The organism is Variovorax sp. CCNWLW235 (genome assembly GCF_037204085.1).
In the GTDB taxonomy this organism is placed as follows: domain Bacteria; phylum Pseudomonadota; class Gammaproteobacteria; order Burkholderiales; family Burkholderiaceae_C; genus Variovorax.
Genome location: NZ_JBBCBW010000015.1, coordinates 1 through 111,490, shown reverse-complemented (window position 1 = coordinate 111,490; position 111,490 = coordinate 1). Strand labels below are relative to the sequence as shown.

The 111,490-nt window shown below is 66.1% G+C and carries 101 protein-coding genes and 1 pseudogene (1 of these 102 cut by a window edge); 55 read left to right on the top strand and 47 right to left on the bottom strand.

Features of this window, described 5'->3' with window-relative positions; all coding sequences use genetic code 11:
* The 6 genes from V9L21_RS17460 to V9L21_RS17435 all read left to right on the top strand — a co-directional run.
* Positions 1-608: the 3' portion of an alpha/beta hydrolase gene (locus V9L21_RS17460; protein WP_337313965.1), read on the top strand. The gene continues 58 nt to the left of window position 1, outside the view; 608 of the gene's 666 nt are visible here — the last part of the coding sequence; its start codon lies off the left edge, out of view; the stop codon is at positions 606-608.
* A 184-nt stretch (positions 609-792) separates the two neighbouring features.
* Complete coding sequence (gshA, locus tag V9L21_RS17455; protein ID WP_337313963.1) at positions 793-2,349, top strand: glutamate--cysteine ligase; 1,557 nt, start codon at positions 793-795, stop codon at positions 2,347-2,349.
* A gap of 196 nt (positions 2,350-2,545) precedes the next feature.
* Positions 2,546-2,926, top strand: a complete 381-nt coding sequence (locus V9L21_RS17450) for a response regulator transcription factor (RefSeq protein WP_337313961.1) — start codon at positions 2,546-2,548, stop codon at positions 2,924-2,926.
* Positions 2,927-3,038: 112 nt separating this feature from the next.
* Positions 3,039-3,962, top strand: a complete 924-nt coding sequence (locus V9L21_RS17445) for an SDR family NAD(P)-dependent oxidoreductase (protein WP_337313959.1) — start codon at positions 3,039-3,041, stop codon at positions 3,960-3,962.
* Positions 3,963-4,062: 100 nt separating this feature from the next.
* Positions 4,063-4,491 carry a nuclear transport factor 2 family protein gene (locus tag V9L21_RS17440; protein ID WP_337313957.1) on the top strand — a complete coding sequence of 143 codons (429 nt, stop codon included), beginning with the start codon at positions 4,063-4,065 and terminating at the stop codon, positions 4,489-4,491.
* Positions 4,481-4,936 carry a MerR family transcriptional regulator gene (locus V9L21_RS17435; protein ID WP_337313955.1) on the top strand — a complete coding sequence of 152 codons (456 nt, stop codon included), beginning with the start codon at positions 4,481-4,483 and terminating at the stop codon, positions 4,934-4,936. The genes V9L21_RS17440 and V9L21_RS17435 overlap by 11 nt, the downstream gene beginning before the upstream one ends.
* 19 nt (positions 4,937-4,955) lie before the next feature.
* On the opposite strand, the gene V9L21_RS17430 is transcribed toward V9L21_RS17435, so the two are convergent.
* The 3 genes from V9L21_RS17430 to bamE form a co-directional block, all read right to left on the bottom strand.
* Positions 4,956-5,315 carry an HPF/RaiA family ribosome-associated protein gene (locus V9L21_RS17430; protein ID WP_258501474.1) on the bottom strand — a complete coding sequence of 120 codons (360 nt, stop codon included), beginning with the start codon at positions 5,313-5,315 and terminating at the stop codon, positions 4,956-4,958.
* 97 nt (positions 5,316-5,412) lie between these two features.
* A complete protein-coding gene (locus V9L21_RS17425) occupies positions 5,413-5,841 on the bottom strand; it encodes a CBS domain-containing protein (protein ID WP_126746152.1) in 429 nt (142 codons plus the stop codon).
* Between the two features lie 143 nt (positions 5,842-5,984).
* Entirely contained in the window at positions 5,985-6,593 is a 609-nt protein-coding gene (gene bamE / locus V9L21_RS17420; protein ID WP_337313952.1) for an outer membrane protein assembly factor BamE domain-containing protein, read from the bottom strand.
* 208 nt (positions 6,594-6,801) lie between these two features.
* Between bamE and ylqF the strand changes: the two genes are divergently transcribed.
* Positions 6,802-7,773, top strand: a complete 972-nt coding sequence (ylqF, locus tag V9L21_RS17415) for a ribosome biogenesis GTPase YlqF (RefSeq protein WP_337313950.1) — start codon at positions 6,802-6,804, stop codon at positions 7,771-7,773.
* Between the two features lie 16 nt (positions 7,774-7,789).
* Here the strand turns inward: ylqF and V9L21_RS17410 are convergent, their stop codons facing one another.
* Entirely contained in the window at positions 7,790-9,442 is a 1,653-nt protein-coding gene (locus tag V9L21_RS17410) for a DUF4139 domain-containing protein (protein WP_337313948.1), read from the bottom strand.
* A gap of 213 nt (positions 9,443-9,655) precedes the next feature.
* On the opposite strand from V9L21_RS17410, the gene V9L21_RS17405 reads away from it, so the two are divergent.
* The gene (locus V9L21_RS17405) at positions 9,656-10,075 is read left to right on the top strand and encodes a PaaI family thioesterase (protein ID WP_337313946.1); all 420 of its coding nucleotides are present in this window, start codon (positions 9,656-9,658) and stop codon (positions 10,073-10,075) included.
* Here the strand turns inward: V9L21_RS17405 and V9L21_RS17400 are convergent.
* Complete coding sequence (locus V9L21_RS17400) at positions 10,011-11,267, bottom strand: acyltransferase family protein (protein WP_337313944.1); 1,257 nt, start codon at positions 11,265-11,267, stop codon at positions 10,011-10,013. The two genes, V9L21_RS17405 and V9L21_RS17400, sit on opposite strands and share 65 nt — an antisense overlap.
* A 164-nt stretch (positions 11,268-11,431) precedes the next feature.
* Here V9L21_RS17400 and V9L21_RS17395 point away from each other — a divergent pair, with 164 nt between their 5' ends.
* Both V9L21_RS17395 and V9L21_RS17390 read left to right on the top strand, forming a co-directional pair.
* Positions 11,432-12,331: a LytTR family DNA-binding domain-containing protein gene (locus V9L21_RS17395; protein WP_337313943.1), complete on the top strand. Its 900-nt coding sequence runs from the start codon at positions 11,432-11,434 to the stop codon at positions 12,329-12,331.
* Positions 12,332-12,519: 188 nt separating this feature from the next.
* Positions 12,520-13,722, top strand: coding sequence for an ammonium transporter (locus V9L21_RS17390; protein ID WP_337313942.1), 1,203 nt, complete (start codon positions 12,520-12,522; stop codon positions 13,720-13,722).
* A gap of 37 nt (positions 13,723-13,759) precedes the next feature.
* Here the strand turns inward: V9L21_RS17390 and V9L21_RS17385 are convergent, their stop codons facing one another.
* Entirely contained in the window at positions 13,760-14,941 is a 1,182-nt protein-coding gene (locus tag V9L21_RS17385; RefSeq protein WP_337313940.1) for a Fic family protein, read from the bottom strand.
* 144 nt (positions 14,942-15,085) lie between these two features.
* Between V9L21_RS17385 and V9L21_RS17380 the strand changes: the two genes are divergently transcribed.
* On the top strand, positions 15,086-16,021 hold the full coding sequence (locus tag V9L21_RS17380; RefSeq protein WP_337313938.1) for a succinylglutamate desuccinylase/aspartoacylase domain-containing protein: 936 nt from the start codon (positions 15,086-15,088) through the stop codon (positions 16,019-16,021).
* A gap of 6 nt (positions 16,022-16,027) precedes the next feature.
* On the opposite strand, the gene V9L21_RS17375 is transcribed toward V9L21_RS17380, so the two are convergent.
* From V9L21_RS17375 to V9L21_RS17360, 4 genes are all read right to left on the bottom strand, one after another.
* Positions 16,028-16,975, bottom strand: a complete 948-nt coding sequence (locus tag V9L21_RS17375; protein WP_337313936.1) for a restriction endonuclease — start codon at positions 16,973-16,975, stop codon at positions 16,028-16,030.
* A 68-nt stretch (positions 16,976-17,043) separates the two neighbouring features.
* Positions 17,044-17,958 carry a peptidoglycan DD-metalloendopeptidase family protein gene (locus V9L21_RS17370; RefSeq protein WP_337313934.1) on the bottom strand — a complete coding sequence of 305 codons (915 nt, stop codon included), beginning with the start codon at positions 17,956-17,958 and terminating at the stop codon, positions 17,044-17,046.
* A 42-nt stretch (positions 17,959-18,000) separates the two neighbouring features.
* On the bottom strand, positions 18,001-18,537 hold the full coding sequence (locus tag V9L21_RS17365; protein ID WP_337314021.1) for an rRNA large subunit pseudouridine synthase E: 537 nt from the start codon (positions 18,535-18,537) through the stop codon (positions 18,001-18,003).
* On the bottom strand, positions 18,537-20,351 hold the full coding sequence (locus tag V9L21_RS17360; protein WP_337313932.1) for a glutamine--tRNA ligase/YqeY domain fusion protein: 1,815 nt from the start codon (positions 20,349-20,351) through the stop codon (positions 18,537-18,539). Before V9L21_RS17360 ends, V9L21_RS17365 begins: the two co-directional genes overlap by 1 nt.
* 135 nt (positions 20,352-20,486) lie before the next feature.
* Between V9L21_RS17360 and V9L21_RS17355 the strand changes: the two genes are divergently transcribed.
* Positions 20,487-20,852 carry a hypothetical protein gene (locus V9L21_RS17355; RefSeq protein ID WP_337313930.1) on the top strand — a complete coding sequence of 122 codons (366 nt, stop codon included), beginning with the start codon at positions 20,487-20,489 and terminating at the stop codon, positions 20,850-20,852.
* 84 nt (positions 20,853-20,936) lie between these two features.
* Here the strand turns inward: V9L21_RS17355 and V9L21_RS17350 are convergent, their stop codons facing one another.
* From V9L21_RS17350 to V9L21_RS17335, 4 genes are all read right to left on the bottom strand, one after another.
* Complete coding sequence (locus tag V9L21_RS17350) at positions 20,937-21,776, bottom strand: LytR/AlgR family response regulator transcription factor (protein ID WP_337313929.1); 840 nt, start codon at positions 21,774-21,776, stop codon at positions 20,937-20,939.
* Entirely contained in the window at positions 21,773-22,852 is a 1,080-nt protein-coding gene (locus V9L21_RS17345) for a sensor histidine kinase (protein WP_337313926.1), read from the bottom strand. Before V9L21_RS17345 ends, V9L21_RS17350 begins: the two co-directional genes overlap by 4 nt.
* Positions 22,849-23,142, bottom strand: a complete 294-nt coding sequence (locus V9L21_RS17340; RefSeq protein WP_337313924.1) for a 2TM domain-containing protein — start codon at positions 23,140-23,142, stop codon at positions 22,849-22,851. Before V9L21_RS17340 ends, V9L21_RS17345 begins: the two co-directional genes overlap by 4 nt.
* A 64-nt stretch (positions 23,143-23,206) precedes the next feature.
* Positions 23,207-23,728 (bottom strand): DUF6622 family protein, encoded by a 522-nt coding sequence (locus V9L21_RS17335; protein WP_337313922.1) that lies wholly within the window; start codon positions 23,726-23,728, stop codon positions 23,207-23,209.
* Between the two features lie 229 nt (positions 23,729-23,957).
* Here V9L21_RS17335 and V9L21_RS17330 point away from each other — a divergent pair, with 229 nt between their 5' ends.
* Genes V9L21_RS17330 through V9L21_RS17315 form a run of 4 tightly spaced genes read left to right on the top strand, consistent with a single transcriptional unit; the run spans position 23,958 to position 33,133 of the window.
* Positions 23,958-25,292, top strand: a complete 1,335-nt coding sequence (locus V9L21_RS17330; protein WP_337313921.1) for an efflux RND transporter periplasmic adaptor subunit — start codon at positions 23,958-23,960, stop codon at positions 25,290-25,292.
* A gap of 43 nt (positions 25,293-25,335) precedes the next feature.
* Positions 25,336-28,443: an efflux RND transporter permease subunit gene (locus tag V9L21_RS17325; RefSeq protein WP_337313919.1), complete on the top strand. Its 3,108-nt coding sequence runs from the start codon at positions 25,336-25,338 to the stop codon at positions 28,441-28,443.
* A complete protein-coding gene (locus tag V9L21_RS17320) occupies positions 28,440-31,682 on the top strand; it encodes an efflux RND transporter permease subunit (protein WP_337313917.1) in 3,243 nt (1,080 codons plus the stop codon). The genes V9L21_RS17325 and V9L21_RS17320 overlap by 4 nt, the downstream gene beginning before the upstream one ends.
* 8 nt (positions 31,683-31,690) lie before the next feature.
* The gene (locus V9L21_RS17315; protein WP_337313915.1) at positions 31,691-33,133 is read left to right on the top strand and encodes an efflux transporter outer membrane subunit; all 1,443 of its coding nucleotides are present in this window, start codon (positions 31,691-31,693) and stop codon (positions 33,131-33,133) included.
* A gap of 11 nt (positions 33,134-33,144) precedes the next feature.
* On the opposite strand, the gene V9L21_RS17310 is transcribed toward V9L21_RS17315, so the two are convergent.
* A complete protein-coding gene (locus tag V9L21_RS17310) occupies positions 33,145-33,510 on the bottom strand; it encodes an SPW repeat protein (RefSeq protein WP_337313914.1) in 366 nt (121 codons plus the stop codon).
* Positions 33,511-33,624: 114 nt separating this feature from the next.
* Positions 33,625-34,491 (bottom strand): MurR/RpiR family transcriptional regulator, encoded by an 867-nt coding sequence (locus V9L21_RS17305; protein WP_337313912.1) that lies wholly within the window; start codon positions 34,489-34,491, stop codon positions 33,625-33,627.
* Positions 34,492-34,637: 146 nt separating this feature from the next.
* On the opposite strand from V9L21_RS17305, the gene V9L21_RS17300 reads away from it, so the two are divergent.
* From V9L21_RS17300 to V9L21_RS17285, 4 genes are all read left to right on the top strand, one after another.
* The gene (locus tag V9L21_RS17300) at positions 34,638-35,972 is read left to right on the top strand and encodes an aspartate aminotransferase family protein (RefSeq protein WP_337313910.1); all 1,335 of its coding nucleotides are present in this window, start codon (positions 34,638-34,640) and stop codon (positions 35,970-35,972) included.
* A gap of 57 nt (positions 35,973-36,029) precedes the next feature.
* Entirely contained in the window at positions 36,030-36,947 is a 918-nt protein-coding gene (locus tag V9L21_RS17295) for a transporter substrate-binding domain-containing protein (protein ID WP_337313908.1), read from the top strand.
* 14 nt (positions 36,948-36,961) lie between these two features.
* On the top strand, positions 36,962-37,633 hold the full coding sequence (locus tag V9L21_RS17290; RefSeq protein ID WP_337313906.1) for an aspartate/glutamate racemase family protein: 672 nt from the start codon (positions 36,962-36,964) through the stop codon (positions 37,631-37,633).
* An 81-nt stretch (positions 37,634-37,714) separates the two neighbouring features.
* Positions 37,715-38,539 (top strand): undecaprenyl-diphosphate phosphatase, encoded by an 825-nt coding sequence (locus V9L21_RS17285; RefSeq protein ID WP_337313904.1) that lies wholly within the window; start codon positions 37,715-37,717, stop codon positions 38,537-38,539.
* A gap of 3 nt (positions 38,540-38,542) precedes the next feature.
* On the opposite strand, the gene V9L21_RS17280 is transcribed toward V9L21_RS17285, so the two are convergent.
* On the bottom strand, positions 38,543-39,226 hold the full coding sequence (locus V9L21_RS17280; protein ID WP_337313902.1) for a response regulator transcription factor: 684 nt from the start codon (positions 39,224-39,226) through the stop codon (positions 38,543-38,545).
* A 47-nt stretch (positions 39,227-39,273) separates the two neighbouring features.
* A complete protein-coding gene (locus V9L21_RS17275; protein WP_443305099.1) occupies positions 39,274-41,121 on the bottom strand; it encodes an ATP-binding protein in 1,848 nt (615 codons plus the stop codon).
* Positions 41,122-41,318: 197 nt separating this feature from the next.
* Here V9L21_RS17275 and V9L21_RS17270 point away from each other — a divergent pair, with 197 nt between their 5' ends.
* Positions 41,319-43,133, top strand: a complete 1,815-nt coding sequence (locus V9L21_RS17270; RefSeq protein ID WP_337313898.1) for a YadA family autotransporter adhesin — start codon at positions 41,319-41,321, stop codon at positions 43,131-43,133.
* A 31-nt stretch (positions 43,134-43,164) separates the two neighbouring features.
* On the opposite strand, the gene V9L21_RS17265 is transcribed toward V9L21_RS17270, so the two are convergent.
* Together V9L21_RS17265 and V9L21_RS17260 are read right to left on the bottom strand one after the other, a co-directional pair.
* Positions 43,165-43,866 (bottom strand): response regulator transcription factor, encoded by a 702-nt coding sequence (locus tag V9L21_RS17265; RefSeq protein ID WP_337314019.1) that lies wholly within the window; start codon positions 43,864-43,866, stop codon positions 43,165-43,167.
* Between the two features lie 125 nt (positions 43,867-43,991).
* Entirely contained in the window at positions 43,992-45,404 is a 1,413-nt protein-coding gene (locus V9L21_RS17260) for an aminotransferase-like domain-containing protein (protein ID WP_337313896.1), read from the bottom strand.
* Positions 45,405-45,586: 182 nt separating this feature from the next.
* Between V9L21_RS17260 and V9L21_RS17255 the strand changes: the two genes are divergently transcribed.
* The 7 genes from V9L21_RS17255 to V9L21_RS17225 are packed head-to-tail and all read left to right on the top strand — an operon-like array spanning position 45,587 to position 53,308.
* Positions 45,587-47,218: an ABC transporter substrate-binding protein gene (locus tag V9L21_RS17255; RefSeq protein WP_337313894.1), complete on the top strand. Its 1,632-nt coding sequence runs from the start codon at positions 45,587-45,589 to the stop codon at positions 47,216-47,218.
* Positions 47,219-47,230: 12 nt separating this feature from the next.
* Positions 47,231-48,172, top strand: a complete 942-nt coding sequence (locus tag V9L21_RS17250) for an ABC transporter permease (protein ID WP_337313892.1) — start codon at positions 47,231-47,233, stop codon at positions 48,170-48,172.
* A 14-nt stretch (positions 48,173-48,186) separates the two neighbouring features.
* Positions 48,187-49,059, top strand: coding sequence for an ABC transporter permease (locus V9L21_RS17245; protein ID WP_337313890.1), 873 nt, complete (start codon positions 48,187-48,189; stop codon positions 49,057-49,059).
* A 12-nt stretch (positions 49,060-49,071) separates the two neighbouring features.
* Positions 49,072-50,709: an ABC transporter ATP-binding protein gene (locus tag V9L21_RS17240; RefSeq protein ID WP_337313888.1), complete on the top strand. Its 1,638-nt coding sequence runs from the start codon at positions 49,072-49,074 to the stop codon at positions 50,707-50,709.
* A 2-nt stretch (positions 50,710-50,711) separates the two neighbouring features.
* The gene (locus V9L21_RS17235) at positions 50,712-51,446 is read left to right on the top strand and encodes an AzlC family ABC transporter permease (protein WP_337314017.1); all 735 of its coding nucleotides are present in this window, start codon (positions 50,712-50,714) and stop codon (positions 51,444-51,446) included.
* Entirely contained in the window at positions 51,446-51,796 is a 351-nt protein-coding gene (locus tag V9L21_RS17230; protein ID WP_337313886.1) for an AzlD domain-containing protein, read from the top strand. The genes V9L21_RS17235 and V9L21_RS17230 overlap by 1 nt, the downstream gene beginning before the upstream one ends.
* A 39-nt stretch (positions 51,797-51,835) precedes the next feature.
* The gene (locus V9L21_RS17225; RefSeq protein ID WP_337313884.1) at positions 51,836-53,308 is read left to right on the top strand and encodes an amidase; all 1,473 of its coding nucleotides are present in this window, start codon (positions 51,836-51,838) and stop codon (positions 53,306-53,308) included.
* Positions 53,309-53,320: 12 nt separating this feature from the next.
* Here the strand turns inward: V9L21_RS17225 and V9L21_RS17220 are convergent, their stop codons facing one another.
* The 3 genes from V9L21_RS17220 to mutS are packed head-to-tail and all read right to left on the bottom strand — an operon-like array spanning position 53,321 to position 57,607.
* Positions 53,321-54,127 (bottom strand): alpha/beta hydrolase, encoded by an 807-nt coding sequence (locus V9L21_RS17220; protein ID WP_337313882.1) that lies wholly within the window; start codon positions 54,125-54,127, stop codon positions 53,321-53,323.
* Positions 54,128-54,141: 14 nt separating this feature from the next.
* Positions 54,142-54,981 carry a proteasome-type protease gene (locus tag V9L21_RS17215; protein WP_337313880.1) on the bottom strand — a complete coding sequence of 280 codons (840 nt, stop codon included), beginning with the start codon at positions 54,979-54,981 and terminating at the stop codon, positions 54,142-54,144.
* A gap of 28 nt (positions 54,982-55,009) precedes the next feature.
* Positions 55,010-57,607 (bottom strand): DNA mismatch repair protein MutS, encoded by a 2,598-nt coding sequence (mutS, locus tag V9L21_RS17210; RefSeq protein WP_337314015.1) that lies wholly within the window; start codon positions 57,605-57,607, stop codon positions 55,010-55,012.
* Between the two features lie 185 nt (positions 57,608-57,792).
* Between mutS and V9L21_RS17205 the strand changes: the two genes are divergently transcribed.
* Both V9L21_RS17205 and corA read left to right on the top strand, forming a co-directional pair.
* Positions 57,793-58,416 (top strand): hypothetical protein, encoded by a 624-nt coding sequence (locus tag V9L21_RS17205; protein ID WP_337313878.1) that lies wholly within the window; start codon positions 57,793-57,795, stop codon positions 58,414-58,416.
* A 35-nt stretch (positions 58,417-58,451) separates the two neighbouring features.
* Positions 58,452-59,429 carry a magnesium/cobalt transporter CorA gene (gene corA, locus V9L21_RS17200; protein WP_337313877.1) on the top strand — a complete coding sequence of 326 codons (978 nt, stop codon included), beginning with the start codon at positions 58,452-58,454 and terminating at the stop codon, positions 59,427-59,429.
* Positions 59,430-59,436: 7 nt separating this feature from the next.
* On the opposite strand, the gene V9L21_RS17195 is transcribed toward corA, so the two are convergent.
* From V9L21_RS17195 to V9L21_RS17185, 3 genes are all read right to left on the bottom strand, one after another.
* On the bottom strand, positions 59,437-60,285 hold the full coding sequence (locus V9L21_RS17195; protein WP_337313875.1) for a siderophore-interacting protein: 849 nt from the start codon (positions 60,283-60,285) through the stop codon (positions 59,437-59,439).
* Positions 60,286-60,300: 15 nt separating this feature from the next.
* Positions 60,301-60,870: a PadR family transcriptional regulator gene (locus V9L21_RS17190; RefSeq protein WP_337313872.1), complete on the bottom strand. Its 570-nt coding sequence runs from the start codon at positions 60,868-60,870 to the stop codon at positions 60,301-60,303.
* 191 nt (positions 60,871-61,061) lie between these two features.
* Positions 61,062-61,889, bottom strand: a complete 828-nt coding sequence (locus tag V9L21_RS17185; RefSeq protein WP_337313870.1) for an HDOD domain-containing protein — start codon at positions 61,887-61,889, stop codon at positions 61,062-61,064.
* Positions 61,890-62,120: 231 nt separating this feature from the next.
* Here V9L21_RS17185 and V9L21_RS17180 point away from each other — a divergent pair, with 231 nt between their 5' ends.
* The 5 genes from V9L21_RS17180 (at position 62,121) to V9L21_RS17160 (ending at position 69,000) form a co-directional block, all read left to right on the top strand.
* Positions 62,121-63,638 carry a ComEC/Rec2 family competence protein gene (locus V9L21_RS17180; RefSeq protein ID WP_337313868.1) on the top strand — a complete coding sequence of 506 codons (1,518 nt, stop codon included), beginning with the start codon at positions 62,121-62,123 and terminating at the stop codon, positions 63,636-63,638.
* A 102-nt stretch (positions 63,639-63,740) separates the two neighbouring features.
* A complete protein-coding gene (locus tag V9L21_RS17175) occupies positions 63,741-65,909 on the top strand; it encodes a phage infection protein (RefSeq protein ID WP_337313866.1) in 2,169 nt (722 codons plus the stop codon).
* A 491-nt stretch (positions 65,910-66,400) separates the two neighbouring features.
* Positions 66,401-67,177: an ABC-three component system protein gene (locus V9L21_RS17170; protein WP_337313865.1), complete on the top strand. Its 777-nt coding sequence runs from the start codon at positions 66,401-66,403 to the stop codon at positions 67,175-67,177.
* Positions 67,164-67,385: an ABC-three component system middle component 7 gene (locus tag V9L21_RS17165; protein WP_337313863.1), complete on the top strand. Its 222-nt coding sequence runs from the start codon at positions 67,164-67,166 to the stop codon at positions 67,383-67,385. The genes V9L21_RS17170 and V9L21_RS17165 overlap by 14 nt, the downstream gene beginning before the upstream one ends.
* Positions 67,378-69,000 carry a DUF2326 domain-containing protein gene (locus V9L21_RS17160; RefSeq protein ID WP_337313861.1) on the top strand — a complete coding sequence of 541 codons (1,623 nt, stop codon included), beginning with the start codon at positions 67,378-67,380 and terminating at the stop codon, positions 68,998-69,000. The genes V9L21_RS17165 and V9L21_RS17160 overlap by 8 nt, the downstream gene beginning before the upstream one ends.
* Positions 69,001-69,201: 201 nt before the next feature.
* Here V9L21_RS17160 and V9L21_RS17155 read toward each other — a convergent pair whose 3' ends face one another.
* Positions 69,202-69,474, bottom strand: a complete 273-nt coding sequence (locus V9L21_RS17155; protein WP_337313859.1) for a helix-turn-helix domain-containing protein — start codon at positions 69,472-69,474, stop codon at positions 69,202-69,204.
* Positions 69,475-69,678: 204 nt separating this feature from the next.
* On the opposite strand from V9L21_RS17155, the gene V9L21_RS17150 reads away from it, so the two are divergent.
* A complete protein-coding gene (locus tag V9L21_RS17150; RefSeq protein ID WP_337313857.1) occupies positions 69,679-70,374 on the top strand; it encodes a hypothetical protein in 696 nt (231 codons plus the stop codon).
* Positions 70,375-70,562: 188 nt separating this feature from the next.
* A pseudogene (locus tag V9L21_RS17145) lies at positions 70,563-70,691 on the top strand (integrase); the annotation flags it as partial.
* A 112-nt stretch (positions 70,692-70,803) separates the two neighbouring features.
* Here the strand turns inward: V9L21_RS17145 and V9L21_RS17140 are convergent.
* The 3 genes from V9L21_RS17140 to V9L21_RS17130 are packed head-to-tail and all read right to left on the bottom strand — an operon-like array spanning position 70,804 to position 74,245.
* Positions 70,804-72,138 (bottom strand): sulfatase family protein, encoded by a 1,335-nt coding sequence (locus V9L21_RS17140; protein ID WP_337313855.1) that lies wholly within the window; start codon positions 72,136-72,138, stop codon positions 70,804-70,806.
* Positions 72,139-72,192: 54 nt separating this feature from the next.
* A complete protein-coding gene (locus V9L21_RS17135) occupies positions 72,193-73,197 on the bottom strand; it encodes a Bug family tripartite tricarboxylate transporter substrate binding protein (RefSeq protein WP_443305067.1) in 1,005 nt (334 codons plus the stop codon).
* Between the two features lie 55 nt (positions 73,198-73,252).
* The gene (locus V9L21_RS17130; protein ID WP_337313853.1) at positions 73,253-74,245 is read right to left on the bottom strand and encodes a Bug family tripartite tricarboxylate transporter substrate binding protein; all 993 of its coding nucleotides are present in this window, start codon (positions 74,243-74,245) and stop codon (positions 73,253-73,255) included.
* Between the two features lie 118 nt (positions 74,246-74,363).
* Between V9L21_RS17130 and V9L21_RS17125 the strand changes: the two genes are divergently transcribed.
* Together V9L21_RS17125 and V9L21_RS17120 are read left to right on the top strand one after the other, a co-directional pair.
* Positions 74,364-74,894: a MarR family winged helix-turn-helix transcriptional regulator gene (locus V9L21_RS17125; protein WP_337313851.1), complete on the top strand. Its 531-nt coding sequence runs from the start codon at positions 74,364-74,366 to the stop codon at positions 74,892-74,894.
* The gene (locus tag V9L21_RS17120) at positions 74,891-76,120 is read left to right on the top strand and encodes a DUF418 domain-containing protein (protein WP_337313849.1); all 1,230 of its coding nucleotides are present in this window, start codon (positions 74,891-74,893) and stop codon (positions 76,118-76,120) included. Before V9L21_RS17125 ends, V9L21_RS17120 begins: the two co-directional genes overlap by 4 nt.
* Here V9L21_RS17120 and V9L21_RS17115 read toward each other — a convergent pair.
* The 3 genes from V9L21_RS17115 to V9L21_RS17105 are packed head-to-tail and all read right to left on the bottom strand — an operon-like array spanning position 76,096 to position 80,485.
* Complete coding sequence (locus V9L21_RS17115; protein ID WP_337313847.1) at positions 76,096-77,193, bottom strand: mechanosensitive ion channel family protein; 1,098 nt, start codon at positions 77,191-77,193, stop codon at positions 76,096-76,098. The genes V9L21_RS17120 and V9L21_RS17115 overlap by 25 nt on opposite strands.
* Positions 77,190-79,424 carry an FUSC family protein gene (locus tag V9L21_RS17110; RefSeq protein ID WP_337314011.1) on the bottom strand — a complete coding sequence of 745 codons (2,235 nt, stop codon included), beginning with the start codon at positions 79,422-79,424 and terminating at the stop codon, positions 77,190-77,192. The genes V9L21_RS17115 and V9L21_RS17110 overlap by 4 nt, the downstream gene beginning before the upstream one ends.
* Positions 79,424-80,485 carry an inositol monophosphatase family protein gene (locus V9L21_RS17105; protein ID WP_126746108.1) on the bottom strand — a complete coding sequence of 354 codons (1,062 nt, stop codon included), beginning with the start codon at positions 80,483-80,485 and terminating at the stop codon, positions 79,424-79,426. Before V9L21_RS17105 ends, V9L21_RS17110 begins: the two co-directional genes overlap by 1 nt.
* A 121-nt stretch (positions 80,486-80,606) precedes the next feature.
* Here V9L21_RS17105 and V9L21_RS17100 point away from each other — a divergent pair, with 121 nt between their 5' ends.
* The 3 genes from V9L21_RS17100 to V9L21_RS17090 are packed head-to-tail and all read left to right on the top strand — an operon-like array spanning position 80,607 to position 82,732.
* Positions 80,607-81,338: an RNA methyltransferase gene (locus tag V9L21_RS17100; RefSeq protein WP_126746107.1), complete on the top strand. Its 732-nt coding sequence runs from the start codon at positions 80,607-80,609 to the stop codon at positions 81,336-81,338.
* A gap of 58 nt (positions 81,339-81,396) precedes the next feature.
* Complete coding sequence (gene cysE / locus V9L21_RS17095; protein ID WP_260590452.1) at positions 81,397-82,188, top strand: serine O-acetyltransferase; 792 nt, start codon at positions 81,397-81,399, stop codon at positions 82,186-82,188.
* Positions 82,189-82,195: 7 nt separating this feature from the next.
* On the top strand, positions 82,196-82,732 hold the full coding sequence (locus V9L21_RS17090) for a DUF4256 domain-containing protein (RefSeq protein WP_337313843.1): 537 nt from the start codon (positions 82,196-82,198) through the stop codon (positions 82,730-82,732).
* Between the two features lie 44 nt (positions 82,733-82,776).
* Here the strand turns inward: V9L21_RS17090 and cadR are convergent, their stop codons facing one another.
* The gene (gene cadR / locus V9L21_RS17085; protein WP_337313842.1) at positions 82,777-83,250 is read right to left on the bottom strand and encodes a Cd(II)/Pb(II)-responsive transcriptional regulator; all 474 of its coding nucleotides are present in this window, start codon (positions 83,248-83,250) and stop codon (positions 82,777-82,779) included.
* A 72-nt stretch (positions 83,251-83,322) separates the two neighbouring features.
* Between cadR and V9L21_RS17080 the strand changes: the two genes are divergently transcribed.
* Both V9L21_RS17080 and V9L21_RS17075 read left to right on the top strand, forming a co-directional pair.
* Positions 83,323-85,620: a heavy metal translocating P-type ATPase gene (locus V9L21_RS17080; protein WP_337313840.1), complete on the top strand. Its 2,298-nt coding sequence runs from the start codon at positions 83,323-83,325 to the stop codon at positions 85,618-85,620.
* Between the two features lie 34 nt (positions 85,621-85,654).
* Complete coding sequence (locus tag V9L21_RS17075; RefSeq protein WP_337313838.1) at positions 85,655-86,917, top strand: cation:proton antiporter; 1,263 nt, start codon at positions 85,655-85,657, stop codon at positions 86,915-86,917.
* A 30-nt stretch (positions 86,918-86,947) separates the two neighbouring features.
* Here V9L21_RS17075 and V9L21_RS17070 read toward each other — a convergent pair whose 3' ends face one another.
* The gene (locus V9L21_RS17070) at positions 86,948-87,625 is read right to left on the bottom strand and encodes a winged helix-turn-helix domain-containing protein (RefSeq protein ID WP_337313836.1); all 678 of its coding nucleotides are present in this window, start codon (positions 87,623-87,625) and stop codon (positions 86,948-86,950) included.
* A gap of 162 nt (positions 87,626-87,787) precedes the next feature.
* Between V9L21_RS17070 and V9L21_RS17065 the strand changes: the two genes are divergently transcribed.
* The 4 genes from V9L21_RS17065 (at position 87,788) to V9L21_RS17050 (ending at position 94,167) form a co-directional block, all read left to right on the top strand.
* Positions 87,788-88,165: a hypothetical protein gene (locus tag V9L21_RS17065; RefSeq protein ID WP_337313834.1), complete on the top strand. Its 378-nt coding sequence runs from the start codon at positions 87,788-87,790 to the stop codon at positions 88,163-88,165.
* A gap of 95 nt (positions 88,166-88,260) precedes the next feature.
* Positions 88,261-89,592 carry a TolC family protein gene (locus tag V9L21_RS17060; protein ID WP_337313832.1) on the top strand — a complete coding sequence of 444 codons (1,332 nt, stop codon included), beginning with the start codon at positions 88,261-88,263 and terminating at the stop codon, positions 89,590-89,592.
* Positions 89,593-89,607: 15 nt separating this feature from the next.
* Entirely contained in the window at positions 89,608-90,978 is a 1,371-nt protein-coding gene (locus tag V9L21_RS17055) for an efflux RND transporter periplasmic adaptor subunit (RefSeq protein WP_337313830.1), read from the top strand.
* A 9-nt stretch (positions 90,979-90,987) separates the two neighbouring features.
* Positions 90,988-94,167: a CusA/CzcA family heavy metal efflux RND transporter gene (locus V9L21_RS17050; protein ID WP_337313828.1), complete on the top strand. Its 3,180-nt coding sequence runs from the start codon at positions 90,988-90,990 to the stop codon at positions 94,165-94,167.
* Here the strand turns inward: V9L21_RS17050 and mog are convergent.
* Together mog and yjgA are read right to left on the bottom strand one after the other, a co-directional pair.
* Entirely contained in the window at positions 94,157-94,741 is a 585-nt protein-coding gene (gene mog, locus V9L21_RS17045; RefSeq protein WP_337313826.1) for a molybdopterin adenylyltransferase, read from the bottom strand. The genes V9L21_RS17050 and mog overlap by 11 nt on opposite strands.
* 155 nt (positions 94,742-94,896) lie before the next feature.
* Positions 94,897-95,553: a ribosome biogenesis factor YjgA gene (yjgA, locus tag V9L21_RS17040; protein ID WP_337313824.1), complete on the bottom strand. Its 657-nt coding sequence runs from the start codon at positions 95,551-95,553 to the stop codon at positions 94,897-94,899.
* Between the two features lie 104 nt (positions 95,554-95,657).
* Between yjgA and pmbA the strand changes: the two genes are divergently transcribed.
* Positions 95,658-97,028, top strand: coding sequence for a metalloprotease PmbA (gene pmbA, locus V9L21_RS17035; protein WP_337313821.1), 1,371 nt, complete (start codon positions 95,658-95,660; stop codon positions 97,026-97,028).
* A 22-nt stretch (positions 97,029-97,050) separates the two neighbouring features.
* On the opposite strand, the gene V9L21_RS17030 is transcribed toward pmbA, so the two are convergent.
* The gene (locus V9L21_RS17030; RefSeq protein ID WP_337313819.1) at positions 97,051-97,842 is read right to left on the bottom strand and encodes a fumarylacetoacetate hydrolase family protein; all 792 of its coding nucleotides are present in this window, start codon (positions 97,840-97,842) and stop codon (positions 97,051-97,053) included.
* 204 nt (positions 97,843-98,046) lie between these two features.
* On the opposite strand from V9L21_RS17030, the gene V9L21_RS17025 reads away from it, so the two are divergent.
* Positions 98,047-98,964 (top strand): helix-turn-helix transcriptional regulator, encoded by a 918-nt coding sequence (locus V9L21_RS17025; RefSeq protein ID WP_337314007.1) that lies wholly within the window; start codon positions 98,047-98,049, stop codon positions 98,962-98,964.
* On the opposite strand, the gene V9L21_RS17020 is transcribed toward V9L21_RS17025, so the two are convergent.
* Positions 98,961-99,896, bottom strand: a complete 936-nt coding sequence (locus V9L21_RS17020; protein WP_337313817.1) for a LysR family transcriptional regulator — start codon at positions 99,894-99,896, stop codon at positions 98,961-98,963. The genes V9L21_RS17025 and V9L21_RS17020 overlap by 4 nt on opposite strands.
* 93 nt (positions 99,897-99,989) lie before the next feature.
* Between V9L21_RS17020 and V9L21_RS17015 the strand changes: the two genes are divergently transcribed.
* The 4 genes from V9L21_RS17015 to V9L21_RS17000 all read left to right on the top strand — a co-directional run bounded on the left by V9L21_RS17015 (position 99,990) and on the right by V9L21_RS17000 (position 104,041).
* On the top strand, positions 99,990-101,825 hold the full coding sequence (locus V9L21_RS17015; protein WP_337313815.1) for a gamma-glutamyltransferase family protein: 1,836 nt from the start codon (positions 99,990-99,992) through the stop codon (positions 101,823-101,825).
* Positions 101,826-101,875: 50 nt separating this feature from the next.
* Positions 101,876-102,841 (top strand): Bug family tripartite tricarboxylate transporter substrate binding protein, encoded by a 966-nt coding sequence (locus tag V9L21_RS17010; RefSeq protein WP_337313813.1) that lies wholly within the window; start codon positions 101,876-101,878, stop codon positions 102,839-102,841.
* A 1-nt stretch (position 102,842) separates the two neighbouring features.
* On the top strand, positions 102,843-103,394 hold the full coding sequence (locus tag V9L21_RS17005; RefSeq protein WP_337314005.1) for a GAF domain-containing protein: 552 nt from the start codon (positions 102,843-102,845) through the stop codon (positions 103,392-103,394).
* Positions 103,395-103,498: 104 nt separating this feature from the next.
* Positions 103,499-104,041, top strand: coding sequence for a nucleoside 2-deoxyribosyltransferase (locus V9L21_RS17000; protein WP_337313811.1), 543 nt, complete (start codon positions 103,499-103,501; stop codon positions 104,039-104,041).
* A 28-nt stretch (positions 104,042-104,069) separates the two neighbouring features.
* Here the strand turns inward: V9L21_RS17000 and V9L21_RS16995 are convergent, their stop codons facing one another.
* Positions 104,070-104,975: a LysR family transcriptional regulator gene (locus V9L21_RS16995; RefSeq protein ID WP_337313809.1), complete on the bottom strand. Its 906-nt coding sequence runs from the start codon at positions 104,973-104,975 to the stop codon at positions 104,070-104,072.
* 102 nt (positions 104,976-105,077) lie between these two features.
* Here V9L21_RS16995 and V9L21_RS16990 point away from each other — a divergent pair, with 102 nt between their 5' ends.
* Positions 105,078-105,833 carry a sulfite exporter TauE/SafE family protein gene (locus V9L21_RS16990; RefSeq protein ID WP_337313807.1) on the top strand — a complete coding sequence of 252 codons (756 nt, stop codon included), beginning with the start codon at positions 105,078-105,080 and terminating at the stop codon, positions 105,831-105,833.
* A 53-nt stretch (positions 105,834-105,886) separates the two neighbouring features.
* On the opposite strand, the gene V9L21_RS16985 is transcribed toward V9L21_RS16990, so the two are convergent.
* The 7 genes from V9L21_RS16985 to V9L21_RS16955 all read right to left on the bottom strand — a co-directional run bounded on the left by V9L21_RS16985 (position 105,887) and on the right by V9L21_RS16955 (position 111,401).
* Positions 105,887-106,354 (bottom strand): NUDIX domain-containing protein, encoded by a 468-nt coding sequence (locus tag V9L21_RS16985; RefSeq protein WP_337313805.1) that lies wholly within the window; start codon positions 106,352-106,354, stop codon positions 105,887-105,889.
* Entirely contained in the window at positions 106,354-106,803 is a 450-nt protein-coding gene (locus V9L21_RS16980; RefSeq protein ID WP_157614774.1) for a GatB/YqeY domain-containing protein, read from the bottom strand. Before V9L21_RS16980 ends, V9L21_RS16985 begins: the two co-directional genes overlap by 1 nt.
* Positions 106,804-106,926: 123 nt before the next feature.
* On the bottom strand, positions 106,927-107,139 hold the full coding sequence (gene rpsU, locus V9L21_RS16975) for a 30S ribosomal protein S21 (RefSeq protein WP_007833691.1): 213 nt from the start codon (positions 107,137-107,139) through the stop codon (positions 106,927-106,929).
* Between the two features lie 109 nt (positions 107,140-107,248).
* Positions 107,249-108,481, bottom strand: coding sequence for an NAD(P)/FAD-dependent oxidoreductase (locus V9L21_RS16970; RefSeq protein WP_337313803.1), 1,233 nt, complete (start codon positions 108,479-108,481; stop codon positions 107,249-107,251).
* 17 nt (positions 108,482-108,498) lie between these two features.
* Positions 108,499-109,278 (bottom strand): YaeF family permuted papain-like enzyme, encoded by a 780-nt coding sequence (locus V9L21_RS16965; protein ID WP_443305057.1) that lies wholly within the window; start codon positions 109,276-109,278, stop codon positions 108,499-108,501.
* A complete protein-coding gene (locus tag V9L21_RS16960) occupies positions 109,275-110,405 on the bottom strand; it encodes a sterol desaturase family protein (protein WP_337313799.1) in 1,131 nt (376 codons plus the stop codon). The genes V9L21_RS16965 and V9L21_RS16960 overlap by 4 nt, the downstream gene beginning before the upstream one ends.
* Positions 110,406-110,510: 105 nt before the next feature.
* Positions 110,511-111,401 carry an ABC transporter permease gene (locus V9L21_RS16955; RefSeq protein WP_337313797.1) on the bottom strand — a complete coding sequence of 297 codons (891 nt, stop codon included), beginning with the start codon at positions 111,399-111,401 and terminating at the stop codon, positions 110,511-110,513.
* Between the last annotated feature and the right edge of the window lie 89 nt (positions 111,402-111,490).

Here is a 111,490-nt window from a genome sequence, read left to right as displayed (position 1 = left end):
TGATGCACGGCCTTGGCGCCGACGGAAACGACTTCGTGCCGATTGCCAACGAACTCGACCTGTCGAGCGTGGGCCCCGTGCGCTTCGTGTTCCCGAATGCGCCGGTGATCCCGGTCACCATCAACGGCGGCTACCAGATGCCGGCGTGGTACGACATTGCGGTGGCCGACCTGGCCGCACGCGAGGACGAGGCGGGCCTGCGCCGCTCGCAGGCCGCCATCGAGGCGCTCATTGCCGACGAGAAAGCCCGCGGTATCAAGGCCGAGCGCATCGTGGTGGCCGGGTTCTCCCAAGGCTGCGCCATGGCGCTGATGACGGGCCTGCGCCATACCGAGCGGCTGGCCGGCATCGTCGGCCTCTCAGGCTATCTGCCCATTGCAGCCACCACCGCGGCGGAGCGCCACGCGGCCAATCACGAAACTCCGGTTTTCCTGGCCCATGGCCGGCAGGACCCGGTGGTGCCGTTCGATAGGGCGCTGCAGTCGCGCGACGCACTCACCGCCCTGGGCTACACCGTGGAGTGGCATGAATACACGATGGCGCATTCGGTCTGCATGGACGAAATTGCCGACCTGAACCGGTTCCTGCTGCGCGTGCTGGCGGCATAGCGCGGCGGCTCGCGCCTGGCTCCAGCCTTCCCATCCGGCCACCCTGAAAGCGCAAGCACCATGAACTTTGCTACCAAAACAATAGCGCCGGCCAGCATAGCGGAAGGTGGGATTCCCTGCACGAGCAGTGCCCGCGCGGGCGTGCTACCTTCCAGCCCCTCAGAAGATTGACGGGTATAACAATATGAGCAGCAGATTGCAGGAGAGGTTGGGTGCGCTCTCAACCGCGAGGTTGAAGGGGATGCGGCGCGGCATCGAAAAGGAAAGCCTGCGCGCCCTGCCGGACGGCAAACTCGCGCTCACCCCGCATCCCGTTGCGCTCGGTTCGGCGCTCACTCATCCGCACATCACCACCGACTTCAGCGAATCGCAGCTCGAGCTCATCACCGGCGTGCACGCCAATGTGCAGTCGGCGCTCGACGAGCTGACCCGCGTGCACCAGTTCACCTACCGCGTGCTCGACTCGCTCGGCGACGAGCGCCTGTGGGTGTCGAGCATGCCCTGCGGCCTGCCGACCGACGAAACCATTCCCATCGGGCGCTATGGCTCCTCGAACGTGGGGCGCGCCAAGAGCGTCTACCGCATGGGCCTGAGCCACCGCTACGGGCGGCGCATGCAGACCATTTCGGGCATTCACTACAACTGGTCGCTGCCCGATGTGTCCAGCGAACAGTATTTCGCGCTCATTCGCAATTTCCGGCGCCACGCCTTCCTGCTGCTGTACCTGTTCGGCGCTTCTCCGGCGCTGTGTTCTAGCTTTGTCGCGGGCCGGCCGCACGAGCTTCAGCCGCTGGGCGACGGCAGCATGTTCATGCCGCACGGCACCTCGCTGCGCATGGGCCGCCTCGGCTACCAGAGCGACGCGCAGGCCTCGCTGGCCGTGAGCTACAACAGCCTCGAAGGCTACGGTGCCTCGCTGCAGGACGCGCTCACGCGCCCCTGGCCGGCCTACGAAGCGATCGGCATCCGCAACCTGGGCGGCGACTACAACCAGCTTGCCACCAGCCTGCTGCAGATCGAGAACGAGTTCTACGGCACCATCCGCCCCAAGCGCGTGATCAACCCCGGCGAACGGCCGCTGCATGCGCTGCGCGAGCGCGGCGTCGAATACGTCGAGGTGCGGCTGATGGACCTCGACCCCTTCGAGCCGGTGGGCATCAATGCGCAGACGATGCGCTTCATCGACGTGTTCCTGCTGCAGTGCCTGCTGAGCGACAGCCCGGCCGACACCCCGCAGGAAATTGCCGAGCTGGCCCACAACCAGCACCTCACCGCCGCGCGTGGCCGCGAGCCCGGCCTGCAGCTGCTGCGGGGCGGGCGCGAGGTGGCGCTGGCCGACTGGGGCATCGAACTGGTGGAGCAGTGCCTGCCCATTGCCGCCGCGCTCGACGCCGCGAACGGCGGCACGCAGCATGCCGACGCGGTGCAAGCGGCGCTTGCCGCCCTGCAAAACCCGGACAGCCTTCCTTCGGCTCGCGTCCTGGCGGCGGTGGAGCAACGCCACGGCAACTCGTTCATCGGCTTTATTCGCGCGCAGTCCGAGCAGACCCGGGCCGCATTGCTGACCCTGCCGTTCCCGCCCGAGCAACAGGCCGAGTTCGAGCGCATGACCGAGGAATCGATCCAGGAGCAAAAGCGCATCGAGGCCGCCGACACCATGCCGTTCGAGATCTACCGCGAGCAATACGTGTCGCCGGCGCGCCTGGGGCTCGGCCGCGGACGGATGGCTGTCGCAGCCTGACCGGCTGACGGGCCGGCTGTCCTACGCGTCTCACCAAGGTGCAGCCCGCCTGACGACAGGCGCGGGCGCCTATGGCCTACAGGCATTGGCCTGCATGACTCACCGCGCGCGCCGACGCGCCGGAGACCATGGGCAGCATGCACCCCGCAAGCAACAGATTCGTATTCCGGCCCGTGGCTCGGCCGGAGATTCCGGCATGAGCTTCAAGGCCTATCTTGTCGAGGACAGCGCCCTCATCCGTGAAAACCTCGTCGGCTTCCTGCACGACGTGGCCGACGCGGACGTGGTCGCCTGCGCCAGCAGCGAGGAGGAGGCCGTGCGCTGGCTGCGGCAGCATCGCGACGAGTGGGACCTGACCATCGTCGACCTTTTTCTGGAGCGCGGCAACGGCCTGGGCGTGGTCAGGGCCTGCCGCGACCGCATGGCCAGCCAGAAAGTCGTGGTGCTGAGCAACTACGCCACCTCCGACATGCGCCAGCGCTCCGCCCAGCTGGGCGCCGATGCCTTCTTCGACAAATCGGCCGAGCTCGACCAGCTGGTGGCCTACTGCGAAACGCTGCGTCACGCGCGTGACTGAGCGCGCACGCGGCCGCTCGCGCCGGCGTGCTTTTCTGGGGTAAAACGCCACGCGGCTGCCCACGGCGGCCACACGCACACCCACCCCAAGCAAAGAAAGCAGAGAGCAAGAGATGACCCAAAGCACCATCGACTTCAAGGGCCGAGTGGCCATCGTGACCGGCGCGGGCGGCGGGCTGGGCCGGCAGCATGCGCTCGCCCTGGCTGCGCGCGGCGCCAAGGTGGTGGTCAACGACCTGGGCGGCGCGGCCGACGGCTCGGGCGGTTCGGTGAGCGCCGCGCAGGCCGTGGTCAACGAAATCAAGGCCGCCGGCGGCGAGGCCATGGCCAACGGCGCCTCGGTGACGGACTTCGACGCGGTGCAGGCCATGGTGCAGCAGGCCGTCGATGCCTGGGGCCGGGTCGACATCCTGGTCAACAACGCCGGCATCCTGCGCGACAAGAGCTTTGCCAAGATGGACCTTGCCGATTTCAAGCTGGTGGTCGACGTGCACCTGATGGGCGCGGTGAACTGCACCAAGGCCGTCTGGGCGCTCATGAACGAGCAGAAATACGGCCGCATCGTGATGACCACCTCGTCTTCCGGGCTCTACGGCAACTTCGGCCAGAGCAACTACGGTGCTGCCAAGCTCGCGCTGGTGGGGCTCATGCAAACGCTGAGCATCGAAGGCGCCAAGAACGACATCCGCGTCAATTGCCTGGCGCCCACCGCGGCCACGCGGATGACCGAGGGCCTGATGCCGAAGGAAGTGCTCGAAGCCCTCAAGCCCGAGGCGGTGGTGCCCGCGATGCTGGTGCTGGCCTCTGCCGACGCACCGAACCGCACCATTCTTTGCGCGGGCGCCGGCACCTTCGAGGCCGCGCACATCACCCTCACGCAGGGCGCCTGGCTGGGCATTGGCGCTGGCACGCCCGAGCAACTGGCTGCGCGGCTGGCCGAGGTGACCTCGCGCGAGGGCGAGATCGTGCCCCAGAGCGGTTCGGCCCAGGGCAGCAACGAAGTGGGCAAGGCCATGGCCAACGCGAACAAGGGCTGACGCAGAACCGGTTCACGGCGCTTGACCTAGAGTGCACTCGAGCATTTCCAATGAATTTACCGGGACTTCCGGTTCATTCATTCCACGAGGAAATGCAGCCATGAACACGACGACGACAGACAACAAGGCGCTGGTGCAGCGCATCCATGCCGCGCTGGACGAAGGCAACGGCCAACTCTTCATCGACAGCCTGGCCGACGACGCCGCCTGGACGCTGGAAGGCACCACGCCTTGGTCGCGCACCTATGCGGGCAAGGCGGCCATTCGCGAAGAGCTCATCAAGCCGCTGTTCGCGCAGTTCGCGGGCCCCTACCGGAGCAAGACCGAGCGCATCATTGCCGAAGACGACCGGGTGGTGGTGCTGTTCAGCGGCGACGTGCCCACCAAGGCCGGCAAGCGCTACAACAACCGCTATTGCTACGTCTATCGACTCGAAGGAGGCAAGGTGAAAGAGCTGACCGAGTACTTCGACACCGCACTCGTGCAGGAGGCGCTGCAGGCGCCCCCCGCCGCCGCCCATGCCGGCTGACAGCGGCAACCCGTTCCACATCGGCGAACTCGCCACGCGCACCGGCCGCACGGTGCACGCTATTCGCTGGTACGAGGCGCAAGGCCTGGTGCCGGGCGTTTCACGCGACGAGGGCGGCCGGCGCCTGTACGGCGAGCTGCACGTGGGCTGGCTCGACCTGATGGACCGGCTGCGCCGCACCGGCATGACCATTGCCGAGATGCGGGAGTACACCGCGCTCGCGCTGAAGGGCAAGACCACGCTCCCCCAGCGGCGCGACCTGCTCGCTGCGCACCGCGCGCGCGTGACCGAAACCATTGCCGAGTGGAAGCGCGCCTTGTCGCTGGTCGACCGCAAGATCGACTTCTACGACGAGTGGATGCAGACCGGCCACCGCCCGCCGTTGATTCCGATCGAGACGCCCGGCCCCAAGCAACCCGTGCGGAAACCCCGCACCCGGCGGTAAGCACGGGTGCTTGCCGAAGCTACTCCGCGATAAAGCCCGCGTCCTTGCGGATGGAGTCGCGGTCGCGGTGGTTGTTCAGCCGGCCCAGCGTGTTGTCGAGCAGGCGCTTGAGCTTTTCGGCCGCGCCCCTGAAGGCTTCGTCCAGGGTGGTGGCGTATTGCGTCACGGCCAGCGGCTGGTGGTGCGCAAGCCGTGCTTCCATCACGCAGCACTTGTTGCCCGCACCGGCCTTGTCGTGATTTTCGTCGCTCAGATGCACTTCGACGCGCGTCACGTCTTCGACAAAACGGTTCAGCTGTTGCTTGATTTCCGTATCGGCCCAGCGCTCCAGCGCGTCCTTGTTGTTGACACCGTTGCTCGTGTTGACCTGAATCTGCATGCCGTGTTCCTGCTGATGGATGAACGAGCCCCTACTGTGCGCCCTAAACAGGCCCGGTGCGCGTAGGCGTGTTCCCCACCTTGGGGCAGGCATGGGATCAACTCTGGATATAGGTCGTGAGCTGCGCGATGGTCACTTCGTGGTCGGCAATGATGTCGTCCATCAGGTCCTGGATGGAGATCATTCCGACCACCTTGTCGCCGTCGACCACCGGCAGGTGGCGGAACTTGCGCTGGCTCATGAGCGCCATGCAGGCGCGGGTGCGGGTTTGCGGGGTCACGGTCATCACGTCGGGCGTCATGATCTCCGAGACCTTCATTTCCTTGGAGTTCTTGCCCTGCAGCGCCACCTTGCGGGTGTAGTCGCGCTCGGAGAGAAAGCCCACCAGCTTTTCGCCGTCCATCACCATGAGCGCGCCCACTTCGAAATGCGCCAGGGTGGCCAGCGCATCGAACACGCTGGCGTCCGGCGAGGTGCGCCATGCCGCGGAGTCGTGGCGCTTGAGCAGTTCGGAGACGGGTTTCATCGCGGTAACTCCATCAAAAGTTTCAATTCGACCGACGCGCCGATGCGCCGCGTTCAGTCAAATGATAGGGGCGGAACAGCCCCCCGCAATGCAAAACATCTAGTGGATTGCACGTGTCTCGCCGAGACGCGCGCCAACGCGAACTAAGGTGTTGGTGCCAACACGCGGCTGAGCGCCACCGGGTCGCCGATCACCGACTTGACCAGGCCCTTCTCGTCGAAGTTGACCTGGTACTCGGACCAGCTGTCGCGCCAGTAGCGCCACGTGGGTGCGTCGAGGCTGGGGTTCTCGGCCGCAACGGGGTAGCCGATGGCCATCAGCACCTGCTCGCGCGTCATGCCGGGCATCACCTTCACGGCAAGAATGGCATTGCGGATCGCGGGCGGAAAAGCCGCCATCTTCTGCTTGGGGTCTTCGGTCACCACGTAACGCTTGGCAAAGTCGATCAGCGTGATGTTGCGGCTGTAGTCGTTCTTGATGCGCTGCGGCTTGCCGGCCAGGTCGGCGCTGAACCAGCGCATGTCGTAGGCCGTGATGCGGGCCGGCGTGCCCACGGCCACGATGCTGGTGCCTTGCTCGTCGTAGTTGATGTCGCTGATGGAGTTGCCGTAGGTGCGCATGTTGCAGCACAGGTAGCCGTCGATCATCGGGCCCTGCGGCGGCGTGGGGCGCTGGGCGTGGGCAACGGTTGCGACTGTCGCGGAACCAACGGTGGCTGCCAGCAGGGCGGCAGCGGCAAGGCGCTTGAACATGGATTTCCCTCGAATGATTATTGGAAAGCGGCTGCGGCTGCAGCGCGCGGATTCTAGGGGTGCGGCACGCCGCAGCACAGGCAAAATGGACGTCTGAAGCTATGGAAAACGTAGCGGTGTGATCTGCCGCACGTTCCCCGTCGACAATGCGCACCCGGCCTTCTTGCCGGCCCCCTTCCAGACAGAGCGAAAGAAAGAGCATCCATCGATGGCGATCCAGTGGTTCCCCGGGCACATGTACACGACCCAGAAGGCCATCACCGAGCGGGTGAAGGACATCGACGTGGTCATCGAGCTGCTCGACGCGCGGCTGCCCGGCTCCAGCGCCAACCCGATGCTGGCCGAGCTCACGGCCGGCCGTCCCTCGCTGAAGGTGCTCAACAAGCAGGATCTGGCCGACCCGGCGCGCACGGCGCTATGGCTCGCGCACTACAACGCGCTGCCGGCCACGCGCGCCATTCCGCTCGACGCGAGCCAGACCACGCCGGCACAGGCCATCGTGCGTGCCTGCCACGAGCTTTCGCCCAACCGCGGCGGCATGGCCAAGCCGATGCGCGTGCTGATCTGCGGCATTCCGAACGTGGGCAAGTCGACCCTCATCAACACGCTGACCGGCAGCCGCAAGGCCAAGACCGGCGACGAGGCCGGCATTACCAAGCTGGAGCAGCGCATCACGCTGGCCGACGACTTCTACCTGTGGGACACGCCCGGCATGCTGTGGCCGCGCATCGTGGTGCCCAAGAGCGGCTACAACCTGGCGGCCAGCGGGGCCGTGGGCCGCAATGCCTTCGACGAGGAAGAAGTGGCGCTGGAGCTGCTCAGCTACCTCAAGGCGAACTATGCGGAGGGAATCACCGCGCGCTTCAAGCTGGCGGAGCACGACGCCGCCGCCATTGCCGCCATGAAGGACGAAGAGCTGCTCGACGCCATCGGCCGCAAGCGCGGCGCGCTGCTGGGCAAGGGCCGCGTCAACCTGCAAAAGGCTGCGGAGATCGTCATGCACGAGTTTCGTGCCGGCAACCTGGGGCGCATCACGCTCGAGACGCCTGAAGAGTTCTTGCAGTGGCTGGCAGAGGGCCAGCGCATCGATGCGGAACGTGCGGCCAAGAAAGCCGCACGCGGCAAGAAGCGCAAGCCGGGCGCCGAGCCTTCGGAAGGCCAGGCGCCCGAGGCGGGCTGAACAGGGCCGCGCCCGCTCAGCGCATCTGCAGGCGCGCGTCCTTCGGGTAGCTGATCGTGTAGTCGGCCGCCACGCGCGCGGTCTTTCCGGCATCGAGGTCGAAGCTCCACATTGCGAGGCCCGGCTGCTTGTTCCAGGCCATCTCGCCCGGTTGCGGCGCGAACTGCGCGGCCACGCGCACCTGCTCGTCGACGGAAACCGGCGCGGCCTCGAGCACCTGCACCGCAATGGGCGTGCGGTGGCGGTTCTCGACCACGTAGGCGCGTTGTACCTTGCGCTCGGCGCGCGAACCGACAAAGCCGCCGGTGCCCTGGCTGTCTTGCTCGGGCTCGGCCTGCACGCGCACGAGTTCGTCGCGGCCGAAGGAGAGCGTGAGCTTTGCATCGCTGGGCGTATTCCATCGGCCGCTGCCGACGAAGTTGCCATCGCGGTACAGCTGCAGCGCCCCGGCTGGCCATACACCCGAGGGCTGCGCGAGTTCGGCGACCAGGAAGGCGCTGGCGTCCACGCGCGGACTGGTGCGCGCCGCGAGCTTCGCCGTGTCTTCATGCTGGCCCAGCGCCAATGTCACGCGCTGGCCGTTGGACGGCACGTCGATGCTCTGCGGCACCGCGAATTCGGTGGAAAAGCTGTTGTCGAATACGGCCACGTCGAAAAGCGGCTCCGCGGCTTCAGCCATGGCGCGCTTCCGGTCGAGCGATGCAGCGGGTGCCGGCGCAGCCATCATCGCGACAGCCGGGCTTGCGGGTGCGCGCTGCGGCTGCTCGATGCCGATGCGCCACGCTCCAGGCGTGCGGCCCGTGGTTTCGCGGCGCGGCTGGCCGGTGGAAAGCACCAGCTTCACGCCGCGCCAGTCTTCGCCCGTGGCCTGCGCCACCAGCGCCTGACGCTCGATGCGCACCTTGCGTGTGGTGGTGTCGAGCAGTGCGCGGTAAGTGGGCGTCCAGCCCGGGCCATTGACCTGGTAGCTGAGCTTCACGTCGGTGTCGGCGCTGGCGGCCAGCGTGACGGTCACGGCCACGACCTGCGTTCCGTTGCCCTGTGTGCGCGTGCGCTCTGCCAGGAGCGGGTTGAGCTGGCGGTCGATGTCGGTCTGCTTGCGCTGGATCTGGTGCTGCTTCAGCAGCGACTCCTGCCCGGTGCGGCGCATCGCATCGGTCATCGCGGCAAGGTTGCGTGCATCCACCGGCGCGCGGGCGCCCTGGGCCGGTTCACCGCTGCCCGAAAGGCCCTTGAGATAGCCGGTGACCAGGCCGAGCGCATCGCTCTCGGCCTGCAGCGCAGCCTTCTGGTCCTCCAGGTCGCGAATGCGGCCGTCGAGCGCGCTGGTCGCGCAACGTGCCGAGAGTTCGCGCGGCTCATTGAGCACCGAGGTTTCGCCCAGGCGCACCGAAGCGCCAGCCGACACCTGCAGGCTCTGCACGTCAAGCCCGGCGGGCAGGCAAGCAAAGGTGACCGATCGGCTGCCGGCCGCGACCCGCGCCACGCGCTCCACCGTCGCGCTGCCGGGGTACACCTTGACTTGCGTGATGCGCGACGCATCCGTGCCGGCCGCGGTTGCCACGGCCTGCGCATACGCGCCGGTGCCGAGCACCAGGCAGGCTGCGGCAATGACGGTGGCGCGCAGGTCGGCACGGAAGAAGAAGGAGGAAGAAGAGATTGCTTTCATCGGAGCCTCGGTAGTGGATCGTTCCTCCACTCATACGGCGGGGCTCGGCGACCGGGGTTAAGCCCGGTGAAAAAAAGTGCGATGTCGCCAAGGCAACTGTCCCGCCCATGCGGGTCGCCCGCGTGACGGCGCCCGGCGGAGCCGCTTCGTAGAGTGGCTCTCCGTATCTTTCATCGTCTTCGACGCTCCATCCTTTCTTTTTGAAAGACCGCCATGCTCGACACCATCCAGGCCATCAACAAGACCGCTGCCTTCAATCGCTGGGCAGGCTTCGAAGTGACCCGCGCCGCCGGGGGCGAAGCCGAACTGCGCATGGAGTGGCGCGAGGAGGACATGGGCCAGTACTCCGGGTTTCTGCATGCGGGGCTCATCGGCGCAATGCTCGACACGGCCTGCGGCTTTGCGGCGTCCACCGTGGCGGGCCGGGTGCTGGCCTCGCACTTTTCGGTGAACTGCCTCTCGCCCGCGCTGGGCCGCGCCTTCATTGCGCGGGGCAGGGTGGTGAAGGCAGGCCGCAAGCAGGTGTTCACCACCGCCGAACTCTATGGCCAGGGCGAGGGCGACAGCCTCAAGCTCGTGGCGACCGGGAGCGCCATCCTGGTTCCGGTGGAAGGGGCTCTGCCGGTGAAGTGATTTCCGTCTTGCCACCGATGCGCCGGGGCTTGAGCCCGAACAGCGGCCGCAGCCAGGTGAAGCGGCGAATCATCCCGTCGGTGAGCAGCCAGCAGCCGGCGATGGTGAGCACAACCAGCAACATCGGTTCCAGCACCGGCCCCAGCGCGAGCGGTGCCAGCAGCGCAATGCCCGCGATGATCAGCGTCTGGTGCAGCACGTACCACGGGTACACCGACTCGTTGGCCCAGCGCAGCCACCTCCAGGGCCTGTTCAGGTAGCGGTGGCCGTGGCCCAGGATGGTGGCGACCGCCAGCCACAGGTAGAGCATGCGCAGCGTGTCCATCAGCACGCCCGAAGGCGGGCCCTTCGCGCCGAGCCGCAGCACGATGAACGCCGCAATCGCCGCCGCGGCCAGCGCAAGCGACATGCGGCGCAAGCGCGCCAGCTCGCGCCACACGCCGGTGTCCGCGCCCATCCAGTAGCCGTACAAAAAGACGGTGAAGAAGATGCTGTGCAGGTAGAAGTCACGAACCAGGTTGTGCGTCGGCGGAAAGTGCCGGGCCAGCAGCATCGTCCAGACTAGTAGCGGAAGCGCCGGCAGCCACAGCAGCCTCCAGCCGCGCAGCGCGTTGAAGCTGCGCCGCATCCACTGGCCCGCGCGCGAGCGCCACACCGGCAGCGTCAGCGCGATGAGCGCCGTGTACGTGAACAGGTAGGGCAGGTACCAAAGATGGTTCCAGGTAATGCCGAACTCCGCGCCGGCGAACGCCTGCTTCGGCCATGGGTCGTTCATGGGCAGGTAGCGCAGCAAGAAGGCGCCAAAGCCCGGCGCCACCAGTCCGTTGGCCACGCCTTCGGCATAGGCCTGGTAGGGCACGATCACCGCCATCCCGAAGACCAGCGGCAGCAGTAACCGGGCGCCGCGGCTGCGCAGCAACTGCCAGGTGCCTTGATTGCGGCTCAAAAAACCCAGCGACACGCCCGAGATCAGGAACACCAGGTCCATGCGCCAGAGGTTGAGCACGCGCATCGGCCACTGCAGCCATTCGGCCGCATGCGGGCTCTTCAGGTGCCAGGGCCAGTCGGCCACGTAGTACATCGCCACGTGGTACAGGATGACGAGCAGAAAGGCCAGTGCGCGCAGCGCATCGATGTCGTGCCGGCGGTCGGGCGGGGCGGGGGATGCAGGAGATGCAGGAGATGCAGGCATCGGGGCTCCTCATTGAAAGCGCTTGCGAGAAGCCGCGATGGTCGTGCCCGGCCGCCGCCCGCGGCGCGCCCAAGGGACGGATCGCCCCCTGTTTGTGACGAGCGGTGCCCATCAGGGACGAAATTCGCCCGCCGGGCGCGCGGATCGTCGCGAGAATCCCGGGCATGGGAGATTCCCGAAAGAACCTGTACGAGCGCTACGAGCCCATCCGCCGCTGGGTGGAAGTGGGCTTCTGGGTCGTCTTCATGGCGCTGCAGGCGGTGTTCAACACCACCGTGGCGCTGATCGATGCGCGCGACCGAGCGGTGCCGCGCGCCGCCTGGGAAATCGTGACCTGGGAGGTGTCCAGCCACCTGGTGTTGCTGGCGATGGTGCCGGCGGTGGTCGCCGTCCAGCGCGGGCTGTCGCCGCTCGCGCGCACGCATCTGCTGCGTTACCTGGCCTGGCACCTGGCCGCCAGCGTTGTCTTCAGCCTGGTGCACGTGGCCGCGATGTTCGCGCTGCGAGCCATGGTCTATTCGGCCATGGGCGAGCGCTACGACTTCGCGAGCTGGACCGGGCGCTGGGGCTACGAATACCTGAAGGACGTGCGCGCCTATCTGTCGATGGTGTTCGGCATCTGGGTCTACGGCGTCTTCATGCTGCGGCTGCAGGGCGAGGCGCGCGTGCTCGACCCGCCCGAGGCGGCGCCCGCCGAGCCTGACGTGCATCAACCGGCGCCGCCTGCGCAGCCCTCGCGGCCCGAGCGCTTTCTGGTGCGCAAGCTGCGGCGCGAATTCCTGATTGCCGCCGGCGACATCGATTGGCTCCAGGCCGAAGGCAACTATGTCGGCCTGCACGTCAACGGCCACGACTACCTGCTGCGCGCCACGCTCACCGACTTTTTGACCCAGCTCGACCCCGCCCGGTTCGTGCGCGTGCACCGCAGCCACGCGGTCAACCTGGGGCGCATCAAGGAGATAGAGCCGCTCGACGGCGGCGACGCCCGGCTGCACATGCACGATGGTTCCACCGTGCCGTGCAGCCGGCGCTATCGCGATGCGCTGCGCGCGGGCCTGAGCTGACGAAGCTGACGAGGGGGCGCCTCTTCGCGCGTCCTGTTCCGGTGCGGCGCCTGCACTGAGAACGCTCATTTCCCGGCGATGCGCACCATGAAAGAGCCTTTAGGCACCATTTTTGCTTCCTTGCGGCGCTGCCCCGAGCGATTCGGGTGCGATGCACCAATTCAAACCAAAAACTGCAAGAAGCTCCCATGGACGCACTCAAACAGGGCGCAGATGCGCTGTTCATCCTTCTCGGCGCCATCATGGTCTTTGCCATGCATGCCGGCTTTGCCTTTCTGGAACTGGGCACCGTGCGCAAGAAGAACCAGGTCAATGCGCTGGTCAAGATCCTGGTCGACTTCTCGGTCTCGACCGTCGTGTACTTCCTGGTCGGCTATGGCGTGGCCTATGGCACTCACTTCTTCGTGGGCGCGACCGAGTTGGCGGCCAAGAGCGGCTACGAGCTGGTGAAGTTCTTCTTTATGCTGACCTTTGCCGCGGCCATTCCGGCCATTATTTCGGGCGGCATCGCCGAGCGCGCCAAGTTCTGGCCGCAACTCATCGCTACGGCGGTCATCGTCGGCTTGGTCTATCCGCTGTACGAGGGCATTGCGTGGAACAAGGCCTTCGGCATCCAGGAGTGGATTGCCTCGGCCACCGGCCACGAGTTTCATGACTTCGCGGGATCGGTGGTGGTGCACGCGGTCGGCGGCTGGCTCGCGTTGCCGGCCGTGCTGCTGCTGGGAGCGCGCCGCAACCGCTACCGCGGCGACGGCTCGCTGAGCGCGCATCCGCCCTCGAACATTCCTTTTCTGGCGCTCGGCGCGTGGATCCTGTGCGCGGGCTGGTTCGGCTTCAACGTGATGAGCGCGCAGACCATCGACAAGATCTCCGGCCTGGTCGCCGTCAATTCGCTCATGGCCATGGTGGGCGGCACGCTGGTGGCGCTGGCCATGGGCAAGAACGACCCCGGCTTTGTGTACAACGGCCCGCTCGCCGGGCTGGTGGCCGTGTGCGCCGGCTCCGACCTGATGCATCCGCTGGGTGCGCTGGTGGTGGGTGGCGTGGCCGGCGGCATCTTCGTCTTCATGTTCACCCTCACGCAGAACAAATGGAAGATCGACGACGTGCTCGGCGTATGGCCGCTGCACGGCCTGTGCGGCACCTGGGGCGGCATCGCGGCCGGCATCTTCGGCACGCAGGCGCTGGGCGGCATCGGCGGGGTGAACGTGTGGGCGCAGCTCATCGGCACCCTTATGGGCGTGGCGTGGGCTGCACTAGCGGGAGCGGCGGTGTACGGCGTGCTCAAGGCCGCCATGGGCCTGCGCCTCACGCAGGAAGAGGAATACGACGGGGCGGACCTGTCGATTCACCACATTTCGGCTACGCCGGAGCGTGAGGTGAATTGGTAAGCGGAGGGGGCGCAGCAACGATGCGGCGCGAGTGAGCTCAGGCGGCGGCCCCGCCTTGCAGGCCGGAGTCGTCCGCAACACCGTGCGTCCATCCGGGTACGGTCACGTAGTAGCGCAGGGCCTTTCCTTGGCCCACCGTATGAAGCATGCCGTTGCGCACCAGGTCCGAAAGATCGCGCGTAGCCGTTGCCTTCGAGACACGCACCATCTTCAGATATTTCTCGACATTGAGTCCGCCGAGAAAGCCGCCGTCGCCGGCTTCGAGCAACCGGCACAACAGCAGCCGCTGCCGCTCGTTGAGTGCATACCGCGCATGCCTGGACCAGAAGCGCGAGCGTTCCAGCGAAGACTGGATCACTTGGCTCGAAGCGATGCATGCCTGCCCAAAGGCCTGCGCAAACCATTGCACGAAGGCGGTCACGTCCATGCCGCCGGACTGGCCTTTGGACAGCGCGTCGTAGTAGCCCTTGCGGTCGACAAGCAGTTGCCTCGAGAGACTGAAAAGGCGCGTCGACGCACCCGTGTCTTGTGCCAGCGCCATGTCGGCCACTGCGCGGCCGACGCGGCCGTTGCCGTCTTCGAACGGGTGGATGGTTTCGAACCACAGATGAGCAATGGCAGCGCGCGCGATGCCGTCCATTCCGGCGCGCTGTGTCTGCGCGAACCACGCGAGAAAGGCGTCCATCTCCCGAGCGACGGAGGAGGAGGGTGGCGCCGTGTAGTGCACGACCTCTCTGCCCGGCAGGCCGCTCACGATCTGCATGGGATCCGCGTGGTCCCGATAGCGGCCGACGGCAATGCGCCGAATGCCCGTGGTGCCCCCGGGAAAGAGCGCCGATTGCCAGCGGCACAGCCGGTCTGCATCGAGCGGCTGGTCGAAATTAGTCGTTGCGTCGTAAATGACCTCGACCAAACCATCGACATGCCGGTCGGTCGGGCCCGTGTCGTCGCCGGTGCCCAGGCGCCGCATCACCGAGGAGCGCACTGCTGCAAGCTCGAGCCGCTCGCCTTCGATGGCTGCGGTGGCCACGGCCTCCTGCATCCATAACTCCTGCTCGGCTTCGACCAGGCCTTCCAGCCCGATGGCACGCGCCATGCCGCTCACTTCACCCTTGAGCTCGCGCGCGCGCAGAAGCGCGGGGCTCGCGGCGGCAGCGTCGTAACGCAGTTGCGGCCAATCGGGCTGCTGCCAGGTGTAGAGGGGGGCGGACGCGGCCATGTGCCGAATTTTAGATGATTCGGCTCAAAAAATGATTCGCAAATATGAATTTGCGGCGCACGATGACTGCTTGAGGCGCAGAACACACAGAACTGTCACCTGTAGCAAACTCGGCGGACCGTCCGCTCAATACAGCCACAGCCAATGACCCAAACGCCCCCCGCCTTCGAAGTCCTCCCCCGCGACATCTCCGCCTACCGCAAGGGCAACATCGGCATCGACTACGTGCACCGCTTCGAATCCGGAAAGCCCGGGCCGCACGTGCTGATCAACGCGCTCACGCACGGCAACGAAATCTGCGGCATGACCGCCGCCACGCACCTGCTCGACACCAACGTGCGCCCCAAGATCGGCACGCTCACCGTGAGCTTTGCCAACGTGGAGGCGTACGAGTCGTTCAACGAGGCGCTGCCTTCCGACAGCCGCCAGCTGGTGCATAACCTCAACCGCATCTGGTCGCCCGAATGGCTCGACGGGCCTGAAGACAGTCCCGAGCTGCGCCGCGCCCGCGTGCTGCGCCCGGTGGTGAGCGCGGCCGACCACATCCTGGACATTCACTCCACCAGCCAGCCTGTGGTTCCGTTCTGGGTGTACCCGGCTTATGAGCGCAACGCCCAAGCGGCGATGGCTCTCGGCCGCCCCCCGGTGCACCTTGTCATGCCCGATGGCCTGGGCTCCGGCACGCCGCTGATCCAGCATGGCCGCCACGGCCAGCCCGATGGCAAGGGCGTGGCGCTGGTCGCCGAATGCGGCCAGCACTTCCTGCGCTCCGCGTCAGAGCTGGCTACCGCCATCTCGCTCGACTTTCTGGCGCACTTCGGCCTCATCGACAAAGACCCGGCTGCGCCCGCGCCCGGCCCGCAGCGCCGCTTCGAGCTGCTGCAGACGCACATCATCAAGTCGGAAGAGTTTGCGTTTGTGCGCCCGCTGATCGGCTTCGAGACCTTTGCCAAGGGCGAGCTGATTGCGACCAATGGCCCGGACGAAATTCGCGCGCCATGCGATGAGTGCACGATCTTCATGCCCGCGCAGCACGTGATCGTGGGGCGCGAGGCGGTGTATCTGACGAAGCCGATTTGAGATCGGCTACGCGACGGACGTTTTCGACTTCGGAATCGTCCTGCCGCGGCACTTGGGGAAGTTGGCGCAGCCCCAGAAGCTGCCTTCGCTCTTGGTCGACGGCTTTTCGACCATCTTGGTGCCGCAGCTTGCGCAAGTAGGCCGCCAATATTCGCCTTCGTAGGCCACGGCAAGCAATGCGGCTTGCTGCTCGGGCGTGCGCTGGCCGATCAATTCGAGCAGGGCGGCGCCATCTTGTGCATGGATGCCGTTCGCCTTGGCAAACGCCTTGGCGTCGGCAGAGAAAGCTCCGCTAGTCACGTAAGTGCCGCTCTTCAGCTGATGTGAGGCCATCACGCCGAAGAACTCCCGCATCTCCTTCACCCCCACCACTTTGCCTTGCCAGTGCTTGCATTGAACGATGCGCGGCACGTCGCTGTGTTTGGACTGGAGCCAGATGTCGACGCCGCCGTCCGCACCGTGCGATTGGCTGCGCGTAGTGAATCCTGCTTGCGCATAGAGGGCTTCGCACAGGGCCTCGAAGCGGCGCCATTCGATGGCTGCGAGTACGGCTGGGCTCCATTGCTGCGCATGCTGTGGCGCGGGTTCTGAGGGAGAGTGGATCCGTTGCGAAGGGGGTGACGCAAAGGCAGGCTCGCGTCGCGCGGCGCTGGAAGGCGGTGGTGTGGGCTGCGCCACTTTGGCGGTCGGCGGCTGTTGTGCAGTGCGCTTCAGCTCCGGCAGTGCCGCTTTCCGGGCGATGAAGTAGTGCAGCGCCAGCAGCACCGCGCCAACAGCCAGTGCTGCCCAGCCCGCTGGTCGAAGCGCCGGGCCCAGCGTGCCGATGATGGAGCCCTTCATGAAGCTTGGTCCCACCAGCAGCAGGGCTCCGACGATGATCACCGTCCATCCCTTGCCCGCCAGTTCTTTTCGTGCGCGCTCCTGGCGTCGCTCGGCTGTTGTCTGCTTGGCCATTGCCCACCCCTGCTTTTGAGTGGCGCGAGTTTATGAGGAGAGCGGAATTCAGGCCTCAGGGTGAGTACTCAAGCCGCAACAAACAGCGCCGGATCCACCATCGCGCGGTTCAGCATCACCGACCAATGCAGATGCGGCCCCGTCACACGTCCGGTGGCGCCCACAGCCGCAAGCTGCTCGCCAGTCTTCAGCACATCGCCCACTTTCACGTCGACGCGGCTCAGGTGGCAATACATCGTCAGCAGACCGCCGCCGTGGTCGAGCCACACCGTGCCGCCGTTGAAGAAGTAGTCACCCGTATCGATCACCCGGCCCGGCAGCGGCGCCAGCACGGGCGTGCCGGTGCCGGCCGCGATGTCCATGCCGCTGTGCGGATTGCGCGACTGGCCGTTGAACACGCGGCGCAGGCCGAACGAACTGGAGCGGCGGCCCGGCACGGGGATGCGCATCTGCAGCGAGGCATCGGGCCGCAGATCGGTGAACGTGGCCATCACGGCGGCCAGGTGCGCGCGTTCGCGCTCGTAGCGTGCCTCGTCTTCAGGCGATAGGTCGACGGTGCGCGGTGGCACGGTCAGGCGTTGCTCGCGGTATTGCTTGGGCGCCACGGTGTAGGCGATCTGTTTTTCTGCACCGCTGTCGGGGCGTACAACGATGCTTGCGTCGCCCGGCGTGGCTGCGAGTGGAATGCCCACGAGCGCCGTCCACTCGATGGCGTCGCCCAGCACGAGCAATGGCACATCGCCTGAAAAGGCGGCCGGACGCTTGGCACTTGGGCCGAGCGAAAGGCGCGCCACGCCGCCGGGCACCTGAGACGCATGCGGCCAGATTTCGGAGCGCTGTTGCTTCGGCTTCGCAGGGGGCGCCGCATGGACGGGCGTTGCAACAGGCAGCGCCAGCAGGCCCAGCGTGCCGAGCAATGCACGGCGGCGATTCAGCAGAGCGGGCGAGAGGAGGTCGGAGAAATGGGAGCGGTTGCTGCGCATAAGAGATCGAATAAATGAAAGATGTGCCGTGCCGCTGCTGCGCTACTCCAGCCAGGTGCCGGGCGCCAATCCGTCCAGCGTGTGCGGCCCGATTGAAGCGCGAATCAGGCGCAGGGTGGGGAGCCCCACGGCAGCGGTCATGCGCCGCACCTGGCGGTTGCGTCCTTCGCTGATCGCCAGTTCCAGCCACGCCGTGGGAATGCTCTTGCGTTCCCTGATGGGCGGTTGCCGCTCCCACACAGCTGGCGGCTGGTCGAGCAGCCGCGCGCGGGCCGGCCGCGTGAGGCCGTCGTTGAGTTGCACGCCTTCGCGCAGCGCGGCTAGCGCCTCCTCGGTGGGCACGCCTTCTACCTGCACCCAATAGGTCTTCTCCATCTTGAAGCGCGGATCGGCAATGCGCGCCTGGAGTTGGCCGTCGTTGGTGAGAAGCAGCAGGCCCTCGCTGTCGGCATCGAGGCGCCCGGCGACGTAGACGCCGGGAATGTCGATGAAGTCTTTCAGCCCGCGCCAGCGACCCTCTGGCGTGAACTGGCTGAGCACGCCATAGGGCTTGTTGAAGCGGATGAGGCGAGACGGAATTACTTGCCCCAGCTGTCCCGCATGCCCGCGGCGCGATTGAACACCGGCTTGCCGTCGGCATTGGCGTTCGCATCGCGCACGAAGTAGCCATGCCGCTCGAACTGGATGCCGACGCCGGGCTCGGCCTTTGCGAGTGACGGTTCCACATAGGCCGTGCAAGCTTCAAGGCTGGCCTTGTTGAGCTCGTCCATCAGCTCGCCGCTGCCCGGGTTGGCCGCCGCAAACAGCCGCTCATACAAGCGCACTTCGGCCTGCACCGCATCGGCCGCGGCCACCCAGGTGATGTTGCCCTTCACCTTGATGGCGTCGGCGCCGGGTGTGCCGCTCTTGGTGTCGGGCACCAGCGTGGCCTGCACTTCGACGAGCTTGCCGCTCGCGTCCTTGGTGCCGCCGGTGCATTCGATGACGTGGCCGTATTTGAGCCGAACCCTGTTGCCGGGGAACAGGCGGAAGAAGCCCTTGGGCTGCACTTCCTCGTAGTCGGTGCGCTCGATCCACACCTCGCGGCCGAGCTTGAACTCGCGCTTGCCCATTTCGGGGTGGTGCGGGTGCACGGGAGCCGAGCAGTCGTCGAGTACCTCGTCGCCGCCCATCAGCTCGCCCCAGTTGGTAATGACCAGCTTCACGGGGTCGAGCACGGCCATGGCGCGAGGCGCGATGGGGTCCAGGGTGTCGCGCAGCGCGGCTTCCAGGCTGGCGTAGTCGATCCAGCCGCCGGACTTGGTGGTGCCGCTGCGCTCGCAGAACAGCCGCAGCGCCTCGGGCGTATAGCCGCGGCGGCGCAGGCCCGCCAGCGTGGGCATGCGGGGGTCGTCCCAGCCGTCGACGTGCTTTTCTTCGACCAGCTGGCGCAGCTTGCGCTTGCTGGTCATCACGTGCGTGACGTTCAGCCGCGCAAATTCATACTGGCGCGGATGCGGGCTGGCGATGAGGCCGCCTTCGGCCAGGCGGTCGAGCAGCCAGTCGTAGAACGGGCGCTGGTCTTCGAACTCGAGCGTGCAGATGGAGTGGGTGATCTGCTCCAGCGCGTCTTCGATCGGGTGCGCAAAGGTGTACATCGGGTAGATGCACCACTTATCGCCGGTGTTGTGGTGCGTTGCACGCCGTATGCGGTACAGCGCTGGGTCGCGCATGTTGATGTTGGGGCTCGCCATGTCGATCTTGGCGCGCAGGATGGCGGCACCGTCGGGCAATTGGCCGTCACGCATGGCGCGAAAGCGGGCGAGGTTTTCTTCCACGCTGCGGCTGCGGAAGGGGCTGTCGGTGCCAGGCGTGTTGAAGTCGCCGCGGTTGGCGCGGATTTCTTCGGCGCTTTGCTCGTCCACATAGGCCAAGCCGGCACCAATCAGGTATTCGGCGGCGCGGTACATGAAGTCGAAGTAGTCGCTCGCAAAATACTCGTGCGGCTGCAGGGTGCCCGGGGCGCTGGGGCGGTCGGCCAGGTAGGTCTCGTAGCCGAGCCACTTGACGGCGTCGCGGATGGAATCGACGTATTCCTGCTCTTCCTTCTCGGGGTTGGTGTCGTCGAAGCGCAGGTGGCACACGCCGCCGTATTCCTTGGCCAGCTCGAAGTTGAGCCAGATGCTCTTGGCATGGCCGATGTGCAGGTAGCCGTTGGGCTCGGGCGGAAAGCGCATGCGAACCTTGGCCGGATCGGGCATGCCCTGGGCGTGGTGGGCGGCATCGCCGGGCGAGCCACCCCACTTGCGGCCAGAATAGGCACCCTGCGCAAGGTCGTTTTCGATCACGTGGCGCAAGAAATTACTCGGTGCAGCGGCCGTTTTCGCGCTGTCTTTGTCGGTCGGGGAGGTCATTGCGGCATTCTAGAGGGCACCCCCTGGCGGTTACTTTTGGCAACGTTCTTCACATTACGGGGGGCAACCGCTTTGCATTTGGCGCGTTCAATACCTACATGGGCGGGAAACGCCCCAACCAGGAGTTCAAAGATCATGAGCCTCACACGTTCAACCTTCTTCAAATGGGCCGCCGCGGGTGTCGTGGCAGCCGGCGCATTGTTTGCGGCCACTTCGGCCAGTGCCCGCGGCGACGTGAGCTGGTCGGTGGGCGTGGGCCTTCCGGGCGTGTCCGTGGGTGTTGGCGCTCCGGCCTACTACCCGGCCCCGGTTTATGCAGCCCCCGCGCCTGTGTATTACGCGCCGCCGCCCCCGGTGTACTACCGTCCGCCGCCGCCGGTGTATTACCGCCCGGCCCCGGTGTACTACGCACCGCCGGCGTATTACGCACCGCGCTACTACGGTCCGCGCGGCTACTACCGCGGCCATGGCCACGGGCACGGTCATCGCCACTGGCGCTAAGCGGAGGGCCCTTGCGGGCTCCGCCAACTGAAAAACCGGTCCTTCGAGACCGGTTTTTTTATGCGCGCTGCGGGTCCATCGATTTCACATGGCGCGAAACAGATGGCCGTAGAGCCGGCTGACGGGAATTTTTTCGGACCGGCCCTTCAGGTCGAGGTGCAGCTTGCCGGCCTCGTCGCGGTGCACGGCCTCGATGGCCGCGCTGCGCACCACCACCGCGCGGTGCACCTGCCAGAAGACTTCGGGGTCAAGTTGTGTCAGCAACTGCTTCAGCGGCGTGCGGATCAGGTATTCATGCCTGGCGGTCAGCACGCGGATGTACTTGTCGGCCGCCTCGAAGTACAGCACCTCGTCGATGGGAACCATGCGCACCGTGTTTCCACCGGCTTCGCTGGCGGCAATCATGCGAAGCGGAGCGGCGGGAGCGGGCGGCGACGACGCGCCATTGCCCGCGGCGGCCAGCACCTGGCGCCACTGAGCAAGGGTTCTCTCCAGCGCTTCGTCGGCCGCCGCCGGAGCCGGGCTGGCCTGCTGCTGCGTGGCCAACGCCTGCCGGAGTCGCAGCACGGTCTTGCGCAGGCGTTCGGGCTGCACGGGCTTGAGCACGTAGTCGATGGCCTGGGTCTCGAAGGCGCGGGCGGCGTATTCGTCATAGGCGGTCACGAAGACGAGTTGCGGCATGGGCGCTTCATCTGTCGGCCAGCGGTCGGCCAGTTCGGCCGCGGCACCCAGGCCGTCAAGCCCCGGCATGCGAATGTCGAAGAACAGCACCTGCGGCAGCAGCCGCAAGGCGTCGCGCACGGCGCTTCGGCCATCGCCCGCGGTGGCAAGCACTTGCAGTTCGGGCCACGCCGCGGCCAGTTCGGCCTTGAGGGCTTGGGCGAGCAGGGGCTCGTCTTCGGCGATGAGGGCGGTGGGTTTCATGCGGGCGTCGGCAATGGAAAACTCAGTGTGGTGCGGGTTCCGCCCGCGGGCGCTGCGGCCAGGCTCATGCGGCCCTGGTCGCCGTAGGTGGTGGCAAGCCGTTCGCGCACCTGTTCGAGCCCGAAGCCGCCGCCTTCCGTCTCGCGCGGGTGGGCCGCGTCGAGGCCGACACCCGTGTCGCTCACTTCGATGACCAGGCGGCCCGCGTCCTGCCGCGCGCGCACCACGATCTTGCCGCCTTCCACCTTGGGCTCGAGCCCGTGGCGGATGCTGTTTTCAACCAGCGGCTGCAAGAGGAGCGGCGGCACCGGCGTGTCGCGCAAATCTTCGGGCAGATCGAGCGTGTAGCGCAGCCGGGCGCCCATCCGAACCGACATCAGCTCGAGGTAGTCGGCCAGCCGCTCGAATTCGGCCGACAGCGGATGCGCGAGCGCGCGCGAGCCGCTGAGCGTCATGCGCAGGTAGTTGTTAAGCCGGTCGAGCATGGCCACGGCGCGCGGCGGGTCGGCCGTGATCAGCACGCGCAGGTTGGCCAACGTGTTGAACAGCATATGCGGCTCGAGCTGCGTTTCAAGCAGCTTGAGCCGCGCCTCCGTGGCGTTGCGCTGCGCCACATTGAGCTGGCCTTGCATGTGCCTGCTCTTGCCAAGGCTGTAGAAAAAGTAAGAGATGCCCGCGGTGGCCGCCAGCGTGATGCCGATGGTCGAGACCATCTTTGCTTGGCCCAGCTTGTAGAACGCGAACAGCGGCCGGCCGCTCCAGGCATCGCCGATGGCCTGGCCCGCAAAAAAGCCGATCGTCACACTTACCGCCACCAATACGACCCCGCGAACACCGCGCGGCCAGCGGATGGGATCTTGCCCGCTCAGCAGCAGCCGGCCCACGTCGATAAGCAACCAGCTGATGAGCCCGATGGACAACGAATAGACGAGCTGTTCGCTCCAGGGGCCGCCGCCCGATGCGGCGATGGCCGCCGCGATCACACAGCAGCAGGCCGCGGTGATGAGGCCGTGCCGCAGCAGGTCGCGCAGGTTCTCGGCCAGCGAAACGACCCGGGGAGCGGCAGCAGGCGTCAAGAATTGCCTCCATGGAGCGCGCGGCGTTCGCGCTCCACCAGCCGGTCGTAAAAGCTGCCGCCGGGCGCAATGAACCAGATGACCGCGCCGTGAATCAGCAGGCCCAGGCCCCAGCCCATGAGCGGATAGATCGCCCAGGTGTGGCCGCGCGATGCGGAAAGCGCCACCAGCCCGAGGTTGACCAGCACGTAGACCAGGGCATGGATGTACCAGCCCATCTTGGCGCCGGCGCGGCGGCGGGCGAGTTTTTCGACGTCGCGGGTGGAAGGGTTGGCTTGTGTGGTGTTCATGACGGTTCTCCAATAAACGAATGGGTCGAATGGTCTGGGGCAGTCGATGAATCGGCTGGCGATCTTAGGCCGCACGGGCTTGCACGGCCATGGCGTCGGTGCGGATGGCCAGCTTCCAGAGCCGCACGGCGCGCCCCGCGAAAATGCCGCTGAAGGCGCCGTACAGCATCGGAATTGCGACGGCGAAGCTGGCCTGCTGGCGCAGTTCGGGGTGCATGGCGAGGGACACGCCCACCGCATACTTGGTGAAGAAAATGCCCATCATCAGCACCAGCGGCACGGCGCTGCCGGCCACATGAAACTCGCGTGCGGCACGGTCATAGCGCGTGGTGGCGCGCAGGGGCTGCTGAAGCACCAGCAGCACCAACGCGGCGGCGGCCACGGCCCAGCCGAGCAGGGCACCCGGCGAATCGCCGAAGGCCGAGATCACGCCCGCCAGCGAAAGGCCGGTCATGGCAATGGGCATCACGGTCACCTTGGCCAGGCTGACTCGGCCGGTCAGCAACTGCCTGCAGCCAATCCACAGGAGCAGCGCAAAAACGGCAAAGACCCACTTCGGGGTATGAAGAATGATCTGCAGCAGCATGGCGTTTCTCCTGGGTGAAAAGATGATTCGATGGGCCGGACTGTGCCGGCGCACCCGAGCCGGGGCCACGGGTCTGCGACGAAATGCGGGGCGGGCTCGCGGAATGCAGCCAACGGGCGCGAAACGCTCCGTTTTCCGAAGCTTTACCGATGCTTTACGGTTCATAAGACAGGAGCGCTACGATCCAGCGCTCCACTAGCGGCCGTACTTGCGCATTGCCACATCACACATGGAATCACCGAACTCCGAGCCTTCTTCCGGCGATTCGCCTGCTGTTCAACCGGTACACCCCGCCTCGTCTCCGCCGGCCCGACCGCCTTCGCGCCGCCGGCTCTGGCTTGGCAGCCTGATTGCGCTGCTCCTGTTGCTGCTGCTCGGAGGCGGCGCCTGGTACCTCATCAACCGCAAGGCCAGCACCGCCGGCGGGCCGGGCTTCGGCGGCGCGACCGTCACGGTCGGCAATGCGCTGGCGCGCGAGATCGAGCTGCCGGTGACCATCGATGCGCTCGGCACCGTCACGCCGCTCGCAACCATCACGCTCAGGGCGCAGGTGGGCGGGGTGCTCACCGAGGTGCTTTTCACCGAAGGGCAAACCGTTGCCAAGAACCAGCTGCTCGCGCGCATCGACCCAAGGCCCTACGAGCAGGCGCTGATGCAGGCGCGCGGCACGCGCCAGCGCGACGAGGCGCAGCTCGAGGCCGCGCGCGTCACCCTGGCGCGCTACCGCACGCTGCTGGCGCAAGACTCCATCGCCCGGCAAGACGTGGACACCCAGGCCGCGCTGGTCCGGCAGCTCGAAGGCACGGTCACCACCGACCTGGCCGCCGAAGCCGCCGCCAAGCTGAACCTCGACTACACCCGCATCACCGCGCCGGTGGCCGGCCGCATCGGCCTGCGCGCGGTGGACGCGGGCAACACCGTCACGGCCAACGCAACCACGGGCATCGCGGTCATCACGCAGATGAACCCCATCGACGTGCAGTTCTCGGTGCCGCAAGACCGCGTGCCCGACATCCAGGCGCAGCTTGCCAAGGGCGAGCCGCTGCCGGTTACCGCGTTCGACCGCACCCGCGCGGCAACGCTCGACGCGGGCTCCTTCTCCACGCTCGACAACGTGGTCGACACCACCACCGGCACGGTCAAGGCCAAGGCCCGCTTCGGCAATGCGCAGACCACGCTGTTCCCGAGCCAGTTCGTCAACGTGCAGATGCTGCTGCGCAAGGTGCGCGCGGTGGTGGTGCCGGTTACGGCGGTGCGCACCGGCCCCAATGGCGACTATGTGTATGTCATCAACCAGGACCGCACCGTCTCGATGCGCCAGGTGAAGCGCGGCGAGGCAAATGTCGATGTGGTGGCCATCACTTCAGGCCTGAAGGCCGGCGAAAACGTGGTGACCGAAGGCGGCGACCGCATCAAGGACGGCGCCGTTGTTCAGCTGCAGGGTGAAAGGCCGGCCATGGGCCCGCGCGGTGGCGCCTCGGGGCCCCGCGGTGCGGCATCGGGCCCGCGCGGAGAGCGCGGCGAAGGCGGTGGAGAGCGGCGGCGCCAGCGCCCGCCGCAATGAAGAGCATCGGCATCAACCCACGGAACAAGCGAGCGCGTTCGCGATGAGCCCCTCACGCCCTTTTATCGATCGGCCGGTGGCCACGGCGCTGCTGATGGTGGCCATTGTGCTGGCCGGCTTCGTGGGCCTGCGGCTGCTGCCGCTGGCCGCACTGCCGCAGGTCGACTACCCGACCATTCAGGTGCAGACCCTCTACCCCGGCGCCAGCCCCGAGGTGATGAGCCGCACCGTGACCGCACCGCTCGAGCGCCAGTTCGGCCAGATGGCCGGGCTCAACCGCATGAGCTCCGTGAGCTCGGCGGGCGTGTCGATCGTCACGCTGCAGTTCGCGCTCGACCAGACGCTGGACGTGGCCGAGCAGCAGGTGCAGGCCGCCATCAACGCCGGCGGCTCGCTGCTGCCGGCCGACCTGCCGGCGCCGCCCGTGTACGCCAAGGTGAACCCGGCCGACGCGCCCATCCTCACGCTGGCCGTGAGCTCCGAAACCATGCCGCTCACCGAGGTGCAGAACCTCGTGAATACGCGGCTCGCGCAGAAGATCAGCCAGGTGAGCGGCGTGGGGCTGGTGTCGCTTTCGGGCGGGCAGCGCCCGGCCGTGCGTATCCAGGCGGACACCAACGCGCTGGCTTCGGTGGGCATTGGCCTGGACACGCTGCGCAGCGCCATCACCGCGGCCAACGCCAACAGCGCCAAGGGCAGCTTCGACGGACCGCGGCGGGCCTACACCATCAACGCCAACGACCAGCTCGTGACGGCGGACGACTACAAGAACCTTATCGTCGCCTGGAAGAACGGCGCGCCGGTGCGAATGAACGACGTGGCGCGCGTGGTCGACGGCGCCGAGAACACGCAGCTGGGCGCTTGGGCCGCCCTGCGCGTGGGCGAGCGGGAACCCGTGCTGTACCCGGCCATCATCCTGAACGTGCAGCGCCAGCCCGGCGCCAACGTGATTGGCACGGTCGACGCCATCAAGAAGCAGTTGCCCGAGCTCGAGGCCTCGTTGCCGGGCTCGCTGAAGGTCGAGGTACTGAGCGACCGCACCACCGGCATCCGCGCATCGGTCTCGCACGTGCAGCTCGAGCTTGGGCTGGCCGTGGTGATGGTGGTGCTGGTGATCTTCTTCTTCTTGCACAGCGTGCGCGCGACCATCATTGCGAGCCTTGCGGTGCCGATCTCGCTCATCGGCACCTGCGGGCTGATGTACCTGCTGGGCTACAGCCTCAACAACCTGAGCCTGATGGCGCTGACCATTGCCACGGGCTTCGTGGTCGACGATGCGATCGTGATGATCGAAAACATCGCGCGCTACCTGGAAGAGGGCGATCCACCCTTCAAGGCCGCGCTCAAGGGCGCCACGCAAATCGGCTTCACCATCATCTCGCTCACGGTGTCGCTCATCGCGGTGCTGATTCCATTGTTGTTCATGGGCGACGTGGTGGGCCGGCTGTTCCGCGAGTTCGCCGTTACGCTGGCCATCACCATCCTGATTTCCGCCGTGGTGTCGCTCACGCTGGTGCCGATGATGTCGGCGCGCTGGCTCAAGCCGCAAGCCGAAGAGGGCGGGCGCTTCGGTGCAAGCGTGCAGCGCTTTTTCGACCGCGTGATTGCCCGCTACGACGTGTGGCTGCAATGGGTGCTGCGCCACCAGCCGCTGACGCTCGTGGTGGCGGTGGCCACGCTGGCGCTCACGGTGCTGCTCTACATGGTGATTCCGAAGGGGCTCTTTCCCACGCAGGACACCGGGCAGCTGCAGGCACGCATCGAAGCCGCGCAAGACGTGTCGTACACGCGCATGGCCGAGCTGCAGCAGCAGGCCGCCAACGCCATCCTGGCCGACCCCGAGGTGGCCAGCGTGAGTTCGGTGGTGGGCGTGGATGCCGCCAACAACACGGCGCTGAACACCGGCAGCATGCTCATCAACATGAAGGCCGACCGGGGCAACCAGGAAGCCACCATGCAGCGCCTGCGCGAGCGGGTGCGGGCCGTGGCCGGCGTCACGCTGTACCTGCAGCCTACGCAAGACCTGACCATCGACGCCGAGACGGGCCCGACCGAATTCCGCGTATCGCTCGAAGGGGTGGACACCAACACCGTCGACACCTGGGCCCAAAAGCTGGTGGAGCGCCTGCGCTCCGAGCCGCTGGTGCGCAATGCCACCACCAACGCGGGCGCCAAGGGCCTGGCCGCCTATGTCGACATCGACCGCAACACGGCGTCGCGCCTGTCGGTCACGGCCAGCTCGGTGGACGACACGCTCTACAGCGCATTCGGCCAGCGCATCGTCTCGACCATCTTCACGGAGACCAACCAGTACCGCGTGATTCTCGAAGCGCAGCGCGAAGCCCTGGCCTCGCCGCAGCTGCTGGGCAACCTGCAGCTGCGCACCGGCAGCGGCGCGCCGACCACGCTGTCGTCGATTGCCACGGTGCGCGAGCAGTCCGCGCCGCTGCAGGTCACGCACGTGGCGCAGTACCCTGCGGCCACGGTGGGCTTCGACACGGCCGAGAACGTGGCGCTCGGCAAATCGGTGGCGGCCATTCGCGCGGCGGCAAAAGAAATCGGCATGCCTGCGAGCATGACGATGAGCTTTCTCGGGGCGGCGGGGGCCTACGAAAAGTCGCTGTCCAACCAGCTGTGGCTCATTCTGGCGGCGGTGGTGTGCGTGTACATCGTGCTGGGCGTGCTGTATGAGAGCTACATCCATCCGCTGACGATTCTCTCGACGCTGCCCTCGGCCGGCGTGGGCGCGTTGCTCGCGCTCATGGTCACGGGCAACGACCTGGGCGTGATCGGCATCATCGGCATCATCTTGCTGATCGGCATCGTGAAGAAGAACGCGATCATGATGATCGACTTTGCCATTGACGCCGAGCGGCGCGAGGGCAAGCCGCCGCAGGAGGCCATTCACCAGGCGGCGCTGCTGCGCTTCCGGCCCATTCTGATGACCACGCTGGCGGCGCTTTTCGCGGCGCTGCCGCTGATGTTCGGCTGGGGCGAGGGCGCAGAGCTGCGCCGGCCGCTGGGCCTGGCCATCTTCGGCGGGCTGGTGGTGAGCCAGGTGCTCACGCTCTTCACCACGCCGGTGGTGTACCTGGCCTTCGACCGCATGGGCCGCCGGTTCGGACGCAAGCGGGAGGCTGTGGCCGAATGAACCTTTCCAGGCCTTTCGTCGAACGCCCGATCGCCACGGTCTTGCTGACCGTCGGCATCGCGCTGGCCGGGATTGCGGCGTTCTTCGTGCTGCCTGTGTCGCCGCTGCCGCAGGTCGACTTTCCGACCATCTCGGTAACCGCCAGCCTCGCGGGTGCGAGCCCGAGCACCATGGCTTCGAGCGTTGCCACGCCGCTGGAGCGGCGTCTGGGCGTGATTGCGGGCGTGAACGAACTCACCTCGACCAGCTCGAACGGCTCTACCCGCATCAGCCTGCAGTTCGACCTGAAGCGCAACATCGACAGCGCCGCGCGCGAGGTGCAGGCGGCCATCAACGCGGCGCGGGCCGACCTGCCGGCCACCTTGCGCAGCAACCCGACCTACCGCAAGCGCAACCCGACGGCTGCGCCCATTGCCATCCTGGCGCTCACCTCCAAGACGCGCACGCCGGGGCAGATCTACGAGGCCGTGTCCAACATCGTGAGCCAGAAGCTCTCGCAGGTGGAAGGCGTGGGCGAGGTCGAGATCGGCGGCGGCTCGCTGCCTGCCGTGCGGGTAGAGCTCGAACCTTTCTCGCTCAACCGCTTCGGCATCAGCAGCGAAGACGTGCGCGCTGCCATCCAGGCCAACAACGCCAATCGGCCCAAGGGCGCCATCGAGAACGACGACCGCCGGCTGCAGATCTACACGCCGTCGCCGGGCCGCCACGCCGTGGAGTACCGCGACATGGTCATTGCCTGGCGCAACGGCGCGGCCGTGCGGCTGGGCGACGTGGCGCGGGTGATCGACAGCGTGGAGAACACGCGCACGCTGGGTCTCTTCAACGGCCAGCCCGCGGTGATCGTGCTGGTGACGCAGGAGCCCGGCGCCAACATCATCGAAACCGTGGACGGCGTGCGCGAACTGCTGCCCGAGCTGCGCGCGCAGCTGCCGCAGGACATTGAGGTGCAAGTGGCTTCGGACCGCACCAACTCCATCCGCGCCTCGCTGCGCGAGATCGAGGCCACGCTCATGATTTCGATTGCGCTGGTGGTGCTGGTGGTCGGCCTCTTCTTGCGCAAGGCGCGGGCCACCATCATTCCGGCGGTGGCCACGGTGGTGTCGCTGCTCGGCACCTTCGGCGTGATGCACCTGCTGGGCTACAGCCTCAACAACCTGAGCCTGATGGCGCTCACGGTGGCCACCGGCTTTGTGGTCGACGACGCCATCGTGGTGCTCGAAAACACCAGCCGCCACATCGAGGCCGGCATGGGCCGCGTGGAAGCCGCGCTGCGCGGTGCGCGCGAGGTGGGCTTTACCGTGCTGTCGATCAGCCTCTCGCTGGTGGCGGTGTTCATTCCGCTGCTGTTCATGGACGGGCAAATCGGCCGGCTGTTCCGCGAATTCGCGGTCACGCTGTCGGTGTCGGTGCTGATCTCGCTGGTCATATCGCTCACCACCACGCCCATGCTCTGCGCCATGCTGCTCAAGCCCGAGGAGCCCGATGCCAAGCCGCCGGGGCGCCTGGCGCGCATGTCGGAGAGCGTGTACCAGTGGAGCCTGCGCACCTATGCGCACAGCCTCGACTGGGCGCTTGCGAGCAAGGCCGTGGTCATGGTGGTGCTGCTGGCCGTGGTCGGCCTGAACTTCTACCTGTTCGCCGCCATTCCCAAGGGCTACTTCCCCGAGCAGGACAACGGACAGCTGAATGCGGGCCTGCGCGCGGACCAGAGCATTTCGTCGGTGGCGCTGAGCGAAAAGCTGCGCCAGGCGGTCGACATCATTCACAAGGACCCGGCCGTCGATTCCGTGGTGGGCTTTGCGGGCGGCAGCCGCTCCGGCGGCGGCTTCATGTTCGTCAATCTCAAGCCACTCTCGCAGCGCACCGAAAAGACCGCAGCGGTCGTCAACCGGCTGCGGCCGCAGCTCAACCAGCTGACCGGGCTGCGCGTGTTCTTGAGCCCGGTGCAAGACCTGCGCATGGGCGGGCGTTCGAGTAATTCGACCTACCAGTACACGCTGAAGGGCGACAACCTTGCCGACCTGCGCACCTGGACCGCGAAGCTGGCCGACCGACTGCGCCAGGAAACCGCGCTCACCGATGTGGACAGCGATCAGGCCGACAACGGCGTGGAAACCTTCGTCGACGTCGACCGCGACAGCGCCGCGCGGCTTGGCGTGACTTCGAGCGCGGTCGACAACGCGCTCTACAACGCCTATGGCCAGCGCTCGGTCGCCACCATCTACGACGAGCTCAACCAGTATTCCGTCATCATGGAGTGGGCGCCGCGCTACCAGCGCGCGCCCGTGGTGCTGAAGGACCTGTACGTGCCTTCGACGCTCACCAGCAGCACCACCGCGAGCGGCACCACCACCGTGAGCTCGCTTGCCAACACCACCGACGCGAGCACCGGCACATCGACCACCACGTCGGCCAATCCGGGGCTGCGCACCGCTTCCACGGGCCAGGCGCTGGCGGCCAACACCACGCTCATGGTGCCGCTCTCGGCCATTGCCAAGGTGAGCGAGCGGGCGGTGCCAAGCTCCATCGACCACCAGGACACCGAGCTCGCGAGCACCGTCTCGTTCAACCTGGGCGAGGGCGTCACGCTGCAGGATGCGCGGCGCATCGTTGCGCAGGCCGAGGCGGACATTGCCATGCCCGTGAATGTGCGCGGCAGCTTCCAGGGCACGGCGCTGGCGGCGCAGCAATCGCAAGGGCAGCAGCTGGCGCTCATCGTGGCGGCCATCGTGGTTATCTACATCGTGCTGGGCGTGCTGTACGAGAGCCTGATCCACCCGATTACCGTGCTCACCACTCTGCCTTCGGCGGGCGTGGGTGCGGTGCTGGCGCTGCTGCTGTTCCGCATGGAGTTTTCGATCATTGCGCTGATCGGGCTCTTCCTCCTGATCGGCATCGTGAAGAAGAACGCCATTTTGATCATCGACTTTGCGCTCGAGGCCGAGCGCGCGCGCGGCATCTCGGCCGTGGAAGCGGTGCGCGAGGCATGCCTGCTGCGCTTCCGGCCGATTCTCATGACCACGCTGGCCGCCGCGCTCGGCGCGCTGCCGCTGGCCATCGGCTTCGGCCAGGGCTCCGAACTGCGTCAGCCGCTGGGCGTGGCAATCATCGGCGGCCTGGTGGCGAGCCAGCTGCTTACGTTGCTGACAACGCCTGTGGTCTATGTGCTGCTCGACAAGCTTCGCCGGCGCTCCGGCAACGAGCGCCACCTGAGCCGTGCCGCAAGCTCGCCGACATGAACAGAAGAATGAACGAACCTGCCATGAAACAACGACAACGCATTCGCTCGCATCTGCCCGGCAGGCTGTCCGCACTCGTGTTGGCCGCCATGGTGGCCGGTTGCGCCGTAGGCCCCACGTACCAGGTGCCAAGCTCGGCCGCTCCTGTCGAATGGAAAGAGCAGAAGGCTGCCGAAGGCTGGCTGCCCGCCGCGCCGGCCGATGCGCTCGACCGCGGCGAATGGTGGAAGCTGTTCGGTGACGCCACGCTCGACGAACTGGCTGCCCGCGTGCAGGTGTCGAACCAGAACATTGCCGCGGCCGTGGCCAACTACGCGCAGGCCCAGGCACTGGTGCGCGGAGAACGCGCCGCGCTGTTCCCGACGGTATCGCTCGACGGCAGCGGCAGGCGAAGCGGCAATGCCGGCAGCACCAGCAACGCAACCAGCACTTTTGCCGCAACGCTGGGTGTCGATTGGGCGCCCGATGTGTGGGGCCGTTTGCGGCAAGCCGTGAGCAGCGCGCAGGCCAATGCAGAGGCCAGCGAAGCCGACCTGGCTTCCGCGCGCCTTTCGGCCATTGGCGACCTGGCCACCAACTACTTCTCGCTGCGCGAAACCGATGCCGAGATCGTCCTGCTCGACCAGACCATCGAGGGCTACCAGCGCGCCTTCGAGATCACCAGCAACCGCTACAAGGCCGGCATTGCAGCGCAAACCGACGTGCTGCAGGCACAGACCCAACTCGTCAGCGCCCAGGCTGAGCGCGTGGGCCTGCAGCGCACCCGCGCCACGCTGGAGCACGCCATTGCCATGCTGGTGGGCGTGGCGCCAGCCGACTTCAGCTTGCCCGCTGCGCAGTGGACGCCCACGGTGCCTGGCATTCCGACCGGCGTGCCGTCGACGCTGCTGCAGCGGCGGCCCGACATCGCGGCGGCCGAGCGCGCGGTGGCGGCCGCCAACGCGCAGATCGGCATTGCGCGCTCAGCGTACTTTCCGAACTTCGGGCTCAGCGCTTCGGTGGGCGGCAACGCAAGCCGCGTGAAAGACCTGTTCAACGCATCCAACACGCTGTGGGCGCTCGGCCTTTCGGTGGCGCAGGTGGTGTTCGACGCGGGCGCCATCGGCGCGAGCGTCGATTCGGCCAAGGCGGGCCACGAAGCCAGCGTGGCGCGCTACCGGCAAACGGTGCTCACCGCTTTCCAGGCCGTGGAAGACCAGCTCACCGCCGGTGCCGCGCTGGCGCAGCAGGAAGGCCTGCGGCGCGAAGCCTCGGCCGCGGCCGACAAGACCGAGCAGCAGTTGCTCAATCGCTACCGCGCGGGCCAGGTCAGCTACACCGAAGTGGTCACTGCGCAGGCCGCCGCGTTGAACGCACGCCGCACGCTGGTGCAGCTGCTTGTAAATCGCCAGACCGCCGCAGTGGCGCTCATTCAAGCCCTCGGCGGCGGCTGGCAGGCAGGGGCAACGTAGTCAACGTGCCGTCAGTGCGCGTGACGGTCCATCGACCCGCCCAGGTAGTCCTTGTCAGTCACAAGCACCCAGAGCGCGAGCACCAGGATGGCCGCGGACACGAGCACTGCGTTGACCATCGCGTTCTCGACAGTGGCAAAGCCGAGCACCCAGGGGGATACGGCCAGCCAGATGGCGAGCGCACCTTCGGTCCACTCTTCCCAGGCACGCGGAACCAGGGTCGCCCCCAGCGCCACGGCGCCCAGTGCGATACCGGTCAATACCGTGCTCCACATCGCGAAGGTCACGTCCTGAAAACCCAGGACCCAGGGCGAGACGACCAGCCACACACCCAGAACGATGTTGACCGGGTCTTGCCAGTGTTTCACTTGCTTCATGGTCATTACCTCCTGTCGCAACACAAAGCTGCAACAGCTGTTTGACCGGGCGGTTTTGCACGGGTTCCGCAATGCGGCACCGCAGCATGCGATTGGTTGGCCGCACCTATTTTTCTAGCTGCCGCGCGCCACCGGCGGCACCAGGTACGCGCCCGATTCGAACAGCTGCGCCTCCGCCTGGTCGATGCGCCGGATCACCGGCTTGCCCGCGCGGCTCGCGAGCAGTTCGACCAGCGCCTCGGTCACTGCCACGCCGGCCGCCACCGAGGGAAAGAAAGAGGGGCTGTTGATCGTGAAGAGCAGCGTTTCGTCCGCCAGCAGCGACAGCGGCGAAGCCACGCTGTCGGTAATGGCAACGATGCGGCAGCCCGCCGCCTTGGCCGCTTCTGCCACCTGCAGCGCCTCGCGCGAGTAGGGCATGAAGCTGGCCACCACCAGCGCGTCGCCCTTGGCAAAGGCGCGCTGCTGCATTTCGAGCGAGCCGCCCTGGCCGTCGACCAGGTGCACGCTGGCGCGAAAGAGCCGGTACACATAGACGAACGAGAACGCGATAGGAAAGCAGGCCCTGAACCCCGCCGCGTGCACCGCGGGCGCCTTCTCGATCAGTGCGCAGGCCTTTTGCAGCGCCTGCTCGCTCTGCTGGTGCGTGGCCTCCAGGTTGCGGCGCTGCACCTCGAACATCTCCCCCGTGAGGCTCCTGTCCTGCGCGCGGCCGATGAGCTGCTTGGCGCGCCCGCCGTAGGTTTCGGTACCCAGGCCCATGTCGCTGGCAAAGGCTTCCTTCAGCTGCGGCCAGCCCGCATAGCCCAGGTGCTGCGCAAAGCGCACCAGCGTGGCGGGCGTGCTCTGCGCGCGCGTGCCTACGTTGCGCATCGATGCGGTCACTACTTCGTTCGGATGGTCCAGCACATAGCGCGCCACCTGCTGCAAGGCGGGGCTCAGTTCGTTGAAACGCTGGCGGATCTGGTCTCTGGCGCCCATGGCGGTGTCTCTTTGGCAGCTGCTGTTGGAACGAATGTACCGGACATGGAACGGCGGGATAGTTGACGGAACAAATGTTCCAAACAATAATCTGTCGAAACGTTAGTTCCAAATACGAATCCGCCATCTCGCTGCCACCCGCCACCATGACGCACGTCTTTCATCGTCACCTTCGCCAAAGCCCGCCCGTTGCCGCGGGCTCCAAGGGCATGTTCATCCGCGACGCCGAAGGGCGCGAATACCTCGACGCATCGGGCGGGGCGGCCGTGTCGTCCCTCGGCCACGCGCACCCCGAAGTGCTGGCCGCCATGCATGCGCAGCTCGACAGGCTGGCCTATGCCCACACCAGCTTCTTCACCAGTGAGGTGGCCGAGCAGTTGGCCGACGAGCTGATTTCATCGGCGCCCGAAGGCATCAGCCATGTGTACCTGGTGAGCGGCGGCTCCGAGGCGGTGGAAGCGGCGCTCAAGATGGCGCGGCAGTACTTCGTAGAGATTGGCCAGCCGCAGCGCACGCACTTCATCGCGCGCCGCCAGAGCTATCACGGCAACACGCTGGGCGCGCTTGCGGTGGGCGGCAACGCGTGGCGGCGCGAACCGTTCGCGCCCATCCTGGTGCCGGCCACGCATGTCGCGCCTTGCTACCCCTACCGCGAGCAACGCGCCGATGAAAGCGCCGAGCAATACGGCCTGCGCCTCGCGGGCGAGCTCGAGGCTGCCATCGTTGCGCAGGGCGCCGATCGCGTGATCGCCTTGGTGGCCGAAACAGTGGGCGGCGCCACGGCCGGCGTGCTCACACCGGTGCCGGGCTACTTCAAGGCCGTGCGCGCGGTGTGCGACAAATATGGCGTGCTGCTCATCCTCGACGAGGTGATGTGCGGCATGGGCCGCACCGGAACGTTGCACGCCTGTGAGCAGGAGGGCGTGGTGCCCGACCTCATGACCATTGCCAAGGGCCTTGGCGGCGGCTATCAGCCGATTGGCGCGGTGCTGGCGCAGCGCAAGATCGTCGATGCCATGTCCAAAGGCAGCGGCTTCTTCCAGCACGGCCACACCTACCTTGGGCATCCGATGGCCTGCGCGGCGGCGCTCGCGGTGCAGCAGGTGATCCGGCGCGACGGTCTCGTTGCCAAGGTTCGCGAAGACGGGGCGGCCTTCGGCGCCATGCTGGCCGATGTCCTCGGCGGGCACCCGCATGTCGGCGACATACGCGGCCGCGGCTTCTTCTGGGGCATCGAGCTCGTGGCCGACCGCGCAAACAAGGCGCCGTTCGATCCGGCGCTGAAGATCAATGCGGCCATCAAGAAAGACGCCATGGCGCGCGGCCTCTTGTGCTACCCCTTCGGCGGCACGGTCGATGGCCGGAAGGGCGACCACGTGCTGCTGGCGCCGCCCTTCATCGCCACGCGTGCGGACCTGCGGGAAATCGCAACGCGCCTTGCGGATTCCATCGACGCCGCGACGAGTGCTGCTAGGCGCTGACCGCTGATCTTTCTTCCTTCGCTTTTTTTCAACCCGCCCGTTCCAAGGAGCGCTTTCATGCCCAAACTTCGTCTGTCGGTTTTCTTTGGCGCTGCCGCTCTCGCGGCGGTTTTTGCCCTGCTGTTGCCGCATACGGCCGCGCAGGCCCAGGACAACAACGACACGCTCGCCAAGATTAAGGCGAGCGGCGCCATCACCTTCGGCTACCGCGAGTCGTCGTTCGGCTTTTCTTACCTCGACGGCAACCTGAAGCCGGTGGGCTACAGCATCGAGATCTGCAACCGCATCGTCGAAGCGGTAAAGACCGAGCTGAAGCTGCCGGCCATCGAAATCAAATACCAGGCCGTGACCTCGGCCAACCGCATTCCGCTGGTGCAGAACGGCACCGTCGACATCGAGTGCGGCTCCACCACCAACCTGGTCGAGCGCCAGAAGCAGGTGGCGTTTTCACCGGACATCTTCCGCTACAACGTGCGCATGCTGGTCAAGGCCGATTCAGGCATCAAGAGCATTGCCGACCTGCAGGGCAAGACGGTGGTCACCACCACCGGCACCACGTCGTTCCGCCTGCTGCGCGAGGCCGACAAGGGCCGCAACCTCGAGGTGAACAACCTGGGCGGCAAGGACCACAGCGACTCTTTCCTGCTGGTGGAAAGCGGCAGGGCGCAGGCCTTTGTGCTCGACGACATCCTGCTGGCCGGCCAGATCGCGAATGCGCGCAACCCGAAGGACTTTGTCATTACCGGCGAGAGCCTGCGCACCGAGAATCAGTCGCTCATGTTCCGCAAGGACGACCCGGCTTTCAAGGCGCTGGTGGACCGCGTGGTGTCGGGCATGATGAAGTCGGGCGGAATGGAAAAGCTCTACGGCAAGTGGTTCATGTCGCCCATTCCGCCCAAGGGCATCAACATCAACTACCCGCTCAACGCCGAGACGAAGGAGGCCTTTGCCAATCCGTCGTCCAAGGGCATCTGACAGCCGCTTCCCGCATGACCCGCATCGCCCTGATCCACGCGCTTTCGCATTCGGTTGCGCCCATCAATGCCGCCTTCGAGCGCGACTGGCCCGAGGCCGAGCGCATGAACCTGCTGGACGATAGCCTCTCGGCCGACCTGGCGCGCGGCGGCCAGGGGCTTGACGCCGCAATGCACGAGCGCTTTCAGCGGCTTGCGCAGTACGCCGTCGACACCGGCGCGCAGGGCATTCTCTTCACCTGTTCGGCCTTCGGCCCCTGCATCGAGGCGGTAGCAAAGCGGCACGCGGGCATTCCGGTGCTCAAGCCCAACGAGGCGATGGTGGCCGAGGCCGTGCAGGCGCAAGACCAAGACCAGGGGCAGGGCCGGCTCGGCCTCATTGCAACCTTTGCGGCCACGCTGGTGTCGATGCCCCCGGAGTTTCCGCCCGGCATCGATCTGGAGCCCGCCCTCGCCAAAGGCGCGCTCGACGCGCTGAATGCCGGCGATACCGCGCGGCACGACGCCCTGATTGCCGCGCAGGCAAAGGCCCTGCGCGAGCGCGGCTGCACGCGCATTGCGCTGGCGCAGTTCAGCATGGCGCGCGCCCGTGTCGCTTGCGAGCAGGCCAGCGGCCTGCCGGTGCTGACCACCGTAGACAGCGCCGTGCGGGCGCTGCGGGCGCGCTCCGGGCAGGGCCGCCGATAAAAGCCCGCAGCCGCACGGGGCCGCCTGAACCCGGCCTGACTCGATGCCTCGCCATAATTGGCGCTCTTTAAAGGAGTAAGCGTGGACATCGTTTTGCTGGTGAAGGCCGCTGTCATGGGCATCGTCGAAGGGCTGACAGAGTTTCTGCCGATCTCGTCGACCGGGCATCTGATTCTTGCGGGCTCGCTGCTCGGCTTCGACGACGCCAAGGCCAAGGTGTTCGACATTGCCATTCAGACGGGCGCGATCTTCGCGGTGATCCTGGTGTACTGGCAGAAGATCCATTCCACCGTGGTGGCGCTGCCCCGGCAGCCCAAGGCCAGGCGTCTGGCCATCAACGTGGTGCTCGGCTTTCTTCCCGCCGTGGTGCTGGGCCTGATCTTCGGCAAGATGATCAAGGCGCATCTTTTCACCCCCGTGGTGGTGGCCAGTACCTTCATCATCGGCGGCTTCATCATTCTCTGGGCCGAAAAACGGCCGCCGGGCTCGGTGCGCATCGAGCATGTCGACGACATGACGATGTGGGACGCGCTCAAGGTCGGCCTGGTGCAGTGCTTCGCGATGATTCCGGGCACCAGCCGCAGCGGCTCGACCATCATCGGCGGCATGCTGCTGGGCCTGTCGCGCCAGGCAGCCACCGATTTTTCGTTCTTCCTTGCCATTCCGACGCTCATCGGCGCCGGGGCCTACAGCCTCTACAAGGAGCGCGCGCTGCTGTCGGTGGCCGACATTCCGCTGTTCTCGGTGGGGCTGGTGTTCTCGTTCCTGAGCGCGTGGCTCTGCGTGCGCTGGCTGCTGCGGTACATCAGCACGCACAACTTCATTCCTTTTGCCTGGTACCGCATTGCCTTTGGCATCGTGGTGCTGGCCACCGCATGGACCGGCATGGTGGTCTGGGCGGAGTAAGCCTCAGCGCGAAAAGGAATCTTCGCCGCCCGCGTGCGCCGTTTCGGCCCGCGAGCCGAGTGCCAGTTTCCGGTAGATGCCCCGGGTGCGGCACTCCAGCGCCAGCCGGGGCGCCGAAAGCGTTTCGGCAATGTCGCTGTAGCTGCGCCCTTGCACCACCAACTCGAGCATCTTGCGTTCGCGCAGCGACAGCGTCGTGTCCGGATCGGCCGGTGAATCGGCCGCGTGACCCGCGTCCCACGCCAGGATGCGCCGCGCAATGGCCGTGTCGATAGGCGCGCCGCCTTGCTCGATGCTGCGCAGGCCGATGCTGAGCTCTAGATCGTCGCGTTCCTTCAGCAGGTAGGCCACCGCGCCGGTGCGCAGCGCTGAAAAAATGGTTTCGTCGGTGCGCTTTGCGGAAACCGCAACGGCGGGCACCTGCGGTTGGTGGGCCTGCAGCCAGTCGATGAGGTCGACCCCGCTGCCGTCGGGCAAGCCGATGTCCACAAGAACCACACCGAAGCGCTGGCTCTCGAGCAGTTGCATCGCCGTCTCACCGTTCTCGGTCCAGACGATCTGGGGCTCGTCGCATCCGAGCGTCGACAGGATGTAGCGAAAACGTTCCTGCATCGAAGGATCGTTCTCGACGACGAGCGTCGGGCTCAGAGAAACGGCTTCAACGGCTTCCGGGTAGGAAGTTGACATTTGCTCGACATTTTGAAGCGGCGACCGATGAACTGGGACGTTTTTACTTATTTTCGTCCATTGTTACCGATGATTGCAATTTGTATCGCCCCGTTTATTCCCGTCTTGACAGGCATGCGCAACGCGAGCTGAGTGGCACCTGGGCGAGACTCCAGCCGAAGCTCGGCGCCCAGCCTGCGGGCGCGTGCGTGCAGGCTGCGCAGACCCGAGCCGCCACCCTTGACAGCGTCTGCCACCACAAAGCCCTGGCCGTCGTCGCGCACGTCGAGTTGCAGGTCGGCGCCGGCGCAGGTTACGGCCACATCCACACGCCGGCCGCCGCTGTGCTTGAGGGTGTTCGTCAGCGCCTCCTGCAAGAAGCGCAGCAGGTCGAGGCTTTGCGAGGGCGGCAGCTCGAGCGTGTCGATGCCCGACACCTGCCACCGGCAGTCGATGCCGTTGGCGTCGAGCAGCTGCGAAGTGCGATGCCGCAAGGGCGCCAGCAGCTCGCCGAACGCGCGTGCGCCGTCGTGCCGGCCGGTGGCGTCGATGATGAGCCGTAAGTCGTCGCGCAGGCTCTTGAGCATGGCGAGCAGGGCGGGTGCTGAAAGCTCTTCGGGCCTGCGTTCGAGCGTTGCAATGCTGCCGACCAGCATGCCGCCCAAGCCGTCGTGCAGGTCGCTCGCAAGGTTGACCCGCTCGCCGATGCGCGCATGCGCGAGCTCCAGCGCGTGCTGCTGCGCAAGCGTGGCGGCCAGTTCCGACTTGGCGGCGTTCACTTCCTCGATCAGCTCGGTGTTGAAGTTCTCGATGCGCTTCAGGCTGCTCACGAAGCGCCCGGCCTGCGTCAGCGCCATGCCCAGCAGCAGGCCGTATGAGGACATCGTTGTGTAGTAGATGTTGCTGTCGATCACCTGGGTGAACACCAGCAGGTCGTGCGCGCCGGTTATCGCCGACAGTGCCATGAAGGGCGCAAGCGAGCGCATGGGGCTGCCCCGGTGCCGCGCGGCGTGAACCAGCGAGGCGCTGTTCACGGCAATGATCGTGAGGCCGCCCACCAGCGTCCACAGGGCGCGGTGAGTGACCAGGTTCGCGGAACCGGCAAGCCATAGGTCGAGCACGCCGGCCACCGCGATCAGCAGCGCAAAGCCTTCCAGGCGCGGCATGCGCCGCTCGCAGAAGCGCAGCGCAAAAACGGCGTATGACACGCTGAACAGAAGCAGCAGCGAGGTGTTCGACGCCTGCCAGCTGTGGTTGCCCGTAAAAGGCCAGGGGCTGGTCGCGATCTGGTTGTAGCCGAACAGGAGCCACAGCACCGACATGAGCGCGAACCAGCCATAGGCCGTTTCGCGCCTGCGCAATAGCCACAGCGCAGCGAAGAAGGCCGACACCGCTGCGCTCACCGCCAGCCCGAGCATCTGGAGATCGCGGCGCAAGAGACGCTCATGCCCGTATGACGCCTGCATGGCCGCCGGCGGACCGAGGCTGACCGGACCGAGCCCCGCCTGATACGCCGAAAGGCCCGAAACCCGTATCAGCAGCGTGTTGCGGCCTTCGCGCAGCAGCGGCGGCGCCAGCAGCCAGTAGCGCGGGCTGTTCCAGGCTCGCGTCAGCGGTTCGACCAGGCTTTCGTCGCGCCAGATGGGGGTGCCGTTGAGCGACACCGCACCGGCCATGTTGAGGTAGTGCAGCAGCAAGCCGGTTTCGGCAACGTGCGCGGGCTGGTCCCAGGTCAACCGGTACCAGGCCACGCCGTCGAAGCCGGGCCAGCGCGCGGCCCAGCTGTCGGGCAGGGTGACGGGTGTCCAGCCGTCGGCCGGAGGTGCGGCCTCGTTCCATCCGGTGCCGCGCACCGCTTCTACGTGGATATCAGGCGAGGGCTGCGCTACGGCGGAGCCGGCCGCCAAGAGAAGCACGCATGCACCGATCAACTTGCAAAACCATGCCTTCGGGCCCGACAAGTGGCGGCCGCGGCGTGCAAACGGAAGGCCAGCCTGCAGCGCAGCTTCTTCATCAGGCATTTCATTTACCAATTTTCGGGGATGGCCTAGTAGAGACCGAAAACACACACTTTGTCTCTATTGTTTTGTTTGCTTTCAAGAAAGAAGAAGCCATGGCATTCCCGAGCCGCGCTGCCGTTGCGCACGACGTACAGCGCAAAAAGCCGAACAGAAAAGGGCTGACGCGGGGAGCGCTTGGGCATCTGCCAGCCCTTGCGCTGCTGTTTGCGGGCAGCGCCTTCGCGGCAGGATTTGTCGATGGCTCCGCGGGCAATGTCGGGCCCGGAACCATCAACGGAACGGCGGGAACGGGAGGCGCTGCGGCCAGTGTTTCGGGAGACGGGGCCACCGCACTTGGTGCGGGCGGCGATGGCGGCGTAGGAACGGCCGGTGGCACCGGCGGCACGGGCGGGGCGGGGGCCAGCGCAACCGCGAACGGGGCAACGGCCATCGGAGGCGGAGGAACCGGCGCGCTCGGCGAGGCGGGGGGAACGGGGGGCACAGGGGGGCGCGGTGCCCAAGCCTCAGCGAGCGGTGCGATTGCGCTCGGCGCGGGAAGCGTGGGCCCCGAGGCCTGCTGCCTCGACACCGGCCCGACAGGTGGCAGCGGGGCCCAGGCCTCGGGCATTGCCGCGATCGCCATCGGGAGCGCTTCAGGGGCCAGCCAAGGCGCCGTGGCATCCGGCAGCGGCAGCACTGCGATCGGTGGCGCCAACGGCGGAGCTTCGGGCGCGGCCGCATTGGCCACGGGTAGCGTGGCGATGGGTTCCGGTAGCCGGGTCGCAAGCGGCGCGAACGGCAGCGTCGCCATCGGCGCGAATTCTGTTGCCACCGTGGCCAACACGGTGTCCTTCGGAGCCTCCGGTCAGACGCGCGGCCTGGTCAATGTGAGCGCCGGAGCGGTGACCGCCGCAAGTACCGATGCAGTCAATGGCAGCCAGCTGTACACCGTGCAGCAGACAGCCTCGGCCGCACAAGGCACGGCCGACTCCGCGCTCGGCCTGGCGCAGAACTCGGCGCAGTACGGCGCGGGCGGCACTTCGCTGCAACTCAATGCCAACGGCGGCGCCGGCACCACCATCAGCAACGTCGGTGCGGGCCAGGTGGCAACCGATGCCGCCAATGTCGGCCAGGTGCAGCAGGCCCAGCAGACGGCCATCACCACGGCAAACAACTTCACCGTCCAGCAGGTCACCGCATTGCAGAGCTTGATGAACCAGGCACTGTCCAGCGGCGTCTGCGCAGTGGGCGCGGGTGGAGCGGTGGCCTGCGGGCCAGGGGCGGGCGCGAGCGGTGCCGGCAGCACGTCGATGGGCACCAACGCACAGGCCAACGGGCAGGACACCGTTGCCGTCGGCAACGGCGCACAAGCCAGCCATGCGGGTTCGGTCGCCATTGGGGCTGGCGCAAAGGCGCTGGCAGACCCCACGACGGCCGTGGGCAACAACGCGGTGGCCACCGGCAACAACGCCGTGGCGCTGGGTGCCAACACGCTGGCATCGGGCAGCAACGCGGTCGCGCTCGGCCAGGGTTCGGTGGCCGACCGTGACAACACCGTGTCGGTGGGCAACGCCGCCACCGGTCAGTTGCGCGGCATTGCGAATGTCGCGCCCGGCCTGCTGGGCACCGATGCCGTCAACGTCAACCAGCTGCAGCAGGCGGTGAGCAACGCGACCAGCCAGGCCAACGCCTTTGCAGCACAGGGCGTTGCAGCCGCACTGGCCATGCCTTCGATGCCGACTTTGGCCGTGGGCAAGAAATGGATGGGCGCCGCCGTGGGCAACTACGCCGGTGCTGCGGCGGTCGGCTTCGCTTTCGGCTACCAGGTCAGCGACAACTTCAACCTGGGGCTGGGTGTTTCCACCGCGACCAGCAGCGGCAGCAGCAACCGCGTTGCCGCTCGCGTGCAGGCGGGTTACGCCTGGTGAGGCGCGAGCGCCACAAACAAGCAGGCCTGGGTTAGTGCAGCAAGCCGTGCCTGCGGGCCTGGTAGACGGCCTCGGTGCGTGAGTTGACGGCCAGCTTGCGGTAGATGTTCTTCGTGTGGCATTCCACCGTCAGCCTGGAGATCGACAGCGACTCGGCCATGTCCCGGTTGCTGAGCCCTTGCGAGACGAGCTCGAGAATCTTTCGCTCTCGCGGTGTCAGCGCCACGGGCAGTGGGGCGGGCGCGTCTGCCGCCGCCACCGGCGAAGCCAGCTGCGTTGCCAGCCAGCCGAGGATATGGCGTGCAATGGCCGGATCGATCGGTGCGCCCCCTCGCTCGATGCTGCGCAGCGCCATGCTTAATTCGAGATCGTCGCGGTCCTTCAGCAGGTAGCCGATGGCGCCGGCACGCAGCGCCGCAAAAATGACCTCTTCGGTGCGGAAGGTCGAGATCACCACCGCGGGCACCTTGGGATGCTGCGCCTGCATCCAGCTAATGAGTTCGACGCCGCTGCCGTCCGGCAGGCCGATGTCGACCAGTGCGATGCCGAAGCTCTGCGTGCGGAGCAGTTCCTTGGCCGCGGCAATGCTCTCCGCCCAGGCGATCTGCTGCCCGTCGTTGCCGAGCGTGGCCAGCACATGGCCCAGTCGTTCGCGCATCGCGGGGTCGTCTTCGACCACCAGCGAGGAACGCAGGGAAACGGTTTCAGCGGCTTCCAATGGGGGCATGGACATGGGCATGGACATGGGCTCGGCATTCTGATCGATGGCAAGGCCAGCAGATCGTTCTTACTTGTCTTGAGGGATTGTCGGGGCAGTGCCGCCTATTGCCGGCAACAAAAGCCGGCGAACCCGGGGGCTCAGCCCTTCTGGCGCAGCCTGCGTGCCTCCTGCGCCAGGAAGCGGTAGAGCTTCGGGTCGTCGGCATAGCCGACGTTGAATCGCAGCCAGGGCGTGGGCCGCAGGTCGGTGCGGAACAGGTCGCCCGGCGCGAGCAGGAAGCTCTCGGAGATGGCGCGCTGCGCCAGCGCGCGCATGTCGACATCGTCGCGCTCGAAACGCGCCCACAGAAAGGGCCCGCCCGCCGGCCGCGTGAAGAGCTGCATGCCGGCGGTCTCCAGCCGTTCGCACACGGTGTTCTGCGCCGTCCGCAGCCGCTCGGCCAGGCGCGCGAGATGCGCCCGGTAGCGGCCTTCCACCAGCACGCCGTGCAGCAGCCGCTCGGTGAGCTCCGAGGTGGTCAGGCTGTTGACCATCTTCTGCAGGATCATCTTCTCGGCGAACTCCTCGTTGCAGGCCACGAAACCCACGCGCAGGCTGGGCGACACCGTCTTGGAAAAGCTGCCGACGTGGATCACGCGCTGCAGCCGGTCGAGGCTCGCGAGCGAGGTGGCGCCGGGTGGCTCGAGCCCGGCCATCGCGTCGTTGTCGACGATGCGGAAGTCGAGCTGCTCGGCCAGCCGCAGCATCTGGTAGGCCACGGCCGGCGTGCACTGGCCACCGGTGGGGTTGTGCAGGTTGGTGGTGGTGAAGAAGGCCTTGGCGCCGTGGCGCTGCGCCAGCGCCTGCAGCGCCGTGAGGTCGGGGCCGTTCACCGTGCGCTCCACGCCGACCAGCTTCAGGTCCATCGAGCGCAGCATCGCGAACAGGTTGGTCGAGCCCGGCTCGTCCACCAGCACCACATCGCGCGGCTGCAGCAGGCAGCGCGCCACCAGGCTCAGCGCCTGCGAGGCACCGTGCGTCAGCACGATCTGGTGCGGCGCGGTCTCGATGCCCTTCTGCGCAAGCAGCGTCTGGATCTGCTGGCGCAGCGGCAGATAGCCATAGGGCGTGCCGTAGTTCGCGAGCCCGGCGGCGGACTTGCGCGACAGCGCGGCCAGCGCGCGCTGCACGCCGCCGATATGCAGCATTTCGGGCGGAACCCAGCCGCAGCCCGCGTTGAGCAGGGTGCGGTCGTCTTCGTACACATGCTTCAGCAGCCAGAGCGAATCGACCGAGGTGCGCCCGAGGAACGGCTTGCGCCGCGTGGCCGCGCGCTCCACCTCGGCGACGTAGTAGCCGCTGGCGCGCCGCGCCTGCACATGGCCCTCGGCAACCAGGCGCTGGTAGGCGTTGGTCACGGTCATGGTGCTCACCTCGCAATCCTTGGCCAGTGCGCGCACCGACGGCAGCTTGTCGCCGGGCTTCATCGCGCTCGATGCGATCTGCGCCAGCAGGGCGTCGTAGAGCTGGCGGACCAGGGGCATGGGCAGCGAAGGGTCGAGGGTGATCACGGCGAAGGCATGCACGGTTTGTGGGCGCAGAAAGCCCCAACAGGGGGACGGATGGAGACTGTTCTACTACAGAAGAATTCAACTGTATATATGCATTTCTTCTGTGGCCTGACTCAATGGAGCCCTCGCCGCCGCATGCCGTCCGGGTGCCGGCGCCGCGTTCCATCACTTCAGGAAATTACATGCAACCGCAGCTCTTCTCGCACTCGCCAGCCCAGCCGGCAGGCTATTTGTCGCGCCGCCTTGCCCGATGGAGCGCCGCCGCGCTGCTGGCCGGCGCGGCCGTGGGCACCTTCGCTCCCGCGATGGCGCAGACCACCACCCTCAAGATCATTCCGAGCAGCAACATCACGGTGCTCGACCCGATCTGGACCACCGCCTATGTGACGCGCAACTTCGGCTACATGGTCTACGACACGCTCTTTGCCACCGACCTGGAAGGCCGCATCAAGCCGCAGATGGTCGACAAGTGGAAGGTGTCCGCCGACAACAAGACCTGGACCTTCACGCTGCGCGAGGGCCTCGAGTTCCACGACGGCAAGCCCGTCACCAGCGAAGACGTGGTGGCCTCCATCAAGCGCTGGGCCAGCCGCGACACCTTCGGCGCGCAGCTTGCCAAGGTGACCGAGCGCTACGAGACGCCCGACGCCAGGACCTTCTCGATCGTGCTGAAGGAGCCCTTCGGCCTGGTGCTCGAAGCGCTGGGCAAGCCGTCGTCCAACGTGCCCTTCATCATGCCCAAGCGCATTGCCGACACTTCGGGCGACACGCAGATCAAGGAGTCGATCGGCTCCGGCCCCTACGTCTTCAAGGCCGACGAGTTCCGCCCCGGCGAGCGCGTGGTGTTTACCAAGAACACGCGCTACAAGCCGCGCGCCGAAGCACCCTCGGGCACGGCCGGCGGCAAGAACGTGTACGTGGACCGCGTGGAGTGGCTCATCATCCGCGACGCACAGACGCAGATGAACGCGCTGCTCAACGGCGAGGCCGACATCCTGGAGCAGCCCGCCTTCGAGCAGTACGCCACGCTTCGCACCAACCCCGACATCCAGCTGGTGGATGCGCAACCGGCGGGCAACCAGTTCATCCTGCGCTTCAATTTCCTGCAGCCGCCGTTCAACAACGAGAAGGTGCGCCGCGCCGCGCTGGTGGCGCTGGGCCAGGAAGCCTTCCTGCGCACGCAGGTGGGCGCGCCCGGCCTCACGCGCTACTGCAAGAGCATGTTCCCCTGCGGCACGCTGTTCGAGTCGGAGCAGACCGGCGACTACACCGGCGTTGCCAATCCGCAGAAGGCCAAGGCGCTGCTGCAGGAGGCCGGCTACAAGGGCGAGCCCGTGGTGCTGATGCGCCCGACCGACAACCCCACCATCGGCAAGCTGCCGCTGGTGGCCAAGCAGCAGCTGGAGCAGGCGGGCTTCAAGGTCGACATGCAGTCGATGGACTGGTCCACGCTGGTGGCGCGCCGTGCCAAGAAGGATGCGCCCACGGCCGGCGGCTGGAGCGCTTTCATGACCTCGTGGACGGCGTCGGACATCCTCAACCCGATCACCATGGCCATGATGAACGCCACGGGAGACAAGGGCTGGTTCGGCTGGCAGACCGATGCGAAGCTCGAGGAGATCAAGGTGCAGTTCGCCCAGGCCAAGACCGAGGCCGACAAGAAAAAGCTCGCGCAGGCCGCCCAGCTGCGCGCCTTCGAGACCGCCACGCACGTGCCGGTCGGCCAGTACAACCAGCCCGCCGCGGTGCGCAAGAACGTGAGCGGCCTGGTGCCGGCCGGTGCGCAGGTGTACTGGAACATCAAGAAGCAATAAGAGCGCTTGCCCATGCTGACCTTCCTCGGCAAACGCCTGCTCGCCACCATCCCCGTGCTGCTGGTCGTGGCAATCGCGATCTTCATGATCGTGCGCCTCACGCCCGGCGACCCGGCGGCCGTCATCGGCGGCAACAGCGCCACCAACGAAGACCTGGACCGCATCCGCGTGCAGCTCGGCCTGACCAAGCCGCTGTGGACGCAGTTCGCGATCTGGGGCAACGGCGTGCTGCACGGCGACCTGGGCTTCTCGTTCTTCCTGAACAAGCCGGTGCTGGAACTCATCGGCCAGCGCATGGAGCCGACTCTCTCGCTGGCCGGCGGCACGCTGCTGCTGGCGGTGGGCATCGCGCTGCCGCTGGGCACGCTGGCCGCCTGGCGCATGGGCGGCTGGCTCGACAAGGCCGTGATGGCCTTTTCGGTGGCCGGCTTCTCGGTGCCTGTGTTCGTTGTCGGCTATGTGCTGATCTACCTGCTCGCGATGAAGCTGCAGTGGTTTCCGGTGCAGGGCTACCGGCGCATTTCCGATGGCGTGGGGCCGTGGCTGAACCAGCTCGTGCTGCCCTGCCTCACGCTCGCCATTACCTATGTGGCACTGCTCTCGCGGGTGACGCGTGCGGCGGTGAGCGAAGCGCTCACCGAGGACTTCATCCGCACCGCGCGTGCCAAGGGCATTGCCGAACTCGAGGTGCTCAAGCACCATGCGCTGCGCAACGCCGCGGTGCCGGTGGTTACCGTGATCGGCGTGAGCGCGGCGCTGCTGCTGGGCGGCGTGGTGGTCACCGAGACGGTGTTTGCCATTCCGGGCCTCGGCCAGCTGACGGTCGATGCGGTGCTGAACCGCGACTTCCCGGTGCTGCAGGGCGTGGTGCTGTTCTTTGCCGTGGTCTACGTCGCCGTCAACCTGCTGGTCGACGTGAGCTATCTCTTTCTCGACCCTCGGATTCGCTACTGATTCCACTACTGATCATGAGCACCCTCGAAAGACTCTGGCGCCACAGCGCCGTGCGCGGCGGCGTCGTCGTGCTGGCCGCGCTGGCGCTGCTGGGCGTCTTTGCGCCCTGGCTCGGCACCTTCGATCCGTCCGCGATGGACCCGAGCTTCATCGCGGTGGGCGCCGGTACCTCAGGGCAGGTGACGATGCCCGATGGCGCGCAGTTCGCCCATACCTTCTGGATGGGCAGCGACAGCGTCGGGCGCGACGTGTGGAGCCGCGTGCTCTACGGCACCCGCATCTCGATGACGGTGGGCCTGTTCACCGCCTTCGTCGCCATTGCGTTCGGCTGCCTGCTGGGCATGCTGGCCGGCTATTTTCGCGCGGTCGATGCCGTGCTGATGCGCGTGATGGACGGCGTGATGGCCATTCCCGCCGTGCTGCTCGCGATCACGCTGGTGGCCGTGCTCGGCGCCAGCCTGCCAACGGTGATCCTCGCCATCGCCGTGCCCGAAGTGCCGCGCGTCACGCGGCTGGTGCGTGCGCTGGTGATGAGCCTGCGCGACGAGCCCTTCGTGGAGGCGGCCCGCGCGCTGGCCACCGCCGACGCGACCATTCTCTGGCGCGACATCCTGCCCAATGCGCTCGCACCGCTGATCGTGCAGGGCACCTTCATCGCGGCCTCGGCCGTGCTGACCGAAGCCATCCTGAGCTTTCTCGGCCTGGGACTGCCGTCGGACGTGCCGACCTGGGGAAACATCATGGCCGAGGGGCGCGTGCAGTTCTCGCAAAGCCCCGGCAACGTGCTGTTTCCCGCGCTCTTCCTGGTGCCCACGGTGCTCGCAATCAACATGCTCGGCGACGGATTGCGCGACGTGCTCGACCCCAAGTTTTCCAAACGCGTCTGAGGTGCCGATTCCATGACCGATTCCAACCGAAGCGCCGCAATCCTCGAGGTGCGCGGCCTGCAGGTCGCGCTGCCGTCCGACGCCGACCGGCCGCATGCCATCGAGGGGCTCGACCTGCGCATCGAGGCCGGGCGCACGCTGTGCATCGTGGGCGAGTCCGGCTCCGGCAAGTCGGTGCTGGCGACCACCGTGATGGGGCTGCTGGCCAAGGGGCTGGCGCTCAAGGCAGGCCAGGTGATCCTGTCCGGCGAAACGCTGGTCGACAACGGCCGCTTCGTCTCCGACAAGCGGCTGCGCCAGTTGCGCGGCACCGGCATGGGCATGGTGTTCCAGGAGCCGATGACCGCGCTCAACCCGGTGCTCAGCTGCGGCGAGCAGGTCGACGAGCTGCTGCGTACGCACACATCGTGGAGCGCGGCCGAGCGCAAGGCGCACATCCTCGCGATCTTCGAGCGCGTGCGGCTGCCTGACCCGGCGCGCATCCATGCGAGCTACCCGCACCAGCTCTCGGGCGGGCAGCGGCAGCGCATCGTGATCGCGATGGCCATCATCCTGAAGCCGCGCCTGCTGATCTGCGACGAGCCGACCACCGCGCTGGACGTGACCACGCAGGCCGAGATCCTCAAGCTGATCGCCGAACTGCAGGCGGAGCAGGGCAGCGCGGTGCTCTTCATCACGCACGACATGGGCGTGGTCGCCGAGATCGCCGACGACGTGATGGTGATGCACCGCGGCGCGCTGGTCGAGCAAGGCCCCTGCGAACAGGTGCTGCGTAGCCCGCGCGAGGCCTACACGCGCATGCTGCTCGACGCCGTGCCGGGCATGACGCCGCCGCCTGCGCGCGCGCTGCCGGGCGGCAAGCCGCTGCTCAGCGGCACGGGTGTCGGCAAGATCTACACGCGGCGCGACTGGATGGGCCGCGCGAAGCACAACACCGCGCTGCAGGACGCGAGCGTGTCGGTGCACCGCGGCGAGACGGTCGGCGTGGTGGGCGAATCGGGCTCGGGCAAATCGACTTTCGCACGCTGCATGATCCGGCTCATCGCACCGAGTGCGGGCAGCATCCTGTGGGGCGATGCCGAAGTGCGCGACCTGCCCGAAGGCCGCTTGCGGCCGCTGCGCTCGCGTGTGCAGGTGGTGTTCCAGGACCCGAACCGCTCGCTCAACCCGCGGCGCACCGTGGGCTCGTCGATGGTCGAAGGCGCGATGAACTTCGGCCTGAGCAGGCTGCACGCGCGCCGGACCGCCGAAGAGCTGATGGACCGCATCCAGCTGCCGCGCACCGCGCTCGAACGCTACCCGCACCAGTTCTCCGGCGGCCAGCGCCAGCGCCTAGCCATTGCGCGCGCCATCGCCTGCCAGCCGCAGGTGCTGGTGGCCGACGAAGCCGTGTCGGCGCTCGACGTCTCGGTGCAGGCGCAGATCCTCGAGCTGCTGCGCGAGATCCAGCGCGACCTGGGCCTGGGCATCCTGTTCATCACACACGACCTGCGCGTGGCCGCACAGCTGTGCGACCGCGTCATCGTGATGAACCAGGGCCGCATCGTCGAGCAGGGCGCTACCGGCCAGGTGTTCAGTGCACCGGCCAACGACTACACGCGGCGGCTGTTGGCGGCCGCGCCGCGCGCGGAACTGGCGAGCCGGCAGTGAGCATGCACGGCGCCTGGCGCGCATCGGTCGACGACCCGGTGTGGCGCGCCGCGTTCGCACAGGGGCGGCGCGACATTGCCGGCGCCGCGCTGGGCACCATGGCCATGGGGCTCGTGGCCGGCGTGGCAATGGCCAAGAGCGGCGTCGGCCTGGGCGTGATCCTCGCCATGTCGCTGCTGGTGTTTGCGAGCGCGTCGCAACTGGCCTGCCTGCCGCTCATCGCAGCCGGCGCGCCGCTGTGGGTGATTGTTGCGACGGCCTGCGTGCTGAACCTGCGCTTCGTGGTGTTCAGCGCCAACTGGCGCCGCTACTTCGGCCGGCACCGGCGGCTGGCACGCGTGCTGCTGTCCTACCTCGCCGGCGATCCGGTGTATGCGCAGTTCGTGCAGCGCCATCCGGAGCCATCGCCCGCCGGCCGTGCCACTCCACAGCAGCAGGGCTACTTCCTCGGGCTGGCACTGACCAACTGGGCGGCCTGGCATGCGGCGTCGCTCGCGGGCATCTTCCTGGCCGACGCGATTCCCGCGGCGTGGGGCCTTCGCTTCATCGGCGTGCTTGCACTGCTGGCGCTCGCGTTGCCGATGCTCACCGACCGCGCGGTGCGCTGCTCGGCGCTGGCCGCGGGCGCCGTCGCGCTGGCCACGGCCTCGTGGCCGATGGGGCTCAACGTGGTCGCGGCGATTGCCACGGCCTTCGTGGCCGGCGCCTGGGCCGATCGCCGGTGGAGCGCGCGTTGATGATGGCGCACATGGGCCACGACGCGTACGTCTGGCTGGCCGTGGGGGCGCTGGTGGGCGTGACCGTGCTCACCCGCAGCTTCTTCCTGCTGCCCGACAGCGAGCCGAAGCTGCCCGGCTGGCTGTGGCGCGGACTGCGCCATGCGCCGGTGGCGGCCTTGCTGGCGATGGTGCTGCCGGATGTCTTCCTGAGCAATGGACGCATGCTGACCGACTGGCGCGACGCGCGCCTCTTTGCCGTGGGCGCTGCATTGGCCTACTACCTTGTCCGGCGCAACGACGCGACCGGCACGATCCTGGTCGGCACAGGGACGCTGATGCTGCTGAGAGTCGGCTTCGGATGGCCTTGAGACGACATACTTTCCTTGATGCGAAATGGAGAACATGAGATGACGCTGGCAATGAGCTGGGACGAATGGGCCGATCACGACGGCATCGGGTTGGCCGAACGCGTGCGCAAGGGCGACGTGACGGCGGCGGAGCTGGCGGCCCAGGCGGCGGCCGGCATCGCGAAGCTCAACCCGCAGCTGGACGCGGTGGTCGAGGTGTTCGACGACGTGGTGGCCGATCCGCTGAAGGACGGCATGAACGCCGAGGGCGTGTTTGCGGGCCTGCCCTACCTGATGAAGGACCTGGGCCCCACGCTGAAGGGCCGGCTGCAGGAGTTCGGCTCGATGATGATGCAGGGCCATCGTCCGGCGGCCGACAGCTTCCTCACTGGCAAGCTGCGCAAGGCCGGCCTCAACATTGTGGGCCGCAGCACCACGCCCGAGTTCGGCGTGTGCAGCTCGGCCGAGAACGCGCTCTACACCACGCGCAATCCGTGGGACCTCGAATACACCACCTGCGGTTCTTCGGCCGGCACGGCCGCAGCCGTTGCGGCCGGCATACTGCCGTTGTCCCACGCCACCGATGGCGGCGGTTCCATCCGCATCCCCGCCGGCGTGAACGGCAACATCGGCCTGAAGGTGTCGCGCGGCGTGTTCTCGCTGGCGCCGGGCCTGTCGGACCTGTCCGGGCTGGTGTCCATCCAGGGCTGCCACAGCCGCACCGTGCGGGACACGGCCGCCTTCGTCGACCACTGCCGCGGCGGTGCGCCCGGCGAGTTCATGCCCTTCTGGTCGCCGGCCGAGCCGTACAGCGAACTCATCAAGAAGGACCCGCGCCGCCTGCGCATCGCGCTCTCGCACGAGTGGGGCGACTTCCGCGCCACGCCGCACTTCGTGGCCGAACTGGAGCGTGCCGGCCGTTTTCTCGAAGGCCTGGGCCATCACGTCGAATGGGCGCTGCCAAAGGTCGACTTCCAGGCGGCCTTTGCCGCCCAGACCACCTGCTACATCAGCAACTTCGCGCAGGTCATCGACGGCCATCTGCACCGCCTGGGGCTGGAGCGCCCGCCGGCCGAGCTGCTGGAGCCGATCAACATCAAGATCTGGGAAGCCGGGTTGCATACCTCCTACACGGAGCGCTCGAAGATGCAGGCGGTGTTCAACACCACCTCGCGCGCCTTCGGCAATTTCTTCGAGCAGTGGGACATCATCCTCACGCCGGTGACCGCGCTGCCCACCCCCAAGGTCGGCACCAGCGAGTACCTCACCACCAGCACCAATCCCTCGGTGTACGACTGGTTTGCCCATCTCTGGAAGAACTTTGCCTACACCCCGCTGGCCAACCTGTGCGGCATGCCGGGCATCTCGATGCCGATGGCTGCGCAGGAGAACGGCTTGCCGCTGGGCATCCATGCGCAGGCCGCGCAGGCGAACGACGGATTGCTGCTGCAGCTGGCCGCCCAGATCGAGCGGGCGATCGGTGGCCGGTGGAATTCGGGCCAGCGCCCCGGGGTGCACGTCACCAAGGGGTGAGGCTGCGGCCGCTCAGAGCAGGTTGCGCAGCGCGGCCTCGATGGCTGCGGCCGTTGCGAGCGGCTTTTCCATCGGGAACAGGTGGGTGCCGTCCATCATCGCGATGCGTCCCTTGGTGACCGTCTGGGTCATGGCCATGCCCACCTGCTTCATCTCGGCGGATTGCCGCCCGCCGATGAAGGCCGCCTTGCACTTGAGCGGATGGCGGCGCAGTAGCGCGCCGAGGTTGTGGGGCAGGGTGTCGTAGATGGCCGTTTCCACGTCGCGGTCGAAACTCAGCGCGCGCGTGTCTTCGCTTGCGAAGGTGCCGTGGTCGATGTAGTCGTGCAGCACCTGCTCGTCCCACCTGGCAAAGGCCTTCTTGCTGCGGAAGTGCTCGAACACCGCCTCGCGGTGCGCCCAGCTGTTCCTGCGTTTGCGGCTGATGGCGCTGGGCGAAAGGCTCTTCATGAGCGGCGTGCGCTTGACCACGTTGAGCGTGTTCGCGCGCCAGCCGCTGAGCACCGGCGAGTCGAGCAGCACCACGCCGCAAGCGAGCGCCGGATGCAGCGCCGCGCACATCAGGCTCAGGATTCCGCCAAGCGAATGGCCGACCAAAAACACGGGGCCGCCGGCGCGGTCGGCCTGCCGTTGTGCAAAGTCGGCCAGCTGCTGCACCAGGTGCGGCCAGTTGTCGGTGACGGGGTACTTCGGGTCGTGCCCGAATTTCTCGATGGCATCGACCTCGAAGCCGCGGTTGCGCAGGCTGTCGAGAACGACGCGGTAGGTGCTCGCCGGAAAGCTGTTGCCGTGCGAGAAGACGATGGGCGGCATCGCCATGGCTGCGGCCGGGCTCAGATGAGCTTTTCGTCGGGCGTGGAAATCTTGCGCAGCGGGCTGTGCCGGGTGGCCGGCATCTTCAGCGGATGCTCGGTGGCGGAGTCGTCCCACACCGGGTCTTCAATGCTGTCGAACACCTCGCGCAGCTTCTGGCCCCAGCTGTTGTGCATCATGCGGTAGTAGGGGTTGTCGGCGTCGATGCAGATCACGCGGTCGGTCTCGAACTTGTTGGCCTCGTACACCACCAGGTCGAGCGGCAGGCCCACCGAGAGGTTCGACTTCATGGTCGAGTCCATCGACACCAGCGCGCACTTGGCGGCTTCGTCGAGCGGGGTTTCGGGCGTGAGCACGCGGTCGAGCACCGGCTTTCCGTACTTCGATTCGCCCACCTGGAAGTAGGGCGTCTCGGTGGTGGCCTCGATGAAGTTGCCTGCCGAATACACCAGGAAGAGGCGCATGCCTTCGCCCTTGACCTGCCCGCCGAAGATGAACGACACGTTGAAGTCGAGCCCCGCATGCTTGAGCGCCTCGGCGTCGCGGTCGTACACGTGGCGCACGGCCGAGCCGAGCACGCGTGCGGCATCGAACATGCTCTTGGCGTTCCAGATGGTGATCGGGTCGCCCTGCGAGCCGTCTTCACGGGTTTCGCGCAGTTCCTCGATCTGCAAGATTTCGCGCACCGACTGCGAGATGCTCAGGTTGCCCGAAGACAGCAGCACCATGACGCGGTCGCCCGGCTGCTCGTAGACGATCATCTTGCGGAAGGTGCTGATGTGGTCCACCCCCGCATTGGTGCGCGAGTCGGAAAGAAACACCAGTCCGGCGTTGAGTTTGATGCCTACGCAATAAGTCATTTTTTCATCTCGCACGAAGGATGCCCGCTCACATGGCGCTGCGTTCGCGCGTGTTCAGTTTTTGTAAGGCATAGAGCGCGTCGAGCGCCTCCCGTGGCGTCATCGCATCGGGGTCGAGCGCGGCCAGGGCGGATTCTACGGCGCTGGCCAAGGGCGTTTCGGCCGCCGGCGGAGGTGCGAACAGGTCGACCTGCGCGCGCGTTTGTGCATGCTGCGATTCCAGCGCCTCGAGCGCCTGCCGCGCGTGGTTGACCACTGCGGCCGGCATCCCGGCGAGCCGCGCCACCTGGATACCGTAGCTCTTGCTGGCCGGGCCGGGCTGCATTTCGTGCAAAAACACGATGTCGCGGCCCGCCTCGGTGGCGCTCACGTGCATGTTCACGGCGCAGTGGTGCGTGGCCGGAAACTCGGTCAGCTCGAAGTAATGGGTGGCAAACAGCGTGAAGGCCTTGCTGCGGTCGTGCAGCTGGGCCGCAATGCCGGCGGCCAGCGCCAGGCCGTCGAAGGTACTGGTGCCGCGGCCGATTTCGTCCATGAGCACCAGCGACTGCGCAGTGGCGCTGTGCAAAATTTGCGCAGCCTCGGTCATCTCGAGCATGAAGGTCGACTGCGCGTTGGCCAGGTCGTCCGCCGCGCCAATGCGGGTGTGAATGGCGTCGATGGGCCCGAGCCGGCAGGCCGCCGCGGGCACGTGCGAGCCGATGGAGGCCAAGAGCACGATGATCGCCACCTGTCGCATGTAGGTCGACTTACCGCCCATGTTGGGGCCGGTGATCACCTGCATGCGCTGCTGCGGCCCTAGCTGCGTGTCGTTGGCGATGAAGCCGCCGGACGATTTTTCGGCCAGCCGCGCTTCCACCACCGGGTGGCGGCCCTGCTGAATTTCGATGCAGGGGTGCGACACGAAGCTCGGCGCGCGCCAGTGCAGCGTGTGCGAGCGCTCGGCCAGCGCGCAGAGTGCGTCGAGCGTGGCAATGGCGCCGGCCAGCTGCGTGAGCGCGTGCACCGAGGGCTGCAGCGCATCGAGCAGCTGCTCGTAAAGCCACTTCTCGCGGGCGAGGGCCCGGTCTTGCGCGCTCAGCGCCTTGTCTTCGAAAGCCTTCAGCTCGGGCGTGATGAAGCGCTCGGCGTTCTTCAGCGTCTGGCGGCGGCGGTAGTTGTCGGGCACCTTCGAGAGCGCGCTTTGCGTGACCTCGATGTAGAAGCCGTGCACGCGGTTGAACTGCACCCGCAGGTTGCTGATGCCGGTGCGCTCGCGCTCGCTCACTTCAAGCTTCAGCAGAAAGTCGTCGCAGTTCTCGCTGATGGCGCGCAGCTCGTCCAGCTCGGCGTCGTGGCCGGTGGCAATCACGCCGCCGTCGCGCACCAGCGCCGACGGGTCGGGCTTGATGGCGCTCGCCAGCAGGTCGGCGCATCCGGGCGGCGGCGCAAGCCGCTCGGCAATCTGGTCGAGCAGCGCGGCGGAGCCAGGCAGAAGCGGCGACAACTGTTCTGCCTTGGCCAGTGCAAGCCGCAGTGCCAGCAGTTCGCGCGGGCGCACCTGGCGCAGCGCAATGCGCGCCGCAATGCGCTCCACGTCGCTCGTGTTCTTGAGTTGTTCGCGCAGTGTGCGCCAAGGCGCGGCCGTGCCGCCCAGCACCGTCGATTGCAGCGCGCCGATGGCTTCGAGCCTCGCCTGCGCCTCGCTGCGGTCGCGCCGCGGCGACAGCAGCCAACGCTTCAGCAAGCGGCTGCCCATGCCCGTCATGCAGGTGTCGAGCAGCGAGAACATGGTGGGAGAATCTTCGCCGCGCAGCGTTTGCACCAGCTCCAGGTTGCGCCGCGTGGTGGGCGGCAGCTCGATCAGGTCGCCATCGCGTTCCACCGAAAGGCGCTGCACGTGCGAGAGGGCGCGGCCCTGCGTGTGCTCGGCATAGCCCAGCAGCGCGGCGGCGGCGGCATGCGCGTTGGCGAGCGATTCGGCGTTCCACGCGGCCAGGCTCTTGCTGCCCATTTGCTCGCTGAGCTTGCGTTCGCCCAGGCCGCCGTCGAACTGCCAGGCCGGGCGGATCGAAAGCGTGAAAGGCGTGGCCGCGCGTGCGGCTTTCAGGCGCTGCTCGAAGGCGGGCGTTACCTCGGCGCTGTAGAGCAGCTCGCTTGGGGCAATGCGCGCAATCCAGGTTTCGAGCGCGTCGGCCGGGCATTCGGCCAGCCGCAGCTCGGCGCCCGTGACGCTGAGCCACGCCAGGCCGCAAAAGTTGCGCGTGCCCGCATGCACCGCCAGCAGCAGCGATTCGCTCTTGTCGTTGAGCAGCTCCGAATCGGTCAGCGTGCCGGGCGTAACCACCCGCACCACCTTGCGCTCGACCGGGCCCTTGCTCGCGCCGACTTCGCCCACCTGTTCGCAAATGGCGACCGACTCGCCCAGCTTGATGAGCCGCGCAAGGTAGGTATCGACCGCGTGGAAGGGCACGCCGCACATCACCACCGGCTGGCCCGCCGACTGGCCGCGCTGCGTAAGGGTGATGTCGAGCAGGCGCGCGGCCTTTTCGGCGTCGGCCCAGAACAGCTCGTAGAAATCGCCCATCCGGTAGAACAGCAGGGTGTCCGGATGGTTGGCCTTGAGGCCCAGGTACTGCGCCATCATGGGCGTGTGCCCGGAGAAGTCGCTGGTCGAGGGGGAGGGTTGGGCAGTCGTCGTTTTCACTCGGGCGATTATCGGGGACGAGCGGGCGGCAAGCCGGTGCGCATTGCGGCGGTTGCGGCCGGTCGGCGCGCACCCGCCGCTCTAAAATCCGCCGACGCAAACCCCGCGTGAAGAACAAGGCGCCCATGGCTCACCCGGATGAATTCAAAGGCCCTGAAGCGGCCGCGCTGCCCGACACCGCTACCTTGCCCGCAGAGTTTGCCGCGTTGTACCTTTGCATGTCGCCTGCCCAGCTTGCCGACCTGCGCAAATCGAAGCGACCCGACGGGCGAGCAGGCAACGGCCCACCCGTCATCAGGCCGGTAGAAGGCGGTGCAGGCGGACCGAAAGACCCGCTGCTCTACACACTTGGCACATTGCGCAACTTCGCAAAGGCCCACACCGCCCCAACGGCGTTCGACACCGCGTTGAACTCCGGAATGCTGGGCTGGATGTCCGCCAAGCTGCCGTTCTTTGCGGAACTGGAACCCCGCGTCAAGCGCGGCAGGCGAGTGCTCATCGGCGGCGCCTGGGACCGGGCCGACCCCTTGCGCGAGAAGCGCTTCGCGGAACTGGCAAAGGGCCGCATCCGCTTCACATCATTGACCTGCGCCGAAGCCGCAGCCAGCCTGTGGGCCGACGTTGCAAGCCACTCTGCGTTGGCCGAGAAAGGCCTGGCGCTGCTCAAGAGCGAGACGCAGGCCATCGAAGCCTCGCTGGCCGCCACCGCGGCGCTGGCGGCGGCTTCGAAGCCGGCCGCGGCGGCCTGACTCCGATTTTCAAGATTGACCATGGACGAGTACCGATGCTGATCAACTGCGTGGCCTACGAAAACGGCGCCAAGCTCGCCGATATCCCGGTCGAGGACATCAGCGAATACATCGTCCGCCCCGGCTGCTTTGTGTGGGTGGCGCTGAGCGACGCCACGCCGGAAGAGCTGGCGCAGATGAAGGACGAATTCAACCTGCATCCCTTGGCGGTGGAAGACGCCCACCACGGCCATCAGCGGCCCAAGGTCGAGGAGTACGGCGACTCGCTCTTCGTGGTGATGCACCTCGTCGAGCCCTCTACCGAAGGCGGGCACGCCCTGAACGTGGGCGAGGTCGACGTGTTCGTGGGCAAGAACTACGTGCTTTCGGTGCGCAACCGCAGCCAGCAGGGCTTTCTGGGCGTGCGCGAGCGCTGCGAACGCGAGCCCGAGCTGCTGCGCAACGGCGCGGGCTTTGTGCTGTATGCGCTGATGGATGCGGTGGTCGACCGCTACTTTCCGGTGATCGATGCGCTCGAGGTGGAGCTTGAATCCATCGAGCAGCAGATCTTTACCCAGGGCGGCGCGGCGCGCGACAAGATCAAGCAGCTTTATGACCTGAAGCGGCGCAGCATGATCCTCAAGCGCGCGGTGGCGCCGCTGACCGAGGCGGCCGGCAAGCTGCACGGAGGGCGGGTGCCGCAGATCTGCGTGAGTTCGCAGGAATACTTTCGCGACGTGGCCGACCACCTGGTTCGCATCAACGGCTCCATCGACGCGATGCGCGACACCATCGGCACGGCCATTTCGGTGAACCTGTCGATGGTCACCATTGAAGAGAGCGAAGTGACCAAGCGGCTTGCCGCCTGGGCCAGCATTTTTGCGGTGTGCACCGCGTTTGCCGGCATCTGGGGCATGAACTTCGAGCACATGCCGGAGCTGAAACTTCGCTACGGCTATGCGGCCGCGCTGGCGCTGATGGGCGGCACCTGCAGCTACCTTTACTACCGCTTCAGGCGCGCCGGCTGGCTTTGAATGAGGGCTACTCGTCGTGCGTGTCGTGCGTGGCCACGGCACCGCGGCGCCAGTAGCCTGACGCGCGAACCCACTTCGGATTGGCGCCTCGCTCGCCCACCAGGTGCGCGCGCAGGGCCTTCGCAATCGCCGATTCGCATCCCACCCAGGCGTGGAAGTCACCCGCCGGCAGCTTCATTGCCTTGAGCGCATCGAGCAGCACCGGGCTCAGCCCCGGTTCAGCGCCCTTGCGGTGCACCCATTGCAGCGTGAGCTCGGCCTGCGTTTCGAACGGCACCTGGTCGGCCTCGCTGTCGACCTCGGCCAGCACAACCACGCGCGCTCCGGCCGGCAGCTCGGCCAGGCGCCGTGCGATGGCGGGCAGGGCAGTGTCGTCGCCGATGAGCAGGTGCCAGTCGAAATCGGTCGGCACGATGAACGAGCCGCGCGGCCCGCCCACGCCGAGCATGTCGCCGGGCTTGACCTGCTCGGCCCATTGGGTGGCGGGGCCGGCTTCGTGCAGCGCGAAGTCGAGTTCCAGCGTGTTGGCCTGCGGGTCATGCCGGCGCGGCGTGTAGTCGCGCATGGTCGGCCGGCCGCTTGCGGGCCACACCGGGCCGTCAGGCCCCACGGTGGGCAGCGTGAGCTTGCCGGTCGTGGCATCGGGAAAAAAGATCTTCGCGTGGTCGTCGAAGCCCAGGCTCGTAAAGCCCGCAAGGTCATCGCCGGTGAGCGTGACGCGGATCAGGTGCGGCGTGACGCGCTGCACCGTTTTTACCGTGAGCTGCCGAAAGCGAAGCTCGTGCCGCACGCGGCGCGGCGTGCGGTCGGGCGGGGAAGAAGAAGCGGGAGATGTGTCGGTCGAGAAGTCGGTCATTTCAGAAAAAGCTTTCTAGATGCGTTCCAGTTGCTGGGCGGCGCTGTCGAGCACCGCGGCGAAATCGTGGGCTTGTTGTTCTGTGAGGGGCGGGCCCGAAAGGCGCATGCGCATGGCGAGCTTCAGGTTTTCGATGGCGCGCGTTACCTGCGGCGGGCGCCCGCCGCGCGGGCCGGCTCCGTCTACGCCGCCGTTCATGCGGGCCATCATTGCGTCGGCCATGTCGTTGTTGGCGGCCAGAAACTCCTGGCCGCTGGCCGTGATGCTGTAGCGCTTGCGCCCGCCGGTGTCGGCAGTTTCCACGCTCAGGTAGCCCATTTCTTCAAGCAGCGTGAGCGTGGGGTACACCACGCCAGGGCTCGGCGCATAGCTGCCGCCCAAGCGGTCTTCAATGGCCTTGATGAGCTCGTAGCCGTGGGCCGGCTTGTCTGCAATGAGCCGCAGCAGCACAAAGCGCAGGCCGCCATGGCCGAACACCCGCCCGCCGCCGCGCCCGCCACGGCCACCGGAAAGGCCGTCTTCGTGCTCGCCACGGGGCGTGTGGCAGTGGTGGTGATGGTGGTGGCCGAAGTGGGGGTGTCGCATATCGATGTCCTCTCGAGGTATGTCGAAATTATTTTCGATATATCTAAAAAAGTCAAACGACTGTGCCTGCCGCATCGTTGCGCGGCACCGTTCAAGGCTCGGCCAAGGGGAGGAGGGGAGAGAAGAAGGCGCTGGCCGAAGCCAGGCAAAACGGGGCGGCAGGCGCCACCCTCAACGGACGGTAACGACGATCAGGCGATCATCGATTCCAGGTCGGACGCCAGTTCGCGGGGCGCCGGCATGTCTTGCATCACGTCTTCAGAAATGCCAATGGCATCCGCCGACTGGGCCGGCCAAACGTGCTGCGAGTCGCCGATGCGCAGGCCTTCGCGCTCCAGCGCAACGCGCCAGACGGCAAGGTGCAGCACATTGGCCAGCGGATCGACCTGCTCGGCTTCCATCGGGTTGGCAAAGCACGAGAGGGCGCTGATGAACTCGGGCGCAAACTCCCAGCGGGCAGCCAGCCGGGCGCCCACTTCGCCATAGTGAAAGCCGAACTTCTCCCGTTCGACCTCGAGCCGCCCCATCCGGTCGAAAGGGTGCACCGCGTTGAGCTTGGCCATTTGCTCCTTCATGGCGCCGGCCATGATCAGGTGGCCGATGGCGTGCATGCTGCCCACGGTGAACGCAAGGCTCTGGTCCACGCTGCGGGTCTTGCCGGCAAGGTAGCGCGCCACCGCCGCCACGCGCAGGCTGTGCGACCAGAAAGACGGCAGATGCACCCCGTCGACCTTGCGGAACGTGCCCGTAAGGCCAGAGCTCACCACCAGCGAGCGGATCGACGAGAAGCCCAGCAGCTGGATCGCGTCTTGGATCGAGAGGATTTTGCGGCGCAGCCCGAAGTACGGAGAGTTGGCCATGCGCAGCACCCGGGCCGTCAGCACCTGGTCGAGCTCGACCTTGCGTGCAACCACGGGAATGGAGGCGTCCTCGTTGCGCAAGAGCTCGATCAAGTCGAACACCACCTTGGGCACCGTGGGAAGCAAATGGCTTTCGGCAAACAGTTCGTCCAGGGTCATGGCGATCTCAGGCTGTAGTTTTCGCTGCCCGGAATTGTGCTGCAACTATAGTGTTACATGTTGATGTCTTCAGGGATCGGGTCAACTCCCATAGTCCGAATGCAGACTTCCAGCAACAACGCCGCCATTGTCCGGAGCCGCCTGCCTATTGCCATACCGCTTTTGAGTGATGCGCCTGCCCCCCCGCACTGCTAAAAGTGCGGGATTCGTCAAAAAAGAGGGAGCGGGCGCATGGCAGCACACCGATTCGTCAATTTGCGCGCGGACGGAAGCCCCGTTCACCTCTTCGACGACAAGAAGAAAAAGATCCGCGAAGTCATCTGGGGCGACTTCCTCAAGGTCAAGAAAGACCTTGGCGACGGGTGGCTGGAAATCGACTGGGCCGCCCGCTCGCCCACCAAGCGGCGCACCCTCTACATCCCCAAAGAAGACACCGTCGCCCGCCGGCCGCTCGAAATCATCTTTGTCGACGTGGGCCAGGGCGACGGCGCCGTGCTCATCTCGCCCGAGACCGGCGGCGATGAGCGCATCGTCGTCATCGACGCCGGAGAGGGCGGCAACATGCGCGCCTTTCTTGCCGCCAGGTTTCAGACCTACCGCGGCTTCGACTTTGCCGCCGCCGTAATGACGCACCCCGACAGCGACCATTACCTGGGCTTCAAGGACATCTTTGCCGACCCCGGCATCGGCTTTGGCACCGTGTATCACAACGGCCTTGTCGAGCGGCCCGTGAGCGGCACCTGGGAAAAGCTCGGCGGCAAGCCCGTGAAGGAAAACGGCGCATCGGTTGCCTACATAGGCGACCTTGCCGCCGACTACGCCACCGTCAAGACCATCTTCGGAAACGCGGGCACCACCCACCTCTTTCCGCAAGTCATGAAGGCCGCGCTAAACAACCCGAAGATCCAGGACATCTGCATGCTCTCGGCCCAGCACGCGACGATAGAAGACGACACCGCCTGGATGCCCGGATTTGCCCCTTCGGACGACCGCGGCTACACCATACGCGTGCTTGCGCCGGTGGTTGAAGAAGGCCCCGACGGCACCCCCGCGCTGCGGCAACTGGGCTCGTACAACGAAACCAAGAACGGCCACTCCGTCATCTTGCGGCTGCAATACGGCAAGTTCAGCGTGCTGTTCGGCGGCGACTTGAACGAAGGCGCCGAAAAATTCTTGCTGCAGCACTACACCGGCACTGCGGATAACAAGTTTCCGAGAGCAGGCACGCCCGCCTACGACGACATGGTGACCAAGGCGCGAGATACCTTCAGGTCAGACATCATGAAGTCTTGCCACCACGGCTCCGAAAAGGTGACCGATGCGTTTCTGGACGCCGTCAACCCGGCTGCCTTCATCATTTCGTCAGGAGACGAAGAGGGCCACATCCACCCCAGGCCCGACTTGCTCGGCCGCCTGGGCCGCTTCGGCCGCGGCGGCGCACCGGTGATTCTTTCCACCGAGCTTCAGCGCTCTTCGCGCGCGATGGAGAACAAGAGCTCCGTCGACGCGCTGATGGCCGGAATCGACAAGCTGGCGGCTGGAACGCTCTCGCAAGACAAGGTTGCGCAGTTGAAGGCTGATGTGAAACAGCTCGCGCGCAGCAACGTCGAGGTGTATGGCGCGATCTATCTGAAGACCGATGGGGAAAGGCTGATTACGGCTTTTCGGATTGAGGCTAAGTCGGAAGTTGAGAAGTGGTTTTATTTTCGGTATCGGTTTGAGGGGGATGTGTTGGTTCGGGAGGATTGAGGGCAATGGACATATGCGTCGAACAAGACAGCGAAGGTCCGGACCTGCCTCTCTCCCTCTCTCAATCGCGTGCGGTGCATCGAGGCGTCATGCGGAGGGAAGATGAATAAGCTGAAGCTGCAGCTCGAGTATTGCTACGGCATTCGCAAGTTGGACGTGGTGCTGGAATACGCAAGCGCTTCCGCCATTGCCATCTACGCGCCCAACGGTGCGATGAAAAGCTCGTTAGCCAACACCTTCCAAGACATTGCGGACGGCAAACAATCGCGAGACCGGATTTTCCCAAACCGTGCCACAACGCGAGTAGTCCAGGACGAAAACAGCGTCGAACTTGCGGCCGGCAAGGTGCTCGTCCTAAGGCCATACGAGGAGTTCACTAGCAAGGGCGACGGCACGGCAACCTTGCTGGTAAACGCCGCGCTGCGTCAGGAGTATGAATCGCTGCACGCAGGCGTCATCTCTGCGCGCACGGCCCTCATGAGTGCGCTCAAAACGACAGCGAGAACCAAGCGGGCGGTGGACCGCGAGGTCTCGTCGACATTCCTGCCTTCGGGAGGGGAGTTCGACGCGGTGCTGGCGAGCTTGAAGGACGAGTTGGACAAGGACTGGGAGCCTGCCTTCAAGGATGTGCCCTACGACGTCATGAACGACGACCGAGTCGTGGCGTTCCTGGCCAACGGTGACTTCCGCACAGCGATCAATGACTACACGAAAAAGTACAACGAGCTGCTCGCCGCCTCAAAGTACTTTAAGAAAGGCGGCTTTAACTACTACGAGGCCACCAACGTGGCGAAGGAGCTGAAGAACAGCGGCTTCTTCAAAGCCAAGCATTCCGTGAGCCTCAACGGTGACGAGAAGCAAGAGGTCAACTCCGAGGCGGAGCTCCAAGCTCTCATTGACGCGGAGCGAGCCAAGATCTCTGAGGACGCCGCACTTCGAAAAAAGTACGAAGAGCTTGAAAAGCAGATTCAGAAGAACGCGCAACTCCGTGAGTTCGAGACCTACCTGCAGGGTCACGAAGAGCTGCTACCAGAGCTTGCTGACCCGGCGGCGTTCAAGAAGAAGCTCTGGATGTCATACCTCAAGGTGAATCACGCCTTATGCGTCGACGTCCTGAGCAAGGTCGACCAAGCAGCCGTGCGTTCAGCAGAGATTGAGGCGCAGGCTGCTCAGGAGCAAACGCAGTGGCAGGCGGTCATCGATATCTTCAACAACCGCTTCATCGTCCCGTTCCATCTTGAGGTGGCAAACAAGGTTCAGGTCGTGCTCGGCAAGGAAACAGCACCACGCCTAGGTTTTGTTTTCAAAGATGGCAACGACCACGCCCCGGTTGAGCGTGACGCCTTGCTGCAGACGCTCAGCACCGGCGAGAAGAAGGCGTTTCACGTCCTGAATATGTTATTCGACATCGAGGTGCGTCGCGCTGCCGGCCTAGAAACGCTTCTCGTCGTTGACGACATTGCCGACTCGTTCGACTACAAAAACAAGTACGCCATCATTCAGTACCTCTCCGACTTAGCGGAGGATCAGCACTTCAAGCTGCTCATCCTTACTCACAACTTCGACTTCTACCGAACCATCGAGAGCCGAAACCTTGTTCCACGGAAGAACTGCTTCATGGTTTCGAAGACGGCCGCTGGTGTCACACTCGAAGCAGCCCAAGGTGTGCGCAACGTCTTCAGCAAGGTCTGGAAGCCGGATTTCTTCACGGACGACCGGAAGAAGATTTGTTGCATCCCCTTCATGCGCAATCTCCTTGAGTACACGAAAGGTGAGGCCGACGCCGATTACCTGCTCCTGACATCGCTTCTTCACTGGAAAGCAAATACGGCGCAGATAACCGTCGCAGACCTCGATGCAATTTACATCAACCTCTTTGGAGCTACCGGACAGTCGGTCAACGGCGCAACACCTATTGTTGATCTCTTGGTCACCGAGGTCGCTGCGTGCCTTCAGGCTGCTGACGGAATTAACTTTGAGAACAAAGTGGTCTTGGCTATCGCCACACGGATACAGGCGGAGAAGTTCATGGCGGCCAAGATCAACGATGCCGCCTGGCTGGCAGGCATCACCGCCAACCAGACCCCGGTGCTGCTCAAGCGCTACCGCAACGAGTTTCCTGCCGAGATCGCAAATCTTGGCGTCATTCAGCGAGTCCTCCTTATGACGCCCGAGAATATCCACCTGAACTCGTTCATGTACGAGCCAATTTTGGACATGTCGGACCAGCATCTGCGACGTCTGTACTCGCAGGTTGTGGCGATGGCCTAGTAGCGACCTGGTCAGTAGCGGCTTAAGGTTCTTCGAAGCGGCATTGACCTCAATTCCGCGATACCGCAGCTTCCCTCTTGGGCGAGCAAGCCCGGTTATCCGGCTCCCGATGGATAACAGGGAAATGCCTAGCATTGAGGTTGTTGCGTGCCGGGTCACTCAATGACCGCTAGACCCGAGATCATGAGCTCAGCGTCAGGATGTGACCGACCACACCCGCTGCATTGCCGACCTTGAGGTATGCCCGCTCCAGACTGACAGCGGAAGCTCGCCAACGACCGCTTTGCGGCACCTCTGTTTTGGCCAGCCAGGGTGACCCGCCCTCCGACTGCGACGAGCCAGCAGGACGATATTCACGTTGCTTCGGAGCGTCAATGGCGTGCTTTCGCTCTCTCTGGTCACACAAAGTTACGCGCCCTTGGTATCCTGCCCACAAATCAGAGAGCCCGCGGCAATTCAGCTCGAGCTTCTCTTATCGGAGCAAGGTTCGAATGGCGACTGCTAGAAAAGATTACGGCGACAATGAACACAGCATTCTGTATGCAGAGACAAACGGATGTTGTCCTCTTTGCTTAAAGCCAATCCTGTTTCGCAAGCCGAACTCCGGCAGGCTGAGCAAGGGCTATGAAGTGGCTCATATCTATCCGCTCAATCCAACTCTTGCTCAAGCCACGGCCCTAGTCGGGCGAGCACCTCCCACGAACGTCAACGCCTTAGAGAACGTCGTTGCGCTGTGCCCTACATGTCACACAAGGTACGACACGGACTTCCAGCTTGAGGAGATGGACAAGCTCAGCGGAATCAAAAATCGCTTTCTGGCTAACGCTCGAGCCAATGCAACGATTTCTGACTACATGATCGAGGACGAGGTCTACGCAATCTTGGACAGCATCTCTTCCTTGGCTGGCGATGATCTCGACGTCCCCCCTACCAGTTTCGACGCCACGACTGTCGACAAGAAGCTGCGTACTGGCATGAGCCCTCTGCAAAGGCTTGAGATCAAGACTTACGCAGTCAACTTTTATGTTCGCATTCGGGATCAGATCCGGATGTTGGAGCAGAACGACCAAGTCGCAATTCGCATGCTACAGAACCAGGTCAACACCTACTACCTCGCGATGCAACAGCAAAGCCCGGATAACAAGGACGCGATCTTCAACTTCGTTGCGCAGTGGATCAGTACTCGAACTGGAAGGCCACTACTTGCGGCAAAAGTGCTGACGTCGTTCTTCGTTCAAAACTGCGAGGTCTTCGATGCTGGTCCCTAGCAAGTTCACACGGCTTGAAGAGTCGACGTTGTTCAAGATGAGAAAGATCTTGATCGGGAATTCGCAGGGTGAAACGGTGCAAGGCGTTTACCGCCGCACGAAGGGCGTCTTTCAGGACGCGGCCGAGCTCCTCCACGCGCTGGATGTGTTGTTCGTGCTCGGCGTGCTGACCATTGAAGACGAGACTGGTTTGATCACCTATGCTTAAAGAAATCCGCTGCGTCCACTTCAGCCATTCGCCGATTGAATTCCACCCTGGCCTTAATGTCATCCTAGGTGACGATGACGCTAAGAATTCCATTGGCAAATCCACTGTCTTAATGGTCATCGACTTTGTTTTTGGTGGCTCAACCTTCACGGAAAAGGACGATGCAGGAGCAATCCGTGAGCTTGGCCCGCATCGCTATGACTACTCATTCCAGTTCGGCGCTAGGCGAATGTACTTCTCACGCCACACCGATAGCCCCGACCTGGTGCGCGAATGCAACGAGGCCTATGAGGCACAAAGGGAGCTCGGGCTCGACGAGTACAACAGGCTATTAAAGCTTATGTATGGGCTGGACGGGCTGGACGGCACGTTCCGAAATGTTGTCAGCCCGTTTGCACGAATCTGGAAGAAAGGCGGGCTGGACCCGAGCCACCCCTTCGTCGCGGCAGACAAGGAAACATTTGCAGCGGCCATCGCCCGCTTGGTTGATTTATTCGGTCGCAGTCCTGACGTTGCACAAGAGCGCAAGACTTTGGATGTTCTCAAAGGCCGCAAGAAGCTGATCGGAGACTCTATGGCTGCCAGCATCATTCCGAGGATCACTAAGACGCAGTACGAAGAAAACACGCGCTCCATAGAGTCCAACCGAGCTCAAATTGAGCAGCTCAGGGACGGCTTCGGTGGCGCCCTCAACGTCTACGAATCCTTGTTCGACCAGAACCTGCAGAAGAAGCAGCAGCGCAAGATCGAGCTTGGGGGTCAGCGTGTCGAGTTGCAAAACAAGATTCGTCGCTTGCAGCGGGAGATCTCAGGCATAACACCGCGTCTCGCCGCAAACATCGCTCTAGTCGCCGACTTCTTCCCGAATGTCAACGTGCAGCGCCTAGAACAAGTGGAGGCGTTTCACCAGAAGATCGGGAGCATTGTCAAAAAGGAGCTGAGGGACGAGCTAGCCGGCACCATCGAACAGGAGCGCGCGGCAGCAGCCGAAGTGACCCAGTTGGACAAAGAAATCCAATCGTCCCTCCAGTCGAAAGGCATGCCTGATGACGTCTTCAATAGATTGTTCGAGCTGAAAGGGGCTGTCGACAAGGCAAGCAACGAGAACGCTCACTTCGAAAGTAAGGCCAACATCGACTCGGCCGTCAAAGGCTCCAGTAACAGACTCGAAGACATCTATGCAGGAATTTTCTTGGCCATTGAGGGCCAAGTAAACAGCAAGCTCCGTTCATTCAACAAGGTGGTCTACGGCGCATCGCGGGTTCCCTCCGAACTGCGCATTAAAGGGGCCGGGTCGTATCTGTTTACATCACCAGATGACACCGGGACAGGCAAGTCATTCGCCGGCTTGGTTGGCTTTGATTTGGCAATGCTTTCGATGACCAAGCTGCCTATGGCGATTCACGATTCAGTTATTTATAAGAATATTGAGGTGCCAGCAACTGTGCGAATTCTTCGCATGCTCTCCGCCATGCGGTCAAAGCAGATATTCCTGTCGTTCGACGAAGCAAAGAAATTTGGACCTTACATCGAACGCCTGCTTAAGCGCTTCACTGTTCTAAAGCTGGCTAACGACGACCTTCTGTACAAGAGGGATTGGCGCGGACGCAAGTAGGCCCCGGAACGGGGCTGCGACCTTGTCGTTGGAGGACGCCTTTCGGACCGCGACTTCGCGAACGTAATAGTCAGCACCCGCTGCACAGCAGCCTTCACGGATATTCAACGGAGGAGTGTGGTCGAGGCGCATGCATGGTCGTGATCGCTGGCCGAGACTAATCCCCCAATCAGCCAGTTAGAGCAATCCAACCACCAATCGCTACGCAGACTTGTTTTTCTTGGTGGGTTTATCCAGCGCCTTGAAAAACTCCGAGGGCTGCATGCCTAGGGCCTCGATGATTTTCATCATGTTCACTATGGCCAGGTTGCGTTCGCCGCGTTCCACGCCACCCATGTAGCTCCGGTCGATTCCGCACTCGTCGGCGAACGACTCTTGTGAAAAATTCATCGCCTTACGACGGTTCCGCACGGCTTGGCCAAAAGCCACCAGCGCGGGGTGTCTTTCTTCTGGTGGGGGTGGTACTCGCGCCATCTCTCAATGCTCGTTCCAGAAGGTCCAAAACTCCACGGTTCATAAGGTGACGGTCTTTAAAACCGCGGTCTAAAAGTATCTTTTCGAGTTACGATCCGCCCTGTGCGGCGGCGAACGACCGACGCGATACCAATAAGAGGCAGGGGAATGGAGATGAAGTGCGGAAAGTTTTCTCGAGCGCGGCTCGAGCGGAGGGACGCTGCCATGGAGCGGAGTGAAGGCAAGCCCGAGCGGCTCGCCTGCCCCTCTCTAGACGAGCCCTTGAACAGGGCCTTCATGGCCTGCAAAGCCTCGGCCGAGTTAACGGACTGGCATGACCACTGCATAGCTTCCGGCCGCAGGTTGTCACTCGATGAGTTGGGCTTTCTTGTCGCACATGTCTCACGCCTATGGGCTACGGAGAAGATAGCGCGTGACGAGCGCACCGTGGCAAAGATTGCCGACGAGTTCGCCGGGTACTTCCCTTGCCATGACCATCGTGGCTTCCGTGAAGTTCGCACGAGACAACTCGGCGTCGAAAAGGCGCGGTGCGAAGAGGTTCCCAGTCAATCTATGTGGACGCTCGCCTGCGGGCTCTGGTCTTTGCGAGTCCCCAAGGAAAGCACCGCAACCGCCTCCAGCCGCACGCTCAAGTTGATGGCGATTGGCGGCAAACTGATCCGCCGCAGCATGACGGGTACCGAGGACGCGGAGCCACTGATCGCCGCATTCGCGCAGGGAGTGGTGCTGGGGTTCTACCGGCTTGCACAGAGCGACATTCCCGGCGCGCTGGAGGGCGTGGGTTTCTGGCTGCATTGCGAGTTGGCCGTCGTCCACCAAGCTGGCGTGGCCGGCGGCCGGCGGATTCGCGCGCAGGATGATCGAAAGCCGAGCCGGCCCCTTGCCATAGGTCAAACATAGCCGCGAAAGCTGATGCGTAACCCAGTGAGAACAGGCGCCGCTTGGACGCTGCATTCAGGACAACGCCAGTCCGGACCGCGCATGCTGAGGCTCCCTAAACTCGATGGGAGACCGTCATGGGACCAGCAAACTCTGCAACCTGCCGAGTGCCTTGGAACAAGGGCAAGATCGTCGGCCAGAAGGCGCCCTATCAGCGGACGAGGAACCTCCGCGCGGTGCAGTTGCTGCTCGGCCACTCCAAGCTTGAGTCCACCGTCAGATACCTCGGCATCGAAGTGGATGACGCCCTGGAGATCTCGGAGCAGACAGAAGTCTGAGCGAGCGTCGATTGAGTGGTGCAGATCCGTCCGCCTTGCTGAGGCGGCAAGGCGGATCGATGGCGCTGCTGGATGGTTCGATTGCGAGCCACCGACACGTGCCCGCACAGCCCTACCTCTGCGGCATATCCTTCACCGAATACCCCAAACTAACAGTCGCATCCTCCGGAATCCCAGGCATCGTCGCATTCCACGCCGCCCAGTCCTCTCGCATCGCAGCCAGCCTCTCCGGCTCCTTCTTCCCCAGGTTCGCCCGCTCGCGCTCATCTGCCGGAATGTTGAACAGGTACTCGTTCCCGTCCACCTTCAGGTACTTCCAGTCCCCGTCGCGCATCGCTTCCTGCCCGCGATGGTTCATGCGCCAGTGCAGCGGCCTGCGGAAGCTGTGCTTTGCGTCTTTCAGCACGGGCATCAGCGACACGCCATCGAGCGGGTAGGCCGCATCGGCCTTTACGCCGGCCGCGTCGAGCATGGTGGCTGACCAGTCCATGGTCATGCAGAGTTGCTTGCTCTCGCTGCCCTTGGCGATCACTGCGGGCCAGTGCGCGATCCATGGCACGCGAATGCCGCCTTCGGTCAGGTCCATCTTGCCGCCGACCAGGGGCCAGTTGTCTGAGAAACGTTCGCCGCCGTTGTCGCTGGTAAACACCACCAGGGTGTTGTCGGCCATGCCGTGCTTTTGCAGCGCGGCCATGATCCAGCCGATGCCTTCGTCCATGTGATGAATCATGCGGCGGTACACATGAATGTTGCCGCCGGCCAGGTCGAAGAGGTTGTCTTTGACGGCGGGCGCCTTCTCGGCGTCGTCGCGGGTTTCCCAGGGCCAGTGCGGGGCGGTGTAGTGCAGGCTCAGGAAGAAGGGGGCTTCTTCCTCTTGCTGCTTCTGTTTGACGGCCATGCGTTCCACATAGTCGACTGCGCGTTTGGAAAGAATGTCGGTCAGGTAGCCGTCTTCTTTCTTGTCCTCTTCGCCAAACCACAGGTCGTGCTGGCCGGTGGAGTCGCAATGCGTGAAGTAGTCGACACCGCCCGACATGGGCCCGAAGAATTCGTCGTACCCCGAGCGCAGCGGCCCGAAGTGGGGCGGGTAGCCCAGGTGCCATTTACCGATGAGCGCGGTCTGGTAGCCGCCGGCCTTCAGCAATGATGGCAGGGTGGGGTGGTCGGTGGGCAGGCCGAGCGTGGTGCTGCCGCGGCTGCTGCTCCTGATGGGCTCTTCGGCCGCGCCGCGCAGGCGGTATTGATACCGCGCGGTAATCATCGCGAAGCGGGTGGGCGAGCACACGGGCGAGTTCGAGTAGCCCTGCGTGAGCTTCAGGCCGTTGGCGGCCAGGCCGTCGAGCACGGGCGACACGGGGCCAAAAGCGCCGTCGCGGCCGCCATAGCAGCCAAGGTCGGCGTAGCCGAGGTCGTCGGCCACTATGAAGATGATGTTGGGTCTTTTCATGTGCTTGTCTGTCTGTCGGTCTGTCTGTCTGTCTGTCTGAAGCGAGGCGGTTGTTCAGGGCTGGTAGCCAGACTTTTGAACGACGGGCGCCCACTGCGCCTTGTAGGCCTTGAGCATTGCGGCGGTTTGCGCCTGGGTGCTCACCACGGGGGTCATGCCGGCGTCCTTGAACTTGCGTTGGGTGTCGGCGTCTTGCATCACGTCGCGAATCATGTTGGACAGGCGCTCGACCTTGTCCTTGGGCATGCTGGCGGGCGCGAAGAAGGTGTTCCAGCCGGTGGCGGCCAGGTCGAGGCCGGCTTCCTTGAAGGTGGGAATGTTGGGCGCAAAGGGCGAGCGCTTGGCGCCCGAGAGGGCGAGGATGCGCAGCTTGCCGGCGTTGTGCTGCGGCAGCACCACGTCTTCGGTGTCAACCGAAATCGGCACCTGCCCGCCGATGAGGTCGTTCAGCAGCGGAGCGGAGCCGCGGTAGCCAATGATCTGCGTTTGCACCTTGGCCTTTTCGCCCACCATCAGGCCAAAGAAGTGCGGCAGGCTGCCGGTGGCGGGCACGCCCACGTTGGCCTGGTTGGGGTTGGCGCGCATCCAGGCAAGCAAATGGTTGAGTTCGCGCACCGGCAGGTGGGGCGACACAGACAGCGCAAAGTCGTAGGCGTTGACGTGCGACACGGGCACGAAGTCGCGCTCGGGGTCGTAGTTGTTGTCCTTGAAGACGAGCGGCGCCACCACCATCACGGCGGGGTTGGCAAGCATCAGCACGTTCTGGCTGGCGGGGGTGTTCTTGACCTGCTGGGCCGCGAGGCGGCCGCCGGCGCCGGGCTTGTTGTCGACCACCACCGGAACGCCCAGGCGTGCGCTGAGCTTGTCGCCGACGATGCGCGCCACGCGGTCGGTGGCGCCGCCGGGTGCATAGCCAACCACGATGTGCAGCGGGCTGTCGAGCGCTTGCGCGCTTGCCTGGGGCGCTACGGCGGCCATGGAGGCCATGAGGCCGGCTGCGGCAAGCAGCGCGGCCAGGCGTCGGGTAATGGGGGTGTTGGTGGGGGTGTTGTTCAGCATGTCAGTTTCCTCCTCGTTCGGTCGATCAGTGTCGTTTGGTTGTTCAGTCGTTCAGTCAATCGTTGGCCTGAAAATTCACGGCCTTCATGATGCCTGCCCAGCGTGCCGTGTCTTCGCGCATGGTCTTCAAGAGTGCGTCGCTGTTGTCGCCCACGGGGTACATACCGTTCTGCAGCAGTTGCTGGCGCACTTCGCGCGAATTGATGGCGCGGGTGAATTCGGCGCGCAGCTTGTCGACGATGGGCTGCGGCGTTTTAAGGGGCGCGTAGTAGGCAAACCAGGCGGTGGCCACCACGTCCTTGTAGCCGCTCTCCGCAAAGCAGGGCAGGTTGGGCATCAGCGGAGAACGCTTTTCGCCGCTGGTGGCCAGCACCTTCACGCGGCCTGAAGGCAGCAGCTGCTGCGCGCCGCCAATGGTGTCGAAATACACGGGCACCGAGCCCCCCATCACGTCTTGCCGCGCCGGCGTAGAGCCGCGGTACGGCACATGAACCATCTTGAGCCCGGCGGCGCGATTGAGCATTTCGCCCAAAAAGTGCGAAGGCGTTCCGGCGCCGTAAGAGGCAAAGCTCAGCTTGTCGCCCTGCGCCTTGGCCCAGGCGATGAATTCGGCCAGCGTGTTGGCCGGGACGTCCTTGTGCACCACCAGCGCCAGCTCGAAGCGCGCCGCGTTGATGATGGGCACAAAGTCCTTGATCGGGTCGTACGAAAGCTGCCGGTAGGCGCTCGGAAACATGGTCATCATGCTGGCAGTGCCCAGCAGCAGCGTGCGGCCGTCCGGCGCCGCGGTTTTTACCGCCTCCACCGCAATGCGGCCCGCCGCGCCCGAGCGGTTGTCCACGATGAGCGGGCCCAGCGTGTCGCGCACCTGCTCTGCAATGGCGCGGGTCAGCACGTCTTGCGTGCCGCCGGCGGGCACGCCAATCAGCACCTTGATGGGCTGGCCCGGCGTAAACGCCTGTGCGTTGGCCAATGGTGCAAGCGGGGCCAGCGCAAGGCCGCCCAGGGCGGCAACGATCTGGCGGCGGTCGAAATCAGGGCAGGGCATGTCGATGTCTCCGGTTCTCGTTCGGTGGCGCCGCTTGGGCTGGGTGCCGCGGCTGCGAACGACTTTAGAGACGCTACATTCGATTGATCTAATCAACCATCCCCCGGACTAACCCCCAATGACCGCGCCGCGCCGCCCGCTGGACGATTTGCTGCTGTACCGGCTGTCGCGCCTGCTCTCGGTGGCGGGCAGCATGGTCATCAGGCTGTGCGAGGGGCGCTTTGGCATTACCCGGCGCGAATGGCGGTTGGTTGCCGTGCTTGCAAGCCGGGGCGAGCTCAGTTCGTCGGAGCTGGCCGAGCATGCGCAACTGGACCGGGCCCGCACCTCCAAGGCGGTCGGCTCGCTGGTGGCCAAGCAACTGGTGTCGCGCGTGGTGCGGCCGGGCGACCGGCGGCAGGTGCAGCTGGGGCTTACTGAAAGCGGGCAGGCGCTGTATGACGAGCTGTTTCCGCTGGTCACGCAAATCAACACCGAGCTGCTGGGCGCGTTGAGCGACGACGACGCGGCGCGGCTCGACGAGTCGCTGCGCCGCCTGCACGCCCGGGCCGAGCGCATGGTCGAAGAAGCGGTGCTGCCCAAGGCAGACCGCGGCCGCCGCGGCGCAGGCGGCGCCAATGCACCCTTGAAGCCAAGAAAGCCTGAATGACGCCTGCCCCGAAAGAAACGACGAACGAACGCCAGCACCTGGTCGATGCGCTGCGCGGCTTTGCGCTGCTGGGCATTCTGGTAGTCAACATCGCAAGCTTCGCATCCACTTACTACGGCCTGGGCATTCCCGATCCGCTGGCTGTTTCGCTGGCCGACCGCAGCGCCTCGTTCGTGCGGTCCTTCGTCTTCGAGACCAAGTTCTACCTGCTGTTCTCGTTCCTGTTCGGCTACAGCTTCACGCTGCAAATGCGGGCGGCGGAGCGCGATGGCAAGCGCTTTGCGCCGCGCATGGTGCGGCGGCTGGTGGGCCTGTGGGTCATCGGCGTGCTGCATGCCGTGGTGCTTTATTACGGCGACATCCTCACCACGTATGCGGTGCTGGGCGCCGTGCTGCTGTTGCTGCGGCGGCGCGGAGATGTGTTCATGGCGTGCGCGGCCATCGGGCTGGTGCTGCTTGTGTCGCTGGCATGGGCCGGCGTTGGCTACCTGTTTACGCATGCGGACATGCGGCTGGCAACCGAAGCTGCCTACGCCGATGCCGCCAGGGCGCTGGCCGCCTACCGTGCCACGCCGGCAATGGTGATGGTGCAGCACCTGCGCGACCTGTCGCAGGTCTGGTGGATCACCGCGCTGGTGCAGGCACCGGAGGCGCTGGCCATGTTCTTTGCGGGGTTCATTGCCGGCAAGCATGGGCTGCTCGCGCATGCAGAGGCGCATGGCAAGCTGCTGCGGCGGGTGTTGTTCTGGGGCTTGCTCGTCGGCGTGCCGGGTGCGCTGGCCTATGCCTTGCCTGCCATGCGGCTGAACGATCTGTCGCGACAGATCCAAGGCCTGGCGGCCACGCTGCTGACGGCACCGTTCCTGGCGGCCGCTTATGCAGCCGGCATGCTGCTGGTGTTCCAGACCGGGCCTGGCCGCGTGCTGGCGCAATGGCTGGCGCCGGCGGGGCGCATGGCGCTTTCAAACTACCTGCTGCAGTCGCTGGTCTGCGCCTGGATTTTTCTGGCCTACGGGCTGCGGTGGATCGGCACCATCGGGCCGCTTGCAACGTTTGCAGTGGCGCTGGCCATCTTTGCGGGCAACCTGGCGTTGAGCCGCTGGTGGATGCACCACTTTGCCTACGGCCCGGCGGAGTGGCTGCTGCGGGCGTTCACCAATCTGCAGCGGCCACCGCTGCGCCGCCGCAGCCATGCCGCGGTTCAGCGCGGCGAGGGCACAGGCTGAAGCTGCATGTCTTCGGTGTTTTGCCTGCCCGGCTTGCCGTCGCTTTCGATGCGCATCCGGGGCAGGAACTGCGGGTACTCCCGCTGCATGAAGTCGATGAGCCCTTCGCGCACCTTGCAGCGCAAATCGAAGGCAAGGCTGGAGTTGCCGGCGGTGCAAAGCACCCGAATTTGCATGGTGCGCTCGGTGGCGTCGGTTACCTGCAGGTTGAAAAAGCGGCCGTCCCACTCGGGCGCCGACTTCACGATGCGTTCGACCTCTGCGCGCAGCGGCGGCAGCGGCATGCCGTAGTCGGCATAAACGAAGACCGCGCCCAGCAGCTGCGACGAACTGCGCGTCCAGTTCTGGAATGGTTTTTCGATGAAGTAGCTGAGCGGCAAGATCAAACGCCGGTCGTCCCAGATCTTCACCACCACAAAGGTGCCGGTAATCTCTTCGACCCGGCCCCATTCGCCCTCGACCACCAGCACGTCGTCGATGCGTATGGGCTGGGCCAGCGCAATCTGCAGCCCGGCAATCAGGTTGCTGAACACCGGCTTGGCCGCCAGGCCGGCCACGATGCCGATCACGCCCGCCGAAGCCAGCAGGCTCGCACCCACCTGCCGCGCGCCAGGAAAAGTCATCAGCATCATCGCGCCGCCGGCCACCAGCACCATCGACATGGCGGTGCGCGCAAGCACGCGGGTTTGCGTGAGCACGCGGCGCGCGTGCAGGTTGTCTTCCACGTCGTACGGGTGCTGCGCGAGCACGCCGTCCGCAAAGCCGCTGATGGCCTTTACTGCAAGCCACGTGGTGGCGGCAATCAGCAGCAGGCCGTTGAGGTGCCGCACGCTGCCTATGAAGCGAAGGTCGCTAGGCGCCGCCTGAAACACCAGCAGCAGCGCCAAAAGGGGCAGCACCACCCGGGCCACGGGTTTGCAGTTGATCACCATCGAATGCAGCGCGGGCGCCGGACGGGTGATTCGCATCAGCACAAGGCCGCCGAGACGGTGAACAAGCAGCGCGAGCGGAACGGCAATCACGGCTGCGAGCCAGGTGCCGAACCAGGGGTGGGCAAGCATCTCTTCGGTCATTGAGCGGTGGTCGTGGCTTGTGTCTCCAGGGGTTGAAGAATGCGCGCCGCGTCGTCGCGCAGCTGCGTAGCGAGTGCCGTGGCCAGATCGAGACGGCGCAGCAGCCAGAGGCTGATGTCGTTGTCGAACGGGTCGGGCAGGGGAATCGGGCCGCCCACGGTGGTGGAACCGGGGCTTTCGGGCAGCGTGGGACCGGTGGTGGGCGCGGTGCCGATGGCTGCTTCGATGCGCTGTGCGGTGCGCGCGAGCGGGCCTTCGATTTCGCCCGGGGTGAGCCGGTCGCGCCGCAGCACGAGCATCGATTTTACGGCGCTCAGTTGCGCGAGCAACTGGTAGCTGTGAGCCTGCAGGTGCTCCAGCGGCTCGAGCGGCGGCTGCACCGCGCGCGGCTCTGAAAGCGAACGCTGCGTGGCCTGCACCAGCGCCGAAAGGCTGTCGTAGGCCTCGCGGCGCGCAAGCCGCCATTCGAGCTCGGGGCTGCTGTCGACTGCCTGCAGCTGGCCCAGGCCCAGCGCCAGGCGTGCATGGCGCGCCTGCGCGGTGAGCGTGCGCGCCACCAGCGCCGGAATCTGCCCGCGCTCCCATGACGGCAGCACATAGCAGAAGCCCCAGGCCAGCGCGGCGCCGATGAGCGTGTCGGCAATGCGCTCGAACAGCGCAAAGATGGGCGCGGCGCCCGTGTTGAGCATGTGCGCCTGCAGCAGGCCGAGCACCGTGGCCGCCACCGCCGTAATCAGGTAGCGGCGCACCGCAAAGCTGTGCGCAATGGCCTGCGACACGGTAACAAAGGCCAGCAGCAACAGCGGCGACGGATGCGCGGAGAGCAGCCCCACCGCCAGCACACAGCCCAGCAGCGTGCCGGCCACGCGGCTGTTGCGCCGCTCCAGCGTCTGCGAAAGGCTGCCGCGCAGCACCACCACAATGGTCAGCAAGATCCAGTAGTCGTGCGAGCCCCAGGGCAGCGACACCGCAATTCCGTAGCCTGCCGCAATGGCCAGCGCGGCCCGAATGGCATGGCGCAGCGGCGGCGCGTCCCAGCTCCACAGCGTGAGAAAGGGCCGCAGCGACCAATCGGTCGGGCTCACGAACATCTGCCAGTTGGCCCGCACCACGGCCAGGTTGGGCTCGGCATCGCCGCGCGCCATGGCAGACAGGCGCAGCACCTCATCGTTGATGTGGCCGATGCGGCTTGCCAGGCCGCGCGCGAGCATGGCGGCGTTGGGGCCCAGCATGCCGTGGCTTGCCACATGTTCTTCAGCGGGCAGGTGAATGGATGCAAGGCGCGGCCGGCGGTCGGCCACCGCCTCGGGGTGGCGGCCCATCAGCAGTGAGTCGCCGAGCGCGGTGGTTTCGTCGGCCAGCTCTTCGAGCACGCGGCGCATTTCAATGAGCGCCTCGGCATGCGCGGGGTGGCTCTTGAGCGCGTCCAGGTCGAGCTCGCTTGCAAGGAGCTGGTCGCGCATTTCGAGCACGATCACCAGCATGGCGGCCAGCCGCTGCCGGCGCGGCGTGCGCGGCGACTCGAGCACGATGTCGCGCGTGGCCTGAAGCTGGTCGGCCAGCGCGGCCTGTTCACGCAGCAGGCGGCCGAGCAAGGGGGCAGGGGTTTCGCGGATGTCGCTGGTGTCGTCGCGCGGCGTGAACTGCGTGGCCTCGGTGCGCATCAGCGCGGCCAGCGAATACAGCACGTCTGAAACCGACTGCACGCGATAACGCGCATTGAGCGCATGGTTGGCCAAATTGGCCCAGATCACGTAGAGCCCGGCGCCCAGGCCAAAGTGCCAGGTGCGCTCCAACGCCTCGGCCATGCCGTTCGGAGCGGGCGTGGCCATCGAGAAAACCATCGAGAACATCACCGCAATGGCAATGGGAATGCCGCGCTTGCCCCATGCCATGGCCAGAAAGGCGACGAAAGTGGCGGGCACCAGCACCAGCCCAAGGCGAATGGGCGCGGTGTGCAGCAGTTGCACCAGAAAGAAGAGCGGCAGCCCGATCAGCGGGGCCGGCAGCATCTGGAAGAACTTGCCGCGGCGCGGGCCGGGCAGGTCGGGCGGGGCCGTGACGATCACGCCCACCGCGGCTGCAGAGGCCGCGATGGTGCCGAGCCAGAAATGCGCGCCGGCCGAGATGACCAGCAGGCCGAGCGCAACGCTGAAGCCGTTGGCGACGTACTGGCTCAGCGCAACACGCAGCGCCGCACGAAAGCGGAGGGCGGCACCGGGCCCCTGCATCACTTGGCGGAAGCGTCGCCTTCGGAAGGGCTGCCGTCGGCAGGCGCGTCGCGGCGAATGCGCGTGAGCTTGCGCGACACCGGTGCTGCCGGCGCGGCCGCGGGGGCGGGCGCTTCGCCGTCGAGCGATGCGGCGGGCAGGTCGGGCACCGTGCTGCGCGCATACAGGTCGACCGATTCGTCGGCGTTGGGGCGCGCTGCGGCCGACACGGCGCGCACGCGGTCGCTGGCGCGCATCTTGTCGTCGATGCCGGCAAACTTGGAATACTTGGCAAGCAGCGGCACCAGCTGGCCGTAGATGCGCGGGGCGCCGGCCAGGCATTCGCGCTGTTCCAGAAAGTCGGGCTCGCCCGTGAAGTTGCCGATCAGGCCGCCGGCCTCTGTCACCAGCAGCGAACCCGCGGCCACGTCCCAGGGGTTGAGGCCGGTTTCGAAGAAGCCGTCGGTAAAGCCGGCGGCCACGTAGGCCAGGTCGAGTGCGGCTGCGCCAGGGCGGCGCAGGCCCGCCATGCGGGGCATCATGTCGGCCATGATGGCCAGGTACTGCTTGAAGTTGTCGCCCGTGCGAAACGGAAAGCCGGTGGAAACCAGGCATTCGCTGAGCTTGGTGCGCTTCGAGACGCGGATGCGGCGCTCGTTCATGTAGGCGCCGCGGCCCTTGGTGGCAGTAAACAGGTCGTTGCGGCTCGGGTCGTAGATGACCGCCTGCTCGATCTTGCCGCGCACCGACAGCGCAATGGAAACGCAGTAGACCGGAAAGCCGTGGATGAAGTTGGTGGTGCCGTCGAGCGGATCGATGATCCAGACGTAGTCGGAATCTTTTGCACCGTGCTCGGTGCCCGATTCTTCGGCCAGGATGCCGTGCCCCGGGTATGCGCCAAGCAGCGTTTCAATAATGGCTTGCTCGCTGGCGTGGTCGACTTCGGTGACGAAGTCGTTGACCTGCTTTTGCGAAATGCGCACGGCCTCGACGTCGAGGGCGGCGCGATTGATGATGGCGCCGGCGGCGCGTGCGGCCTTGACGGCCACATTGAGCATGGGATGCAGGTTGGGGGACGACATTCTGGATTGTGAGAAGAACGGTGGAGGAGGTCCCCTGGAGGCGACCCTGCGGCCCGGCGATGCGGGCGGCGAGAATCGGTCATTTTACCGGCTCCGCCCGTTTCGTGCCTCCAAACCCTCCATGCGCACCCGTTTTATCCTGATCCAGACCAGCCACGCAGGCAATGTGGGCGCCGCCGCCCGCGCCATGAAGACCATGGGTTTCGACGACCTGGTGCTGGTAACGCCCCGCTGGGCCAACGTGCTGCGGCGGGAAGAAACCATCCAGCGGGCAAGCGGCGCGCTCGACGTGCTGAACAACGCCCGCATTGTCGAAACGCTGGACGAGGCGCTCGACGGCGTAACCCACCTGTGCGCCACCGCCATGGTGCCGCGAGACTTCGGCCCGCCCACGCGCACCCCGCGGGAGCACCTGGAGCCGCTGGCCCAGCAGGGCGACCAGCATGTGGCCTTTCTCTTCGGCTCCGAGCGTTTCGGTATGCGCAATGAAGACGTCTACCGCTGCAACGTGGCCTTGAGCATTCCGACCGACCCGAAGTTCGGCTCTCTCAACCTGGGGGCGGCCATCCAGGTGATTGCCTATGAATGGCGCCTGGCGCTGGGCGGCTATGCGGTGCGCGACGCCACGGCGCCGGTGCAGGCGGCCGATGCGAAGGCGGTGGCCGGCATGCTCGAGCACTGGGAGCGCTCTCTGGTGGACATCGGCTTTCTGGACCCCGAGGCGCCGAAGAAGCTGATGCCCCGGCTGCAGCAGCTTTTCAACCGCGCCCAGCCCACGCCCGAAGAGATCCACATCCTGCGCGGCATCGCCAAGGCCATGGCCGACGCCGCAAACGGCCCGCGCAAGGGCTAAAACCCCATCGCGCGTGCGCGAAAGACCGCCGGCTTTAGACTCGCCGGCCCCTATCGATATAACGACAACAAAGGCAGCGATGTTCTCTCGTTTGCGCGCCGACATCCGGTGCATCCTCGAACGCGACCCGGCCGCGCGCAGCGCCTGGGAAGTGATCACGGTCTACCCCGGCTTTCATGCCGTGGTGCTGCATCGCTGGGCGCACGCTTGTTGGACGCACGGTTTCAAGTGGCCGGCCCGCTTTATCGCGCATGTGGCGCGCTGGCTCACGGGCATCGAGATTCACCCGGCCGCCAAGATCGGCGAGCGGGTGTTCTTCGACCATGCCATGGGCGTGGTGGTGGGCGAAACCGCCGAAATCGGCGACGGCTGCACCATCTACCAGGGCGTGACGCTGGGCGGCACCTCGCTCTACAAGGGCGCCAAGCGCCACCCGACGCTCGGGCGCAACGTGGTGGTAAGCGCGGGCGCCAAGGTGCTGGGCGGCTTCGAGGTTGGCGACGGCGCCAAGATCGGCAGCAACGCGGTGGTCATCAAGCCGGTGCCGGCCGGGGCAACGGCGGTGGGCATTCCCGCGCGAATCATCCCGTCGAAGGCGGGCGAGAGCGCCGATGTGGCCGCGCCGCAGAAGTTTTCTGCCTACGGCATCACGCAGGAAGACGACCCGCTCAGCCAAGCCATGCGCGGGCTGATCGACAACGCCGCGGGGCAGGAGCATCAGATCGCGCTGCTGTGGCAGGCCATCGAGAAGCTGTCCGCACACCCCGGCACCAAGGACTGCGTGCCCTGCGACGCGGCGCGCGACGAGAGCTTCGAGGCGGAAAAGCTCACTCAGCTCATAGGCAAATAGCAGAACCATGAAGACGCAAGAACTGCTCCAGACATTGCAAGCCCGCTTCGAGAAGCACATGCAACGCCACAAGGGCGTCGCATGGGCCGACGTTCAGGCAAGGCTCGAAAGCAACCCCGCTGCGCTGAAGTCGATTGGCGCCATGGAAGAAACCGGCGGTGAGCCGGACGTGATCGGCCAGGACAAGAAAACCGGGCAAATCACGTTCTGCGACTGCGCCCCCGAGAGCCCGGCAGGCCGCAGGAGCCTTTGCTACGACCGCGAAGCGCTCGACGCACGCAAGGAAAACAAGCCGCAGGACAGCGCTCTTGGCATGGCGGCCGCCATGGGCATCGCGCTGTTGACGGAAGAGCAGTACCGCGAGCTGCAGAAGCTCGGCAAGTTCGACGCGAAGACTTCCAGCTGGATCGAGACGCCGCCTGACGTTCGCTCACTTGGCGGAGCGCTCTTCGGCGACTACCGCTATGGCAAGGTGTTCGTGTATCACAACGGTGCCCAGTCGTACTACGCCGCAAGGGGCTTCCGCGGCTCGCTTCGCGTGTGAGAGCGTGGTCGGCGTGATGGCGCCCTGAACCACGTCAAGACACATCAAGACGAACGTTTGGCGGATGTGTTGTGCAGCGAGCCGTGCACATGCCCCGCGTGCTGCCCGAAGGGCTCCGTTGCGAGCGTGGCGGTGTCCAGCTCCTGCAGGATGCCGCAGTTCTGCGCCGACTCTGCCCCGCAGCATTGCTGGCGCAGCGCCTTCAGCTGCTTCTCCAGCAGCTTGAGTTCGGAAATACGGGCGGCCACGTGGCCGATGTGGTCGTCCAGCAGCTGGTTGACCTGCCCGCAGTCTTCTCCCGGCGCATCGCGGAACCGCAGCAGGCTGCGGATTTCATCGAGCGTCATGTCCAGCGAACGGCAGCGGCGGATAAAGCCCAGCCGCTGCGCGTGCTCGTCGTCGTAGATGCGGTAGTTGCCTTCGGTGCGCGCCGGCTCGGGCAGCAACTGCTCGCGCTCGTAATAGCGGATGGTTTCGACCGGTGTGTTCGCGACCTTGGCCAGTTCTCCGATTTTCATGATGCGGCAAGAACGAAGTGAAGGAATTTGTCGTTTGACTCTACACCTGCTTCAGGGTTTCCAATTGTCTTCATGACGAACCAGAATGCCCTGAAACCCCTGGCGCCGCACGCCCACGCTCCTGCCGAAACGGCCTGCTGCGGCAACTCCGCGTGTGGATCAGCGACCGCCGCCCCCATTGCCGCTGTCGACGCCGCCGATGTTCCGAAGGGCGCCTTGCTCTTTCGCATTCCCACGATGGACTGCGCGGTGGAAGAGTCGGAAATCCGGCGCGCGCTCGAGCCCGTTCGCGGCATCAGCGGGCTGCGCTTCCGGCTCGGTGAACGCACCATGGCCATTACGGCCGATGAAGCCGCGTTGCCCGATGCGCTGGCAGCCATTCGCAAGGCGGGCTTCAAGCCCGAGCCGCTGAACAGCGCGGCGGGCGCGCAACCTGCCGCCGGTGGCACGGCGCGCGCCACCGGCCTCATGACGCCGGAACTCATGCGGCTTGTTGCCGCGCTGGTGCTGGCCATTGCGGCCGAGACAATTTCCTTTCTCGCGCCCGAGGGGGCAGGGTTCACCGCGGTGGAGATGGCGCTTGCGCTCGGTGCCATTGGACTGGCCGGGCTCGACACCTACAGGAAGGGCTTTGCGGCACTGGTGCTCGGGCGGTTGAACATCAACGCGCTGATGGCCGTGGCCGTGACGGGTGCCTTTTTGATCGGCCAGTGGCCCGAGGCCGCGATGGTGATGGCGCTTTATGCCATTGCCGAAATGATCGAGGCCCGCGCGGTCGATCGCGCGCGCAATGCCATCCAGGGCCTGCTGGCGCTGGCGCCCGAGCAGGCCGAGGTGCGGCAGCCCGACGGCAGCTGGAAGACGGCGAAGGCCGACACCGTGGCGCTGGGTGCCGTTGTGCGCATCCGCCCGGGTGAGCGCGTGCCGCTGGACGGCGTCGTCACCCAAGGCACCAGCGCCATCGACCAGGCACCCGTCACCGGCGAGAGCATTCCGGTCGACAAGTCGGCCGGGGACGCGGTGTTCGCGGGCACTATCAACCAGACGGCTGCGCTTGAATTCCGCGTCACTGCGGTGGCAGCCAACACCACGCTGGCCCGCATCATCCATGCGGTCGAAGAGGCGCAAGGCTCGCGCGCGCCCACGCAGCGCTTCGTCGACAAGTTCGCGTCGGTCTACACGCCTGCCGTCTTCGTGCTGGCCATTGCAGTGGCAGTGCTCACGCCCTGGCTCATGGGCTGGACCTGGCTGCAGGCCATCTACAAGGCACTGGTGCTGTTGGTCATCGCGTGCCCTTGCGCGCTCGTCATCTCGACGCCCGTTACCGTGGTGAGCGCGCTGGCCTCGGCCGCGCGGCGCGGCATTCTCATCAAGGGCGGCACCTACCTCGAAGAGGCGCGCAAGCTCAAGGCGGTGGCGCTCGACAAGACGGGCACCATCACCGAAGGCAAGCCGCGGCTGGTCGAATCGGGCCTGCTTGGCGCCGCGACGGACAAGGACGCGGTCTTTGCGGTTGCGGCAAGCATCGCAAGCCGTTCTGACCACCCCGTGTCCAGGGCCATTGCCGAGGGCCTGGAGATCGAAGCGCTCGAGGTCGGAGACTTCACGGCCCTGCCAGGGCGCGGCGTGCAGGCCACGCACGAAGGCCAGGCCTATGTGCTGGGCAACCACCGGTTGATCGAAGAGCGGGGGCTGTGCACCCCTGCGCTCGAGGCCGAGCTGAAGCGCCATGAAGAAGCAGGGCGCACGGTCACGCTGCTGGCCTCCGGCCAGGAGGTGCTTGCACTGTTTGCGGTGGCCGACACCATCAAGCCGTCGTCGCAAGCCGCCATGGCCGAGCTGCGCGCGCTTGGCGTCACGCCGGTGATGCTCACCGGGGACAACGCCGCCACGGCCCGGGCGATCGGCGCGCATGCGGGCATCGAAGACGTGCGCGGCAACCTGCTGCCCGAAGAGAAGCTCGACGCCGTCAAGGCGCTCCAGCAGCGCCACGGCGTTGCCGGCATGGTGGGCGACGGCATCAACGATGCGCCCGCGCTCGCCCAGGCGGACATCGGCTTTGCAATGGGCGGCGCCGGCACCGACACGGCCATGGAGGCGGCGGACGTGGTCATCATGAACGACGACCTGCGCCGCCTGCCCGAGACCATTCGCCTGTCGCGCCGGGCGCACTCGGTGCTGTGGCAGAACATCACCCTGGCGCTGGGCATCAAGGGCGTGTTCTTCGTGCTTGCGGTGTTCGGCAGCGCCACCATGTGGATGGCGGTGTTCGCGGACATGGGTGCGAGCCTGCTGGTGGTGGCCAACGGGTTGCGGCTGATGCGCATGCCGAAGGCGGCTGGGGCGGCGGGGGCGGCCGAACAAAACTAAGATCGCGTGTTCCCCTTCACCCGCGCTCCGGTTCATGTCCGCCACCTCTCTCCTGCTGCAACTCATCGTCATCCTGAGCACCGCGCGCATTTGCGGCTGGGTGCTCCGCCACGTGGGCCAGCCGAGCGTGGTCGGCGAAATGGCGGCCGGCCTCATGCTGGGGCCGGTGGTCATGGGGGCGCTGTTCCCTTCGTTGCATGCGCAGCTTTTCTCCAAGAGCCACCTCGAGGGGCTCTCGTCGCTTTCGACGGTGGGCTTGGTGCTGTTCATGTTCGTGGTGGGGCTCGAACTGCGGGCCGCACAGGGCGTGCGCGCGCAACTGAAGGCCGCCGGTTATGTAGGTGCGCTCAGCATTGCGGTGCCAATGGTGCTGGGCATTGCCATTTCGCCGGCCTTGCATCCGTCGCTGGCACCCGCGGGCGTGGGCTTCTGGCCGTTTGCGCTGTTCATGGCGGCGGCGCTTTCGATCACGGCCTTTCCCGTCATGGCGCGCATCCTGAAAGACCGTGGCCTCACGCGCACGCCGTTCGGGCAGCTCTCGCTGAGTGCGGCGGCCGTGGTCGATGTGTTCGCGTGGATCTTGCTGGCGCTGGTGGTGGCGCTGGCCGGCGCGGGTGAGGGCTACACCGGCCTGCTCAAGACCACCGCCGGCGTGGCCGTGCTGCTGGCGGTGCTCTTCTTCGGCATGAAGCCGGCCTTTGCGTGGCTGCTGCGCACGCGCGCGCCCAACGGCGAGCCTTCGACCACCATGATGGCCTCGCTCATGATCGGCCTCTTGGTGTGCGCACTGGCAACCGAATGGCTGCACCTGCATGCGGTGTTCGGCGCCTTCCTGTTCGGCGCGTGCCTGCCGCGCGACGACCGTTTGCTGAATTCGCTCTCCGAGCGCATCGAGCCGATTTCCATCGTGGTGCTGATGCCGCTGTTCTTCGCGCTGGCGGGGCTGGGCACCACCGCCAATGCCTTTACGGGCGCAAGCGTGGGCGCAATGCTGCTGATCGTCGGCGTGGCCACCATCGGCAAGCTGGCGGGTGGTGCCATCGGCGCGCGCCTGGCGGGCTACGGATGGCGCGACAGCCTTGCCACCGGTTCGCTCATGAATGCGCGCGGGCTGATGGAGCTCATCGTGATGAAGATCGGCCTGGACGCCGGCCTGATCGGCCCCGAACTCTTCACCATGCTGCTGGTGATGGCGCTGGTGACCACCGCGATGACGGGGCCGCTGATCAACCTGGTGATGGGCCGCGCCAGGGCGCCTGCCGCATCGGACGAAACGCCGGCCCGCGCAGAGCCCTAGTCAACAGCGGGTACGGCCCGGCAGGCGTGCTCAAGGCCAGGAACGGTCTTCGAGCACGTAGCCGCTGCCGCGCACCGTGTGCAGCAGCTTCAGGTCGAAAGGGTCGTCGATCTTGGCGCGCAGCCTGCGAATGGCGACTTCGAGCACGTTGGTGTCGCTGTCGAGCGTGCTGTCCCACACCTCTTCGGCGAGGGTGCTGCGCGAGACGATGTGCCCCCTGTTGCGCAGCAGCACCGCCAGCAGCGTGAACTCCTTTGCCGTGAGTTCGATGCGCTGGTGGTTGCGAACGCATTTGCGGCTCGCAAGGTCGAGCTCCAGGTCGGCCAGGCGGAATGTGGAGGGTTCGTTCGGCTTGCCGTGTTGCAGCAGGGCTCGCATGCGCGCCAGCAGCTCCGGCAGCGTGAAGGGCTTTACCAGGTAGTCGTTTGCGCCCAGCCGCAGGCCGTTCACGCGGTCTTCGACCTTGTCGCGCGCCGTGAGCACCAGCACGGGCACGGTGCTGGTACGCCGTATGGCGCGCAGCACCGCAAAGCCGTCGGCACCGGGAAGCACCGCGTCGAGAAGGATCAACGCGTAGTGGTGTTCCGCGGAAAGGTAGCGGCCCTTGGCGCCATCGCGCGCAATGTCGACTGCGTACCCGTTCTCCTCCAGGCCCTTCTTCAGCTGATCGCCGAGCTGGGGCTCGCCCTCAATGACCAGAATTCGCATCGGAGGATGTTAGCTAGGGGGTGGGTGAAGGGCGGGGTGCGAAGCTGTCCTCCGAACGACGGACTGGACGCTGGCCCCGTGTCATACATTGCGCCGTGGGCCTGCGACTCGAAGGGGCAATGCAGGAGCCATGCCACTTGCCGCCGATATACTTTTGGAACCATGCGCCGTTGGCTCCAGATCTTCTTGCTGCTCCTGCTGCCGTTCCAGTTCAGCTGGGCGGCGTCGGCGGCATATTGCCAACATGAGCGCGATGTGCAGCCCCGCCATTGGGGCCACCATGAGCACCCGTCCGAGGCGGGCAGCCACGGCGGCGCCAGTGCCGACGACACGCAGAAGAGCCCCGGCACGCAACCGAACGCCGTGCTGGGAGATTGCGCAGCCTGCCACCTGGGCCATGCGCAGCATCTGCCGTCAGCGGCAGAGCAGGGGCAAGGCCTGCCTGCGCTCGCGCGGGCATTGCGTGTCATGCGAGCGGAGCACTTTGTCTCGCATATCTCTGAAGTGCCCGTGCGCCCTGCAAGACCTCTCGCCGCTTGATTCGGCGAGAGAACAACCCTTACCCCTGATACCCCGCATCAGCTGAGCTCTCGCCGAATTCCCTCGCCCGTTGTTTTGCAACCCAGGAGAATTCGATGCGCACGCTCTTCATGCCGCTGGCCGTCATGGCCTTGGCGGTGCCCCCGGCATTTTCACAAACCGATGCCGGTTCCAATCCTTCGCCACTGCTGCTGCGGCACGCTGCTGCAAGAACAGTGGAGCCCGCGGGCCCGCTGGACCTGCGCAGCGCCATCGCGCTCGCACAGCGGGCCAACCCCGGGCTTTCGTCCGCCGCGCGTGAGCAGGAGGCCACCGATGCCGCCGTGCTGCAGGCGGGCGCATGGCCCAACCCCGTGCTCGAGGCGCAGGTGGAAGACCTGCGCCGCGACAACCGCACCACCACGCTGCTGCTGAGCCAGCCCGTCGAGCTGGGCGGCAAGCGCGCAGCCCGCGTGACGGCGGCCGAGCGCGCGCGCGACCAAGCCGCATCGGCGTTGCTTGCGCGGCGCTCGGAGCTGCGTGCATCGAGCATCACGCTGTTCTTCGACGTGCTGGCTGCGCAGGAGCGCTTGCGGCTGATGCAGGATTCGTTGGGCCTTGCGCAAGCGGCCACCCGCGCGGCCGCCAACCGCGTGGCGGCGGGCAAGGTTCCGCCGCTCGAAGAGACGCGCTCGCGCGTGGCCGAGGCCGGCATCCAGGTCGAACTGCAGCAGGCCGAGGGCGCATTGCGCTCGGCGCGCCGCCAACTGGCCGCGCTGTGGGGCAACCCGGATCCGCGCTTCACGCAGGCGCAGGGTGCGGTCGATCGGCTGCCGCCGCTTACGCCGGCGCAGGACCTGGAGAGGCGGCTTGCCGCGGCGCCCGTGTTGCGCCAGGCGCGGCTCGAGGTCGAGCGGCGCCAAGCGCTTTCGCAACTGGAGCAGGCGCGGCGGGTGCCCGACATCACCGTGTCGCTTGGTGCCAAGCGTGTGCCGGCCGACGAAGGCATGGGCAGCGGCAGCGGCCGCAACCAGGTGGTGGTGGGCGTGTCGGTACCGTTGCCTATCTTCGACACCAACCGCGGCAACGTGGCCGAGGCGCTGAGCCGCGAAGAGAAGGCGCGGGACGACCTTGCGGCGGCCGAGCTGCAGCTGGGTGCCGATGTGGCGCAAGCCACCGAGCGCCTGCGTTCGGCGCGCGCCGCCGCCGAGACGCTGCAGCGCGATGCACTGCCCGGCGCCGAGGCCGCCTACAAGGCCGCCGCCAAGGGCTTCGAGCTCGGCAAGTTCAGCTTTCTCGAAGCGCTCGATGCGCAACGCACGCACTTCCAGGTGCGCAACCAGTACCTGATGGCCGTGGCCGACGCGCATCGCGCGGCCAGCGAGCTCGACCGGCTGCTGGGCACCGAAGCCGACGAAACCCCGCGTACGGCGAATGCCGCACGCTGACAAGGAAACCACATCATGAATACGGAAGAGCGAAACACGTCCGCGGGGCGCATCGGCAAAAAGCAATGGATGGCGATCGTGGCGGTGCTGGTCGCCGGCATTGCCGCAGGCGCGCTGATCTTGCGCACCGCGCCGGCCAAGCCTGAAGGCTCGGGGCATTCGGAATCGGCCGAGCATGCCGAAGGCGAGCACCATGAGGAAGAAGGCAAGGGAGAAGAGAAGGACCACGGCCATGACCATGACCACGGGCATGGCCACGCCTCCGGCGAGGCCGGCAAGGAAGAGAAGAAGGGCGGGCACACGGAAGGGCACAAGGAAGAGCACAAGGAAGGGCGCAAGGAAGGGCGCAACGAACAGGAGGGAAAGATCGCCTTCACCGACGAGCAGATCAAGGCCGCCGGCGTGGCCGTGGAGAGCGCCGGCCCCGCGCGCATCAAGTCGTTGCTGCAGCTGCCGGGCGAGATCAAGTTCAACGAAGACCGAACCGCCCATGTGGTGCCGCGCGTGGGGGGCGTGGTCGAAAGCGTCACGGCCAACCTTGGGCAGGAGGTGAAGCGCGGCCAGGTGCTGGCGGTGCTCTCCAGCCCCACGCTGTCGGAGCAGCGCAGCGAATTGCAGACGGCGCAGCGCCGGCTCGAACTGGCCCGCACCACCTACCAGCGCGAGAAGAAGCTGTGGGAAGAAAAGATTTCTGCACAGCAAGACTACCTGCAGGCGGAGCAGGCAATGCAGGAGGCGCAGATTGCCGTGGCCAACGCCAACCAGAAGCTGCTGGCCCTCGGCGCCACGCCGGCCTCGTCGGCCCTGGGCCGCTACGAGCTGCGTGCACCCTTCGACGGCATGGTGGTCGAAAAGCACATCTCGCTCGGCGAAGCGGTGAAGGAAGACGCCAGCGTGTTCACCATTTCCGATCTTTCGACCGTGTGGGCCGAGATCAGCGTGGCCGCCAACCACCTGAACCTGGTGCGCATCGGCGAGCCTGCGACCATTCGTTCGAGCGCCTTCGAGCAGGCGGCCAGCGGCACGGTGTCTTACGTGGGCTCGCTCATTGGGGCACAGACGCGCACGGCCACGGCACGCGTCACCCTGACCAACCCGCAGCGCATGTGGCGGCCGGGGCTGTTCGTGAACGTGGAACTGGTTTCGTCCGAAGCGAACGCCCCCGTGACGGTGTCGGCCGAAGCCGTGCAAACCGTGGAAGACAAGCCGACCGTGTTCCTGCGCGTGCCGGGCGGCTTTGTGCCGCAGCATGTGCAGACCGGCCGCAGCGACGGCCAGCGCATCGAAATCGTGGGCGGCCTTGCGCCCGGTGCCGCCCATGCAGGCAGCGGCAGCTTCGTCGTCAAGTCGCAGCAGGGCAAGAGCTCTGCCATGCACACCCACTGAGGACGCCGCATGTTCGAACGAGTCATCCGGTTTTCCATCGAACAGCGCTGGCTGGTCTTGCTTGCCGTGCTCGGCATGGCCGCGCTCGGCATCTTCAGCTACCAGAAGCTGCCCATTGACGCCGTACCAGATATCACCAACGTGCAGGTGCAGATCAACACGGCCGCGCCGGGCTATTCGCCGCTGGAGGCGGAGCAGCGCGTGACCTACCCCATCGAGACGGTGATGGCCGGCCTGCCGGGCCTGCAGCAGACGCGCTCGCTTTCGCGCTACGGCCTTTCGCAGGTGACGGTGATCTTCGAAGACGGCACCGACATCTACTTTGCGCGGCAGCTGGTGAACGAACGCATCCAGTCGGCGCGCGAGAGCATGCCGGCCGGCATCTCGCCGGTGATCGGGCCGATCTCGACGGGGCTGGGCGAGATCTACCTCTGGACGGTGGAAGCAGACGAGGGCGCAAAGAAGGCCGACGGCACGCCCTACACGCCGACCGACCTGCGCGAGATCCAGGACTGGATCATCAAGCCGCAGCTGCGCAACGTGAAGGGCGTGACCGAGATCAACTCCATCGGCGGCTACGCCAAGGAGTTCCAGGTCGCGCCCGACCCCGCCAAGCTGCTGGCGCACGGCCTCACCATGACCGAACTGGTCACCGCGCTGGAGCGCAACAACGCCAACGTGGGCGCGGGCTACATCGAGAAGCGCGGCGAGCAGTACCTCATTCGCGCACCGGGGCAGGTCAAGTCGGCCGAAGACATCGGCAACGTGATCCTGGGCAACACCAACGGCATTCCGCTGCGCGTGCGGGACGTGGCCGAAGTGGGCATCGGCCAGGAGCTGCGCACCGGCGCGGCCACCGACAACGGCCGCGAGGTGGTGCTGGGCACGGTGTTCATGCTCATCGGCGAGAACAGCTGCACCGTGTCGCAGGCGGTCGACAAGAAGATGCAGGAGATCAACCGCACCTTGCCCGCCGGGGTGAAGGCGGTCACGGTGTACGACCGCACCGTGCTGGTCGACAAGGCCATTGCCACGGTGAAGAAGAACCTCTTCGAAGGCGCGGTGCTGGTCATTGCGGTGCTGTTCCTGTTTCTCGGCAACATGCGCGCGGCGCTGATCACGGCGCTGGTCATTCCGCTGTCGATGCTGTTCACCTTCACCGGCATGGTGAACCAGAAGGTCAGCGCCAACCTCATGAGCCTGGGCGCGCTGGACTTCGGCATCATCATCGACGGGGCGGTGGTGATCGTGGAGAACTGCGTGCGGCGCCTCGCCCATGCGCAGGCGAAGCTCGGGCGGCCGCTCACGCGCAGCGAGCGCTTCCATGAAGTCTTTGCGGCCTCTCAGGAGGCGCGCCGACCGCTGCTGTTCGGCCAACTGATCATCATGATCGTGTACCTGCCGATCTTTGCGCTCACGGGCGTGGAGGGCAAGCTGTTCCACCCGATGGCTTTTACCGTGGTGATTGCGCTGCTGGGCGCGATGATCCTGTCGATCACCTTCATTCCGGCAGCCGTGGCGCTCTTCATCGGCAACAGGGTGAGCGAGAAGGAGAACCGCCTGATGCAGTGGGCCAGGCGCGGCTACGAGCCGCTGCTTGCCCGTGTGATGTCGGCCAAGCCGCTGGTCATCACCATGGCTTGCGTCGCCGTGGTGCTTTCGGGCTTGCTGGCCACGCGGCTGGGCACGGAGTTTGTGCCGAGCCTGGGCGAGGGCGACTTTGCGGTGCAGGCGCTGCGTATTCCGGGCACCAGCCTCACGCAGTCGGTCGAAATGCAAAAGCAGATCGAACGCACGCTGAAAGAAAAGTTTCCGGAAGTCGAGCGCGTGTTCGCGCGCACCGGCACGGCCGAGATTGCGTCGGACCCGATGCCGCCGAACATTTCCGACGGCTACATCATGCTGAAGCCAGAGAGCGAATGGCCCGCGCTCCAGGGTGCATCTCGCCGCACGCGCGCCGAGTTGCTCGTGGCCGTGCAGGAAGAGGTCGAAAAGCTGCCGGGCAACAACTACGAGTTCTCGCAGCCGATCCAGCTGCGCTTCAACGAACTGATCTCGGGCGTGCGGAGCGATGTGGCCGTGAAGATCTTCGGCGACGACATGGCGGTGCTGGACAAGACGGCGGCCGAGGTTTCGGAAACCTTGGGCAAGATTGCCGGCGCGGCCGAAGTGAAGGTCGAGCAGACCACCGGCCTGCCGATGCTCACGGTGAACATCGACCGCGACAAGACCGCGCGCTACGGCCTCAACGTGGGCGACGTGCAGGACGCGATTTCCATTGCAGTGGGCGGCCGCGAGGCGGGCACGCTGTTCGAAGGCGACCGGCGCTTCGACATCCTCGTGCGGCTGCCCGAGAACCTGCGCACCGACCTGGCGGCGATCAAGCGCTTGCCGATCGCGTTGCCCAGGGGCGCTGGCGCCGAGGCCCAGCAGCGCACCAGCTTCATTCCGCTGGGCGAAGTGGCCACGCTGGAGCTCGCGCCGGGCCCCAACCAGGTCAGCCGCGAGGACGGCAAGCGCCGCATTGTGGTGAGCGCCAATGTGCGCGGCCGCGACCTCGGCTCCTTCGTGGCCGAGGCCGAAGAGGCCATGCGCAAGGTGAGCATTCCGCCGGGCTACTGGACCGCATGGGGCGGCCAATACGAAAACCTGGCCTCGGCCACCGAGCGGCTGCAGGTGGTGGTGCCGGTGTCGCTGCTGCTGGTGTTCACGCTGCTGTTCGCGATGTTCGGCAACCTGAAGGACGGCCTGCTGGTGTTCACCGGCATTCCGTTCGCGCTCACGGGCGGCATCGTTGCGCTGTGGCTGCGCGGCATTCCGTTGTCGATCTCGGCGGCGGTGGGTTTTATCGCGCTCTCGGGCGTGGCGGTGCTCAACGGGCTGGTGATGATTTCATTCATCCGTAATTTGCGCGAGGGTGGCTTGCCGCTCGATGCGGCGATCCGCGAGGGCGCGCTTACCCGGCTGCGGCCGGTGCTGATGACGGCGCTGGTGGCTTCGCTGGGCTTCGTGCCTATGGCCATCGCTACCGGCACCGGCGCTGAGGTGCAGCGGCCGTTGGCGACGGTGGTGATCGGCGGCATCCTGTCGTCGACCGCGCTGACGCTGCTGGTGCTGCCCTTGCTCTATCGCTGGGCGCACCGGCGCGACGAGGAAGCCGGGCGCGAAGCCCGGGTTCTCAGTTCCTGATGGCCGACTTCGGCCGGAAGGCCTTGCAGACCGAATCGTCGGTCTCCAGGTACGGTCCGCCGATCAGGTCGATGCAGTAGGGCACCGCCGCGAAGATGCCCGGCACGAGCTGCTTGCCGTCGGCATCCTTCAGTCCTTCGAGCGTTTCCGCAATTGACTTCGGCTGCCCCGGCAGGTTGATGATCAGGCTCTTGTCGCGGATGACCGCCACCTGGCGCGACAGGATGGCGGTGGGCACGAAGCGAAGACTGATCTGTCGCATCTGCTCGCCGAAGCCGGGCATTTCCTTGTGGGCGACGGCCAGCGTGGCTTCGGGCGTGACGTCGCGCAGGGCCGGGCCGGTGCCGCCGGTGGTCAGCACCAGCGAGCAGCCGGCGTCCACCAGCTCGATCAGCGTGGCGCTGATGAGCGCGGCTTCGTCGGGAATGAGCCGGGATTCGAAATCGATGGGGTTCTTCAGCGCGCGGCCTAGCCATTCCTTCAGCGAAGGCAAGCCCTTGTCTTCGTAGGTGCCGCTGGAGGCGCGGTCGCTGATGGAGACGATGCCGATGCGGATGGAGTCAGGTGTGCTCATGGTGTTCATGCCTCTTGCTCCCTCTCCCGCTTGCGGGAGAGGGCTGGGGTGAGGGCTTCTGAAGGTGGAAGGAGCGTGCGTGTGGCCAGGCTGTCGACCCTCACCCCAACCCTCTCCCGCAAGCGGGAGAGGGGGAGAGTCAAAAGACAGGACGTTCATGCGTCGTCTTCCCGGTCTTGCGCGGCAGCAGCGGCCGCATGGTCCGCCCCACCATGCACCGCCAACTCCGCGCGCACCAGCTGAAAGATCTCGCGATAAGCCTTGCCCTGGCGCGGCGCTTCGCCGGGCGGGCCTGCCTTCAGGTCCTTGCGGGCCTGGCGCACCAATGCGCGCAGCTGCTGCGAATCGGTGCCGGGATGGGTTTCGATCCAGCCACCGAGCGCGTCGTCGTCGGCAATCAGCCGGTCGCGCCAGCGCTCGGCCTCGTGCAGCGCCGCGGCCTCGGCTGCCGGCACGGTGTTCTGCTCGGCCAGGGCCTGCTTCACGGCCTCCAGCACCTCGGGTTCGAGCTTGCGCATCAGCTTGCCGATGAACTGCATCTGGCGGCGCTTGCCTTCGAAATTGGTGATGCGCTTGGCCTCGGCCACGGCGTCGATCAGCTTTTCGTCCAGCGGCAGCGCGTCGAACAGGCCGGCGCGCAGGCCGAGCAGTTCGGTGCCGAGCTTTTGCAGTTCGTCGCTTTCGCGCTTCAGGTCGGTACGGCTGGCTTCGTCGGTGCCCTTGAGCTCGCGTTTGAGCTCCAGGTCGAGCTCGCTGCCTTCGGCAACGAACTGGCCACGGACGAAATAGCCTTTTTTGGGTTTGCGGGACATGGGGTGGATTCTGGGCCGCCCCGTGCAGCGTTGCAACGCGTGCAATGCAGAGGGGCAAGCCGGGGAAAACGGAAAATAGGAGGCGCAAGTATCATAGCCACCACATGACGACATCTTCCTCGCGCGCCGATTCCGGCTTCGCCTACAGCCGCTCCTTCTTCGAAAACCTGGTCGACACGGCCCTGGCCCACGCCAAAAAGCTCGGTGCCACCGATGCCGGCGCCGAGGCCTCCGAGGGCTGCGGCCTCAGTGTCTCGGTCCGCAAGGGCGAGCTCGAAAACGTCGAGCGCAACCGCGACAAGTCGCTGGGCATCACGGTGTACGTGGGCCACCGCCGCGGCAACGCCAGCACCTCCGACTTTTCCGAGGCGGCCATTGCCCAGACCGTGCAGGCGGCCTACGACATTGCCCGCTTCACGGCCGAAGACCCGGTCAGCGGCCTTCCCGACGAGGAAGACATTGCCAAGGAGCACCCCGAACTCGACCTGTTCCACCCCTGGGACGTGACGAGCGAGCAGGCTGCCAAGCTGGCGTTGGAATGCGAAGCCGCGGCGCTTTCGACCGACAAGCGCATCACCAACAGCGAAGGCGCGGGCGTTTCGGCTCAGCAGAGCCACTTTTTCAGCGCCCACACGCACGGTTTTCGCGGCGGCTACGCCAGTTCGCGGCATTCGATTTCGGTTGCGCCCATCGCCGGCAAGGGCGACGACATGCAGCGCGACTCCTGGTACAGCTCCATGCGCTCGGCCGACGAACTGGCCAGCCCGCAAGCCGTGGGCCGCTACGCCGCAGAGCGGGCGCTGAGCCGGCTCAAGTCGCGCAAGATCAAGACGACCGAATGCCCGGTGCTTTTCGAGTCCCCGCTGGCTGTGGGCCTTTTGGGCGGGCTGGTGCAGGCCGTGAGCGGCGGGGCGCTGTACCGCAAGAGCACCTTCCTGCTCGATTCGCTCGGCAAGCCGGTGCTGCCCAAGCACGTCGACGTGGCCGAAGACCCGCACATTCCGCGCGGCAAGGGCAGCTCGCCGTTCGACGACGAAGGCGTGATTACCCGTGCGCGCAAGGTGGTGGATGCCGGCCGGCTCGAAGGCTACTTCCTGTCGACATATTCGGCCCGGAAGCTCGGCATGAAGACCACCGGCAACGCGGGCGGCTCGCACAACCTGACGCTGAGCTCGCGCCTCACCAAGGCCGGAGACGACCTCGACGCCATGCTCGCCAAGCTCGGCACGGGCCTCTTCGTGATCGAGCTGATGGGGCAGGGCGTGAACTACGTGACCGGCGACTATTCGCGCGGCGCGAGCGGCTTCTGGGTCGAGAAGGGGCGCATCGCCTTTCCGGTGCAGGAGATCACCATTGCCGGCAACCTGAAAGACATGCTGATGGGCATCGAGGCCATCGGCGCTGATGCCTACACGTTCGGCGCCAAGACCACGGGCTCGGTCCTGATCAACCGCATGAAGGTGGCCGGCAGCTGAGGCCGACGGCCGCCTTCCTCGCTCAGACGATACGAACCGAAAGGTTCGGCAGCCCGTCGATGTGGATCTCGATCACGTCGCCGCGCACCACCGGGCCCACGTTTTCCGGCGTGCCCGAATAGATGATGTCGCCGGGCATCAATTCGAAAGCCTGCGACAGGCGGCTGATCTGCTCGGCCACCGACCAGATCATGTGCTTGAGCGTGGCGTTCTGCTTGGTCTGGCCGTTCACCTTGAGCCAGATCGACCCATCGGTGTAGTGCCCGACCTTGGCCACCGGATGAATCGGGCCGATGGGCGCCGAATGGTCGAAACTCTTGCCGATTTCCCAGGGCTTCTTCTGGTCGCCCATTTCGCGCTGCAGGTCGCGGCGGGTCATGTCCAGGCCGAGCGAATACCCGTAGACCAGGCCCAGCGCATCCGCGGGCGCGACGTTGCGGCCGCCCTTGGCAAGGGCGACGACCAGCTCCACCTCGTAGTGGTAGTTCTTGGTGAGCGTCGGGTACGGATGGTCGGCCACGGTGCCAGGCATCACGACCTGGATCGCATCCGCCGGCTTCTGGAAGAAGAACGGCGGCTCGCGGGTCGGGTCGGAGCCCATTTCGCGCGCGTGCGCCGCATAGTTGCGGCCGATGCAGTAGATGCGCCGCACCGGAAACGTCTGCTCGCTGCCGACGATCGGAACCGTGGTCTGCGCGACGGTGAAGGGTGTTTGCGGCGCGCGCGATGCGCCGGCCGGCAGGGCGCAACCGGCAACTGCGCCGGCCGCCATGGCGGCAGAGCCGGCCAGCAGGCCGCGTCGTGAACTGGACATGATCTTTGTCTCCTGGATCTTTTGGTGAGCGATGAAAGCCGGTCGAGGCCGGCCGGCTCATTCTGGAGCGCGCTGCCGCGGCGCTACCGCACGCATCTACGCAAAAACAGGACGCAAGCAACACCGCCGCCGCTCGGCAGCCCCGGGGCGAAGGCTTACCATCGCGCCATGTCGGCCCCTCAATCCAGCCTTCGCCTCTACGGCATGCAGGAGCGCGCGAACCACCTCGACTTCGACATTCGCTTCGAAGGCGCGCGGGACGTGCTGGCACGGCCGCACCGGCACGAGTATTTCCAGATCCAGGTCAGCATTCATGGCGGCTCGCAGCAGGTGGTGGGCGGCGCGGTGCGCCCGTTTACTGCCGGGCACTTGAGCTTTGTGCTGCCTTACCGCGTGCACGTGGTGCCGCATCCGCCGGGTGCGCGCTATGCCATCGTGAATTTCGACCAGGGCTTTCTCTGGCCCGAGCTGCCGGTCGAGGCGCTCGATCTTGAAGAGGTGCCCGTGTCGCGCCAGCCCGAGCTCGCGCCCTTCCTGTTCCAGGAGTACGTGGACTTTCATTTCGGCGACGCCGATTTCGCGCGCATCCTCGGGTGGCTCGAAGAGCTTGACGCGCTGAACCGCGAGCGGCGCTTCGGCAGCGTGGGCGCGATCCGCGGCATTCTGCTGCAGCTGATGGGACTGGCCTGCGACCGGCACGAGGCGCAGCTGCTGGCGCAGGCCGCGCTGCAGAGCGGCCGCAGCTCGAGCCGCGATGCGCTCCAGCGCGTGATGCGCTACGTGCGCGAGCACCTGGGCGAGGAGACGTCGCTCAACGATGCCGCGGCGGCGGCCATGCTGTCGCCCAACTATCTCGCGCATCTGCTCAAGAAGCAGACCCATCGCACCTTTACCGAACTCGTCACCGAACGCCGCCTGGAGCGCGCGAAGGAACTGCTGCTCACCTCGAACGCCCGCATCGCGGACATCGCGCGGCAGTGCGGCTTTGGCGACGCCGTGTACTTCAGCCGCCGCTTCAGGTTGCACAACGGCGTCACGCCGAGGCAGTTCCGCAGCCAGGCCGATGCCGGGCTGGCCAAGGCGGCAGGGCCGATGGCCACGCAGGAGCTTTCCAGCCGCTAGGGCCGCGCGCTGCGAAGCGCTTCGGTCATTGCATCCACGGTGGTCGCGTTGGCCGCGTCCTGCAGCCGCACCACGCCCACGGGCGGCAGGTTCCACTGCAGGCGCTGGGGCATCACGCGGGCGCCACTCGCATCGGCCACCTCCTGCGCAATGTCGTCGGGCAGGATGGTGATCGCGTCGGGCATGTGCCGCAGCACCGATGCCAGCGTCTTGTGCGCGTAGGCCTCCAGCAGGGGCACCGGCACCGGTTGCCCGGCCGAGGCGAAGATCGAATGGATCATCTGGCGGATCGGCGTGTCCGCCGGAGGGAAGATCCAGTGCAGGGATACGAAGGCCTCCCAGTCCAGTCCGCGCCGCAACAGCCGTTGGGCGGCTGTGCGCGACACCACGAGGCGCGGCTCCTGCTTGTAGAGAAACTGCTGTGCCAGCCCGGCTTCGGCGCTGGCCGGCGTGAAGCGGCAGATCGCGCAGTCCAGCGTGCGTGCCTGCACGGCCTGCACGAGCGCATGGGTGGTGGCCTCTTCGACCACGAAGCCCAGGCGCGGCCGCACCGCGAGCAGATGCTGCCAGAGGGCGTCCTGGGTGACGCGCGAAAGAAAGGGAATGACGCCGATGCGCAGCCGCCCCTGCAGCCCCGTGCCGAGCGCCGCCAGGTCCTGGCCCAGCGATTGCGCATCGGCCAGCGCAACCCGCGCCCGTGCCAGCACCAGCAGGCCCGCGGCCGTGGGCTCCAGCCCACGCCGGCCGCGGGTGAACAGCGGCGTCATGAAGATGTTCTCGATCTCGCCCAGCGCGCGGGTAACGGTGGGCTGGCTCAGGCCGAGATGCTGCGCCGCGCGGCTGACCGAGCGCTGGCGCTCGAGCTCCGCGAGAAGGGCGAAGTGGCGCAGCTTGAGCCGCGGCGTGAGGTGTTGCAGTGTCGGCGCCGGCATGCCGCCATCCTATGCGAGGGGTATAGCAGTTGATGCATGCATTCATCAGAAAATATGCAGAAGCAGCTATTCGTTATTTCTACACTCGGCCGGATGTTCACGACCCGTCCTGAAATCGTCGGCACCTTCGGCGTCGCCTCCTCGACCCACTGGCTGGCCTCGCAAACCGCGATGGGCGTGCTCGAGCGCGGCGGCAACGCCTTCGACGCCGCCGTGGCCGCAGGCTTCGTGCTGCAGGTGGTGGAGCCGCATCTCAACGGCCCCGGCGGCGAGGCGCCGATCCTGCTGTGGAGCGAACGCGAGCGCCGCATGCATGCCGTCCGCGGACAGGGCTGCGCGCCGGCCGAGGCCAGCGCCGCGGCGTTCCGCGCCCTCGGCTTCGAACAGGTGCCGGGCATTGGCCTCCTGGCGGCCACGGTGCCCGGTGCGTTCTCCGCCTGGCTCACCATGCTGCGTGAGCACGGCACCTGGCCGCTCGCCGACGTGCTGGCACCGGCGATCGGCTATGCGCGCGACGGCTTTCCGCTGGTGCCGCGCGTTGCCGAGGCAATTCTTGCCGTGCGCGGCCTGTTCCTCGAACACTGGCATTCGTCGGCCGAGGTGTGGCTGCCCGGCGGCAAGCTGCCCCAGCCGGGTTCGCTGTTCCGGCTGCCGGCGCTGGCCGCCACCTACAGCCGCATCGTCGAGACCGCCGAGCGCGAAGGCAGCGGCCGCACCGGCGTGATCGATGCGGCAATCCGCACCTGGCAGCAGGGGTTCGTGGCGCGCGAGATCGACAGCTACTGCCGCGGCACAGCCGTGCGCGACAGCAGCGGCGAGGCGCATGCCGGCCTGCTGCGCTTCGACGACATGGCCGCATGGCGCGTTGCCACCGAGGCGCCGCTCACGGCGCAGTTCGGCCGCTACACGGTCGCGAAGTGCGGCTTCTGGAGCCAAGGGCCGGCCTTCCTGCAGCAGATCGGCATGCTGCGCCATGCGGGGCTCGAGCACCATGCGCCCGGCACGGCGGGCTTCGTGCACCGCATCACCGAAGCCGCCAAGCTGGCCTTGGCCGACCGGCTGGCGTGGTATGGCGCGGCGTCCGGCGCGCGCGCCGATGCGCAGCAGGCGCTGTTGTCGGATGCCTACCTGCGCGAACGCTGGGACATGGTCGATCCAGCGCGCGCGTCCGACGTGCTGCGGCCCGGCGAGCCGCTCGGCCTTGCGCCGCGCCTGCCCGACCTGGACGTGAGTGCGCGAACCCTGCGCACGGCCGACACGCGCTTCGGCGTCGGCGAGCCCACCTTCGCCGCGCTGCCGCCGGTCGCCGAATGGGCCGAGCGCGAGATCTTCGTGGGCGACACCTGCCACATCGACGTGATCGACCGCCACGGCAACATGGTCGCGGCCACGCCTTCGGGCGGCTGGCTGTCCTCGAGCCCCGCGATTCCGGCGCTGGGCTTCGCGCTGAACACGCGGCTGCAGATGAGCTGGCTCGACGAGGGGCTGCCCAGCTCGCTCGAGCCGCGCGTCGCGCCCTGCACCACGCTGTCGCCGTCGATGGCGCTGCGCGACGGCGAGCCCTACATGGCGTTCGGAACGCCCGGCGGCGACCAGCAGGACCAGTGGTCGGTCGGCTTCTTCCTGCGCCACGCGGTGCACGGCCTCAACCTGCAGCAGGCCATCGATGCGCCGGCCTGGCACGTCAAGCACGCCCCCAGCTCCTTCTGGCCGCGCCAGACCACGCTCAACACGCTCACGCTGGAATCGCGCTTTGACCCCGGGGCGCTCGAACAGCTGCGCGCAATGGGCCACCAGGTGCAGGTCGGCGATGCCTGGTCCGAAAGCCGCATGTCCGCCTGCAGCCGCGAGCACGACGCACAGGGCCGGCTGGTGCTGCGCGCGGGCGCCAACCCGCGCGGCATGCAGGGCTATGCCGTGGGCCGCTGATTTCCGCCCCTTTGCTTCAACTTCCTCACCTTCGTTCCAAGGACATCACCATGCTCCAACGTGCCTTCCGGGGCCTGCTTCTGCTGGCCCTCTCATGCGCCGCGCAGGCTGCGCTGGCCGCCTACCCCGAAAAACCGATCACGCTGATCGTTCCCTGGGCCGCCGGCGGCTCGACCGACATCCTGGCGCGCGCCATTGCCGAGCAGCTCGGCAAGTCGATGGGCCAGCCGGTGGTGGTCGACAACCGCGTCGGTGCTTCCGGCAACATCGGCTCCAACTTCGTCGCCAAGGCCAGGCCCGACGGCTACACGCTCCTGATCGGCTCGATGAGCACGCACGCGATGAACCCCACGCTGATGCCCGGCATGCCTTTCAAGGGCGCGGAAGACTTCACGCCCATTGCGCTGGTGGCCAACGTGATCAACACGATGGTGGTCAACCCCTCGGTGCCGGCGAAGGACCTGCGCGAGTTCATCGCCTATGCCAAGGCTAACCCCGGCAAGCTGGCGTACGCCTCGGCCGGCGGCGGCTCCACCAACCACCTGAGCGCCGAGATGTTCAAGAAGGCGGCCGGCATCGACATGCTGCATGTGCCCTACAAGGGCGGTGCGCCGGCCGTGCTCGACACGGTGGGCAACCAGACCCAGGTCCTGTTCTCCGCAGGCACCCAGACGCTGCCGCACGTCAAGGCGGGAAAGCTGCGCCTCCTGGCCGTGACGGAGCCCAAGCGCTCCGCGCTGCTGCCCGACACGCCCACCCTCGCCGAGACGCTGCCCGGCTACGAAATGAGCGTGTGGTACGCCGCATTCGGACCCGCGGGCATGCCCGCCGAGCTGGTCGCGCGGCTCAATGCCGAAATCAACAAGGCCCTGGCGGTACCCGAAGTGCGCGCCCGCATGGACGCGATCGGCGTCGAGCTGGTGAAGAGCACGCCCGAGCAGTTGGCCGCTGCGCTTCGCAGGGACACAGAGCGCTATGGCAAGGTCATCAAGGACCTCGGGATCAAGCTTGACTGAGGTGCTGTCCGTCGAAGTGTGCGAACGGCTCTGCGACGCGCTGCCGCGGGCCGCGACGGTCGATGCCGCGATGGGGCACATCGAGTCGGCGCGCCGGGCGCTGCTCGGTCCGGGGCTGCTCACGGTCAACCTGAACGCGACGGCCCCGGACGATCCGCCGGGCGAAGTGCAGCTGCAGCGCCTCTGGTCCTCCGACCCGCAGGCCTACCCGGTGGCCGGCCGCAAGCGCAAGACGCTCACGCCTTGGACGCAGCAACTGCTGCTGCGTGCCGAGGTCTTCGTCGGCGAAGGCGAGACGGCGCTGGCCGAGGTGTTCGACGACCACGCGCTCATTGCCGCGCTGGGCCTGCGCGCGGTGGTGAACGTGCCGCTGCTGGAAGACGGCCGATGTGTGGCCACCTTCAACGTGCTGGGCACGCGCGCGCGCTGGACGCAGCAGGAGATTGCGCTGGTGCGGCTGCTGGCCCTGCTGGCTACGCCGTGCGTGTTGCGCGCGCGCCGCGACGCCTGGGCATCGCAGCAAGGCCGTGGGCCTTCCTCCTCCGTGGCGTAATTCAACGAAGTTGCGCTCGATCAGGCAGAGAGGCATGGCCGTTCCTTAGTCGCGATGGTGTGTCGCCGTGGTACGGCAGGCAGCAAAAATCTAAGATGTCCTTCATGGACAAATATCTCGCCCCCCCGGCGCGCCCGCGGATCTACCTTGCCGGCCCGGACGTCTTCCGCCCCGATGCCAGAGACCACTTCGTGCGGCTCGCAGCGGCGTGCGACGCACTGGGCCTTTCGGCCTTGCTGCCAGCCGACGGCAACGAGGAGCAGAGTGCCGAAGCGCCGGAGACGCGAATCTACGAGGCCAACATGCAGCGCCTTCGTGGTGCCGACGGCGTAGTGGCCAATCTCGCGTGCTTTCGCGGCCTGGAGCCGGATTCAGGCACGGTGTTCGAAGTTGGCGCCGCAGTGGCGCTGCGGATTCCCGTCGTGGCCTACGGCGTACCTGCGGGCAGCTATGCGGACCGCGCCCGTTCTGCGTTGCAGTGCGCACCCGATGCCGCCGGCGTGCTGCGCGAGACCGGCAGCGGCATTGCGGTGGAAGATTTCGGCCAGCCTTTGAACCTGATGCTGGCCTGTTCGGTCCACATTGCTCCCACACCCGAAGCGGCACTGCAGAAGATGGCAGAGCTGCTCGCACTTCGGCCGCGCTGAGCCGCCGCCGTCTTCGCATTCAGGTTACCTACTTCGCCGCCGCCTTCTCGGGCGGCGCCAGCAGGTGTTCGAGCATTCGCCGCGCATTGAGCGGCAGGTCTTCCGACGAGCGTACGCAAGCCATGAGCGTGCGCTCGGCCCACGCATCGCTCAGGCCGGCGCGCGCGATCTTCATCGAGCGGGCGCAGCGCACGGCGGCTGTCTGCGGCACGATGCCCACGCCAATGCCGTGCTCGACCATGCCGCACACCGCCTCGAAATTGCGCACGCGCACGCGGTAGGCCAACTGCTTGCCCATGGCGCGGGCATGCTGCGTTACCAGCCGCTGCAGCGCGCTGTCCTCGGTCAGGCCGACGAATTCGCTGTCGGCCACTTCGGCCAGGTGCACGCGGCGCCGTCCGGCCAGCGCATGCCCGCGCGGCATCACGAGCACGAGGTCGTCGCGGCGGAAGGGGTGGCACTCGAGGCCTTCGGTGCCGACCGCGTCCGAAACGATGCCGATGTCGCACAGGCCAGCGCGCAGCGCCTCGACGGAGTCGGGGCTCGGCCGCTCTTCCAGGTCGACCGAGATGCGCGGGTGCTGCGCGAGAAAGCGGCTCAGCACTTCGGGCAGGTGCTCGTTCAGCGCCGAGGTGCCGCACATGAACCGCACGTGGCCCTTGAGGCCCTGGCCGTATTCGCCAAGCTCGCCGCGCATGCGCTCCATCTGTTGCAGCACGACGCGGGCATGGTGCAGCAGCGTGCGGCCCGCCTCGGTGGGGCGCACGCCCTGCGCGTGCCGTGTGAGCAGCGGGCTGCCGAGCGCGTCTTCCATGCCGCGCACGCGCTGGCTCGCCGAAGCGAGCGTCATGTGCGAACGCTGTGCGCCGGCGGTGAGGCTGCCGGCCTCCACAACGTGAAGAAACAGCCGAAGGTCTGTGAGGTCGAATCGCATGGTGAGCCCGCAAGGTAGCACGGGAGCCTCAGTCTGTGCCTGAGGCCGGCTGCGCCAAAGCCGCATTTGCAGGCGCGGGCCCGGCCGGCAGACTGGGCATCGATGGAAATATCGAACCAACTGGCTGGCCACTGGCTTGCCGCCGCCGCTGTGTTTCTGCTGGCCGGCACGGTCAAGGGGGTGATCGGGCTTGGCCTGCCGACGGTGGCAATGGCGCTGCTCGCGCTCTGGATGCCGCCGGCCCAGGCCGCCGCCTTGCTGATCGTGCCGTCGCTGGTTACCAATATTTGGCAGACCGGGCCGCGCGCGACTTTCAAGCCGGTGCTGCGCCGCATCGGCGGCATGCAGGCCGGCATCGTGGCGGGCACGCTGGGCGGCGCGCTGTGGCTTGGCGTGCCCGGGGGCGCATGGGCGTCGGTCGCGCTCGGGGTGGCGCTGGTGGCCTATGCGCTGTGGGGGCTCACGGGCCGGCAACTGCATGTGCCGCCGGGGCGTGAGCGCTGGCTCGGCCCTGTCGTGGGCGCGGCAACAGGCTTGGTCACCGCGGTGACCGGCGTGTTCGCGATGCCGGCCGTGCCTTATATGCAGGCCTTGGGGTTCCAGCGCGATGCGCTCATCCAGGCGATGGGTATTTCATTCACCACGTCGACCGTGGTGCTCGCCATCGGGCTCATGGGCAACGGGGAGTATCCGGTGTCGGCGCTCGGCGGGTCCATTGCGATGCTGCTGCCCGCCATTGCCGGCATGGCGCTGGGCACGTGGCTGCGCAAGCGGCTGCCGGTGGAGGTGTTCCGGCGCTGCTTTCTGGCCGGGCTGGCGCTGCTGGGGCTCTATATGGTGGCGCGCGCGCTGGGGTGAAGCTATTGCCGCCGCTGCGGTGAAGCTATTGCCGCCGCTGCGGCAGCGGAACCTCAGGCTGCGAGCAGGGCTTCGCGAACGCGCTCGATGGCTTGCCGGTAAGGCAGGGTGAAGTTCTCGACCTCGTCGCCCTGCGCCAGCCAGCTGAACGAGAACACCAGGCCGTCTTCCTCGGGGCTGCCCATGGCCACGTGGTCGAAGGTTTCGGGCAGCGGCGCTTCGGCGCGCATCAGGAACAGGTGCCACAGCTGCGGATGGCGCAGCGTGTTGCCCTCGGTGCCGGCCTCGCAGTCGCGGTGCAGCGTGCCGAGCGATTGCAGCTCGCCGACGTGGTCGATGCCCGATTCCTCGAGCAGTTCGCGGCGCACCGCCACCTCGGGCGACTCGCCGGGCTCGATGGTGCCCTTGGGCAACTGCATGTTCCCGTCGCCGGGATGGCGAAACACCAGCAGCCGGCCCCGTGCGTCGACGAGGCAGGCGCAGGCTTTCAGGACGGTGGTGGCGCAGCCGCCGTCGCTCATCAGGCGCCTGCGAGGGCGGCCTTGACCGCCGCGCTCACCTGGCCCATGTCGGCCTTGCCGGCAAGGCGGGTCTTGACCGCGCCCATCACCTTGCCCATGTCTCCGGGGCCCTTGGCGCCCAGTTCGGCCACGATGGCCTTCACTTCGGTGGCCACTTCGTCGGCGCTCATGCGCTGCGGCAGGTAGACCTCGAGCACCTTGATCTCGGCCGACTCCTTGTCGGCCAGGTCGGCGCGGCCGCCGGTGGTGAAGGCGGCGATCGAGTCCTTGCGCTGCTTGACCATCTTGTCGACGATGGCAACGATCATGGCGTCGTCGAGTTCCACGCGCTCGTCCACTTCCTTCTGCTTCAGGGCGGCCATCAAAAGGCGGATGGTGCCAAGGCGCTCCGAGTCCTTGGCGCGCATCGCGGTCTTCATGTCTTCGGTGATCTGTTCCTTGAGGCTCATGCTCGGGGCTCCTGGTTCGGAAAAAACAAAAGCCGCGGCAGGTTTCCCTGGCGCGGCTGAGGCAGCAATCGGGTCGCTGGGCCGACTTGCGTCAAAGGCCGGCGACCCTGTTGCCAACGGGCATCAGTACAGCTTCTTGGGGAGCTGCATGCTGCGCACGCGCTTGTAGTGGCGCTTGACGGCAGCTGCCTTCTTCCGCTTGCGCTCGGCGGTCGGCTTTTCGTAGAACTCGCGGGCACGCAGGTCGGTCAGCAGGCCGAGCTTTTCGATGGTGCGCTTGAAGCGGCGCAGGGCGACGTCGAAAGGCTCGTTTTCTTTAACGCGGATGGTGGTCATTGATGAATCGTTGAACTGAATTTGGCTCGGGGAGATCGAGGCCCCAAGCCGGGGTTCCTCAACTGAAAGTTTTTGCGGCCGTTGAGGGAAGGCCAAAGTTAGCCCGCGATTATAGCGCGGTTGCACACGCATGTGCGCTCGCCCAGGCCCACTGAAAGTTGTATCCGCCCAACCATCCGGTCACATCGACCACTTCGCCGATGAAATAAAGGCCCGGCTGCTTCGATTCCATCGTTTGGGACGACAAATCGCGCGTGTCGACCCCGCCCGCCGTGACCTCGGCCTTCTTGTAGCCCTCGGTGCCGCTGGGGGTGATCTGCCAGCGGGCGATGCGCTCGGCCAAGGCGGCCAGGGCCTTGTCGGCGGCCTCGTTGACCGGGCGCTGCAGGGCGGGGTCTTGCCCCACCCAGGCGTCCGCCAGCCGGGATGGCACCAACGCCGCCAGTTCGTTGGCAATGCGCTTCTTCGAGCGGAGCTTGGCTTCGCCCAGGGCTTCGGCCACGTTCACGCCGGGCGCAAAGTCGAGCGTCAGCGGGGTTCCGGGCTTCCAGTAGCTCGAAATCTGCAGCACGGCCGGGCCCGAAAGGCCGCGGTGCGTGAACAGCAGGTCTTCGAGGAACGCCATCTTTTCCTTCTTGGCCCCGGTTTCGATGCGCACCGGCAGCGCCAGCCCGGCCAGTTCGGCATACGGCGCCCAGGCTTCGCCGCCGAAGGTCAGCGGCACCAGGGCCGGGCGGGGCGTGACCACGCGCAGGCCGAACTGCTCGGCCAGGCGGTAGCCGAAATCGCTGGCGCCGATCTGCGGAATCGACAGGCCGCCGGTGGCCACTACCAGCTTGGGCGTTTCGATCAGGCCCTTGCTGCTATCTATTTGGTAGCTACCCGGCCCCGGCGTGCCGTCTTCATGCGCCGAAAACGTGATCTTTCCGAGCTTGCAGGGCTGCCAGCGCGTGACGTTGCCTGCATCGCATTCGGCCAGCAGCATGTCGACGATCTGCTGCGAAGAGCCGTCGCAGAACAGCTGCCCCTTGTGCTTCTCGTGAAAGGCGATGCCGTGCTTCTGCACCAGGTCGATGAACTGTTGCGGCGCATAGCGCGAGAGCGCCGAGCGGCAGAAATTCGGGTTGTCGCCGATGAAGTGGCGCTGCGGGGCGCGCACGTCGAGGTCGCGGTTGGTGAAGTTGGCGCGGCCGCCGCCCGAGATGCGGATCTTTTCGCCGACCTTCTCGCTGTGGTCGACCAGCAGCACCTTGAGCCCGCGCTGGCCCGCCAGCCCGGCGCAGAACAGCCCGGCCGCACCGGCGCCGACCACGACGACATCGAACTGGACAGGAGTGCTCAAACCGGTAACGAGGGGAGTCAGGGGCCATCTGCCGCAAGAAGCGGCGGCGCGTTGTACTTCAGGTGCCCGACGTAGCGCAGCGGCTGCGTGGCGGCAATCGAGGGCACATCGCCTTCGCGCATGTGCAGCAGGTCGGCCGGGCTTACCCAGCGCGGGTCGGCGTCGGTAATCGGTATGCCGGCCTGGCGATAGGCCTCGAGCACGAACTGCGAGCAGAAGAACTGGTCGTCGCGGCTCGCGCCCAACTGCACCATGGCCATGCCGCTGATGCAGTAGTGGCTCACGGCCGAAGGAATCAGCGGCAGTTCGCACAGGCGCCGGTTCAGCACGAAAGGCGCGTTCAGCAGCACGCCGGTGGTGTTGTAGCGGGTGCCGACCTGCGAATTGGCCCAGGCGCGTAGCTTTTCGACCCCCGCGGCATCGAGCCCGGGCACGCGAAAGGCGACGACCATCTGTTCTTCGTCCACCACATCAGCCACCCGCCGTGCGCGCACACCGGTGCCCACGGCTTCGGCAATCAGTCCGTCGCCCAGGTACAGCACCGCATGGCTCACCGGCGAGAAGGTGCCAAGGCGAATGCCGAAGGAATTGACCGTGGCGATCGAGGTCAGCAGGATGTCACCCGGCTGCAGCGCATCGGCGGCAATGAGCTCGCCCCCGTTGCCGGGCGCAATGACCGAGCTTTGCACGCGCAGGCGCAACCCGGTGTCCTTGGAGGGCAGGTCGACTCGCGTGGCGCACGCCGTAAGCAGCAGCGCGGCGGTGGCCGCCGCCATGAGAAGGGCGGTACGCATCATCCCTTCCAGACGAATGGGAACTTCAGTTGCTTGAAGAAGCCGTTGGGCACGTAGTCGCCGAGCACGCCGTATTTCTCGGGCCATAGCTTGGTGCTCTTCACCGCGGTGCCGAAGATGTAGTCAAGAAAGGCGTAGTGCGCCGAATAGTTCTTGTCGAGCGCCTCAACGTCCTGGCTGTGGTGCCAGTGATGGAAGTTGGGCGTCACGATGATGTAGCGCAGCGGGCCGAGCCGAACGCTCACGTTGCAGTGGTTGAACACCGCCTGGAAGCCCACCACCACGATGTACGCGTCGATCACTTCCTTCGAAAAGCCGAACACGTAGATCGGCGCAAGCACCAGCGTGCGCGTGATCAGCAGCTCGAGAATGTGCTGGCGCGAGCCGGCCATCCAGTCCATGCTTTTCACGCTGTGGTGCACCGCATGCAGGCGCCAGAGCACCGGCACCTCGTGGTAGGCGCGGTGGGTCCAGTACTGCACCAGGTCGGCTACCAGAATGATCAGCAGCAGCCCGGCCCAGAACGGCAGGTTGCCCACCCAGCCGCGAATGCCGTCGTTGGCCGCCCAGCCGAAGAACTTGTGCACCATCAGGTTGGTGGCCAGCAGCACGAAGCCCACGATCATGTGGTTCACCACAAAGTGGTGAAAGTCGGTTTGCCACTCGGCGCGAAACACCGGCTGGTCCTTGCGCAGCGCGAACAGCTTCTCGATGAAGATGAAGATCAGCGACGAGCCCAGCAGGTCGAGAATGAACCAGTCGAGGCCGATGTAGGGTGTGTTGTCGGCAAAGTCGTTCACCGGCACCTTGTGCCCGCCCAGCAGTGCCGCCGCGGCCACCAGCAAAAACGCGGCCGAAGAGAGCCAGCGAGAGCGGTTGAAGATGATGTTGACCAGCGCCAGCCCGCCCGAGATGACCATGGCCGCCAGCAGAATGAAGCGCATCACGTCGACGTTGTAGCTCCGGCGCAACTCGGGCGTCGTGAGGTACTGCGGAAAGTGGAACGCCAGCACGCCGAGAAAGCACAGGATGGCCAGACTCAGCGCGATGGTTCCTGTCACCAGGCCTCGGCCGCGGCGCAGTTCGCCGTGGTTCTGAGTGAATTCGTTGAGTTTGTCGATGTCGAGCATTCCCGCCTCTCTCATTGTTTGCGCTTTTGTTGGAGCGCGATTTTAGGCGGCTGTAGGAAAACTCTCACGTCGACCGAACGGGCTAGGCGCGGCGGGGCTTCCGCATCAACGCGGCCGAACGGCACGCCGGCGCAGCAGCGCCGCCGCACCCAGCGCCAAAGCCATGACCAGCAGGGACACAACGGTGGTCACCGTCCCCAGCGCATAGATCGACGGCGTCGTGACGGTCGATGTCAGGCCCTGCAGCTCGAGCGGTAGCGTGTTGACGTCGCCGATGGCCTGGGAGGTGCGGGCAATCTCGTCCCACGACAGGGTGAAGCCGAACATGCCGATGCCGACAATGGAAGGGCCGATGAGCGGCAACACCACGTGGCGGAAAGTCTGCCACGGCGTGGCGCCAAGGTCGCGCGCGGCTTCTTCGTAGGCGGGGTTGAAGCGGTTGAACACCGCGAACATGATGAGCAGGCCGAAGGGCAGGGTCCAGGTCAGATGGGCCCCAAGCGCTGAACTGAACAGGCCGAGCGCGGTGCCGTAGCCTTCGAGCAGGGTGGTGGCGTCCATGGCCTCGAGCAGGCTCTTCACGCCGGTGTCGATAAGCCGGAACTGCAGGCCGATGCCGAGCGAAATGATGATCGACGGCATGATGAGGCTCGCCACCGTCACGAAGAAGAGGGCGTTGCTGCCGGCGAGCTTCTTGCGGAACGCGAGTCCGGCCAGCACCGAGAGCACCACGGTGAACGCCATCACCACCGCGCCCAGTGCGAGCGAGCGCCTGAACGCGGCGCCGATGTCGACGGTGCCCAGGCCCTCGGCCAGTTTGTAGAACCAGTGCAGCGAGACGCCGCGCAGCGGAAAGGTGAGGCCGCCTTCGGGGCCCTGGAAGCTCAGGATGAAGATCGTGATCATCGGACCGTAGAGGAACAGCACGAAGAGGGCGAACACGATTGCGAGGGGCCAGAAGCCTGGGCTGCGTTGTTCTCCTATGCGTTGGGTCATTTGTGTTTTTCCTTCAGGGCGTGTGCAAAGGCCACCGGGTACTCCCCTCCGCGAATGTCCCCCGGGGCTGCGCCCCTCCTCCTTTATTT

Bases quoted from the DNA above. Each gene is read 5' to 3' on its own strand.
- gshA (WP_337313963.1), top strand. From the start codon at position 793: ATGAGCAGCAGATTGCAGGAGAGGTTGGGTGCGCTCTCAACCGCGAGG.
- V9L21_RS17450 (WP_337313961.1), top strand. From the start codon at position 2,546: ATGAGCTTCAAGGCCTATCTTGTCGAGGACAGCGCCCTCATCCGTGAA.
- V9L21_RS17445 (WP_337313959.1), top strand. From the start codon at position 3,039: ATGACCCAAAGCACCATCGACTTCAAGGGCCGAGTGGCCATCGTGACC.
- V9L21_RS17440 (WP_337313957.1), top strand. From the start codon at position 4,063: ATGAACACGACGACGACAGACAACAAGGCGCTGGTGCAGCGCATCCAT.
- V9L21_RS17435 (WP_337313955.1), top strand. From the start codon at position 4,481: ATGCCGGCTGACAGCGGCAACCCGTTCCACATCGGCGAACTCGCCACG.
- V9L21_RS17430 (WP_258501474.1), bottom strand. From the start codon at position 5,315: ATGCAGATTCAGGTCAACACGAGCAACGGTGTCAACAACAAGGACGCG.
- V9L21_RS17425 (WP_126746152.1), bottom strand. From the start codon at position 5,841: ATGAAACCCGTCTCCGAACTGCTCAAGCGCCACGACTCCGCGGCATGG.
- bamE (WP_337313952.1), bottom strand. From the start codon at position 6,593: ATGTTCAAGCGCCTTGCCGCTGCCGCCCTGCTGGCAGCCACCGTTGGT.
- ylqF (WP_337313950.1), top strand. From the start codon at position 6,802: ATGGCGATCCAGTGGTTCCCCGGGCACATGTACACGACCCAGAAGGCC.
- V9L21_RS17410 (WP_337313948.1), bottom strand. From the start codon at position 9,442: ATGAAAGCAATCTCTTCTTCCTCCTTCTTCTTCCGTGCCGACCTGCGC.
- V9L21_RS17405 (WP_337313946.1), top strand. From the start codon at position 9,656: ATGCTCGACACCATCCAGGCCATCAACAAGACCGCTGCCTTCAATCGC.
- V9L21_RS17400 (WP_337313944.1), bottom strand. From the start codon at position 11,267: ATGCCTGCATCTCCTGCATCTCCTGCATCCCCCGCCCCGCCCGACCGC.
- V9L21_RS17395 (WP_337313943.1), top strand. From the start codon at position 11,432: ATGGGAGATTCCCGAAAGAACCTGTACGAGCGCTACGAGCCCATCCGC.
- V9L21_RS17390 (WP_337313942.1), top strand. From the start codon at position 12,520: ATGGACGCACTCAAACAGGGCGCAGATGCGCTGTTCATCCTTCTCGGC.
- V9L21_RS17385 (WP_337313940.1), bottom strand. From the start codon at position 14,941: ATGGCCGCGTCCGCCCCCCTCTACACCTGGCAGCAGCCCGATTGGCCG.
- V9L21_RS17380 (WP_337313938.1), top strand. From the start codon at position 15,086: ATGACCCAAACGCCCCCCGCCTTCGAAGTCCTCCCCCGCGACATCTCC.
- V9L21_RS17375 (WP_337313936.1), bottom strand. From the start codon at position 16,975: ATGGCCAAGCAGACAACAGCCGAGCGACGCCAGGAGCGCGCACGAAAA.
- V9L21_RS17370 (WP_337313934.1), bottom strand. From the start codon at position 17,958: ATGCGCAGCAACCGCTCCCATTTCTCCGACCTCCTCTCGCCCGCTCTG.
- V9L21_RS17360 (WP_337313932.1), bottom strand. From the start codon at position 20,351: ATGACCTCCCCGACCGACAAAGACAGCGCGAAAACGGCCGCTGCACCG.
- V9L21_RS17355 (WP_337313930.1), top strand. From the start codon at position 20,487: ATGAGCCTCACACGTTCAACCTTCTTCAAATGGGCCGCCGCGGGTGTC.
- V9L21_RS17350 (WP_337313929.1), bottom strand. From the start codon at position 21,776: ATGAAACCCACCGCCCTCATCGCCGAAGACGAGCCCCTGCTCGCCCAA.
- V9L21_RS17340 (WP_337313924.1), bottom strand. From the start codon at position 23,142: ATGAACACCACACAAGCCAACCCTTCCACCCGCGACGTCGAAAAACTC.
- V9L21_RS17335 (WP_337313922.1), bottom strand. From the start codon at position 23,728: ATGCTGCTGCAGATCATTCTTCATACCCCGAAGTGGGTCTTTGCCGTT.
- V9L21_RS17330 (WP_337313921.1), top strand. From the start codon at position 23,958: ATGGAATCACCGAACTCCGAGCCTTCTTCCGGCGATTCGCCTGCTGTT.
- V9L21_RS17325 (WP_337313919.1), top strand. From the start codon at position 25,336: ATGAGCCCCTCACGCCCTTTTATCGATCGGCCGGTGGCCACGGCGCTG.
- V9L21_RS17320 (WP_337313917.1), top strand. From the start codon at position 28,440: ATGAACCTTTCCAGGCCTTTCGTCGAACGCCCGATCGCCACGGTCTTG.
- V9L21_RS17315 (WP_337313915.1), top strand. From the start codon at position 31,691: ATGAACGAACCTGCCATGAAACAACGACAACGCATTCGCTCGCATCTG.
- V9L21_RS17310 (WP_337313914.1), bottom strand. From the start codon at position 33,510: ATGAAGCAAGTGAAACACTGGCAAGACCCGGTCAACATCGTTCTGGGT.
- V9L21_RS17305 (WP_337313912.1), bottom strand. From the start codon at position 34,491: ATGGGCGCCAGAGACCAGATCCGCCAGCGTTTCAACGAACTGAGCCCC.
- V9L21_RS17300 (WP_337313910.1), top strand. From the start codon at position 34,638: ATGACGCACGTCTTTCATCGTCACCTTCGCCAAAGCCCGCCCGTTGCC.
- V9L21_RS17295 (WP_337313908.1), top strand. From the start codon at position 36,030: ATGCCCAAACTTCGTCTGTCGGTTTTCTTTGGCGCTGCCGCTCTCGCG.
- V9L21_RS17290 (WP_337313906.1), top strand. From the start codon at position 36,962: ATGACCCGCATCGCCCTGATCCACGCGCTTTCGCATTCGGTTGCGCCC.
- V9L21_RS17280 (WP_337313902.1), bottom strand. From the start codon at position 39,226: ATGTCAACTTCCTACCCGGAAGCCGTTGAAGCCGTTTCTCTGAGCCCG.
- V9L21_RS17270 (WP_337313898.1), top strand. From the start codon at position 41,319: ATGGCATTCCCGAGCCGCGCTGCCGTTGCGCACGACGTACAGCGCAAA.
- V9L21_RS17265 (WP_337314019.1), bottom strand. From the start codon at position 43,866: ATGTCCATGCCCCCATTGGAAGCCGCTGAAACCGTTTCCCTGCGTTCC.
- V9L21_RS17255 (WP_337313894.1), top strand. From the start codon at position 45,587: ATGCAACCGCAGCTCTTCTCGCACTCGCCAGCCCAGCCGGCAGGCTAT.
- V9L21_RS17250 (WP_337313892.1), top strand. From the start codon at position 47,231: ATGCTGACCTTCCTCGGCAAACGCCTGCTCGCCACCATCCCCGTGCTG.
- V9L21_RS17245 (WP_337313890.1), top strand. From the start codon at position 48,187: ATGAGCACCCTCGAAAGACTCTGGCGCCACAGCGCCGTGCGCGGCGGC.
- V9L21_RS17240 (WP_337313888.1), top strand. From the start codon at position 49,072: ATGACCGATTCCAACCGAAGCGCCGCAATCCTCGAGGTGCGCGGCCTG.
- V9L21_RS17235 (WP_337314017.1), top strand. From the start codon at position 50,712: ATGCACGGCGCCTGGCGCGCATCGGTCGACGACCCGGTGTGGCGCGCC.
- V9L21_RS17230 (WP_337313886.1), top strand. From the start codon at position 51,446: ATGATGGCGCACATGGGCCACGACGCGTACGTCTGGCTGGCCGTGGGG.
- V9L21_RS17225 (WP_337313884.1), top strand. From the start codon at position 51,836: ATGACGCTGGCAATGAGCTGGGACGAATGGGCCGATCACGACGGCATC.
- V9L21_RS17220 (WP_337313882.1), bottom strand. From the start codon at position 54,127: ATGGCGATGCCGCCCATCGTCTTCTCGCACGGCAACAGCTTTCCGGCG.
- V9L21_RS17215 (WP_337313880.1), bottom strand. From the start codon at position 54,981: ATGACTTATTGCGTAGGCATCAAACTCAACGCCGGACTGGTGTTTCTT.
- mutS (WP_337314015.1), bottom strand. From the start codon at position 57,607: ATGATGGCGCAGTACCTGGGCCTCAAGGCCAACCATCCGGACACCCTG.
- V9L21_RS17205 (WP_337313878.1), top strand. From the start codon at position 57,793: ATGGCTCACCCGGATGAATTCAAAGGCCCTGAAGCGGCCGCGCTGCCC.
- corA (WP_337313877.1), top strand. From the start codon at position 58,452: ATGCTGATCAACTGCGTGGCCTACGAAAACGGCGCCAAGCTCGCCGAT.
- V9L21_RS17195 (WP_337313875.1), bottom strand. From the start codon at position 60,285: ATGACCGACTTCTCGACCGACACATCTCCCGCTTCTTCTTCCCCGCCC.
- V9L21_RS17190 (WP_337313872.1), bottom strand. From the start codon at position 60,870: ATGCGACACCCCCACTTCGGCCACCACCATCACCACCACTGCCACACG.
- V9L21_RS17185 (WP_337313870.1), bottom strand. From the start codon at position 61,889: ATGACCCTGGACGAACTGTTTGCCGAAAGCCATTTGCTTCCCACGGTG.
- V9L21_RS17180 (WP_337313868.1), top strand. From the start codon at position 62,121: ATGGCAGCACACCGATTCGTCAATTTGCGCGCGGACGGAAGCCCCGTT.
- V9L21_RS17175 (WP_337313866.1), top strand. From the start codon at position 63,741: ATGAATAAGCTGAAGCTGCAGCTCGAGTATTGCTACGGCATTCGCAAG.
- V9L21_RS17170 (WP_337313865.1), top strand. From the start codon at position 66,401: ATGGCGACTGCTAGAAAAGATTACGGCGACAATGAACACAGCATTCTG.
- V9L21_RS17165 (WP_337313863.1), top strand. From the start codon at position 67,164: ATGCTGGTCCCTAGCAAGTTCACACGGCTTGAAGAGTCGACGTTGTTC.
- V9L21_RS17160 (WP_337313861.1), top strand. From the start codon at position 67,378: ATGCTTAAAGAAATCCGCTGCGTCCACTTCAGCCATTCGCCGATTGAA.
- V9L21_RS17155 (WP_337313859.1), bottom strand. From the start codon at position 69,474: ATGGCGCGAGTACCACCCCCACCAGAAGAAAGACACCCCGCGCTGGTG.
- V9L21_RS17150 (WP_337313857.1), top strand. From the start codon at position 69,679: ATGGAGCGGAGTGAAGGCAAGCCCGAGCGGCTCGCCTGCCCCTCTCTA.
- V9L21_RS17140 (WP_337313855.1), bottom strand. From the start codon at position 72,138: ATGAAAAGACCCAACATCATCTTCATAGTGGCCGACGACCTCGGCTAC.
- V9L21_RS17135 (WP_443305067.1), bottom strand. From the start codon at position 73,197: ATGCTGAACAACACCCCCACCAACACCCCCATTACCCGACGCCTGGCC.
- V9L21_RS17130 (WP_337313853.1), bottom strand. From the start codon at position 74,245: ATGCCCTGCCCTGATTTCGACCGCCGCCAGATCGTTGCCGCCCTGGGC.
- V9L21_RS17125 (WP_337313851.1), top strand. From the start codon at position 74,364: ATGACCGCGCCGCGCCGCCCGCTGGACGATTTGCTGCTGTACCGGCTG.
- V9L21_RS17120 (WP_337313849.1), top strand. From the start codon at position 74,891: ATGACGCCTGCCCCGAAAGAAACGACGAACGAACGCCAGCACCTGGTC.
- V9L21_RS17115 (WP_337313847.1), bottom strand. From the start codon at position 77,193: ATGACCGAAGAGATGCTTGCCCACCCCTGGTTCGGCACCTGGCTCGCA.
- V9L21_RS17110 (WP_337314011.1), bottom strand. From the start codon at position 79,424: ATGCAGGGGCCCGGTGCCGCCCTCCGCTTTCGTGCGGCGCTGCGTGTT.
- V9L21_RS17105 (WP_126746108.1), bottom strand. From the start codon at position 80,485: ATGTCGTCCCCCAACCTGCATCCCATGCTCAATGTGGCCGTCAAGGCC.
- V9L21_RS17100 (WP_126746107.1), top strand. From the start codon at position 80,607: ATGCGCACCCGTTTTATCCTGATCCAGACCAGCCACGCAGGCAATGTG.
- V9L21_RS17090 (WP_337313843.1), top strand. From the start codon at position 82,196: ATGAAGACGCAAGAACTGCTCCAGACATTGCAAGCCCGCTTCGAGAAG.
- cadR (WP_337313842.1), bottom strand. From the start codon at position 83,250: ATGAAAATCGGAGAACTGGCCAAGGTCGCGAACACACCGGTCGAAACC.
- V9L21_RS17080 (WP_337313840.1), top strand. From the start codon at position 83,323: ATGACGAACCAGAATGCCCTGAAACCCCTGGCGCCGCACGCCCACGCT.
- V9L21_RS17075 (WP_337313838.1), top strand. From the start codon at position 85,655: ATGTCCGCCACCTCTCTCCTGCTGCAACTCATCGTCATCCTGAGCACC.
- V9L21_RS17070 (WP_337313836.1), bottom strand. From the start codon at position 87,625: ATGCGAATTCTGGTCATTGAGGGCGAGCCCCAGCTCGGCGATCAGCTG.
- V9L21_RS17065 (WP_337313834.1), top strand. From the start codon at position 87,788: ATGCGCCGTTGGCTCCAGATCTTCTTGCTGCTCCTGCTGCCGTTCCAG.
- V9L21_RS17060 (WP_337313832.1), top strand. From the start codon at position 88,261: ATGCGCACGCTCTTCATGCCGCTGGCCGTCATGGCCTTGGCGGTGCCC.
- V9L21_RS17055 (WP_337313830.1), top strand. From the start codon at position 89,608: ATGAATACGGAAGAGCGAAACACGTCCGCGGGGCGCATCGGCAAAAAG.
- V9L21_RS17050 (WP_337313828.1), top strand. From the start codon at position 90,988: ATGTTCGAACGAGTCATCCGGTTTTCCATCGAACAGCGCTGGCTGGTC.
- mog (WP_337313826.1), bottom strand. From the start codon at position 94,741: ATGAGCACACCTGACTCCATCCGCATCGGCATCGTCTCCATCAGCGAC.
- yjgA (WP_337313824.1), bottom strand. From the start codon at position 95,553: ATGTCCCGCAAACCCAAAAAAGGCTATTTCGTCCGTGGCCAGTTCGTT.
- pmbA (WP_337313821.1), top strand. From the start codon at position 95,658: ATGACGACATCTTCCTCGCGCGCCGATTCCGGCTTCGCCTACAGCCGC.
- V9L21_RS17030 (WP_337313819.1), bottom strand. From the start codon at position 97,842: ATGTCCAGTTCACGACGCGGCCTGCTGGCCGGCTCTGCCGCCATGGCG.
- V9L21_RS17025 (WP_337314007.1), top strand. From the start codon at position 98,047: ATGCAGGAGCGCGCGAACCACCTCGACTTCGACATTCGCTTCGAAGGC.
- V9L21_RS17020 (WP_337313817.1), bottom strand. From the start codon at position 99,896: ATGCCGGCGCCGACACTGCAACACCTCACGCCGCGGCTCAAGCTGCGC.
- V9L21_RS17015 (WP_337313815.1), top strand. From the start codon at position 99,990: ATGTTCACGACCCGTCCTGAAATCGTCGGCACCTTCGGCGTCGCCTCC.
- V9L21_RS17010 (WP_337313813.1), top strand. From the start codon at position 101,876: ATGCTCCAACGTGCCTTCCGGGGCCTGCTTCTGCTGGCCCTCTCATGC.
- V9L21_RS17000 (WP_337313811.1), top strand. From the start codon at position 103,499: ATGGACAAATATCTCGCCCCCCCGGCGCGCCCGCGGATCTACCTTGCC.
- V9L21_RS16995 (WP_337313809.1), bottom strand. From the start codon at position 104,975: ATGCGATTCGACCTCACAGACCTTCGGCTGTTTCTTCACGTTGTGGAG.
- V9L21_RS16990 (WP_337313807.1), top strand. From the start codon at position 105,078: ATGGAAATATCGAACCAACTGGCTGGCCACTGGCTTGCCGCCGCCGCT.
- V9L21_RS16985 (WP_337313805.1), bottom strand. From the start codon at position 106,354: ATGAGCGACGGCGGCTGCGCCACCACCGTCCTGAAAGCCTGCGCCTGC.
- V9L21_RS16980 (WP_157614774.1), bottom strand. From the start codon at position 106,803: ATGAGCCTCAAGGAACAGATCACCGAAGACATGAAGACCGCGATGCGC.
- rpsU (WP_007833691.1), bottom strand. From the start codon at position 107,139: ATGACCACCATCCGCGTTAAAGAAAACGAGCCTTTCGACGTCGCCCTG.
- V9L21_RS16965 (WP_443305057.1), bottom strand. From the start codon at position 109,278: ATGATGCGTACCGCCCTTCTCATGGCGGCGGCCACCGCCGCGCTGCTG.
- V9L21_RS16960 (WP_337313799.1), bottom strand. From the start codon at position 110,405: ATGCTCGACATCGACAAACTCAACGAATTCACTCAGAACCACGGCGAA.
- V9L21_RS16955 (WP_337313797.1), bottom strand. From the start codon at position 111,401: ATGACCCAACGCATAGGAGAACAACGCAGCCCAGGCTTCTGGCCCCTC.